The sequence below is a fragment of the Alkalihalobacillus sp. CinArs1 genome (genome assembly GCF_947387515.1).
Taxonomy (GTDB): Bacteria; Bacillota; Bacilli; order Bacillales; family Guptibacillaceae; genus Guptibacillus.
The window spans coordinates 1,031,032-1,146,374 of sequence record NZ_CANDOB010000002.1 but is presented as its reverse complement, the minus strand read 5'-3'; the positions used below and the strand labels follow the sequence as shown (position 1 = coordinate 1,146,374).

General features: G+C 41.2%; 124 protein-coding genes, 2 pseudogenes and 1 other annotated feature (2 of these 127 only partly in view). Of the genes and pseudogenes, 29 read left to right on the top strand and 97 right to left on the bottom strand.

Features of this window, described 5'->3' with window-relative positions:
* The 30 genes from ileS to PFZ69_RS14505 form a co-directional block, all read right to left on the bottom strand.
* A protein-coding gene (gene ileS / locus PFZ69_RS14650; protein WP_270181803.1) for an isoleucine--tRNA ligase crosses the window boundary here: on the bottom strand, positions 1-1,309 show its 5' end (the start). It extends 1,448 nt beyond the left edge of the window; the window shows 1,309 of its 2,757 coding nt (coding positions 1-1,309); it begins with the start codon at positions 1,307-1,309; the stop codon falls past the left edge of the window.
* Between the two features lie 64 nt (positions 1,310-1,373).
* Positions 1,374-1,587: a binding site (T-box leader), on the bottom strand.
* Between the two features lie 169 nt (positions 1,588-1,756).
* Entirely contained in the window at positions 1,757-2,257 is a 501-nt protein-coding gene (locus PFZ69_RS14645; protein WP_270181802.1) for a DivIVA domain-containing protein, read from the bottom strand.
* Positions 2,258-2,341: 84 nt separating this feature from the next.
* Entirely contained in the window at positions 2,342-3,115 is a 774-nt protein-coding gene (locus PFZ69_RS14640) for a YlmH family RNA-binding protein (protein WP_270181801.1), read from the bottom strand.
* A gap of 4 nt (positions 3,116-3,119) precedes the next feature.
* Positions 3,120-3,392, bottom strand: coding sequence for a YggT family protein (locus tag PFZ69_RS14635; RefSeq protein WP_442865166.1), 273 nt, complete (start codon positions 3,390-3,392; stop codon positions 3,120-3,122).
* A 12-nt stretch (positions 3,393-3,404) separates the two neighbouring features.
* Positions 3,405-3,857, bottom strand: coding sequence for a cell division protein SepF (locus PFZ69_RS14630; RefSeq protein ID WP_270181800.1), 453 nt, complete (start codon positions 3,855-3,857; stop codon positions 3,405-3,407).
* 32 nt (positions 3,858-3,889) lie between these two features.
* Entirely contained in the window at positions 3,890-4,558 is a 669-nt protein-coding gene (locus tag PFZ69_RS14625; RefSeq protein WP_270181799.1) for a YggS family pyridoxal phosphate-dependent enzyme, read from the bottom strand.
* A 7-nt stretch (positions 4,559-4,565) separates the two neighbouring features.
* Positions 4,566-5,381: a peptidoglycan editing factor PgeF gene (gene pgeF / locus PFZ69_RS14620; protein ID WP_270181798.1), complete on the bottom strand. Its 816-nt coding sequence runs from the start codon at positions 5,379-5,381 to the stop codon at positions 4,566-4,568.
* 91 nt (positions 5,382-5,472) lie between these two features.
* Complete coding sequence (locus PFZ69_RS14615; protein ID WP_224881928.1) at positions 5,473-5,742, bottom strand: YlmC/YmxH family sporulation protein; 270 nt, start codon at positions 5,740-5,742, stop codon at positions 5,473-5,475.
* Between the two features lie 71 nt (positions 5,743-5,813).
* Positions 5,814-6,593, bottom strand: a complete 780-nt coding sequence (sigG, locus tag PFZ69_RS14610; RefSeq protein ID WP_270181797.1) for an RNA polymerase sporulation sigma factor SigG — start codon at positions 6,591-6,593, stop codon at positions 5,814-5,816.
* An 83-nt stretch (positions 6,594-6,676) separates the two neighbouring features.
* Positions 6,677-7,396 (bottom strand): RNA polymerase sporulation sigma factor SigE, encoded by a 720-nt coding sequence (gene sigE / locus PFZ69_RS14605; RefSeq protein ID WP_270181796.1) that lies wholly within the window; start codon positions 7,394-7,396, stop codon positions 6,677-6,679.
* A gap of 35 nt (positions 7,397-7,431) precedes the next feature.
* Positions 7,432-8,346 carry a sigma-E processing peptidase SpoIIGA gene (gene spoIIGA / locus PFZ69_RS14600; RefSeq protein WP_270181795.1) on the bottom strand — a complete coding sequence of 305 codons (915 nt, stop codon included), beginning with the start codon at positions 8,344-8,346 and terminating at the stop codon, positions 7,432-7,434.
* Between the two features lie 164 nt (positions 8,347-8,510).
* A complete protein-coding gene (thrB, locus tag PFZ69_RS14595; RefSeq protein ID WP_270181794.1) occupies positions 8,511-9,413 on the bottom strand; it encodes a homoserine kinase in 903 nt (300 codons plus the stop codon).
* Positions 9,410-10,468 (bottom strand): threonine synthase, encoded by a 1,059-nt coding sequence (gene thrC / locus PFZ69_RS14590; RefSeq protein WP_270181793.1) that lies wholly within the window; start codon positions 10,466-10,468, stop codon positions 9,410-9,412. The genes thrB and thrC overlap by 4 nt, the downstream gene beginning before the upstream one ends.
* Complete coding sequence (locus tag PFZ69_RS14585; protein ID WP_270182058.1) at positions 10,468-11,760, bottom strand: homoserine dehydrogenase; 1,293 nt, start codon at positions 11,758-11,760, stop codon at positions 10,468-10,470. The genes thrC and PFZ69_RS14585 overlap by 1 nt, the downstream gene beginning before the upstream one ends.
* 571 nt (positions 11,761-12,331) lie before the next feature.
* Complete coding sequence (gene ftsZ / locus PFZ69_RS14580) at positions 12,332-13,474, bottom strand: cell division protein FtsZ (RefSeq protein ID WP_270181792.1); 1,143 nt, start codon at positions 13,472-13,474, stop codon at positions 12,332-12,334.
* A 29-nt stretch (positions 13,475-13,503) separates the two neighbouring features.
* The gene (ftsA, locus tag PFZ69_RS14575; RefSeq protein WP_270181791.1) at positions 13,504-14,781 is read right to left on the bottom strand and encodes a cell division protein FtsA; all 1,278 of its coding nucleotides are present in this window, start codon (positions 14,779-14,781) and stop codon (positions 13,504-13,506) included.
* A 465-nt stretch (positions 14,782-15,246) separates the two neighbouring features.
* Positions 15,247-16,020 carry a cell division protein FtsQ/DivIB gene (locus PFZ69_RS14570; RefSeq protein WP_270181790.1) on the bottom strand — a complete coding sequence of 258 codons (774 nt, stop codon included), beginning with the start codon at positions 16,018-16,020 and terminating at the stop codon, positions 15,247-15,249.
* Between the two features lie 421 nt (positions 16,021-16,441).
* A complete protein-coding gene (gene spoVE / locus PFZ69_RS14565) occupies positions 16,442-17,542 on the bottom strand; it encodes a stage V sporulation protein E (protein ID WP_270181789.1) in 1,101 nt (366 codons plus the stop codon).
* A 63-nt stretch (positions 17,543-17,605) separates the two neighbouring features.
* Positions 17,606-18,946 carry a UDP-N-acetylmuramoyl-L-alanine--D-glutamate ligase gene (gene murD / locus PFZ69_RS14560; RefSeq protein WP_270181788.1) on the bottom strand — a complete coding sequence of 447 codons (1,341 nt, stop codon included), beginning with the start codon at positions 18,944-18,946 and terminating at the stop codon, positions 17,606-17,608.
* Complete coding sequence (gene mraY, locus PFZ69_RS14555; protein ID WP_270181787.1) at positions 18,946-19,920, bottom strand: phospho-N-acetylmuramoyl-pentapeptide-transferase; 975 nt, start codon at positions 19,918-19,920, stop codon at positions 18,946-18,948. Before mraY ends, murD begins: the two co-directional genes overlap by 1 nt.
* 20 nt (positions 19,921-19,940) lie before the next feature.
* Positions 19,941-21,293, bottom strand: coding sequence for a UDP-N-acetylmuramoyl-tripeptide--D-alanyl-D-alanine ligase (locus tag PFZ69_RS14550; RefSeq protein WP_270181786.1), 1,353 nt, complete (start codon positions 21,291-21,293; stop codon positions 19,941-19,943).
* Entirely contained in the window at positions 21,290-22,753 is a 1,464-nt protein-coding gene (locus PFZ69_RS14545) for a UDP-N-acetylmuramoyl-L-alanyl-D-glutamate--2,6-diaminopimelate ligase (RefSeq protein WP_270181785.1), read from the bottom strand. Before PFZ69_RS14545 ends, PFZ69_RS14550 begins: the two co-directional genes overlap by 4 nt.
* A gap of 94 nt (positions 22,754-22,847) precedes the next feature.
* Positions 22,848-24,767, bottom strand: a complete 1,920-nt coding sequence (locus PFZ69_RS14540; RefSeq protein WP_270181784.1) for a stage V sporulation protein D — start codon at positions 24,765-24,767, stop codon at positions 22,848-22,850.
* A gap of 62 nt (positions 24,768-24,829) precedes the next feature.
* Complete coding sequence (locus tag PFZ69_RS14535) at positions 24,830-27,028, bottom strand: penicillin-binding protein (RefSeq protein ID WP_270181783.1); 2,199 nt, start codon at positions 27,026-27,028, stop codon at positions 24,830-24,832.
* A gap of 20 nt (positions 27,029-27,048) precedes the next feature.
* Positions 27,049-27,417 carry a cell division protein FtsL gene (gene ftsL / locus PFZ69_RS14530; RefSeq protein WP_270181782.1) on the bottom strand — a complete coding sequence of 123 codons (369 nt, stop codon included), beginning with the start codon at positions 27,415-27,417 and terminating at the stop codon, positions 27,049-27,051.
* Positions 27,418-27,464: 47 nt separating this feature from the next.
* On the bottom strand, positions 27,465-28,394 hold the full coding sequence (gene rsmH, locus PFZ69_RS14525) for a 16S rRNA (cytosine(1402)-N(4))-methyltransferase RsmH (RefSeq protein WP_270181781.1): 930 nt from the start codon (positions 28,392-28,394) through the stop codon (positions 27,465-27,467).
* Between the two features lie 34 nt (positions 28,395-28,428).
* Positions 28,429-28,860 carry a division/cell wall cluster transcriptional repressor MraZ gene (gene mraZ, locus PFZ69_RS14520; protein ID WP_270181780.1) on the bottom strand — a complete coding sequence of 144 codons (432 nt, stop codon included), beginning with the start codon at positions 28,858-28,860 and terminating at the stop codon, positions 28,429-28,431.
* A 140-nt stretch (positions 28,861-29,000) separates the two neighbouring features.
* On the bottom strand, positions 29,001-30,620 hold the full coding sequence (gene bshC, locus PFZ69_RS14515; RefSeq protein ID WP_270181779.1) for a bacillithiol biosynthesis cysteine-adding enzyme BshC: 1,620 nt from the start codon (positions 30,618-30,620) through the stop codon (positions 29,001-29,003).
* A 103-nt stretch (positions 30,621-30,723) separates the two neighbouring features.
* A complete protein-coding gene (locus PFZ69_RS14510; RefSeq protein ID WP_270181778.1) occupies positions 30,724-31,107 on the bottom strand; it encodes a DUF3397 domain-containing protein in 384 nt (127 codons plus the stop codon).
* Positions 31,107-31,997, bottom strand: coding sequence for a 2-dehydropantoate 2-reductase (locus tag PFZ69_RS14505; protein WP_270181777.1), 891 nt, complete (start codon positions 31,995-31,997; stop codon positions 31,107-31,109). Before PFZ69_RS14505 ends, PFZ69_RS14510 begins: the two co-directional genes overlap by 1 nt.
* Positions 31,998-32,174: 177 nt before the next feature.
* Between PFZ69_RS14505 and PFZ69_RS14500 the strand changes: the two genes are divergently transcribed.
* Positions 32,175-32,681 (top strand): hypothetical protein, encoded by a 507-nt coding sequence (locus PFZ69_RS14500; protein ID WP_270181776.1) that lies wholly within the window; start codon positions 32,175-32,177, stop codon positions 32,679-32,681.
* An 85-nt stretch (positions 32,682-32,766) separates the two neighbouring features.
* Here the strand turns inward: PFZ69_RS14500 and PFZ69_RS14495 are convergent, their stop codons facing one another.
* From PFZ69_RS14495 to PFZ69_RS14485, 3 genes are read right to left on the bottom strand one after another with little or no spacing between them, the layout of a single operon-like run.
* Entirely contained in the window at positions 32,767-34,299 is a 1,533-nt protein-coding gene (locus PFZ69_RS14495) for an acyl-CoA carboxylase subunit beta (protein ID WP_270181775.1), read from the bottom strand.
* A gap of 50 nt (positions 34,300-34,349) precedes the next feature.
* Positions 34,350-34,562 (bottom strand): biotin/lipoyl-binding carrier protein, encoded by a 213-nt coding sequence (locus tag PFZ69_RS14490; RefSeq protein WP_270181774.1) that lies wholly within the window; start codon positions 34,560-34,562, stop codon positions 34,350-34,352.
* 23 nt (positions 34,563-34,585) lie between these two features.
* A complete protein-coding gene (locus tag PFZ69_RS14485; protein ID WP_270181773.1) occupies positions 34,586-35,926 on the bottom strand; it encodes an acetyl-CoA carboxylase biotin carboxylase subunit in 1,341 nt (446 codons plus the stop codon).
* 219 nt (positions 35,927-36,145) lie between these two features.
* Between PFZ69_RS14485 and PFZ69_RS14480 the strand changes: the two genes are divergently transcribed.
* Entirely contained in the window at positions 36,146-36,622 is a 477-nt protein-coding gene (locus PFZ69_RS14480; protein ID WP_270182057.1) for an N-acetyltransferase, read from the top strand.
* 30 nt (positions 36,623-36,652) lie between these two features.
* On the opposite strand, the gene PFZ69_RS14475 is transcribed toward PFZ69_RS14480, so the two are convergent.
* The 4 genes from PFZ69_RS14475 to PFZ69_RS14460 form a co-directional block, all read right to left on the bottom strand.
* Positions 36,653-37,228: an RsfA family transcriptional regulator gene (locus tag PFZ69_RS14475; protein ID WP_270181772.1), complete on the bottom strand. Its 576-nt coding sequence runs from the start codon at positions 37,226-37,228 to the stop codon at positions 36,653-36,655.
* A gap of 101 nt (positions 37,229-37,329) precedes the next feature.
* Complete coding sequence (locus tag PFZ69_RS14470; RefSeq protein ID WP_270181771.1) at positions 37,330-38,088, bottom strand: enoyl-CoA hydratase/isomerase family protein; 759 nt, start codon at positions 38,086-38,088, stop codon at positions 37,330-37,332.
* A 77-nt stretch (positions 38,089-38,165) separates the two neighbouring features.
* The gene (gene rpmF, locus PFZ69_RS14465; RefSeq protein WP_048309912.1) at positions 38,166-38,339 is read right to left on the bottom strand and encodes a 50S ribosomal protein L32; all 174 of its coding nucleotides are present in this window, start codon (positions 38,337-38,339) and stop codon (positions 38,166-38,168) included.
* Positions 38,340-38,388: 49 nt separating this feature from the next.
* A complete protein-coding gene (locus tag PFZ69_RS14460) occupies positions 38,389-38,922 on the bottom strand; it encodes a YceD family protein (RefSeq protein ID WP_270181770.1) in 534 nt (177 codons plus the stop codon).
* A gap of 183 nt (positions 38,923-39,105) precedes the next feature.
* On the opposite strand from PFZ69_RS14460, the gene PFZ69_RS14455 reads away from it, so the two are divergent.
* The gene (locus PFZ69_RS14455; protein WP_270181769.1) at positions 39,106-40,323 is read left to right on the top strand and encodes a nucleotidyltransferase; all 1,218 of its coding nucleotides are present in this window, start codon (positions 39,106-39,108) and stop codon (positions 40,321-40,323) included.
* 75 nt (positions 40,324-40,398) lie between these two features.
* Here PFZ69_RS14455 and PFZ69_RS14450 read toward each other — a convergent pair whose 3' ends face one another.
* On the bottom strand, positions 40,399-41,427 hold the full coding sequence (locus tag PFZ69_RS14450) for a SepM family pheromone-processing serine protease (RefSeq protein WP_270181768.1): 1,029 nt from the start codon (positions 41,425-41,427) through the stop codon (positions 40,399-40,401).
* Positions 41,424-42,212 (bottom strand): patatin-like phospholipase family protein, encoded by a 789-nt coding sequence (locus tag PFZ69_RS14445; protein ID WP_270182056.1) that lies wholly within the window; start codon positions 42,210-42,212, stop codon positions 41,424-41,426. The genes PFZ69_RS14450 and PFZ69_RS14445 overlap by 4 nt, the downstream gene beginning before the upstream one ends.
* A 142-nt stretch (positions 42,213-42,354) precedes the next feature.
* Between PFZ69_RS14445 and ylbJ the strand changes: the two genes are divergently transcribed.
* Positions 42,355-43,572, top strand: coding sequence for a sporulation integral membrane protein YlbJ (gene ylbJ, locus PFZ69_RS14440; protein ID WP_270181767.1), 1,218 nt, complete (start codon positions 42,355-42,357; stop codon positions 43,570-43,572).
* 28 nt (positions 43,573-43,600) lie between these two features.
* Here ylbJ and coaD read toward each other — a convergent pair whose 3' ends face one another.
* The 3 genes from coaD to PFZ69_RS14425 all read right to left on the bottom strand — a co-directional run bounded on the left by coaD (position 43,601) and on the right by PFZ69_RS14425 (position 45,252).
* Positions 43,601-44,095 carry a pantetheine-phosphate adenylyltransferase gene (gene coaD, locus PFZ69_RS14435; protein ID WP_270181766.1) on the bottom strand — a complete coding sequence of 165 codons (495 nt, stop codon included), beginning with the start codon at positions 44,093-44,095 and terminating at the stop codon, positions 43,601-43,603.
* Positions 44,096-44,097: 2 nt separating this feature from the next.
* Entirely contained in the window at positions 44,098-44,676 is a 579-nt protein-coding gene (rsmD, locus tag PFZ69_RS14430; RefSeq protein WP_270181765.1) for a 16S rRNA (guanine(966)-N(2))-methyltransferase RsmD, read from the bottom strand.
* A 255-nt stretch (positions 44,677-44,931) separates the two neighbouring features.
* Positions 44,932-45,252: a hypothetical protein gene (locus PFZ69_RS14425; RefSeq protein ID WP_270181764.1), complete on the bottom strand. Its 321-nt coding sequence runs from the start codon at positions 45,250-45,252 to the stop codon at positions 44,932-44,934.
* A gap of 111 nt (positions 45,253-45,363) precedes the next feature.
* Between PFZ69_RS14425 and PFZ69_RS14420 the strand changes: the two genes are divergently transcribed.
* On the top strand, positions 45,364-45,750 hold the full coding sequence (locus PFZ69_RS14420) for a DUF7147 family protein (RefSeq protein ID WP_270181763.1): 387 nt from the start codon (positions 45,364-45,366) through the stop codon (positions 45,748-45,750).
* Between the two features lie 250 nt (positions 45,751-46,000).
* On the opposite strand, the gene PFZ69_RS14415 is transcribed toward PFZ69_RS14420, so the two are convergent.
* Positions 46,001-47,230, bottom strand: coding sequence for an MFS transporter (locus PFZ69_RS14415; RefSeq protein ID WP_270181762.1), 1,230 nt, complete (start codon positions 47,228-47,230; stop codon positions 46,001-46,003).
* A gap of 102 nt (positions 47,231-47,332) precedes the next feature.
* On the bottom strand, positions 47,333-47,608 hold the full coding sequence (locus PFZ69_RS14410; protein WP_224881816.1) for a YlbG family protein: 276 nt from the start codon (positions 47,606-47,608) through the stop codon (positions 47,333-47,335).
* 123 nt (positions 47,609-47,731) lie between these two features.
* On the opposite strand from PFZ69_RS14410, the gene PFZ69_RS14405 reads away from it, so the two are divergent.
* Positions 47,732-48,052, top strand: a complete 321-nt coding sequence (locus PFZ69_RS14405; protein WP_270181761.1) for a hypothetical protein — start codon at positions 47,732-47,734, stop codon at positions 48,050-48,052.
* A 22-nt stretch (positions 48,053-48,074) separates the two neighbouring features.
* On the opposite strand, the gene PFZ69_RS14400 is transcribed toward PFZ69_RS14405, so the two are convergent.
* The gene (locus PFZ69_RS14400) at positions 48,075-48,518 is read right to left on the bottom strand and encodes a YlbF family regulator (RefSeq protein WP_270181760.1); all 444 of its coding nucleotides are present in this window, start codon (positions 48,516-48,518) and stop codon (positions 48,075-48,077) included.
* A gap of 164 nt (positions 48,519-48,682) precedes the next feature.
* Between PFZ69_RS14400 and PFZ69_RS14395 the strand changes: the two genes are divergently transcribed.
* The gene (locus tag PFZ69_RS14395) at positions 48,683-49,486 is read left to right on the top strand and encodes an ATP-grasp domain-containing protein (protein ID WP_270181759.1); all 804 of its coding nucleotides are present in this window, start codon (positions 48,683-48,685) and stop codon (positions 49,484-49,486) included.
* 24 nt (positions 49,487-49,510) lie between these two features.
* On the opposite strand, the gene PFZ69_RS14390 is transcribed toward PFZ69_RS14395, so the two are convergent.
* From PFZ69_RS14390 to ylbD, 3 genes are all read right to left on the bottom strand, one after another.
* Positions 49,511-49,906: a hypothetical protein gene (locus PFZ69_RS14390; protein WP_270181758.1), complete on the bottom strand. Its 396-nt coding sequence runs from the start codon at positions 49,904-49,906 to the stop codon at positions 49,511-49,513.
* Positions 49,907-49,974: 68 nt separating this feature from the next.
* Positions 49,975-50,208: a YlbE-like family protein gene (locus PFZ69_RS14385; protein ID WP_270181757.1), complete on the bottom strand. Its 234-nt coding sequence runs from the start codon at positions 50,206-50,208 to the stop codon at positions 49,975-49,977.
* Between the two features lie 11 nt (positions 50,209-50,219).
* Positions 50,220-50,621, bottom strand: coding sequence for a spore coat protein YlbD (gene ylbD, locus PFZ69_RS14380; RefSeq protein ID WP_270181756.1), 402 nt, complete (start codon positions 50,619-50,621; stop codon positions 50,220-50,222).
* 140 nt (positions 50,622-50,761) lie between these two features.
* Here ylbD and PFZ69_RS14375 point away from each other — a divergent pair, with 140 nt between their 5' ends.
* A complete protein-coding gene (locus PFZ69_RS14375; RefSeq protein ID WP_270181755.1) occupies positions 50,762-51,262 on the top strand; it encodes a PaaI family thioesterase in 501 nt (166 codons plus the stop codon).
* On the opposite strand, the gene PFZ69_RS14370 is transcribed toward PFZ69_RS14375, so the two are convergent.
* The 3 genes and pseudogenes from PFZ69_RS14370 to PFZ69_RS14360 form a co-directional block, all read right to left on the bottom strand.
* Positions 51,249-52,313, bottom strand: coding sequence for a CAP domain-containing protein (locus PFZ69_RS14370; protein WP_270181754.1), 1,065 nt, complete (start codon positions 52,311-52,313; stop codon positions 51,249-51,251). The genes PFZ69_RS14375 and PFZ69_RS14370 overlap by 14 nt on opposite strands.
* A gap of 115 nt (positions 52,314-52,428) precedes the next feature.
* Positions 52,429-52,785 (bottom strand): CBS domain-containing protein, encoded by a 357-nt coding sequence (locus tag PFZ69_RS14365; protein WP_270182055.1) that lies wholly within the window; start codon positions 52,783-52,785, stop codon positions 52,429-52,431.
* A gap of 21 nt (positions 52,786-52,806) precedes the next feature.
* Positions 52,807-53,148 (bottom strand): annotated as a pseudogene (locus PFZ69_RS14360) (YugN family protein); the annotation flags it as partial.
* A 221-nt stretch (positions 53,149-53,369) separates the two neighbouring features.
* On the opposite strand from PFZ69_RS14360, the gene safA reads away from it, so the two are divergent.
* On the top strand, positions 53,370-54,005 hold the full coding sequence (gene safA, locus PFZ69_RS14355) for a SafA/ExsA family spore coat assembly protein (RefSeq protein ID WP_270181753.1): 636 nt from the start codon (positions 53,370-53,372) through the stop codon (positions 54,003-54,005).
* A 61-nt stretch (positions 54,006-54,066) separates the two neighbouring features.
* On the opposite strand, the gene PFZ69_RS14350 is transcribed toward safA, so the two are convergent.
* Positions 54,067-54,423 carry an Asp23/Gls24 family envelope stress response protein gene (locus PFZ69_RS14350; protein WP_270181752.1) on the bottom strand — a complete coding sequence of 119 codons (357 nt, stop codon included), beginning with the start codon at positions 54,421-54,423 and terminating at the stop codon, positions 54,067-54,069.
* A gap of 154 nt (positions 54,424-54,577) precedes the next feature.
* Between PFZ69_RS14350 and ytvI the strand changes: the two genes are divergently transcribed.
* Positions 54,578-55,636 carry a sporulation integral membrane protein YtvI gene (gene ytvI / locus PFZ69_RS14345; protein WP_270181751.1) on the top strand — a complete coding sequence of 353 codons (1,059 nt, stop codon included), beginning with the start codon at positions 54,578-54,580 and terminating at the stop codon, positions 55,634-55,636.
* A gap of 77 nt (positions 55,637-55,713) precedes the next feature.
* Here ytvI and PFZ69_RS14340 read toward each other — a convergent pair whose 3' ends face one another.
* The 5 genes from PFZ69_RS14340 to cyoE form a co-directional block, all read right to left on the bottom strand.
* On the bottom strand, positions 55,714-56,058 hold the full coding sequence (locus PFZ69_RS14340) for a cytochrome C oxidase subunit IV family protein (RefSeq protein ID WP_270181750.1): 345 nt from the start codon (positions 56,056-56,058) through the stop codon (positions 55,714-55,716).
* Positions 56,059-56,062: 4 nt separating this feature from the next.
* Positions 56,063-56,677, bottom strand: a complete 615-nt coding sequence (locus tag PFZ69_RS14335) for a cytochrome c oxidase subunit 3 (protein WP_270181749.1) — start codon at positions 56,675-56,677, stop codon at positions 56,063-56,065.
* Entirely contained in the window at positions 56,674-58,512 is a 1,839-nt protein-coding gene (ctaD, locus tag PFZ69_RS14330; protein ID WP_270181748.1) for a cytochrome c oxidase subunit I, read from the bottom strand. Before ctaD ends, PFZ69_RS14335 begins: the two co-directional genes overlap by 4 nt.
* Before the next feature lie 26 nt (positions 58,513-58,538).
* Complete coding sequence (gene coxB, locus PFZ69_RS14325; protein ID WP_270181747.1) at positions 58,539-59,564, bottom strand: cytochrome c oxidase subunit II; 1,026 nt, start codon at positions 59,562-59,564, stop codon at positions 58,539-58,541.
* 109 nt (positions 59,565-59,673) lie between these two features.
* Positions 59,674-60,615: a heme o synthase gene (gene cyoE, locus PFZ69_RS14320; protein ID WP_270181746.1), complete on the bottom strand. Its 942-nt coding sequence runs from the start codon at positions 60,613-60,615 to the stop codon at positions 59,674-59,676.
* A gap of 380 nt (positions 60,616-60,995) precedes the next feature.
* On the opposite strand from cyoE, the gene PFZ69_RS14315 reads away from it, so the two are divergent.
* Positions 60,996-61,886, top strand: a complete 891-nt coding sequence (locus PFZ69_RS14315; protein WP_270181745.1) for a COX15/CtaA family protein — start codon at positions 60,996-60,998, stop codon at positions 61,884-61,886.
* Positions 61,887-61,917: 31 nt separating this feature from the next.
* On the opposite strand, the gene pyc is transcribed toward PFZ69_RS14315, so the two are convergent.
* The 5 genes and pseudogenes from pyc to glsA all read right to left on the bottom strand — a co-directional run bounded on the left by pyc (position 61,918) and on the right by glsA (position 68,516).
* Positions 61,918-65,355: a pyruvate carboxylase gene (gene pyc, locus PFZ69_RS14310; protein ID WP_270181744.1), complete on the bottom strand. Its 3,438-nt coding sequence runs from the start codon at positions 65,353-65,355 to the stop codon at positions 61,918-61,920.
* 22 nt (positions 65,356-65,377) lie between these two features.
* Positions 65,378-66,532, bottom strand: a complete 1,155-nt coding sequence (gene ftsW, locus PFZ69_RS14305) for a putative lipid II flippase FtsW (protein WP_270181743.1) — start codon at positions 66,530-66,532, stop codon at positions 65,378-65,380.
* 130 nt (positions 66,533-66,662) lie between these two features.
* Positions 66,663-67,043, bottom strand: a pseudogene (locus tag PFZ69_RS14300) (site-2 protease family protein); the annotation flags it as partial.
* 177 nt (positions 67,044-67,220) lie between these two features.
* A complete protein-coding gene (locus PFZ69_RS14295; protein WP_442865187.1) occupies positions 67,221-67,487 on the bottom strand; it encodes a YlaN family protein in 267 nt (88 codons plus the stop codon).
* Between the two features lie 99 nt (positions 67,488-67,586).
* Complete coding sequence (glsA, locus tag PFZ69_RS14290) at positions 67,587-68,516, bottom strand: glutaminase A (protein WP_270181741.1); 930 nt, start codon at positions 68,514-68,516, stop codon at positions 67,587-67,589.
* A gap of 120 nt (positions 68,517-68,636) precedes the next feature.
* Between glsA and PFZ69_RS14285 the strand changes: the two genes are divergently transcribed.
* Positions 68,637-69,131 (top strand): peptidyl-prolyl cis-trans isomerase, encoded by a 495-nt coding sequence (locus PFZ69_RS14285; protein ID WP_270181740.1) that lies wholly within the window; start codon positions 68,637-68,639, stop codon positions 69,129-69,131.
* Here PFZ69_RS14285 and PFZ69_RS14280 read toward each other — a convergent pair.
* The gene (locus PFZ69_RS14280) at positions 69,128-70,456 is read right to left on the bottom strand and encodes a PhoH family protein (protein WP_270181739.1); all 1,329 of its coding nucleotides are present in this window, start codon (positions 70,454-70,456) and stop codon (positions 69,128-69,130) included. The two genes, PFZ69_RS14285 and PFZ69_RS14280, sit on opposite strands and share 4 nt — an antisense overlap.
* 171 nt (positions 70,457-70,627) lie before the next feature.
* On the opposite strand from PFZ69_RS14280, the gene PFZ69_RS14275 reads away from it, so the two are divergent.
* Positions 70,628-71,209 (top strand): YhcN/YlaJ family sporulation lipoprotein, encoded by a 582-nt coding sequence (locus PFZ69_RS14275; protein ID WP_270181738.1) that lies wholly within the window; start codon positions 70,628-70,630, stop codon positions 71,207-71,209.
* 22 nt (positions 71,210-71,231) lie between these two features.
* Here the strand turns inward: PFZ69_RS14275 and PFZ69_RS14270 are convergent, their stop codons facing one another.
* A complete protein-coding gene (locus tag PFZ69_RS14270) occupies positions 71,232-71,696 on the bottom strand; it encodes a pyridoxamine 5'-phosphate oxidase family protein (RefSeq protein ID WP_270181737.1) in 465 nt (154 codons plus the stop codon).
* A 95-nt stretch (positions 71,697-71,791) separates the two neighbouring features.
* Between PFZ69_RS14270 and PFZ69_RS14265 the strand changes: the two genes are divergently transcribed.
* Both PFZ69_RS14265 and PFZ69_RS14260 read left to right on the top strand, forming a co-directional pair.
* Positions 71,792-71,992 (top strand): YlaI family protein, encoded by a 201-nt coding sequence (locus tag PFZ69_RS14265; protein ID WP_270181736.1) that lies wholly within the window; start codon positions 71,792-71,794, stop codon positions 71,990-71,992.
* On the top strand, positions 71,979-72,419 hold the full coding sequence (locus tag PFZ69_RS14260; protein WP_270181735.1) for a hypothetical protein: 441 nt from the start codon (positions 71,979-71,981) through the stop codon (positions 72,417-72,419). Before PFZ69_RS14265 ends, PFZ69_RS14260 begins: the two co-directional genes overlap by 14 nt.
* Positions 72,420-72,457: 38 nt before the next feature.
* Here PFZ69_RS14260 and PFZ69_RS14255 read toward each other — a convergent pair whose 3' ends face one another.
* From PFZ69_RS14255 to typA, 3 genes are all read right to left on the bottom strand, one after another.
* Positions 72,458-72,730: a hypothetical protein gene (locus tag PFZ69_RS14255; RefSeq protein WP_270181734.1), complete on the bottom strand. Its 273-nt coding sequence runs from the start codon at positions 72,728-72,730 to the stop codon at positions 72,458-72,460.
* 24 nt (positions 72,731-72,754) lie between these two features.
* Positions 72,755-73,012, bottom strand: a complete 258-nt coding sequence (locus PFZ69_RS14250; RefSeq protein ID WP_270182054.1) for a YlaH-like family protein — start codon at positions 73,010-73,012, stop codon at positions 72,755-72,757.
* 142 nt (positions 73,013-73,154) lie between these two features.
* A complete protein-coding gene (gene typA, locus PFZ69_RS14245) occupies positions 73,155-74,990 on the bottom strand; it encodes a translational GTPase TypA (protein ID WP_270181733.1) in 1,836 nt (611 codons plus the stop codon).
* A gap of 148 nt (positions 74,991-75,138) precedes the next feature.
* On the opposite strand from typA, the gene PFZ69_RS14240 reads away from it, so the two are divergent.
* A complete protein-coding gene (locus PFZ69_RS14240; protein ID WP_270181732.1) occupies positions 75,139-75,312 on the top strand; it encodes a DUF5325 family protein in 174 nt (57 codons plus the stop codon).
* A gap of 145 nt (positions 75,313-75,457) precedes the next feature.
* On the opposite strand, the gene PFZ69_RS14235 is transcribed toward PFZ69_RS14240, so the two are convergent.
* The 3 genes from PFZ69_RS14235 to PFZ69_RS14225 all read right to left on the bottom strand — a co-directional run bounded on the left by PFZ69_RS14235 (position 75,458) and on the right by PFZ69_RS14225 (position 77,025).
* Positions 75,458-75,913 carry a GNAT family N-acetyltransferase gene (locus PFZ69_RS14235; protein ID WP_270181731.1) on the bottom strand — a complete coding sequence of 152 codons (456 nt, stop codon included), beginning with the start codon at positions 75,911-75,913 and terminating at the stop codon, positions 75,458-75,460.
* Positions 75,913-76,752, bottom strand: a complete 840-nt coding sequence (locus PFZ69_RS14230; protein ID WP_270181730.1) for an inositol monophosphatase family protein — start codon at positions 76,750-76,752, stop codon at positions 75,913-75,915. The genes PFZ69_RS14235 and PFZ69_RS14230 overlap by 1 nt, the downstream gene beginning before the upstream one ends.
* Before the next feature lie 84 nt (positions 76,753-76,836).
* A complete protein-coding gene (locus PFZ69_RS14225; RefSeq protein ID WP_270181729.1) occupies positions 76,837-77,025 on the bottom strand; it encodes a hypothetical protein in 189 nt (62 codons plus the stop codon).
* Between the two features lie 266 nt (positions 77,026-77,291).
* Between PFZ69_RS14225 and PFZ69_RS14220 the strand changes: the two genes are divergently transcribed.
* Complete coding sequence (locus tag PFZ69_RS14220) at positions 77,292-77,933, top strand: YktB family protein (RefSeq protein WP_270181728.1); 642 nt, start codon at positions 77,292-77,294, stop codon at positions 77,931-77,933.
* Positions 77,934-77,943: 10 nt separating this feature from the next.
* Here the strand turns inward: PFZ69_RS14220 and PFZ69_RS14215 are convergent, their stop codons facing one another.
* A complete protein-coding gene (locus PFZ69_RS14215) occupies positions 77,944-78,216 on the bottom strand; it encodes a UPF0223 family protein (protein WP_270181727.1) in 273 nt (90 codons plus the stop codon).
* Entirely contained in the window at positions 78,213-79,190 is a 978-nt protein-coding gene (locus tag PFZ69_RS14210) for an NAD(P)H-dependent flavin oxidoreductase (RefSeq protein WP_270181726.1), read from the bottom strand. The genes PFZ69_RS14215 and PFZ69_RS14210 overlap by 4 nt, the downstream gene beginning before the upstream one ends.
* 205 nt (positions 79,191-79,395) lie before the next feature.
* On the opposite strand from PFZ69_RS14210, the gene PFZ69_RS14205 reads away from it, so the two are divergent.
* Positions 79,396-80,871, top strand: a complete 1,476-nt coding sequence (locus tag PFZ69_RS14205; protein ID WP_270181725.1) for an aminotransferase class I/II-fold pyridoxal phosphate-dependent enzyme — start codon at positions 79,396-79,398, stop codon at positions 80,869-80,871.
* Positions 80,872-80,908: 37 nt separating this feature from the next.
* On the opposite strand, the gene PFZ69_RS14200 is transcribed toward PFZ69_RS14205, so the two are convergent.
* The gene (locus PFZ69_RS14200) at positions 80,909-81,022 is read right to left on the bottom strand and encodes a GapA-binding peptide SR1P (RefSeq protein WP_270181724.1); all 114 of its coding nucleotides are present in this window, start codon (positions 81,020-81,022) and stop codon (positions 80,909-80,911) included.
* 227 nt (positions 81,023-81,249) lie between these two features.
* Here PFZ69_RS14200 and PFZ69_RS14195 point away from each other — a divergent pair, with 227 nt between their 5' ends.
* Positions 81,250-81,624, top strand: a complete 375-nt coding sequence (locus PFZ69_RS14195) for a DUF1885 family protein (protein ID WP_270181723.1) — start codon at positions 81,250-81,252, stop codon at positions 81,622-81,624.
* Positions 81,625-81,659: 35 nt separating this feature from the next.
* Here the strand turns inward: PFZ69_RS14195 and PFZ69_RS14190 are convergent, their stop codons facing one another.
* Entirely contained in the window at positions 81,660-82,520 is an 861-nt protein-coding gene (locus PFZ69_RS14190) for a polysaccharide deacetylase family protein (protein ID WP_270181722.1), read from the bottom strand.
* 364 nt (positions 82,521-82,884) lie between these two features.
* On the opposite strand from PFZ69_RS14190, the gene PFZ69_RS14185 reads away from it, so the two are divergent.
* Complete coding sequence (locus PFZ69_RS14185) at positions 82,885-84,390, top strand: glycine betaine uptake BCCT transporter (protein ID WP_270181721.1); 1,506 nt, start codon at positions 82,885-82,887, stop codon at positions 84,388-84,390.
* A gap of 129 nt (positions 84,391-84,519) precedes the next feature.
* On the opposite strand, the gene PFZ69_RS14180 is transcribed toward PFZ69_RS14185, so the two are convergent.
* From PFZ69_RS14180 to PFZ69_RS14155, 6 genes are all read right to left on the bottom strand, one after another.
* On the bottom strand, positions 84,520-84,759 hold the full coding sequence (locus PFZ69_RS14180) for a hypothetical protein (protein ID WP_270181720.1): 240 nt from the start codon (positions 84,757-84,759) through the stop codon (positions 84,520-84,522).
* Positions 84,760-85,011: 252 nt separating this feature from the next.
* Entirely contained in the window at positions 85,012-86,421 is a 1,410-nt protein-coding gene (lpdA, locus tag PFZ69_RS14175; protein WP_270181719.1) for a dihydrolipoyl dehydrogenase, read from the bottom strand.
* A gap of 4 nt (positions 86,422-86,425) precedes the next feature.
* Positions 86,426-87,745: a dihydrolipoamide acetyltransferase family protein gene (locus PFZ69_RS14170; protein ID WP_270181718.1), complete on the bottom strand. Its 1,320-nt coding sequence runs from the start codon at positions 87,743-87,745 to the stop codon at positions 86,426-86,428.
* A 100-nt stretch (positions 87,746-87,845) separates the two neighbouring features.
* Positions 87,846-88,823 (bottom strand): alpha-ketoacid dehydrogenase subunit beta, encoded by a 978-nt coding sequence (locus PFZ69_RS14165; RefSeq protein ID WP_270181717.1) that lies wholly within the window; start codon positions 88,821-88,823, stop codon positions 87,846-87,848.
* Between the two features lie 3 nt (positions 88,824-88,826).
* Complete coding sequence (gene pdhA, locus PFZ69_RS14160; protein ID WP_270181716.1) at positions 88,827-89,909, bottom strand: pyruvate dehydrogenase (acetyl-transferring) E1 component subunit alpha; 1,083 nt, start codon at positions 89,907-89,909, stop codon at positions 88,827-88,829.
* 448 nt (positions 89,910-90,357) lie between these two features.
* Positions 90,358-91,011, bottom strand: a complete 654-nt coding sequence (locus PFZ69_RS14155) for a YkyA family protein (RefSeq protein WP_270182053.1) — start codon at positions 91,009-91,011, stop codon at positions 90,358-90,360.
* A 271-nt stretch (positions 91,012-91,282) separates the two neighbouring features.
* Between PFZ69_RS14155 and def the strand changes: the two genes are divergently transcribed.
* Positions 91,283-91,822, top strand: coding sequence for a peptide deformylase (gene def / locus PFZ69_RS14150; protein WP_270181715.1), 540 nt, complete (start codon positions 91,283-91,285; stop codon positions 91,820-91,822).
* A gap of 45 nt (positions 91,823-91,867) precedes the next feature.
* Here def and PFZ69_RS14145 read toward each other — a convergent pair whose 3' ends face one another.
* Together PFZ69_RS14145 and PFZ69_RS14140 are read right to left on the bottom strand one after the other, a co-directional pair.
* A complete protein-coding gene (locus PFZ69_RS14145; protein WP_270182052.1) occupies positions 91,868-92,641 on the bottom strand; it encodes a Cof-type HAD-IIB family hydrolase in 774 nt (257 codons plus the stop codon).
* 20 nt (positions 92,642-92,661) lie between these two features.
* The gene (locus tag PFZ69_RS14140; protein WP_270181714.1) at positions 92,662-93,564 is read right to left on the bottom strand and encodes a DMT family transporter; all 903 of its coding nucleotides are present in this window, start codon (positions 93,562-93,564) and stop codon (positions 92,662-92,664) included.
* Between the two features lie 366 nt (positions 93,565-93,930).
* Between PFZ69_RS14140 and PFZ69_RS14135 the strand changes: the two genes are divergently transcribed.
* Together PFZ69_RS14135 and rnjA are read left to right on the top strand one after the other, a co-directional pair.
* Complete coding sequence (locus tag PFZ69_RS14135; RefSeq protein WP_270181713.1) at positions 93,931-94,140, top strand: DNA-dependent RNA polymerase subunit epsilon; 210 nt, start codon at positions 93,931-93,933, stop codon at positions 94,138-94,140.
* A gap of 3 nt (positions 94,141-94,143) precedes the next feature.
* Positions 94,144-95,811, top strand: a complete 1,668-nt coding sequence (rnjA, locus tag PFZ69_RS14130) for a ribonuclease J1 (protein WP_270181712.1) — start codon at positions 94,144-94,146, stop codon at positions 95,809-95,811.
* Positions 95,812-96,260: 449 nt separating this feature from the next.
* Here rnjA and PFZ69_RS14125 read toward each other — a convergent pair whose 3' ends face one another.
* The 6 genes from PFZ69_RS14125 to PFZ69_RS14100 form a co-directional block, all read right to left on the bottom strand.
* The gene (locus tag PFZ69_RS14125; RefSeq protein ID WP_224881665.1) at positions 96,261-96,926 is read right to left on the bottom strand and encodes a potassium channel family protein; all 666 of its coding nucleotides are present in this window, start codon (positions 96,924-96,926) and stop codon (positions 96,261-96,263) included.
* Between the two features lie 104 nt (positions 96,927-97,030).
* On the bottom strand, positions 97,031-98,047 hold the full coding sequence (locus tag PFZ69_RS14120; protein ID WP_270181711.1) for a cytochrome d ubiquinol oxidase subunit II: 1,017 nt from the start codon (positions 98,045-98,047) through the stop codon (positions 97,031-97,033).
* 12 nt (positions 98,048-98,059) lie between these two features.
* Positions 98,060-99,388 carry a cytochrome ubiquinol oxidase subunit I gene (locus tag PFZ69_RS14115; RefSeq protein ID WP_270182051.1) on the bottom strand — a complete coding sequence of 443 codons (1,329 nt, stop codon included), beginning with the start codon at positions 99,386-99,388 and terminating at the stop codon, positions 98,060-98,062.
* 182 nt (positions 99,389-99,570) lie between these two features.
* Positions 99,571-101,373, bottom strand: a complete 1,803-nt coding sequence (locus tag PFZ69_RS14110) for an ABC transporter ATP-binding protein (protein WP_270181710.1) — start codon at positions 101,371-101,373, stop codon at positions 99,571-99,573.
* Between the two features lie 19 nt (positions 101,374-101,392).
* A complete protein-coding gene (locus PFZ69_RS14105; protein ID WP_270181709.1) occupies positions 101,393-103,147 on the bottom strand; it encodes an ABC transporter ATP-binding protein in 1,755 nt (584 codons plus the stop codon).
* A gap of 310 nt (positions 103,148-103,457) precedes the next feature.
* Positions 103,458-104,006 (bottom strand): peroxiredoxin, encoded by a 549-nt coding sequence (locus tag PFZ69_RS14100; protein ID WP_270181708.1) that lies wholly within the window; start codon positions 104,004-104,006, stop codon positions 103,458-103,460.
* Between the two features lie 285 nt (positions 104,007-104,291).
* On the opposite strand from PFZ69_RS14100, the gene PFZ69_RS14095 reads away from it, so the two are divergent.
* Both PFZ69_RS14095 and PFZ69_RS14090 read left to right on the top strand, forming a co-directional pair.
* Positions 104,292-105,128, top strand: a complete 837-nt coding sequence (locus tag PFZ69_RS14095) for a mechanosensitive ion channel family protein (RefSeq protein ID WP_270181707.1) — start codon at positions 104,292-104,294, stop codon at positions 105,126-105,128.
* Positions 105,129-105,190: 62 nt separating this feature from the next.
* On the top strand, positions 105,191-105,394 hold the full coding sequence (locus PFZ69_RS14090; protein WP_270181706.1) for a ChaB family protein: 204 nt from the start codon (positions 105,191-105,193) through the stop codon (positions 105,392-105,394).
* Between the two features lie 36 nt (positions 105,395-105,430).
* Here PFZ69_RS14090 and PFZ69_RS14085 read toward each other — a convergent pair whose 3' ends face one another.
* Entirely contained in the window at positions 105,431-105,676 is a 246-nt protein-coding gene (locus PFZ69_RS14085; protein ID WP_270181705.1) for a YkuS family protein, read from the bottom strand.
* Between the two features lie 230 nt (positions 105,677-105,906).
* Here PFZ69_RS14085 and PFZ69_RS14080 point away from each other — a divergent pair, with 230 nt between their 5' ends.
* The gene (locus tag PFZ69_RS14080) at positions 105,907-106,683 is read left to right on the top strand and encodes a sulfotransferase family 2 domain-containing protein (RefSeq protein ID WP_270181704.1); all 777 of its coding nucleotides are present in this window, start codon (positions 105,907-105,909) and stop codon (positions 106,681-106,683) included.
* 41 nt (positions 106,684-106,724) lie between these two features.
* On the opposite strand, the gene PFZ69_RS14075 is transcribed toward PFZ69_RS14080, so the two are convergent.
* From PFZ69_RS14075 to PFZ69_RS14065, 3 genes are all read right to left on the bottom strand, one after another.
* Positions 106,725-107,840 carry an N-acetyldiaminopimelate deacetylase gene (locus tag PFZ69_RS14075; RefSeq protein WP_270181703.1) on the bottom strand — a complete coding sequence of 372 codons (1,116 nt, stop codon included), beginning with the start codon at positions 107,838-107,840 and terminating at the stop codon, positions 106,725-106,727.
* A gap of 6 nt (positions 107,841-107,846) precedes the next feature.
* Positions 107,847-108,566, bottom strand: coding sequence for a 2,3,4,5-tetrahydropyridine-2,6-dicarboxylate N-acetyltransferase (gene dapD, locus PFZ69_RS14070; protein ID WP_270181702.1), 720 nt, complete (start codon positions 108,564-108,566; stop codon positions 107,847-107,849).
* Between the two features lie 97 nt (positions 108,567-108,663).
* Positions 108,664-109,521, bottom strand: a complete 858-nt coding sequence (locus PFZ69_RS14065) for a LysR family transcriptional regulator (protein ID WP_270181701.1) — start codon at positions 109,519-109,521, stop codon at positions 108,664-108,666.
* Between the two features lie 157 nt (positions 109,522-109,678).
* On the opposite strand from PFZ69_RS14065, the gene PFZ69_RS14060 reads away from it, so the two are divergent.
* Both PFZ69_RS14060 and PFZ69_RS14055 read left to right on the top strand, forming a co-directional pair.
* Positions 109,679-110,419, top strand: coding sequence for a sulfite exporter TauE/SafE family protein (locus PFZ69_RS14060; protein WP_270181700.1), 741 nt, complete (start codon positions 109,679-109,681; stop codon positions 110,417-110,419).
* A gap of 13 nt (positions 110,420-110,432) precedes the next feature.
* Entirely contained in the window at positions 110,433-110,807 is a 375-nt protein-coding gene (locus tag PFZ69_RS14055) for a VOC family protein (RefSeq protein WP_270181699.1), read from the top strand.
* On the opposite strand, the gene PFZ69_RS14050 is transcribed toward PFZ69_RS14055, so the two are convergent.
* The 5 genes from PFZ69_RS14050 to PFZ69_RS14030 all read right to left on the bottom strand — a co-directional run bounded on the left by PFZ69_RS14050 (position 110,802) and on the right by PFZ69_RS14030 (position 115,117).
* Positions 110,802-112,322: an MDR family MFS transporter gene (locus PFZ69_RS14050; protein ID WP_270181698.1), complete on the bottom strand. Its 1,521-nt coding sequence runs from the start codon at positions 112,320-112,322 to the stop codon at positions 110,802-110,804. The two genes, PFZ69_RS14055 and PFZ69_RS14050, sit on opposite strands and share 6 nt — an antisense overlap.
* A gap of 102 nt (positions 112,323-112,424) precedes the next feature.
* Positions 112,425-112,886: a cyclic-di-AMP-binding protein CbpB gene (gene cbpB, locus PFZ69_RS14045; RefSeq protein ID WP_270181697.1), complete on the bottom strand. Its 462-nt coding sequence runs from the start codon at positions 112,884-112,886 to the stop codon at positions 112,425-112,427.
* 106 nt (positions 112,887-112,992) lie between these two features.
* A complete protein-coding gene (locus PFZ69_RS14040; RefSeq protein ID WP_270181696.1) occupies positions 112,993-113,724 on the bottom strand; it encodes an SDR family NAD(P)-dependent oxidoreductase in 732 nt (243 codons plus the stop codon).
* A gap of 12 nt (positions 113,725-113,736) precedes the next feature.
* On the bottom strand, positions 113,737-114,783 hold the full coding sequence (gene corA / locus PFZ69_RS14035) for a magnesium/cobalt transporter CorA (protein ID WP_270181695.1): 1,047 nt from the start codon (positions 114,781-114,783) through the stop codon (positions 113,737-113,739).
* A gap of 175 nt (positions 114,784-114,958) precedes the next feature.
* On the bottom strand, positions 114,959-115,117 hold the full coding sequence (locus PFZ69_RS14030; RefSeq protein ID WP_270181694.1) for a hypothetical protein: 159 nt from the start codon (positions 115,115-115,117) through the stop codon (positions 114,959-114,961).
* Positions 115,118-115,255: 138 nt separating this feature from the next.
* On the opposite strand from PFZ69_RS14030, the gene PFZ69_RS14025 reads away from it, so the two are divergent.
* Positions 115,256-115,343, top strand: partial view of a hypothetical protein gene (locus tag PFZ69_RS14025; RefSeq protein ID WP_270181693.1) — the 5' portion only. It continues 56 nt past the right edge of the window; only the first 88 of its 144 coding nucleotides appear in the window; the start codon lies at positions 115,256-115,258; the stop codon falls past the right edge of the window.

Below are 115,343 nucleotides of genomic sequence, written 5' to 3'. Positions count from 1 at the left end.
GCTCTCCCCAAGTCGGGAACCATTCTACATCCGCAACAGCTTGCAGAAGTTCAGGTCGGAACTGCTTGATTGAAGCAAACCACTGCTCAGTTGCACGGAAGATAATTGGCTTCTTCGTACGCCAGTCGTGTGGATAGGAGTGTGTGAAGAATGAAAGCTTTACTAGAGCTCCAGCTTCTTCAAGCTTTTCAGTGATCGGCTTGTTTGCTTTATCATAGAACAAGCCTTCAAAACCTGGCGCTTCATTCGTGAAAACACCCTTCTCATCTACTGGGCACAAGATATCGAGCTTGTATTTTCTTCCGATTGCATAATCATCTTCACCGTGTCCAGGTGCTGTATGAACGCAACCAGTACCAGCATCAAGCGTGACATGATCACCAAGAATGACAAGGGACTCACGATCATATAGAGGATGCTGTGCTGTAACGTATTCAAGCTCGCTTCCTTTTACGCGATTTAGTTCATTCACTGTATTCCATTCAAACTCTTCTTTAAGTTGGTCAACTAATTCTGTAGCGACGATGTACTTGCTTCCATCAGCTTCAACAACACTATACTCAAATGAAGCATTGAGTGCGATCCCAAGGTTTGAAGGAATTGTCCAAGGGGTCGTTGTCCAGATGATGAACTTCTCATCTCCGTTTAGTACGCCTTTTCCATCCTTAACTTGGAAAGCAACATAGATGGATGGAGAGCGTTTGTCCTGGTATTCGATTTCAGCTTCAGCTAGCGCTGATTCTGAAGTAGGAGACCAGTAAACAGTTTTCTTATCTTTGTAGATATATCCACGCTTCGCCATTTCGCCAAACACTTTGATCTGCTGCGCTTCGTACCCTTTGTTCAGTGTGATATAAGGGTTATCCCAGTCTCCGCGAACGCCAAGGCGTTTGAACTGCTCACGCTGACGATCAACTTGCTTTAGCGCATATTCTTCACACTTCTTACGGAATTCAGCTACTGTTAACTTCTTTCGATCCACACCTTTTTTCGTAAGTGCTTGCTCGATCGGAAGACCGTGAGTATCCCAACCTGGAACATACGGTGCATGAAATCCGTTCATGGATTTGTAACGAACAATCATGTCTTTCAATACTTTGTTTTCTGCGTGACCGATATGGATGTCTCCATTTGCGTATGGAGGGCCATCATGCAGTACAAAAAGAGGACGATCCTTCGTTCTTTCCTGTACTTTCTCATAAAGGTTGTTTTCTTCCCATTCTTTTTGCATATCAGGTTCTTTGTTTGGCAGATTACCGCGCATTGGGAACTTCGTTTTTGGCATCAATAGTGTTTCTTTAAAGCTCATGTCCTTCCTCCTTCAATATCGTACGCTGCATTTCCTTAATAACATAAAAAAACCTTCTCATCCCTATAGGGACGAGAAGGTTTTCCCGTGGTACCACCCAACTTAAGCACACAATGTGCTCACTTTGCATTCGTAACGTGAATGATACGCCGGGGCTTACTTTATGTTCAGCTCGGGACTCAGGGGTGATCTTCACCGGTTGCTTAACGCCAGGCTCACACCAACCCCAGCTCGCTTTGTTAAGTGTAACCAGTTACTCTTCCCATCGCAGTCGTTCTTAATCATTATTTTGTAAGAAACAGCTTAGACCATTTCTTATGTCTATGTGCTTTTGATTGAAGATGTTAATCCAATTGTAGGACCAACTTCCATTAAAGTATATCAAAAGTATAGTGTATTCAATTTTAATAAGTCAAGAAAATGCGAAATAAATGTTAAAAGTTTACCTTATGCGTTTTCTTGAATATGCTCTTCTTCTTCATCAAAACGAGCAGCCAGCCCGTCCCAGTCTTCATTCGTCAGCATCTCGAGCTGCGCTTCGACAAGCATACGGAAACGTGTGCGGTAAACGGAAGCTTGCTTTTTCAATTCTTCATTTTCGAGTGAGATCTTTCTCGCTTTAGCTAACGAATCATTGATGATGCGGTCAGCGTTCTTTTCCGCTTCTTTTAGGATCAAACGGGATTCTTTCGTTGCACTCTGCTTTACTTCTTCAGCCGTTTCTTGAGCGACAAGAATCGATTTGTTCAATGTTTCCTCAAGGTTTGAGAAGTGTCCTAGTCTTTCTTCTAGGATCTTTACTCTCTCATTTAGCTCTTTCTTTTCTCTGATAACAGTTTCGTAATCTTTAATGACTTGATCTAAAAACTCATTTACCTCATCTTCATCATAACCGCGGAATCCGCGAGTAAATTCTTTGTTATGAATATCTAATGGTGTTAAAGGCAATTCAGCCACCTCCGGTTTACTCTCTTTTATGTCCCAACTCGTAATTCGACAATCTCTACGGGCAATCCTTCTAAATCTGTCAAATTATTTTCTTTTACTATACGTGATTCGCCATTTTTCTTTCTTTGTTTTACCGTCGATCGAATTCACCTTACTTCTCCCCGAACCCCTTAGGGATAAGTAATCTCCCGCTTTTACTTCGGTTGCGGGTTGATCGACGACTTTCCAATTAAGTTTAGCACGCTCATGTTCGATCATAGGAGATACCTTTGACCTAGATAGATTGTATATCTCTGCTAATACAGCATCGAGGCGAAGGCTACTAACGGTACCCGATTGTTCCTCCCACCTTATAGGAGGAACGTTGATCTGTGATGGTGAAATCACCTCTGGCGTGATCGAAGCTTTACCAGCTTGAGTTAGATTCATCTTAATATAATCCGCTACTTCTTTAGCTACGATAAGCTGTGCAAGTCCATCCTGCACAAAAATATCACCAAACTTTTCCCGCTTTAATCCAAGTCCCATCAGCGCACCGAGAAGATCTGGGTGCGATAATGTAACGAATTTTGAGGGATATGTAATGTCTAATGCAGCTATGTCATAATCTTCAGCTGTTGCTGTTATATAAGGTGGAAGAAGCAGTGCACGCTGCCGTTCTGCTCCGTCCACGCCTCCTGAAAAAGATACGCTCACATCGGGATGATTTCCAATTACTTGTGTAACGATATCCTGCTCTCGTGGATCTAGGAAATCAGTGAGTTTCGGAGAGTATCTGTCTTCTACTTCCCCTTGCCACTCTAACACACGATCAACAAACGTTCTTTCTTCAGGACGATAGTGTTCGTATATCGACATGGAATTAAAGGATCATTCCAAAGAGAGCAACGATTCCATACTGCGCAAACTGTAGTGCAAAAATAGCTACGATAGGAGAAATATCTAACATTCCACCGATAGGCGGGATGATTTTACGAAACGGCGCAAGATAAGGTTCTGCAATTCTTGCAATCATTTGTCCAATAGAGGATTCTCTAGCATTTGGAATCCAAGACATGAAGATATAAATGATTAATATCCATGAGTAAATCCGTAAAGCTTGTGCTAATAAATAAGCAATTTCCAAATTCTTCACCTTCCTTAGAAGCTAGTCTTCAAATATTTCATCGGTAATATTGCCGGAGATTTCAACATTATCCGGAGTACACATGAACGTGTCGGGACCGAGTTTCTGAATATCACCGCCAAGAGCATAAACCGTACCACTCAAGAAATCAACGATTCTCTTCGCTTGGTCATGTGGAATCTGTTGCAGATTCATTACGACAGATTTTCGGTTTTTTATATGATCAGCAATATCCTGAGCTTCAGCATACACTCTAGGTTCAACAAGTACAACTCTAGAGTTCTTGTGGATACTTTGAAGACTCACAACATTTTGATTGGATTGATTCGTCTGTTTCTGTTTATTATGGTTCCGACTCACCCTAGAATTCTCCATCTCATCATCCTCAGCATACGTCGTATGAACATCATCCTCGAACTCGATTTGTTCATCATCGAGTTCAAAGAACTGCTTAAACTTTGTTTTAATTCCCATTCCCTGCACCTCCGGGAGAGTTAGTTTTGATATTAACCAACAAGTGACGATCCGATACGAACAAACGTTGCACCTTCTTCAACAGCAATCTCATAATCATTTGACATCCCCATCGAAAGCTCTTTACATGGCGCGTAATCAAACGAACGCTCCTGGATGCTCGTTCTAAGTTCTCTAAGCTTTTTAAAGACAAATCTGATTTCGTCAGGATCCTTAATATGAGGTGCCATCGTCATCAAACCTACTACTTCAATATTTGGATAGTTTTCTAGAGACTCTACGAACGGCATGACTTGTTCAACCGCTAAACCATGTTTCGATTCTTCTCCAGAAACATTGACTTGTACAAAGCATTTCACTTTCTTTGTTGCTCTCTTATTGATCTCTTTTGCAAGAGAGCGTCGATCGAGGGAATGAATGTAATCTACGTGATCGATGACATCCTTGACTTTACGTGATTGCAACGTGCCGATGAAATGCCATACAGGCTGGTGTTCAAATGCTGCGACTTTTTCCACCAAGCCTTCTTGACGATTTTCCCCAAGATGAGTGATACCAGCTTCGACTGCTTCTTTCGCACGCTCTACACTAACGTATTTCGTAACTGCGATCACGTTCACATCTTCTGAATTTCGATTCGATCGATGTGAAGCGGCTTCGATGTTAGAAATGATTTCTTCTAATTTCGTCTTTACTTCCACTTTCCTGTTAAACCTCCTCAAGACCAATGTAACCCATCATTCTTCCAGTTTTGCCATGCTCGCTTCGATGAGAGAAAAACAGGTCACTGCAGCTTGTACAATAGTCACTCACAAGAATGTTGTCTTCTAATACGCCTGCTTTTAACAACAAGTGTTTATTCACAGCTTTTAAATCCAGCTGATACGTACCTTCGTTATGTGTGAAGAATTGTTCAGAATCGGATGCCACCTCGATTACGTTTTCGATCACCCTGTCATCAACTTCATAACAGCATTTTCCGATCGATGGCCCTATTGCAGTTACGATATCTTTAGGGTCGATACCATCATCTTGCCACCTTTGAATCATCTCTCCAGCAATATCTTTCGTTGTTCCTTTCCAGCCTGCGTGGGCTATTCCAACCCTTTTCGCGGAAGGGGAGTAAAAATATACGGGTACACAATCAGCATACAGTGCTGCCAACATCAAACCTTTTTCATCCGTATACATACCGTCCATACCACGTATTGCGGATTCATGATCAAGCGTTCCGCGCCCTAAATCATTCGCAGTAATGTGAGCAATATCATTCCCATGGATTTGCTCTGCAACTACCCAATTCTCGAGCGGTGTGCCTATCGCCTTACTAAGTATTTTTCTATTAGTCAACACATCTACTGGATGGTCAGGCACATGATAACCGAGGTTTAGACTAGCGAACGGATCTTTACTTACACCGTTCAACCGAGTCGAAAACCCAGCTTTGACTTGACCTCCATCTCTTCCGAAATGAAGTGCCAAAGTAGTCATGTCAGAAGTATCTAAAAACAGTTCGTTTCCCACAGCTATATCCCTTCATTTCTATACAAGTTTACACTCTATTTTATCATAATATGTTGAGAAGAAGGGATATAGATTGTGAGATATTGGCTACTCATGACTCTTTTTGGAAAGATTCTGAATCTGATGAATCGTAATATTTAACTAATATAACATCGGAACCTATTTTTACGATGTTGCGCCAAGGAATCACGAGATCACTCTCACGCGCAAAAAAACCCATCATTTTTCCTTGACCCGGGATAACGATCGCTTCGATTTTACCTGTCGTCAAGTTTATTTCTAGATCGGCTATATGTCCAAGTTTTTTTCCGTTCGATACATTTACAACATCCTTAACTTGAAATTCAGAGATTTTTATCATCACACCTCCACCTTTCCATTTTATTATATGAAAAGTGGGCAATAGAAAAGACCTGTTTAACAGGTCTCGTTCTAACTTTGTATATTTTTATTCATTTGCTGGATTGCTGCCTTTTCAAGCCGTGATACTTGAGCTTGAGAAATTCCGATCTCATCTGCTACTTCCATCTGCGTCTTCCCTTGAAAGAAACGCATTTGAAGAATCATGTTCTCCCGTTGATTCAGTCTCATCATTGCTTCTTTTAATGCGATGTCTTCTAGCCAATGAAAGTCCTTCTGCTTATCATCGCTAATTTGATCCATTACGAAAATCGGATCTCCACCATCATTGTAAATCGGCTCAAATAACGAGACAGGGTCTTGAATGGCATCAAGAGCGAAGACAACCTCTTCCTTCGTTACACCGAGTTCCTTTGCAATCTCAGTTGGATTCGGCTCTTTGGAGTTTTTCGTCATCAATTTGTCCCTGATCTGGAGGGATTTATAGGCAATATCTCGAAGCGATCTTGAAACCCTGATCGGGTTGTTGTCCCTGAGATATCGTCGTATTTCACCGATAATCATCGGCACTGCGTAAGTTGAGAATTTCACGTTTTGCGATAAATCGAAGTTATCAATGGATTTCATAAGACCAATACATCCGACCTGAAAGAGATCATCAACGTATTCACCACGATTGTTAAACCGTTGAATGACGCTCAAAACGAGACGTAAATTTCCATTTACTAGCTCTTCTCTTGCAGAAATATCACCTTCCTGCATCTGTTTGAAAAGAACTCTCATCTTTTCATTTTTCAGAACCGGAAGTTTGGATGTATCTACTCCACAAATCTCGACTTTGTTTCGTGTCAACTCTTTCCCTCCTCATCGGAGATGCTGTCAAAGTAAAGTATCTCCGAGAGTGGGAAAATTATGCATTTATCATTTTAAGAATGTTAGACCATCTTGTTGAATTCTTTTCGAAGCCTTTTGATGATACGCTTTTCTAGCCTGGAGATGTAAGATTGAGAAATACCGAGAAGATCAGCAACATCTTTCTGTGTTTTCTCTTCATCGCCTGCAAGACCGAACCTTAGTTCCATGATCTGCTTTTCTCGAGGGTTCAATGTTTCAAGAGCTTTCACAAGCAATTTCCGGTCTACTCGTGCGTCGATTCCTTTCGTGATGATATCTTCATCAGTTCCCAATACATCAGATAAGAGCAGTTCGTTTCCATCCCAATCGACATTAAGAGGTTCATCGAATGAAACCTCCGAACGAATTTTGTTATTACGACGCAGAAACATCAAGATCTCATTTTCAATACACCTAGAAGCATATGTTGCTAGCTTGATTTTCTTTTCAGGATTGAATGTGTTGACAGCTTTGATCAGCCCGATCGTTCCGATACTGATCAAGTCTTCAATATTAATCCCTGTGTTTTCAAACTTACGTGCGATATAAACAACGAGGCGCAAGTTTCTTTCGATTAAAATCGATCGTGCAGCCTTATCACCACCAGGCAATTTAATCAAAAGATGGGCTTCTTCTTCTTTCGTCAAAGGAGGCGGAAGTGCTTCACTTCCTCCTATGTAATAGATTTCGTCAGGTTTAATTCCGAGTTTGATTAAGATTCTCTGCCACCAGAGTACAACTTTTATCTTTAATTTGCCCATGCAGTAAACCTCCTCAATCTGTTTGTTTCTTATCTTTAAGAAGCATTTGCCTTTTCAGCTAGCATTTTGGGATGAAGGATGCAACTGTACTCTTTCTCCCCTGATAATGACTGGAAACTGAGCCCTACTAGTACTTTTTTGACAACGATCGTTTCTTCATTCGTTGAAATTTCCACTGCGTCAGGCTTTATCGCACATAAAAATTGATGATCTTGTCCGACGGCTCGAAATGGAACGATTCTAAGCCGATGCTCCCACCTGTCCACCTCTCCCTCACTTTGAAAGTCAGTTACATTTTTTGCTTTTTTAAGAAAGTTCTCTGAAAAATGGTTTGCATGGATGGTCATATCGAGAATCATGACGGGAGCTCCTGATAATGGATCCTTTAGTTGATTCCCACTGTCGATAAGTGCTGGTGCAGTCACGATCACATCATCGATCATGATTTTAACGCTGGCTATTTGGTCATAGTGAATTTTTTTCGCCTCGATATCACCTAACCTTTTCTTAGAAAAAAACCATACGGATGGAAAACCAACGAGCACAAACACCCAGCTGACAGGATCTCCAAATCCACTCCCCTGTGTAGCGATCGCTCCGTTATAAACACCTACTTCCTGTTTTAAAAAATAGTGCGCACCAAGCATGCCTCCACCGATCATAAACGTGACAAAATAGAACAGCAGCCAACTTTGAATGAAGCTTCGAAACCTTGTAAACCCAAACGTTATGCTTACGATGATAAACGAATAAAATAATTTCACAATCGGATGGACCATAAACTCCAACCCAGGAATAAAAAGAAAAATGACATATAACGAAGCGAATAGAGCGCCAGCAGCAAGTCGTCTTTTACGAACATGACGCTTAAGCAGCAAACTGGTAAGCATCAATAGCATGTAGTCAAAGCAAACGTTCAACAGCCATATTACGTCCAGATATACAGCCACCTGCTGGCTCCTCCCTATCGAATTTGAATTCTAGTATAGACTAGTTTGGATTGAAAGACTGTCAAATCGTGCCGCGAATACCGAGGTTATTTTGCATAATTATCACTATTTTTGTCACCCTTAGCGCAAAAAAAGCCGTCCATCACTGGACGACTAAAGTACGATCACCTTTGCAAAACATCATTCATTCGCTGTACTCCTGTGTTCGTAGGGAAAAGCTCTACGCAATCATATCCCGTTAAATTCGCTTCCATTACTGCTTTTAGTTTCTTAGCTGTCCCTATTGGTGTAAAGATTAACAAAGTTGGACCCGCGCCACTCAAGGCTGCACCATAAGCTCCCCAATCGACAGCTAAACGCTGAACACGTTCAAGATCTGGGACAAAATGTTTTCTGTATGGTTGATGAAATAAATCTTCATTCATCAAAGCTCCTGCTTGTTGCCAATTATTGCTCACTGCAGCTGCTGTAAAGACATTTGCAACACTACTCGCTTTGACTGCTTCTTCAAAGGTCAGACTCTTTGGAAGAACAGAGCGTGAGTCAGTTGTTTTTAATTTTCGTTCTGGTATTAAGGCAACGAATTCAACATTTTCAACGTTTTGAACGACAGAATCAAGGTCACCAAGTCCTGATGCGATGACAAGCCCTCCATATATGGAAGCAGCGACATTATCCGCATGCCCTTCAAACTCAGCAGCATACCTTACTTTTTCCTTAGAAGTAAGCGCAAGCCCCATCGTGATGTCTGCAATTTCCACGCCAGCTACGATTGCTGCCGCGCTACTTCCAAGTCCTCGTTCAAGGGGTAATTCACTCGTCATCGTTACGCGTTGCGGTTCAGGGGTTTTCTGTACCGACACTGCGATCGATTCGATCACTTTGTAAACCAAGTTTTCCTTACCTTGAGGAAACGTTTCTTGAAAACCGATGTAGTAAAAAGCCCACTCAGACGAAGGTTCGAACTTTACATGAAGATAACGATTTATCGCAAGACCGATCGAATCAAACCCCGGGCCAAGATTTGAAGTACTTCCTGGAATTTTTAATGAGACAGGTTGTTTCAATGACTAACACATCCCTTTAACTCCTCGAGAAAACTTCCTTTATCAGCAGCAACCACCCGCGGCTTGACGAGAACAGTATCCATAGCTGTTGACGGATCTTTTAGTCCGTTTCCTGTTAAAACAGCAACGACTGTGCTTCCTTCTTGTATTTCATTTGAAGCCACTTGTTTCAAAACTCCGGCGATTGAAGCACATGATGCTGGTTCTGCAAACACTCCTTCTTTTTTTGCAAGAAGCTGATAAGCATTTAAGATCTCTTCATCTGTAACGCTGTCGATTTTACCACCGGATTCTACGACAGCGTCTTCCGCTAACTGCCAGCTGGCTGGGTTTCCAATCCTGATCGCAGTAGCGATTGTTTCTGGGTTTTGTATTATTTTCTTTTTGACGATGGCTGCAGAACCCTCTGCTTCAAATCCTCTCATCTGAGGCTTTTTCTCATCTGAAAGATACTCTTTAAATCCTTTCCAATAAGCTGAGATGTTTCCAGCGTTTCCTACTGGAATCGCTAGCACATCAGGGGATTTTCCAAGTTGATCACATACTTCAAAAGCGGCTGTCTTTTGTCCTTCCAAGCGATATGGATTCACTGAATTAACGAGAGTGATCGGTTCAGTCTCTGCAATCGAACGAACCATACGAAGCGCTTCATCAAAATTCCCATCGATTTCAAAGATTTCTGCACCGTAAATCATAGCCTGCGCTAATTTTCCTAATGCGACCTTTCCTTTTGGAATAACGATGATGCAACGTAAGCCAGCTCTTGCTCCGTACGCAGCAGCAGCTGCTGCAGTATTCCCCGTCGAAGCACAAATGATTGCATCGCTACCTTCTTCCTTCGCTTTTGCTACTGCCATTACCATACCTCTATCTTTAAACGATCCTGTTGGGTTCGCTCCTTCAATCTTTACGTGTAGAGAAATTCCAAGCTCTTCTGACAGCGTATTTAATTTAAGTAGAGGGGTATTCCCCTCATTTAAACTTAGTGCAGGAGTATCTTCAGTAATCGGTAAAAAATTCTCATAGTGTTTTAACAACCCGTTCCAGACTGACATCACATTCCCTCCACTCGATACCTGCTTTTCACCTCGACCACCACATCTAAATCATTGAGTTGACTATGAACGTCTTCGAATGCTTGATGATTCGTTTCATGAGTGATGATGACGAGCTCTGCAGTTCCATTATTAATCACTGGTTCTTGGATTAACTTTTCAAGACTGATTCCATGGTCCTTAAATAAGTGTGAAATCTTTGAAAATGCTCCAGCTTCATCTTTTACAAACAATCTGATGAAGTATTTGCTCTTAATTTCATCATCTTTCTTCAGCTTACGTTCATGTTGAGGAAGAATGACACTCTTACCATTTACTCCAAGACGCATGTTTTTGATAACGGCGACTAGGTCAGATACAACCGCTGTAGCTGTTGGTAGTTGACCTGCACCAGGACCATAGAACATCGTTTCTCCGACTGCCTCTCCATACACATAAACAGCATTGTACTCATCATTTACAGAAGCAAGCGGATGGCGCGATGGCAATAGAGTTGGCTGAACAGAAAGTTCGATCGATCCGTTTTCTGAACTTGCGATCGAAAGTAGTTTGATAGTATACCCTAGTTTTTTACTATAAGAAATATCTTCAGCATCAACTTCAGTGATCCCTTTAATCTTGACGTCATCTAATCCTACTTTCATCGAAAACCCGAGTGTTCCGAGGATGACGACTTTCCGAGCTGCATCTAGCCCTTCCACGTCAGCAGTTGGGTCAGCCTCAGCAAAGCCTAGATCCTGTGCTTCTTTTAATACACTTTCATACGGCACATTGTTTTTAGTCATTTTTGTGAGGATATAGTTTGTCGTGCCGTTCACAATCCCCATCAGCTTTGTGATTCGATCAGAGGATAGACCTTCTACTAAACTTCTAAGAATTGGAATCCCACCTGCAACACTAGCTTCATAGAAGAGGTCACTTTCATTTTCAACCGCAGCCGTTAATAACTCTCTTCCATGTAAAGCCATTAAATCCTTGTTGGCTGTTACAACATGTTTTTTATTTTTTAACGAAGCAAGGATATACTCTTTCGCTTGGTCGATACCACCCATTACTTCGATCACTACATCTACTTCAGGATTATTGATCACTTCATCTGGATCCTGTGTTAACAACTCCTCGTTAACATCGACCCCTCTGTTTTTCTCAATATCTCGAACGAGAACCTTTCCTACCTTCACCACACAACCAACGCGCTGTTGAAGCTCCTCCTGATGGGATTCAATCATATGTACCACTCCACTACCAACAGTCCCAAGTCCTAACAGTCCTACAGATACGCTCTCCTTCATATTCTCCACTCCCTTATGTCCTCCTGAAAAGGACGTTTGTTTTTATATAAGGGACATTATACGTGTCATCCTTCACAAACACAACCACCTTTACAGAAAAATTTGAAATATTTAAAGAAAAGCAAAGTTTCGCGTTTAGACACGAAGTCATTGGAGCGCTTACAAAAGAACACGGTCTTTGTGTTCATTTGTAAGAGCGAAATGACGCAGTGTCTGCGAAACGTAGCTGGACACCACGAAAAGCGTAGACGAGCGTTTAGAAACGGAGAAATTGGAGCGCTTTCATGTGAACACGCTTTTTGTGTTCATTTGAAAGAGCGAAATTTCGTAGTTTCTGCGAGTCCCAGCTGGACATCCGAAAAGCGAAGTTTCGCGTTTAGAAACGGAAAGATTGGAGCGCTTTCAATAGAACACGTTCTTTGTGTTCAATTGAAAGAGCGAAATCTTGTAGTTTCTGCGAAACGCAGCTGGACATCACGAAAAGCGAAGTTTCGCGTTTAGAAACGGAATATTAAACCGCTTTCAAAACCAATAAAAAAACCAGCTCAAGTATGAGCTGGTTTTAAAACAATTATCTTCTGCGCTTACGGTTACGCAAGAAAGTAGGAATATCTAGTGTATCGTTAGATTCCTCTACGCGAGAACCAAACTTTGAAGGTTCTGGTTGCTGTACTTCTTCCTCTTCTTGTTTCGGCTGCTGAATTGGTGCACCCTGTTTAGACTGAGTAGAAGGGCGAGGAACAGATTTTTTCTTGTTTTCGTTCTCGTCGAATCCAGTCGCGATCACTGTTACAAGGATTTCGTCTTTAAGTTCTTCGTTAATTACTGAACCGAAAATCATGTTCACATTTTCATCTGAAGCTGAAGAAACGATATCAGCTGCTTCGTTTACTTCATAAAGACTCAGGTTAGATCCACCTGTAATGTTCATAAGAACACCTTTAGCGCCATCGATTGACGTTTCAAGCAACGGACTAGAAATCGCTTTTTTCGCAGCTTCAGAAGCACGGTTCTCACCTGTTGCGATTCCGATTCCCATCAATGCAGATCCTCTTTCAGTCATGATCGTTTTCACGTCTGCAAAGTCAAGGTTAATAAGACCTGGTACAGCGATTAAGTCTGAAATACCTTGTACACCTTGGCGAAGTACGTTATCCGCTTCACGGAACGCTTCTAGCATCGGTGTGTTTTTGTCAACGATTTCAAGTAGACGGTCGTTAGGAATAACGATCAACGTATCGACCTTTTCTTTTAGCATCGCAATTCCAGATACCGCTTGAGTTGAACGCTTTCGGCCTTCAAATGTAAATGGACGCGTAACGACCCCAACAGTTAGAGCGCCGAGTTCTTTAGCGATCTCAGCAATGACCGGAGCTGCTCCAGTTCCAGTTCCGCCTCCCATACCAGCTGTTACGAAGACCATATCTGCTCCACGAAGTGCTTCTTCGATCTGCTCTTTGCTTTCTTCAGCTGCTTTTTTACCGATCTCAGGATTGGCACCTGCACCAAGACCTCTAGTCAATTTGCCACCAATTTGCATTTTCACTTCTGCTTTCGCAAGGTTCAATGCCTGTGCATCCGTATTGACAGCAATGAATTCTACACCTTGAACTCCATTTTCAATCATTCGGTTAACAGCATTGCTTCCGCCACCGCCGACACCGATTACTTTTATTTGTGCTAATTGTTCCATATTCATATCAAACTCTAACATCTCAGGTCCTCCTAATCTTGTAATGCCCTTTATTCAACAAATAAATTAAAGAAGTTCTTAACTTTTTCTTTCATTCCTGGAGAAGACTTTTCCCCCGACTGAGGTTCAGGTTTGCTTTTACGCTTGGGCTTCACTTCATCCTCAGGGTTTAACGAAGCTGCAACTTCTTTGCCCTGAATCTTTACGTTTTTGTACGTAAATTGGATTAGACCAATGCCAGTTGTATATTGAGGTTCACGAACTCCAATATAGTCAGGAACTGCAACGCGTACATTATGTTGGAGTACGTCTCTTGCAAGCTCGAGTATACCATCCATTCCTACCATTCCTCCGGTAAGAACAAATCCACCAGGCAATTCGCGTATTCCCAAACGCCTAATCTCGTCTTCTATCAATTCTAACATCTCTTCAATACGAGGTTCTATAATATGTGCCAATTCGAACTGATTAAATTCTTGTTCTGCTGAACTTCCAATCGTAGACACTGTAAATGCCTCTTCTTCAGAAGCAAGATCAACAAAGGCATTACCATGCTTGATCTTGATCCGTTCAGCTTCTTCAGTCGTTGTTCTTAAACCAATCGAAATGTCTTTCGTTACGTTATCTCCACCGATAGGAAGAACGGAAGTCGCTTTGAGAGAACCCTCTTCAAATATAGAAATTGTCGTCGAACCTGCTCCCATGTTCACAAGTGCCACCCCTAGGTTTTTTTCGTCCTTAGAGAGAGCCATCGCACCACATGCTAGCGGCTGAAGACAAATATCAGCAATTTCAAGGCCTGCTTTCTCAACACATCTCAATAAATTATGTAATACGGTTTTAGAACCTGTAATAATCGTGCCTTCCATTTCAAGACGAACACCGATCATCCCTCTAGGATCTGTGATGCCATCTAACCCATCCACCACAAATTGACCTGGGATCACATCGATGATCTCACGCTCAGGAGGTATAGAGACTACCTGTGCTGCATCAATTACTCTCGCGACGTCTTCGTCATGAATCTCACGGTCCTCACTTGAAACAGCCACTACTCCATGACATGGCTGAAGCTGAACATGATTTCCATTAATTCCAACGATAACGGAGCGAATCGATAAACCTACCATTCTTTCTGCATTTTCTACTGCCTGTTTAATTGAACGAACAGTTTCATCTATATCCACAATCGATCCTTTACGAATTCCATCGGATGGTGCACTACCTACTCCAAGGATATTCAATGAATCGTTTGTCATCTGGCCAATGATCACTTTCACATTGGATGTACCGATGTCTAGACTCACATATACTTCGTTGCTGTTCATTCTCCTGGCACCTCCTTCGAATTGCTACCTATTTCAGGTATTTGTAAATTCTCTATAATAGGGTCGAATAAACCTCCAACACCTTTATATTCACATTTTTTTCTGTTAGTAAACCTCTTTTTAACAGAAAGGTACTGATCGCCATAAGAATGCGATATAAGGACACTATTCCACAAAACCGTTAATTTCCCTTCTTTTGACCAATATTTTATAAGTTTTTTTAGTCGTTTTACTCAAAAAATAAATTTGGTAGTTTCTAAGTCTTTTGTTACTTTACAGAAAGAACATACGTATAAGTCTACACCAAGTAGAACATGTAGAAAAGACAAGGATTGAGCTCCATACAAAAAGGTTCAATTCGCCTTTTCTAGGATACTAGAGAAGTAAAATTCTCTGAATCATAAAGGTTCGTACAAAAAAGCTCATCCTTGTCCATTAGGAAGATACTCATAGGTAATTTCTCGCTTATGATTCGGATTTTTCTTCAACGACTGTTTCATAAGGTTCAAGCCAGCTTCCTTCATTTAAAAATAGAACGCCTTTTGGTTTGTCCTTAAGTTCCTTAACGATCAATGGGTAATTGTTTATTCGTTCTGCAAAACTTCTGATGCTCGTCCGAACTTCATACCCATCACTCATAAATAACGTGAGGTTGAATGCATTATTTTCTTTTGGTTCGTAGTGAATCTCTGAAATTCGGTTGATCACACTCATTTTTACTTTTGTTAACTCTCCTGCCATCTCTGACAGCTCTGTACTTTCATCCCATTGAAGTAGAATCGGTGCATTGACAGGGGTATCTCCCTTTCCTAAAGCATCGAGGATCGTTCCGGTCTGAAGTATCGGAAAATAGTTAGTGCCTTTTTTCAGATAGGCTACTCGTTCATTCTCAGTTACTTCAATGTTAACCGTAGCAGGAAATTGTCTTGTAACGTCTGCATTTGCTATTTCTTTTGAACTTTCGATTTGGGATGCTACTTCTTTTTTGTTGATGTTCCAAAAGCTAACACTTTGATCAAGACCACTCAACTTCTCAATCTCTTTCGTAGCGATAAAATGATTACCTGAAACTTGTATCGTACGAATATGGCTCAGAGAAGATTGGAAGTAAATAATCAACAAAATTAAAAAGAAGAAGATTGATAAATAGACGATCAGTCTTCTGTTTGCACGCTGTTTACGCTGCGCTTTTAATGTCGGAATCCGATCTTCTATCGTTACTACTTTACGATCTTCCATCCTTTTGCCCCCGTCTTGAAATGTAATTCTTCAAAGTGCTCAATTTCATATCATGGCAACCGCACGGCATGATAAAGAAATACTGCTTATTTTCACCATTATAGCATATTTTTAGGGCTTTTTATTCAGTCATGAAAAATGTTTTCTAAGTCAAATATCGACTAAATTAGCCTTTTGTTAAGTAAAAAAAGAATTTCAATATAAAAACGCTCCATCAATTGGAGCGTCTTAGCTAATTGAAAAACATAAACTTTTGCAATACCTACGCCGAAGAAGTTTGAATCCCTCTTGCTCCTGTCGGCGAACGCCCTTTGAACCACTGGAGTCAAGCAGGGATTCACTCCTACTAGTATATATGAAGTAAAACTTTCCGAACGATTAAGGAAAACCTTCTATGCGTCATTTCAACTTGTTTTAACATCTAAAACTTTGCATACCGGCTGATATTCAACAAGACTCCCATCGCTACTAACATAAGCGTCAATGAGGATCCACCATAGCTTAGAAAAGGAAGCGTGATTCCCGTAACAGGCATTAAGCCAGTTACTACTCCGATGTTGATCATCACTTGAATTGCCACCATCCCGATAATCCCAACAGCGAGTAGGCTACCAAACAAGTCAGGTGCTCTAAGTGCAATTCGGATCCCTCTCCAAAGGAGAAGCGCAAACAATAAGATCACGAAGCTTCCACCAATAAAACCAAGCTCCTCTGACAGAATAGCAAATATGAAATCTGTTTGAGGTTCCGGTAAATAATAAAACTTTTGTCTACTTTGCCCTAGACCAAGACCCATCAATCCTCCTGGTCCGATCGCATAGAGGGATTGAATAATTTGAAATCCGCTACCGAGCGGATCACTCCACGGGTCGAGGTAAGAGGTGATACGAGCGATTCGATAAGGTGCTGAGAGAATCAACCCTATGAAGCCGGCTATCCCGAGTACCCCTAACCATGCAAAATGTGAAATCTTCGCACCTGAAATGAAGATCATGACGACACAGGTACCGACCATAACGGCACCTGTACCGAGATCAGGCTGAAGCATGATCATCGCAAATGCTACTAGTACAAGACCTAGTGATGGCACGAGTCCTTTTTTAAATGATGTGATGCGTTTCTGATTTTCTGAAAGGTATTTCGCTAGAAACGCAATCATCGCTAACTTTGTAAACTCTGAGGGTTGGATCGAAAACGCACCAACACCCAACCAGCTTCTCGCTCCACCTCTTACTAATCCCACCCCTGGGATCAGGACAAGTATTAAAAGAAAGAAGCAGATGATAATTCCTAACTTCGACCACGTTCTCCACGTCCAATATTCCACATTCATTACGAAGAACATTGCAATGACTCCAACCCCTGCAAAAAGAAGCTGTCTTTTTGCGAAGAAGAAGGCGTCATCGAATTTATAAGAAGCCCATACTGCACTCGCACTATAGACCATTACCAATCCGATTGCTAACAGAGCAAGTGTCACAGTTAAAAAGATCAGGTCTGGCGTTGATTTTGTTTTCGGCAATGAGTCCACACCCCGTTATCGTCGATTTACCCACCCTTCTCGGATAAGCATGACAACCTTTCATTAGAGTTTATGCATTGCGTCAATAAAAATGTCTCCACGCTCTTCAAACGTTTTATATTGATCCCAACTTGCACATGCAGGTGACAATAAAATCACTTCACCATCTGTTGAAAGATTGAAAGCTGTAGGAACAGCTTTTTCTACATTATCGACAACTGTTACGTTCTTCAATCCTGCTTTGTTTGCAGTATCTTGAAGTTTTGGTGCTGTTTCGCCAAAAGTTATGAGATGTTTCACTTTTTCTTGAAAATATGGAATAAGATCATCGAAATCATTTCCTCTATCGAGTCCCCCCGCTAACAAGACTACCGGTTGTTGGAACGAATCCAGTGCTTTTTTTGTTGCGATGGAGTTCGTTGCTTTAGAATCGTTGAAGAACTTTCGACCTTTTACTTCTCCAACGAACTGTAAACGGTGTTTAACGCCATGAAAATTCGTAAGTTCTTCATAAATCTTTTCATTCGAAACCCCAGATAGTTTTGCAACTGCAATCGCAGCTAGCGTATTTTCTATATTTTGTTTCATTGAAAGATCAGCGATCTCGATTACTTTCTCACCTTTAAACATGATAAAACCATCGACGATCGTAACACCGTCGACCTGCTTAGTTGCAGAAAACGGAATTAACGTAGCATTTGAAGCGCGAGCAAATTCTGTTACGAGAGGATCGTCAGCATTGTATACGGCGTAATCTTCTTCTTTCTGATTAGCAAATATACGAGCTTTTGCATTTGCATAGGCTTCTTTAGAACCATGGTAATCAAGATGAGCTTCATAAATATTCAGGAGAACTGAGATGTGTGGATGAAATTCCTCCGTACCTTGAAGCTGGAAACTAGAAAGCTCTGTTACGAGCGTTTGATCTGGCGTTGCTTTCGCTGCAACTTCGCAGACAACTGTCCCAATATTACCAGCAACGATTGGATTTGAGCTCGTCCCACTGAGCAACTCACCGATCAACGTCGTCGTCGTCGTTTTCCCGTTCGAACCCGTTATTGCGATGAAAGGTGCTTCAGAGATCTTTCCAGCCACCTCTACCTCAGTAATGATTGGAATGCCTTGTTTTTCAGCTTCCTGCAAAAGTGGGTTATGATATGGAATCCCAGGGTTTTTTACGATTAATTCAGTGCCATCAAGCAATGAAAGCGGATGTCCTCCTCCAACTACGGTAAACCCATCCTCACTAAGTTCCAGTGCTTGTGGGTTTTTTGATACTTCTTCTCGATCATTTACCACTACATTAGCGCCAAGGGAGCGAAGTAGTTTTGCTGCAGCAAACCCACTTTTCGCAATCCCCATCACTAATACTGAACGACCATTGTAAAAATCTTTGTTCTTCATTACAACCACACCTCTAGATAAATTCCTAACGCTGCACAAATTAATCCAACAGTCCAGAATGTTGCAACTACGCGCCATTCTGTCCAACCAGAAAGTTCGTAGTGATGATGAAGAGGACTCATCTTAAACACACGGTTACCGGTCGTTTTAAATGAAGCTACCTGAATGATGACCGATAAGGTCTCGATTACGAATACCCCACCGATTACAACTAAAAGTAACTCGAGCTTCGTCATAATCGCAACAGCTGCTAGCGCACCACCTAATGCTAGAGACCCAGTATCACCCATGAACACTTTTGCCGGATGTGCATTGAAGACTAGAAATCCAAGTACCGCACCGACAACACTTACAGAGAAGATCGCTACATCGTACATATATGTAGCTGCCGCTAGAATCGCGAATGCTCCAAACGCAATGGCTGATGTTCCTGCAACGAGTCCATCTAGACCGTCTGTTAAGTTTACGGCATTCGAAGCACCGACTAGCATAACGAAAAGAAGTACAACATAACCGATGCCAAGGTCAAAGCTCAACTCTGTTCCTGGAACGTGGATAGCTGTGTCAAATCCAATCGTACGTAATCCAAAATAAACAAGAATCGCGATGAAAACTTGACCAAGCAGCTTTTGTTTTGAAGTTAAACCAAGGTTTCGTTTCTTAACAACCTTGATAAAGTCATCTAAGAATCCAATCAAAGCATATCCGACGGTCACGAAGAGCAACAGCCAGATCTCCATAGAGATCTCATCGTACTTCAACGCGATCGCTACTGTACCAATAATGATTGCAAGAATGATAATAAGTCCGCCCATCGTTGGGGTACCTGACTTTTTCTGGTGAGACTTCGGCCCTTCGTCTCGTATACTCTGACCGAATTTCAGTCTCCTTAAGAATGGAATGAATACTGGAGAGACCAGTACTGCAATGATAAATGATGTTAATAAACTAAAAATTAATAAACGTTCAATCAATGTCCTGCCTCCTTAAAAAATTACTTCCCTTTTGCCTTTATAATCGTTTCAAGCCCGAGGCCTCTCGAAGCTTTTAATAGAACTGCTGTCTCTTTATCAAGGCGGTCCTTTAAATATGATGAAGCCTCTTCTTTCGTGGCAAAGGAAACAGCAGGAACACTTACTGCTTCATTCGTTTTCATCTCTTCATAGATCCATTTACCTTTTTCACCAACAGTAACGACTTCTGTTATCGGATTTTTTATCGCAGTTGCGATGTCTCGATGGAGCTGTTCTTCTTGATTACCTAGCTCATACATGTCTCCTAATACCGCAATCTTCTTTTTATATCCTTCTAACTCGATTAGTGTATTGACCGCAGCTTTCATAGACGTTGGACTTGCGTTATATGCATCATTAATAACCAATGCTCCGTTGCTAGTTTCATACGTCTCGAGCCTCATGCCTGTTAGTTTCAAGTTGGAAAGCGATGACCTGATCGCGTCGTCCTCTACACCTAGCTTTCTTGCAGCAGCAATACTAAAGAGCGCATTCTTTATATTATGCTTCCCTAACAAACGTATTTCGAACGGTTTATCTTCTTCCGAAAGGCAAAACGCAAAGCCTTTATCAAGTTGAGAGACTTCACTTATCTGAAAATCGTTACCGTCTTCATACCCACAAGAAATTGCACGGCTTTTAACAGGAGCTAATAATGGTTCATCTCCATCGATGATAAGAGAGCCGTTTTCTTTTAATCCATCGACGATTTCCATCTTAGCTTTCGCGATGTTTTCTCGACTTCCAAGTTGAAGAAGATGTGACTCACCAATGTTGGTGATAACGGCCACATCAGGACGTGCGATTGAAGATAAAAGTGAGATTTCCCCTCTTGAACTCATACCCATTTCTAAAATAAGTACATCAGTATCTTCAGGCATCGAAAGGATCGTCATAGGAAGTCCCCAGTGGTTATTTAAATTCCCCTGCGTTTTATATGTTTTATAGTTTGGGCTAAGAACCGCTTCTAACATATCCTTAACAGTTGTTTTACCATTGCTGCCGGTTACTCCTACCACATAGGGTTTGTGAGCATTCAATACAGCTTTTGCTAAGTTTTGTAACCCTTCAGTGGTGTCGCTCACATAGTAGACAACGATCTGATTCTCTAAATCTTTAGGAAATGGCTTAGAGTCATCCCATAGCGTCCCTGTAGCACCGCTCTCGATTGCTTTATCGATGAAGCGATGTCCATCGTATACTTCTCCTACAATCGGGACAAACAGTTTGTTCGTGCAATCCTTTCGAGTATCTGTTGCAATACCGTCAAACTGTAGCTCTTTATCGAGCGATGCTCTTGCAAAATCGCTTAATAACGTTGAACGAAATTTCATGCTTTCTTCCCCTTTATTGCCTGACGTGCTACTTCACGATCATCAAAATCATAAACATGCTCTCCAATAATTTGATACGTTTCATGACCTTTTCCAGCGATCAATACAACGTCTCCTTCGGTTGCATGATCGATTGCATAAGCGATCGCTTCTGCCCTGTCAGTTATTCTTACGTAGTGTCCATCTACACCGTCGACCATATCGTCTAATATTCGTTCTGGATCTTCACTTCTTGGGTTATCAGAAGTCAGAACGGTCGTGTCAGCAACCTTTGTCGCAATCTTAGCCATGAGAGGGCGTTTTGTTCGATCTCTATCCCCTCCACACCCAACAACAGCATAGACGTTTCCTTTCGCCATTTCCTTAACTGTCGTTAGTACATTTTCTAGACTATCAGGTGTGTGAGCATAATCTACGATCACTGGGAAGTTCTGACCTTCATCTACCAACTCGAAGCGACCTGGAACTCCTTGAATTTCACCTAGACTCTTCAAGGTATCATCTAACGAAATACCAGCAGCATGACAAGCAGCAATCGCAGCTAGCGCATTATACACACTAAACTTGCCTGTAAGTTTTATATTAACTTCTTTAACTCCTTCATGCGTGATGAGTTGAAATTCAGTCCCTGTTGCTGAGAATGAAATATCCACCGCTTTAACATCTGCTTCTTGATCGATACCGTAAGTAAAGATATGAGCAGACGTCATTTTTTCATATTCTAGGCTAGCAGGATCATCGGCATTCAATATGGCTACTTTCTTTTTACCCGTATCATATGTATTGCCTAATTGAGAGAATAAAAGACCCTTCGCCTGGCGATATTCCTCCATCGTCCCATGATAATCTAAGTGATCTTGCGTTAAGTTTGTGAACACAGCAATATCATAGTCGCAGCCACGAACTCTTCCAAGCGTCAACGCATGAGAGGATACCTCCATCACAGCTGTCTTGACTCCATGATCTCTCATGTTAGCAAATTGCTTTTGCAAAAGAAGGGGTTCTGGAGTCGTGTTTTTTGTTTCAAACTCTTCATCACCAATTTTAATATTGATCGTACCGATCAATCCTGTTTTTTGATTCTGATCACGATGAACCTTCTCGATTAAATGTGAAACGGTCGTTTTTCCATTCGTTCCTGTTACTCCGATCAAGTTAAATGCTTGAGTAGGATTTTGATAGTAATGATTAGCTAGTTCTGCTAATGCGCGATGTGTGTCCTTTACTACGATTACAGGGACAGAAAGCTTCATTTCTTTTTGCGCGACAATGGCAGCTGCCCCCTTCTTTACAGCATCTTCTGCAAAATCATGACCATCTACCGTATATCCAGGAATACATACGAAGAGACTTCCTTCAGTCACCGTACGATTGTCGCTTTCTACAGACGTAATTTCAGGATTTTCACTTCCGAGCTTTTTATATGTAAATAGTGCATGAAGTAGATCATCTAATCTCATCTTTGATCACCTTTCTAGTTTGCTGACTTTTTCAGAAAACAAGCCAAGAGCATATGCCTTGGCTTGTTTCATACTTATTGTACTCACAGAGTGGCTATTTGTCACCCATATAAAGTCTGATTTCAGAGCCTGCAGGTAATTTTACACCTGGATCAGGTGCTTGTGCAATAACCGTGTCTCCCTCACCACTCGCTTCAATCTTCAAATTGTACATTGCTTCCCTGATTTCTTCAGAAGTCATCCCTACAAGATTTGGCATCTCGATCGTCTCTTCGTCTAACCACGTTTTCTCTTTCTCAATTTGATCTTCCCTTTTCGGAACATCCATAACCGTCAAACTATCATTTATGATATTTCCAACAATTGGTGCGGCTACTACCCCACCGAATTGAAGTGTATCTTTTGGATTATCGATCGCTGTATAGACGACGATTTGTGGATCATCAGCTGGGGCAATTCCGATAAACGATACGATGTGGTTGTTTTTTAAATATGCACCATTTTTAGCCTTCTGAGCCGTACCGGTTTTTCCACCAACCCTATATCCTTCCACAAATGCGTTCTTACCTGTTCCAAGAGCTACTACGGTTTCAAGAGCGTGCCTTACTTCTTTAGATGTTTCTTCTGAGATTACCTGACGCTTGACCTGTGGCGTATTCTTACTGATTACAGCACCAGTATCAGGATCGATCCATTCTTTTGCGATATAAGGTTCGTATAATGTTCCCCCATTAACTGCTGCTGACACTGCTGTTACCTGTTGAATAGGTGTAACCGAAACTCCTTGACCAAAAGCTGTCGTCGCAAGTTCTAATGGGCCTACATTTTCTACGTCAAAAAGGATTCCACTTGCTTCACCTTGTAAATCGATCCCTGTTTTCTCACCGAATCCAAACTTGTGAATATATGAAAATAGTTTTTCTTTACCAAGTCGTTCTCCGAGCATCACGAAACCTGGGTTACAAGAGTTCTGCACACCTTCTAAAAACGTTTGACTTCCGTGTCCCCCACTTTTCCAGCACTTTAGCTTTCGACCCGCTACTTCAATACTGCCTGGATCATGAAAATGATCCTTCTCTAGATCGACCTTGCCCTCTTCTAACGCGGCTGCAAGTGTGATGATCTTAAACGTTGATCCGGGTTCATATGTGCTCCAAACAGGTTTGTTCTGGTTCCATATGTCTGGTGAGAAATCTTGAAAATTTTCCGGGTCGAAGTCCGGCCTTGAGGACATCCCAAGAATTTCACCTGTGTTCGGATTCATCGCGATTGCAACAGCACCATCAGGATTATAGGTTGCCTCGGCGATATCTAGTTCTCGTTCAATGATTGTTTGCACTTTAGAATCGATCGTCAAACGCAAATCCAATCCATCGATCGGCTTTGTGTAGTCATCAGCAAGCGAAGGCATTCTCTTACCTTTGGCATCCGCATAATATTCGACCTGCCCCTGCTGACCACTCAATTCTTCATCATAGTAGAGTTCAATTCCTGTAAGTCCCTGATTATCAATACCACTAAACCCAAGTACGTGTGATAAAAAAGCACCGTTGGGATAATGCCTCTTATTGTCTTCAGCAATATAAACACCAGGTAAGTTCATCTTACGAATCTCATTCGCCTTTTCATTCGTCATCTTCTTGCCTTCTGGTCGAATCCATACCATCGATTGTTTTTGAGTAATCGTTTCGTACACTTTCTCTTTACTCGTATTCAATGATGCTGCGATTGCTTCCGCAGTGGAAGCCGGATTTTGCACCTGCCTCGGCACGATCAGCACGGACGGCGCACTTATATTCGTAGCTAATGGAACACCGTTTCGGTCGAGTATTTCTCCTCTATTCGGCTCGAACGGGATGTTTCTGCTCCAAGAGTCTTTCGCTTTTTCACTGAGCCAGCTGCCCATGACCAGTTGAACGTAGCCGAGTCTTGTTACGATCACAGCAAATATAAACAAACCTACGAGTAGTGCGACTACTAACCTTCTACGTACAGTGACATTGGAAACGCGCATAAGCTCATCCTCCCTGATTATGCTCGTTTCACTATATGTCATTGATTAGTCTAATAGACCTGCTAGTCCGTTATCTCTTCCTCTGGCTCTTCCTCTTCTTCACCTTCAGGAGGAGGTGATGGTTTCTTAAGCTCAGCAACGAGATAATCACCTTCTTTAACCGCAGCTCCTTTCGCTATTCCTTGCTTTGCTACGTAGCCAGCACCCATAATGTTCGGTTTAAGTTCCATAAGCTCAACAAGTTTCATCACATCTGTTAGTGACCACCCGGTTATTTCTGGCATCGTTACTTTTCCATCCGTACGTAACAGGATTCGCTCACCTTCAAGAACTTCTGATTCAGGATGAGGAGATTGTTTTACGACCTTCCCTGAACCTCCGAGTACGGTAACGTTGAAGCCTTGCGCTTTAAGGTCTTTTTCAACTTTCTCACTATCTTCTCCAGTGAAGTCTTCGATTTTCCTAACATCATCCGATTCTTCAGACCCTTGTCCTTCAGCTTCTTCTAACGGATCGATGTTTAAATACTGAAGACTATTCTTCATCACTGTATTAAACACTGTCGCAACTGGGTCGCTCCCTAATTCAGGATATTCAAGATCTGGTCGATCGACTGCTACGTACACGAGAAGTTCAGGATCCTCAGCAGGAGCCATTCCTAGAAATGAGAAGATATTGTTTCCATATCCACTCATATACCCTTTTGCACCTTGCGAGATTTGAGCAGTACCTGTTTTACCAGCGATCGAATACCCTTCGATATCATAAGGAGTACCTGTACCCTCCGTTACGACTGTGCGAAGGATGTCTCTTGTTTTCTTTGCTGTTTCACTAGAAATCGGCTCACCCGCTACTTCTGGTTCGTGATTAAGTTTAACGTCCTTCGAGTCAGGATCTACGATTTTTTCGATTACATATGGCTTCATCATCTTCCCACCGTTAGCAACTGCAGTGGCAGCTTGAATCTGTTGGATCGGTGTTATCGTTGAACCCTGACCAAAACCTGTCGAAATTCTTTCTAAGTCCCCACCATAGATGATTCTTGAAGACCCTTCTCCAGGTAGATCTACTCCCGTTTTCTTATCAAAAGCAAATTTTGAAAGGTAGTCTCTGTACGTATCATATCCAAGTTTCTCCTTTACGAGAATGGACATGGCAACGTTTGATGATTTCTGAACACCTTCATCAAAACTAATCTTACCCCAACCTTTTCCATAGTTGTGGTCGGGAACCGTACCTCCAGGAACTGCGTATCTACCAGATTGATAGAGTTCATCTCCATTGTAGACGCCTTCCTCAATCGCTGCTGCAAGAGTGAATACTTTCATCGTAGACCCAGGTTCGAATGGCGAAATAGCCATATTCGTATAATCTTTTATATTCTTTAGGTTAGGATCAAACGTAGGTCTCGTTCCTAAGGCAAGTATCTTACCTGTGTCTGGATCTGCTACAATTGCGGTCATACGTTCGGGATTATAGTTTTCTTGCACATCATCCATCGCTCTTTCAACAAACAATTGGATTTTTTCGTCGATCGTTAAATAAACATCGTTGCCTCTTTTTGAAGGAGAAATGTGGTCGTTCCCATACGGAAGCTTGTACCCTTTTCGATCCGTTTGATACGTCTCTTTTCCTTCTTGAGGTAGAAGATACTTGTTTAATTGTTTCTCAAGACCGAGCAGACCCTCTTGAGTGCCATCATCATTTTCATTCGTGAACCCTAATACATGAGATGCGAACTCATCATTTGGATATAACCTTGTTTTTGATGGGATAAACCCGATGCCTGGAAGATCAAGCTCTTCGATTTGTTCTTTCTCGGACAAACTAAGGTCTTTTCCCTCTGATCCGAACTCGACTTGAAAGAGCCCTTCTTTTGATAGCCTCTCTTTAATCTCACTTTCACTCATATCGAGGACCCCAGCAAGTTCTTTCGCTGTTTTATCAACATCTTCCACGTGTTCTTCATAGCCTTCACTTAAGATTGCTCGAAGTGTGAATGAGGGAATATCCATAGCGAGTGCTTTCTCACCAGTCCGATCATAGATCGTTCCGCGATCAGCGTGAAGAATTTTACTTTTTGTCCATTTTTCTTTCCCAAGTTCAGTTAAGTCGACCTTTTCACCATTTTCTCCAGATACCGCTTGAGTCCATTCAATATAGAAAAATCGTCCAATAAAAGCAAAAAAGAGCAGGACGAAAAGTGCCATCAGTATCCCTGCTCCTCGATTAATATGTGGGTTCTTATTTGTTTCCTTCATTTCAGTGCAAACCTCCGAATTTATGATCCTCTGTTGATCACTTCTACGTTTTGATCATTCAGTTGCATGCCGAGTTTTTCTTCAGCAATATCAATAATTCGATCTGGTGCACTTAATTCTGTCACTTTCACCTGAAGCTCTTCATTTTGTTTCATTTGAGCCTGCTGCTTCGCTTCAATCTGTTGAATACTCGTATTGATATTATAGATAGAAGCATAATTGGAAATCATGATGATCGAAGCTGCTACAACTGCAATACTAAGCATCATCCAGAGCAGCTTTTCTCCTTTCGTGATTCTACCACGTTGAATATAAACTGCTTTCTTTTGTACTTCAACTTGTTCTTTTTGTGAATGCTGCTGTTGATACTTATACGCCAGGTTACTCATTCTTTTCCCCCTAACACTTTCTGTAAGTTTTATTTATCTTTTTTAATCTATATTTTCTCTGCAATTCTAAGCTTGGCTGAGCGTGCACGTCGATTCCCTTCCTGCTCTTCTTCAGAAGGAATGATCGGCTTTCTTGTAATCAGCTTCATTTCAGGTTGGTACTCATCCGGAATGATCGGCATGCCTGGAGGTAACTCTGGCCCTGAAGCCGCTTCTTTCATCGTGGTCTTGCATATCCTGTCTTCGAGTGAATGGAAGGTGATCACACTGATCCGTCCACCTGGGTTTAAGATCGACATCCCATCGATCAAAGCTTTCTCAAACACCTTAAGCTCATCGTTCACAGCGATTCTGATCGCTTGAAATATTCGCTTAGCAGGGTGTCCCCCTTTCCTTCTCGCAGGAGCAGGAATCGCATCCTTAATAATTTCCACGAGTTCGAACGTCGTCTCGATTGGCTTTTGCTCTCTGGCTTTTTCAATCTTTCGAGCGATTTGTTTCGAGAATTTTTCTTCTCCAAATTTAAAAAATATGGATACGAGACGTTCATATTCCCACTCATTCACCACTTCGTACGCCGTTAGATCAGAAGATTGATCCATCCTCATATCGAGCTTTGCATCGAACTGATAGCTGAACCCCCGTTCTCCTTTATCAAGCTGTGGAGATGAAACACCAAGATCAAAAAGAATGCCGTCTACTTTTTCTACTCCAAGATCTAAAAGGGCTTCTTTTATATAACTGAAATTACGTTCTACAACCGTGAGCTTATCTTCATAGCCAGCCAACACCGTTTTCGCATTATCGATCGCCCATTGATCCTGGTCAAATGCATAAAGATGCCCTGTACTCAACTGGTCGAGTATCGCTTTAGAGTGACCTCCGCCACCAAGTGTACAGTCTACGTAAATGCCATCTTCTTTAATGTTTAGTGCATCGACTGCTTCTTCTTTTAATACTGTAATATGTTCAAACATGTTTACACCTTAACCTTCACTGCATATTAACCTTTTACATATCAAAATCCATCATGCTTTCTGCAATCTCAGAAAAAGATTCTTCTGAGGCATTGAAGTAGTCTTCCCAAACCGGTTTACTCCAAATCTCTAACCTGTTTGAAACTCCAATCACAACGCATTCCTTCTCTAGTTCAGCATATTGTCTAAGCGTCCCAGCAATGTTTACTCTGCCTTGCTTGTCCAATTGACATTCCGTCGCACCTGAGAAAAAGAATCTGGTGAAAGCACGAGCATCTTTCTTTGTAAAAGGGAGTGTTTTCATTTTTTCTTCAAGGGCTTCCCATTCTTTCATAGGATAACCAAAAATACATTTATCAAGCCCACGAGTGAGGACAAATGTGTCACCAAGTTCATCACGGAACTTTGCGGGAATGATCATTCTGCCTTTTTCATCAACAGTGTGCTGATATTCCCCCATGAACATTGGCTTTCCCCACCTTCCCCACTTTCTACCTTTAAGTTACCACAACTCCCCACTTTTCACCACTAGAAAATGTATTCGTGCACCAAAATAAAAATCCTGCTGTGATCAGCAGGATTTTTTAAGAAAACTTCATTGTTTTTTTACAAATACACAACTTTGTGTTTTTCGTTTAGTGACAGCTCTAAGTTCATGAGACGTTCGATAAAATCAGGACCATGCCAGTTCAAGTAATATACAATGTTCCATTTTCTTTCCTGTGGAGCACCATTCGGTTTTAATGCAAGTCCGATCTCATCATATTTTATAAGCGTATGTTCGTGTCGCTCTAAAATCGTTGCCTGCAGTTTTTCTTTAAGAAGATCTAGCTGCCTTTGAATAAATTCCCCATTTTTGTTGGAATATCGCTCTAAACCTTTATCGACATTAGTCGTTAACTGCCTCAGATCGTCATGGATAGCTTCTATCTTCTCCCCGGCACTCGAGAACGTTTCTTCTAATCCATAGTGATCGAGGTTTTCAATATAGCGATTTCGGTAAGACATGACACCCTCTTTTACGATGTCATCTATTGATAGTGAGAGCTCTGATGCATATTTTTGAATATGTCGTTCTACAAACGTAAACGTCATTCTCGGAACAATAACCGGCATTTTATAATCAAACACCCGAAATGCCGACTTCAATAATGCCCAATATGCAAGTTCCCCAGGTCCACCAACGAAGGCGAGAACAGGAAACATCGCATCTTGCATAATCGGCCTCGTCACGACATTATTACTCAGCTTATCCGGCTTTTCCTCTGCTAGCTGAAGTAATTCTTCTTCTGTGTATTCTACTTCTCCAGCTTTCCCTCTGAACAGCGACCCTTCTCGTTCGAGTAAAACACGTTCACCTTTCACTTTCACAAATAAGTTCGCCTGATTTTCATCAAGATCAACTTCTACCGGGTAGTTACACTCATGTAGTGAGGCAGCTTGGTCAAGGACGCTCTTATTAATGCGTTCATTGTCTTTAATTATGGTTTTAAACACACTTGATTGAAGACTCCGAAATGCCTCATTCCCTGAGTCGACCAAGACAAGACCGTACTTCGAGAAAAGGGCTGTGATCATATGACAAAAGTGATCGACGAACGTAGCAGAACGATCTGTGATGTTTTCTAACCAGTTTAGAATGTCGTTCGTGTAATCCGTTTCACCAAACTCATGAAGAACGTGGTCCGTCCATTCTTTGATCGCTGCTTGATCGAGCTCAATATCTGAAAGCGCCTGTTTTCGATATTGCTTTTGAGGGACCGCTACTTTCGTTTCTTTCTCACTGAACGTATACACGTGGTTTACTTCATGAAAATCATGATCCTCACCTGCTATCCAAAATACCGGGATAACTGGAACGCCAAGTTGTTTTTCTTTTTCTTCAGCAAGTTTAATTACGGATATTGCCTTGTTAATCGTGTAAAGCGGACCGGTCAGTACACCAGCCTGTTGACCGCCAACTACGGTCACAGCATCTTTTCTTTTCAATCTCTCGATGTTTTTCAATGCCTTCTCATCTGGATGATAAACTCGATTAAACGCCTCGAGGTGGTCTGATAAAGCTGCACGTTCAAAATCACGCTCCATCAGTTCCTGGTAGCGCTCTTCATAAGACTCATTCGTTTGATATGTATAGTCAAAAAAAGCTGAGATGCTTTTGTTCCTCGCGATGTAATCGGTAGCAATTACATTTGTTCCCGGAAGGAAATTTTCGGTGAGTTTCATTGCTATTTCTTCCTTTCTCGACACAAATACGGTATTCCGCCTGCATAATCCTTAGTTAGTATATCAAACTGACCCCACTGCTACCAAAAAAAAAGCTTATGAGTTACACCGTAGCAATACGGTGTGCTAACCCAATAAGCAATAGTAGAACATATCCAGTTGAAAATACGAGAAAATTGAAGCGCCATGCTCCTTTCATCACTCTTTTAATACTGATATCTTCCTTTGTTTTCCAATGAAGAACAGTGAAACCAACTGCAATCATAATCATAAGAATAAAGATTACCCATAAAAAAGAGCGTTGAAAGAGCTCTACGCATATGAAATGGACGCTTAGAATAAAAAACAACGTGGATAGATCTGTTGCGAGCCGGATTGAATGTTTCTTCTTCTTTGTTACTTTTACAGTAAAAATATAGACGATGTACCAGGCTAGAAGCGGTACCGTCACAGCAGTTGCAACGATGCCAATCAGAACATCTCCCATTACAACCTCTCCCCCAATTTCAATTCCATCCCTTTGACCGCATCAAACACAAACCTTGTGTACGGAACATCGATCCCTTTTAATGAAGCTTCTCTTAACACAAACCCTGAAATTGCATCGATCTCTGTTCTTCGTCCAGCTTTAAGATCTGCCAGCATCGAGGAAGTATTGGCTGCTGTAAGTTGACACACACCTTGCACTCTGTTCAAAGATTCTTCAAATTCAAGATTCAAAACGGTACTGGACTCTTTTATTAATTCTCTCAAGATCGCAAAATACCTAGGGTTTGTCATCAATTCACCGTTTAAAATTTTGAAGATGGCTGTCAGCGGATTAATTCCACAGTTTATGACAAGCTTCTCAGATAATAACTTGTACCAGTTCTCTACATGCTGAATCGATAGCGTTTCATCGCACAACGTGCTTAAAAATGACCATTCTCCAGAATAGCTGCAGATTTTCAAACTGCCTTTACCTGTATGGATAACTGAAATGTCATCAATTTTTTTCGATCCATGGTCAAGCGTACCTAAAGCAACGTTATTGTGTAGTGTTTCAAGAAAGCGAACGTGCCCCATTCCATTTTGAATGAATAAGAGTTCAGGCTTTGCACCTTTTTGATATGTATGATTGATCATGTTGATCACTTCTTCAACTTGATAAGACTTTACAGCAACGACGACAATATCTGGATTATCAGGTAAAGAAGTTGAAGCTCGCACCTGATAAACTGCTTCTACACCTTCACTTCTATAACAAATCCCTTTTTCACGGAGCAGATCAGCTTGCTCTTCTCGTCGTGTGACCATCGTTACCATATGCCCAGACAAGGAAAATGAAGCACCAACAAGAAGACCAACTGCCCCAGCTCCGATAATCGTGATGTTCAATTGGATACACCTCTCCATTCTAATAGGCCGAATGCACTACGGCTAGTTTAGCATAGTTTTCCATCCTTTTTAATCAAAAAAACGATGTGCTGTTCAGCCAAGTGGGGTATTTCGTATGTATTGGTAAGAAACTGTTGAAGGGGTGGAAAATGATTGCGATCCATTAGGAAGTGTTTTGTGTTTTTCTTGATAGCAGTCTTAGTGTTCACTATAGGGTGCTCCACTATTGGAGGAGACAACTTAAAAGAAAACGCTAGTGAGCAAAACGTTCGAACCGTGTTACAAAAGCAGTTTAATGGACCTGATGAAGAACAGGAAAAGCTTATAACCTCCTACGATGGAGATTTAGAAACGTACGCCACTATACTGTCCGAATACAATAAAGAACATTTCAAGCCCTATATGAGTGAACGATATTATGAAAATTATATAGTGAAAAACAACGGCTCATTGATGTTCTTACGCATGGCGCATCCTAATCATGTACTGAAAGTTAGAGAATTAACGATTAAAGAAAATGAAGATAAAGACGCTTTTGATTTTACAGTAAACGTAACTACGGCTACTAATTCCGAAAGTAAACCATTAAGTGTTGAAGGTACAGCTCATACAAATGAAGACGGTAAGATCACGAGTATCCACTACCTCAATATAGAAGATATCCGGACAACATTAGATGAATAAGTGTACCGCTTACTGCTCTAAATACCAAGAGCGTTCTACATCTGAAAATCCCTTAACGGAAACGTTAAGGGATCTTTTTCTTCTATTACACTGGATAAACAGGGTGTTTCTTATCAGGCGCACTCATCTCTTTTGACTCGTAGTAAGATAATCGATCGACGAGCACTTCTCTTAGTTCATTACCAGGAACGATATCGTCAACGATCAATTCAGACGCAAGCCGGTAAATATCAATGTGTTCCTTATATTCCTGATGCTTTTCTTTCACATATTCGATACGTTCTTTTGGATCTTCAATCGCATTTATTTTATTAGCATAAACCGCGTTCACAGCTGCTTCAGGTCCCATCACTGCAATTTGAGCAGTCGGCAATGCGATACAGCAGTCCGGCTCGAAAGCAGGTCCTGCCATCGCATAAAGTCCTGCTCCGTATGCTTTTCGAACCACAACAGAAATTTTCGGTACCGTTGCAGAACTCATTGCGGCGATTAGTTTTGCACCATGCCTTATGATACCAGCACTCTCTACTTTTGTACCGATCATAAATCCTGGTACATCTGCAAGGAAAACGAGCGGAATATGGTACGCATCGCAGAGCTGAATAAACTTAGCGCCTTTATCAGCTGAATCTACGAACAAAACCCCGCCCTTTACTTTTGGCTGATTCGCGATGAGACCAACAACCTTTCCATCGATTCGCGCGAAACCAGTGATCAACTCAGGAGCGAACAATTTCTTCATTTCGAAGAAACTATCGCCATCTACTAGTGCATCGATCAAATCATACATATTAAAAGGTGCATTTTGGTTTTCTGGAACGATATCTGTAATCGATTTTTCTAATGAAGGCAGCTTCCCTTCCAGTTCAGGCGTTCTTTTATGAAAGTTGCCCGGAAAGTAGCTTAAGTACTGACGACCAAGTTGGATCGCATGCTCTTCATTATCTGCGAGAACATCTCCACATCCGCTCTTGCTGCAGTGCATTTTCGCACCACCCATTTCTTCGAGCGATACTTTTTCACCGATTACCTTTTCAGCCATACGTGGTGAGCCAAGATACATAGACGCATTTTTATCTACCATCACCACGATGTCACAAAAAGCAGGTATGTAAGCCCCACCAGCAGCTGACGGTCCAAACAACAAGCAGATTTGCGGAACCATGCCAGACATCTTCACTTGATTGTGAAAAATTCTGCCTGCTCCTCTTCGGTTAGGAAACATTTCTAGCTGATCAGTAATTCTTGCACCGGCTGAATCAACAAGATACAAGATCGGCACTTTGAGATTCATCGCTGTTTCTTGAATGCGAATGATCTTTTCTACTGTTCTCGCTCCCCAGGACCCTGCTTTAACGGTAGAGTCGTTCGCCATCACACATACTTTTTCACCGTTTACTTTCCCGATCGCGGTCACGACGCCGTCTGCAGGAAGGTCGCTCGCAAGATTGTTTGCAAATTTACCGTCTTCCGTGTATTGACCATTATCGAACAGTAAATTCAACCTGTCACGTACGAACATTTTGTTCGTTTCTTTCAGTTTCTGGTGGTACTTCTCTGCACCACCAGATTCTATTTCTTTCGATTTATTTTCTAGAAACTCTTCAAGATGATTCATGATGAACCTCCTTCATTTCATTAGATTGAGCGCTCGTTCAGCAATTTGACCTACTTAATTGTAACGAGTACATCGCCTTCGTTTACAAAATCACCGATCGTTACTTTTACTTCTGCCACAGTTCCATCTTCAGTACCTTCAACAGGAATCTCCATCTTCATGGACTCCAACATTACAAGTTCTTGTCCAGACGTAACAGAGTCTCCCTCAGATACCATTACGTTTAAAACTGTACCTGCCATTGATGATTTAATTTCGTTCATTGTTGTCATACCCCTTTTGTTAGTTATTTTTTGTGAGCTAGTTTTTTAGATAAGTATGATGTTGTGTAGTGACCATTTTGAAAATCAGATTCTTGCAGTAGATTCTCAAACAAAGGTCCATTATGCTTAATCCCTTTAAGTTGGAATTTGCTAAAAAATGTTCTAGCAATCTCCAAAGCTTCCTTACGATTCTCGCCGCTCGCAATGATCTTTGCGATCATCGGATCATAAAAAGGTGATACCGTCGATCCACTTTCGTAGCCACTGTCAATTCTGATTCCATCTACTTCCGGAAATTCGAGCGACTCGATCTTACCTGGTGAAGGCATGAACGTGTTCGGATCTTCAGCATATAAACGGAACTCGATACTATGACCGCTTGGAGAAATCTCTTCTTGTGCTAGAGGTAAAGCTCTACCTTCAGCGATCAATAGCTGCCATTCAACAAGATCGACGCCGTTTGTTTCTTCCGTTATCGGATGTTCAACTTGTAATCTCGTATTCATCTCAAGGAAATAGAAGTTCTCTTCTCCGTCCATGACAAACTCGACTGTACCCGCATTCGTATAGTTAACTTGTTTAGCCGCATTGACCGCCGCTTCTCCGATCTTATTACGCGTTTCAGGTGATATAAATGGAGAAGGCGTTTCCTCAACAACTTTTTGGTTCCTTCTTTGAATCGAGCAATCTCTTTCATAAAGATGTACGATGTTTCCGTGGTGATCACCAACGATTTGGACTTCGATGTGACGTGCTTCATCGATAAACTTCTCTACAAACATCGCACCGTTGCCGAAATAAGCCTTGGCACGATTCTGACTCGAGGAGAATGCTTTTTCTAAGTCACCGTCATTCTCACACCGCTGCATCCCGATTCCACCGCCGCCAGCGGCAGCCTTAAGCATGACGGGATAGCCTACTTCATTCGCATAAGCGATTGCCTTTTCTGCGTCTTCGATTTCCGTGCTCCCAGGTACAACTGGTACACCTGCATCGATCATCGTTTTCCTTGCCGTGATCTTGTCACCCATCGCTTCCACAACGTCAGCTGATGGTCCAATGAACGTGATTCCTTTTTCCTCTATTCTTCTTGCGAATGAGGCATTTTCGGATAAAAATCCATACCCTGGGTGAATGGCATCTACTTTCTCTTCTTCAGCAACTCGAATAATTTCATCTTGATTTAAATATGACTTTACAGCTGGAGGATCTCCTATTTCATGCGCATGTGTCGCATTTCTTACATATGGCATATCCTTATCAGCACTAGAGTACACAGCGACCGTTTCGATTCCTAGCCTGCTGCATGTTCGAATAATGCGATCTGCAATTTCACCGCGATTTGCTATTAATATCTTTTTCACAATACCTCTCCCTTCCCAGCACAATATACAGGTTGAAAACCCTTACATTAATCATATCATTAATTCACCGTCACGTTTCAACAAATATTCAAATAATTCCTTTTATATTTTGTTTTTCGAAATGAAGAAAAGTTTCGTGTTTTCGGTTATAATTGAGGAAAGAACCTTTTCTTTTAGAAAAAGAGAGGAATTTGTAACTACGACGGAGGGGGCACCATGATGGTAGATTTAACAGTAAGACCACTTGTGATCAATTACAAAACTCTAGAAGAGTTCAAGAAATTTAAAGAGTATGGAATCCAAGAACTATCGATGATGGAAGACTTACAAGACAACATCATCGAAAATGATAGTGAATCACCGTTCTACGGCATCTATTTTGGCGACAAGCTAGTTGCTAGAATGAGCTTATATCGAATCGATGCGAAGTATGACAGATACTTCGATCCACCTCAAGATTACTTGGAGCTCTGGAAGCTAGAGGTACTCCCTCAATACCATGATCGGGATTATGGATCAACACTCGTAAATTTCGCAAAAACATTTAACCTACCAGTAAAAACAAACGCAAGACAAGGTTCTAGTCAGTTTTGGGAGAAGATGGGCTTTGAAGCCGTTACGTACAATCCAGAACGTGACCGCGGAGAGAACCCGTATGTTTGGTATCCTGAAGGTGTTACAGAGCAGGATGTATAAAAAATAGGAACAGCCCATCGTGGGCTGTTCCTATTTCTTTACTTTCTCTAGATTGCCATTAGAATCCATTTGAAACCGTATGTTCCCCTGATCCTCATCTTTAAAAACAACCATTTTCCTTGCTCTCTCCATAATCTCCAATAAAGATTGATAGTCCTCTTGAACTATGACATATTCTTTTTCGATTTGTAAGAGCTGTTGTTTTAGCTGTTCATTTTCCATTAATATCTCTTTATAAGATTCTTCTAACCCGCTCACACTAGTAATGCAAGACTTTGTTTGGACAAGGATTCTAATCGCTTCATCAATCATAGCAATGCTATCTTGATCATGATTCCCTTCTGATTCTTTTTTTGGCTCGTTGTAAAGACCACTTCTTTTCTGTTCCTTACGATGCTTTTTGGCAAGAACGATAGCAGATTCATATTGTTTCCGAATAAGCGAATTCCACCTGAAACCACAAGCTGCAGGCGTCCTTGATAGTTTCTTCCCTACTTCCTCAAACGCAGCAAGCTGTGTACTCGCTTCTCGGATATGCCTTAAGACGACTTCAGCTAGTAATACATCTTCATCCTTTGACCAAGCATCCTGACGAATGGGTACCAAACGCAATCCCCCCTAAAATAAACTTTTTACAGTCATCTTATGCGTCTGATAGAAGTAGTAGAATTTTAGAAGCTATAATTTTTCAGATTTCTTAGAAAGCGCTATCTTTTATTTAGAAATTTTTCTACTGCGAGGTGATGTTCTTCAGACTCCCATAGAGTGGCGCATGCAAGAATTTCCTTTTCGATCCGGCTTGTGATAGAGTTTCGATCCAATGAGTTTAACCAATGCTGTTTATACGTTTCCAATATTTGCGAGGAATGAGGTAAGAGATTTTCAATCACTCCTTGAGCTTCCACTTTCCAATTCTCTTCTTTCAGTATGTAAGTTAGAAAACCTAGCTCCTTGGCTTCTTCAGGTGAGTACCGTTTTCCACTCATCAACATTTCCATAGCGACAGTTGAATTCAATCTTTCCATCGCATATACGGATCCACCCCAGCCAGTCGTTATTCCGATCGATCCTTGTATAAACCCAATCGTGACACCGCTACGAGCAATGCGATAATCACACGCAACCGCTAGTTCACACCCTCCACCTACTGCATGACCATTCAACAGTGCAACAGTTGGCTTCTTACAGAAAAACAACGCTTCAAGAACGTCCCCCATCTTTCGCAGCATTGGGTACGCATCTTCTTTCGTACGAAGGGAGACAAATGAAGCGACATCTCCTCCACCACAAAATGCTCGATCTCCTGTACCTGTAATGACAATATATGAAACCGATTGGTCCGATTCAGCATCACGAATCGCATCTCTTAACTCGTCCATGACTTGATAATTGATTGCATTTCGTTGATTCGGTCGATTGATCGTTAGAACGGCTGCACGGTTAACTTTTTCAACTAATAGACTCAAAGTGTCACCCCTACTTCTAAAATAAGGTATAAAAAAAACAGAGAGATTTCTCTCTCTGTTTCAAACGTGTTATAAGCTTACTTGCTCACAACGTTTTCACCTTTGTAATTTCCACACTCTTTACATACACGGTGAGAAAGTTTGAATTCGCCACAGTTAGGGCATTTCACCATTCCTGGTACTTCAAGTTTATAATGAGTACGACGCTTGTTTTTACGTGTTTTAGAAGTTCTTCTAGCTGGTACTGCCATCGTTTCCACCTCCTTAAAAAGTTAAATAATCTCTTGAAAGTTGTCCGGTCTATTTATCGTTCTTTTCATTAAAGAGATCAGCTAAACCGGCCAAACGAGGATCGATCTTCTCTTCCGTTTCCTCGTGTGTTACAACTTCCCATCCTTTGCCGGATTTGTTTTGCATTTCATCGGATTCCGAACTATGTTTTACAACACGAATAGGAATCTCCAAAAGTATATTTTCCTTAATATACGGAACTAAGTCAACCGTATTTCCCGAAACTTGATGAATTTCTTCATCATCTTCTTCGTAATCCATCCCAGATGTGTTCGGTTCGAGCACGAACGTTTCTAATGGATGAAGTACGAAAGGGAAATCAACATCTTCGAGCGTATTCGCACATGGTAGTACCATCTTGCCTTTTAGGGTAAGATGAAAGGTAACTTTATTACCGTGAAACGAAGTCTCGCCGGTAACGTGCACGGGCGTAATTTCTCGAATCTGTGTTTCTTCATTCTTAAGTTCCTCTACATTAACTAACTCGTCAATTGTAAGTCCTTTCTGTTTGAAGGACTTCAACTGATCTACTGACCATTTCATCTGTCTATCACCTCAAGGCAACAAAAGTATTATAGCTACAAAATAAGCAAATGTCAATATTTTTTCTTTACACCACTTTGTGAGAATCCAAATCTGGTATAATGTTTATCATACCAGAGAAAAAACCTTGAGTTCAACTCTTACATATGGACCGCCTTTCCACTAATAGATGAAAGGAGCTTTATGATGAAAACAGCTGGCGTTATTGTTGAGTACAATCCCTTCCATAATGGCCACCTCTACCATTTGGAAGAAACGAAGAAAACAACGGGTGCCGACATCGTCATTGCAGTGATGAGTGGGTCGTTTCTTCAAAGAGGTGAACCTGCACTAGTTGATAAATGGAGTAGAACGAAGATGGCACTAGAGAACGGAATCGATCTTGTGATCGAACTTCCCTATGTATACTCTACCCAAAAAGCGGAAGTTTTCGCAAAAGGTGCCGTTTCTCTGTTAACCGCAATCGGAGTAGATGAACTATGCTTTGGAAGCGAAGCTGGGCTTATTCAAGACTTTGAGAAAACGATGTCCTTCATAAAAGAAAACGACAAAGACTACAATGAAAAAATCCAGCTGTTCATGAGCGAAGGAAATAGCTACCCAAAAGCAGCTTCGCTTGCTTTTCAATCATTAAAAGACCATGAGACAGTTCTAGACTTATCATTACCAAATAATATCCTTGGCTATCAATACGTGAAAGCGATCGACGAGCAAAAGTCGCATATACAAGCTCAGACCATCTTACGAACAAAAGCAGGTTACCATGAAGAGTCGTTTACAGATAAAAAGATCGCGAGTGCTACTGCTATACGAAAAGAGCTACTATCTGAAGATCTGGGACCCCAAAATGTTAAAGCTTTTGTCCCTGAACCTACATATCATGAACTGAATCGGTTCTATCGATCGCATAACAAGTATCATGGCTGGCACCGACTTTATCCATTTCTTCGATACAAACTCTTAACGAGCTCACAGAAAGACCTTAAGAAGATTTACGAAGCTGAGGAAGGCCTTGAGAACCGCCTTGTTTCTGCAGCGAAGGCATCTGCAGATTTTATGTCGTTCATGGAAGCCGTTAAAACAAAACGCTACACGTGGACTCGACTACAGCGATTTGCACTACATATTTTAACGAATACCGTTAAGGACGACATGAAGCCTGCTCTGCACACAGATGCACCCTACCTTAGGTTGCTCGGGATGTCTAGTGCTGGTCGCATGTATTTAAATAAAGTGAAGTCATCACTAACGATTCCGTTAGTTGCAAACATCAACCAATTCAATCATCCTTTTTTAGATATTGAAAAAAAGGTGAGCGAAGTGTACGCGCTAGGTTTCGATGGAAGTGATCAAGAAGCGTTCCTAAAAAAAGAATTTACCTCATCACCTATAATGATCTAGATCACGCTCACATAAGAAGCAAAAAAACCTGTCGAGAATTTCCTTTTCTCGACAGGTTTTTATACGATTTCAAAATTACTTCTTTTCTAGTTGTTTTAAATAATCAGAAGCATCCTTAAATGTTTCAACAGGTACGATCTTCATCTTTGTTTTAATATCCTCTGCTGCTTCTAACGCATCTTCATAATTTGAATGTGCCACAGGTGCGAAGAATATATCGGCTCCTGAACCATCAGCCGCAACCACCTTTTGCTTTATGCCCCCGATCGGGCCTACTTCTCCATCTTCTGTAATCGTCCCTGTTCCAGCGATTTTATGTCCTTTTGTCCAATCTGTTTCTGTAAGTTGGTTATAGATTTCAAGCGAGAACATCAGTCCAGCAGATGGACCTCCAATTTGATCTGTGTTAATGTCGATCGTTGGGTCCGTTTTAATCGTTTTCGCTGTGACGGGGCCTGTGATTCCTATCCCCACTTTTCCATCCTCGGTATTAAATCGTTCAGGAAATGTATCAAACCCTACTTCGACATCACGCTCTTCTTCATCACGTTTGAATGTGATGACGACGGTATCAGATTCGCTGTATTCCGAAAGCATATCTAAAAGTTGTTTCGTCTTTTCTATCTTCTCACCATCTACACCTGTAATGAGGTCTCCAGGCTCTAGCTTTCCATCAGCCGGCATCCCTTCAACGACACCTGTTACGAGAACACCTTGATTGTTGATCGTGATTGAACGATCCGCTGCTTGATACGCTACGATCGTTGCGTTCGTTTGAGAACCAGCCATCACTTCAAGCTGACGTTCATGATATTCCTCATCTGACTCGCCTTCACGCTTGATCATATCTTCAGAGATCAATTCATGATACTGGTTGAACTGTGCCCAGATGTACTGAATGATATTGGCTTCTCCAACCCGTACAGTCGTGAGCATAAACTCCCCTTCATCAGCAGAGCCTCCGTCCACTTTGATCACGTCATCGAGCTCTCTTGCTTCCCCAGGTGTAGTGACATAGTACGGCAAATCAATAAACGTAAACGCTGCGACCAAAATGATGATCACAGCCCATACGATGCTAAATCTCTTGGTAGTCCGGTTCATTTATTTTTCTCCTTCCACTCTTCCACCGCGGCATGATAAGCATCGAGGTGGCGAAAAGCTTCTTCCTCTCCAATTTTTATGATGTCCTGTAAATTCGTGAACGACCGTGAATGAAACGATTCAAGTCGTGGTTTAATCATCACATCCGCGTTGATCTCGTGAAGTCGTACCATTTCGTTTTGCATGATGTCGATGCTCTGCATGATCACATCAAAGATCGAGGTGACGTCCGATTCCTTTTTCACATCGGAAACGTCTACTGCAATAACGAGATCTGCTCCCATCTCTCTTGCCACTGAAACAGGAACACGGTCAATGACACCACCATCAACAAGCAATCGATCTCCAATTTTTTCAGGTGTGAAAATTCCTGGGATCGCGATACTTGCACGAACGGCATCAGCAATTGATCCAGTCCGATAGACAACCTTCTCCCCTTTAATTAAGTCCGTTGTTACGACAGCGAGAGGAGGATCTAGATCTTCAAGCTGTTTACCATGCGTAAGTGTTCGAATTAAATTCTTCACTTTGTTCCCAGTAATAAATCCCATTTTTGGCACGGTAAAATCGAGATAGTATTTGCGTTTGAAAAGGGATGCCATCTTCACCATCGTCTCTACCTTATGGCCAGATCCATAGATAGCCCCAACGAGTGATCCCATACTGCTTCCTGCGATATAGTCAATTGGAACACCTTGTTCAACAAGTACTTTTATAACACCTAAATGTGCAAAGCCTCTTGCTCCTCCTGAGCCTAGAGCTAACCCAACCTTAGGACGGTCCATCATGAGATCCTCCCGTCTATACCTGCTTAATCATATGGTCTAATTGTTCCACAAATACGTATATTTTAACTAGCGGACATGTTTTCTTACACATTCATACATACAATACTGTCTCGATGGCCAGTACTGGGGGGATGCTTTAGTGAACACACAAGTGCTTAAAACAATAGTTCTCGCTTCTTCGATGACCATCATTGCACTTTCGATCATCCTCCTGCCGGAACATACGCTCAACGCTTCGAAAAGCGGTCTTTCCATGTGGTGGAACATTGTCTTTCCTTCATTATTACCCTTTTTCATCATATCTGAACTACTGATAGGGATCGGAGTCGTACGGTTTATCGGCGTATTATTAGAGCCATTGATGCGTCCTCTCTTTCGCGTCCCAGGTTCAGGTGCTTTTGTGTGGGCAATGGGGATTGCTTCAGGATTTCCGGCCGGAGCGAAATATACAGCCCACCTTAGACACAATAATGACATTACAGCGATCGAAGGAGAAAGACTCGTTTCGTTTACGAATTGTTCGAACCCATTGTTTATCTTTGCAGCTGTAGCTGTTGGTTTCTTCCATAATCCATCGCTCGGAATTCTACTAGCAGCTGCACATTACATCGGAAATATCCTTGTCGGACTCGTCATGCGTTTCCATAGATCAGAGGATCGATTCACGAAAAGCTATGAACGTTCCCCTTTAGGAAGGCTCCCGAGAGCATTTAAAGCGTTACATGAAACTCGCTTATACGACGACAGACCATTTGGAAAAATGATGGGAGACGCCGTTCATTCATCGATCAAAACATTATTGATGGTAGGTGGGTTCATCATATTATTTTCTGTGATCAATGAACTGCTAAGCGTCATCGGATTTACTTCATTGGTTGCAAGCATTGTGAACGTTATTCTGATAACCCTACACATATCTCCAACCCTTGCTACTCCGCTTTTATCAGGTTTATTTGAGATAACGCTTGGCAGTAGGTTGATTAGCGAAAGTAATGCTCACTTAATGCAGCAAACGATGGTCGCGAGTTTTGTTCTTGCCTTCAATGGCTTCTCTGTTCAAGCCCAGGTCGCTAGTATTCTTGCAGATACTGACATTCGCTTCAAACCGTTTTTCTTTGCTAGGTTACTGCACGGCGTATTTGCGATGGGGCTGACCCTTTTACTCTGGAAGCCAATCTACATAGACTGGTTATCAGAAGGCACTAAAACATTGCCGGTTTTTCACACAGAAAACTCAAGCTCAATCATCGATATACTATACGTTTTTTTCGAACGAACGGGTTCATGGCTCACATTGTTTGCTCTCATTACCTTTGTCATCTTATCCATTCGCCGTATGAGAATTCAAATACAGTAATATACTCCTTCAGTAGAAAAAAGCCCCGTTATTCTAACGGGGATCCTGCATATTTTTCTCTTAACGCATCCTGAACGATCTCAGGTACAAGATCGGATACAGGTGCATGGTATTTTGCTATCTCTTTTACGATGCTCGAACTCAAGAAGGAATATTGATTGTTCGTCATCATAAAGAATGTTTCGATCTCGTCTTCTAGCTTTCGATTGATTGAAGCGATCTTCATTTCATATTCAAAATCAGATACGGCACGCAGACCACGAAGGATTGTAGAAGCACCAACTTGTTTTGCATAATCGATCAATAAGCCTTGATACGAATCAACTGTTACATTCTCGATATCTTTTGTTACTTCCTTAATCAATTCTACCCGCTCTTCTACAGAAAACAAAGTTGATTTACTTTGATTGTTAAGAACGACGACTTTGATATTGTCAAAAACTCTTGCACCTCTTTTGATGATATCAAGGTGTCCAAACGTAACGGGGTCAAAACTACCTGGACATACTGCGATCTTACCCATGACTATTCCTCCCTCTCAACATCCGACTGGTTATATGTATAGATTGAAATGGTTGTTTTTCCACTGTATGTTTCTTTTCTAGTAAGCGTTAAATCTGCAAGTTCTTCAGGAAGATCTACTTCTTTAAGATGCTCAACAACAATCGTCGCATTCTCTTCAAGTAGCCCATAAGACGATAACTTATCAAGGTCTTCCACGATCTTCTCCTTATGATATGGAGGATCTAGCAATACGAGGGAGAACGTTACTTCTCTCTTCAAAAGTGCTTTCAAAGCTCTTTTTGAATCGTTACGAAACACTTCAGCTGATTCTGTAAATCCTGTTTGATCAAGGTTCCACTTGATCGTTTCGATCGCTTTACTGTCACGATCAACGAAGATGCATTTTTCTACTCCTCGGCTCAAGGCTTCAATTCCTAAAGCCCCACTTCCACCATATAGATCGAGCGCAAGTCCACCTTCAAAAAAAGGACCCACCATATTGTAGATGGCTTCTCTTACTTTATCAGTTGTAGGTCTAGTATTCATACCTGGAACGGGCTTTATGTGCCTACCTTTACATGTTCCTGCTATAATTCTCATCTCGTTCACAACCTTATCGTTTCCATATTCCTACCTATCCTACCATAAAAAAAGTGAAAGCTAAAATTAATGTATAAACGCATAGTGGATGGCGATACTAACTATAGCAGCATCTTACCAGGTTAATGATGCTGTCAACCGCGGAGAAGACTTACGTTTCCCCATAAGTTCTTCCTCCGGTTTCTCCTCTCCCATTTGCCTTAACCATTAGGTTTAAGGCACCCGCAGGAATGATTTCCTGCGGGTATTTTTGTGTCACCCCGGATCTAAATCTAGCGGTAAATCGATCGCTTGGATCCCATCCCAATCGTGATGAATCCATTCACCAAACTCATCTTTTGTTAAATTCGTATTTTGAATCACATACTCTTCTACTTCTGATAACGACGAGTTTGATAAAAAGTCAGCTTCTGCACTCGTTATCACACCATGAATGACCAGAGCTGCTAAAATATCAGCAATGATGATTCCTTGGATGAGGTTTTTATCGATGGTTTCTTCTTTAGCGTTTCTACCTTTCCAGTACAAATAGAGCAGTATCCCTATTACAGTCGCAAAGAGCAGAATCGATCCCATGGAAAAACCTCCTTTCTTCTCATTTTAATGGAAACGCTTCATCCTTTCCATCATTTAAATTTCATGCTACATTATGAGAGGATTTCTAAGACATGGAAAGGAGCAACAAACATGATACAACGTTTCATAGAACTTGGAGAAGGTTATTCTGATATTTATGAGTTAGTTGAACTTGCAAGAACAAATTCCCACAGAGTTCACCGTCTTTTGTTACTACATACAACGAAACATGAGCGAAAGGTCGTCTCTCCCGTCGTCGTATTAAAGTCTGCAGGAGAAGGAAATCTACAGCCTCTTTATATATGTCGTGAAGGCATACCTGCCAAAGAGCCCTCTGTTCAACGCCTTAAGATGTTTGAAGAACTTAGCGAAGAACTCTCACTCCCGATCGTCCCTCTTGAGGTGAAGCCATCGGATGAGTTTAACGAAGTGGAGATCTACTATAATCACATTATCGGAATTCTTCGCATGAACAATCTCATTCCTCCTATGCAGTAAAAAAGCAGAAACCTGAAGAGGTTTCTGCTCAGCATGTCGAGGAACCTATTTTATTATTCGGTGCTCCCGATACAGTAGTCTATGACGATCGCATGCTTTCCGCGGACGAACGTCCAAGCCCGAGGTGAAAACCACACCCCGGTCTCGGCCGCCCGCCCCGCGGAAAGCGAGCATCCTGGAGCGGAAATCCCCACTTTAAAAAGTGAATGTAGTTATTAAAAAAGCAGAAACCATAAAAGGTTTCTGCTTTTTATGAAGGAACTTCATTCGTTTGATAGACGGTTTGCTTTCGGTTTAAGATCGGTAGTACTCTACGCTTCACATAGACCACGCTTATTAATAATATGATCCCAGCAAATATAAAGAGCCCTCTCGTACCAAAACCAGCAACGATCCACCCACCTGTAATCGGACCAAGAAGGTTACCAAGATAAATGGCACTATTTGAAAAGCTGTACGTTCGGCTCTCCATCCCAGCAGGTGATAACCGTTTTACAAGAGAGTTGACCGATGGCAATAGCCCTCCAATGCAAAGACCTAAAAGGAATCTCAACGCGATCAATTGCCATAGTTCTTGCACGAATGCCTGTGGAATCGAGAAGATCGCTGCACCGATGAGCGAATAATAAAGTACATATTGCGATCCTTTCTTATCTCCGATCTTTCCAAGCTTTGGAGAAGCTACCATGTTTGCGATACCCATGACAGATGTTGCGATCCCAGCAAACAAAGCAACGTTCTCACCTGAAGCGAGCTTTTGAACAAACAATGGAATCAACGGATTCATGCCGAGTAGAGCAAATTGCACGAGAAACCCTACGATGAATAATGAGAGCATCGGAGAGTGAATCGTAACTCTCTTAAAATCTTTTATCGCATTACTTCTTTCAACTTTCGCTTCAGGATCTGGTTTGGTCTCTTCCTTAACAAGGAACAATACAACTACAGCGGCAAGTAGGATACATATTCCTGTTAAGTTAAAGATCATTCTGAACCCAAACGCTTCTGCCATAAGTCCACCAAAAAGCGGGCCGCATATTGCACCTGCAACTGCACCTGAATTAAGTGTACCAAGAGCATAACCAACGTGTTGTTTTGGTGTGTTCGTAGCGACTAACGCGATCGATGCAGGAATAAATCCTGAAACAACACCATTTAGTAATCGTAATCCAAGCAATTCAAAGGGACCTGTGGCAAACCCGGTCAAAATAATGACGACAGCCATACCGAATCCTGAACGAAGCACCATAAGCTTTCGTCCGTGTCGATCTGCCACACGTCCCCAGAATGGGGAAAATAAAAAAGCAGTTAAAAAGTTAGCACCGAAGATGACACCTGACCATATGCTAATTTGCTTCTCACCTTCAACTCCAAGTTCTTGGAGATAAAGAGGAAGAAAAGGCATAATCATCGTCATAGCGCCAAGGACTAGGAATTGACAAATGAACAATATCCAAACGTTTCGTTTCCAGTTATTCATGGTTACACATCCTTTGACTTGACCATTATAAACTTCGACACCCGAAACAATCAATACATCTGCATTTTTTCAAAATAAAAAAGTCACCCAGAGGATGACTTTCTACAGACCCATTTTATAATCGTATTGTTTTGCCTTATCAGGCTTTGCATTTTGATATTCGGTGCGTACTTCAGGTCGTTTAGAAGGTTCAACACGCTTGACGAAGTGAAGAGATTGCAACCGCTCCTTCGTGCTTTCGAGCTGATCGTAGTTTATGTATAGCACGACATACTTCTGTTTTGAAGAAACGTAGTGAACATTTCCAAACCTTCTTAACTGCTTCGCGTGCTTTAGCGATTGAATATACACTGCTAAGCCAACTCGTTCTACAAACATAACGTGCTTCCCCTTTGCTTATAAATTCTTGTTATAAATCTAGCATGGATGAGTTCCATCCGCAAGATTGGACATTTTGATGCTAGGTTGGATACTCTATCACTATAGAAAGGATGCGATCATGTGAACCTTAATGAAACATGGAATTCATTTTTAGATCTCTTATCGAATGAAGAAAGTATCACGTACGTTTATAAAGCAACCATCACAGGCATACCTTTCCTTTATATTACAACAAACCATTCTGTGAGCAAAGGTACGATTGAAGAATCGATCAAACTATTAGCTGCAAAGGTTATGCGTGGTAAACGACTTCAGATGGAATATTCGTTCGTACGTAGTGATGACACCTTACTCGTCTATCGGGTTCGCTTTCTCGTTCCTCAAGAAAAGATGTTTTGCTGTGGGAACTTGTGCCCTGACTGTATTCGATTTAGAAATTGAAAAACCAGAGCAAATGCTCTGGTCAGCCGCAACCGCAGCTACCGCCTGAACCGCAGCCGCCGCCACATGATTGATTATCGAAGAAAGGATTCCCTGATGGTACTTTAATGGAAGGAGACACCTCACCAGCTAGTAGCGTACACACTTCGACGAGTAAGTTCTCAAGGTTTGTTTCTGCTTTCTTAAACTCAGCAACCGTATCATGAAGATCCATGTCCCGCTTTGCTTCTCTAACCTTCACAGTAATCGTCATATAATCTGGATGATATCTACCGAAACGCTGAACTTCGTCGTAAAGTTCCTTCATCTCAGAAAAATGCTTGATCAAGCGCTGTGCCTCTCTATCTTTTTGAAGTGCTCTACGAGCTTCATTATACTCATGAGCAACTTCTGAATCTTTTATCGATAAGCCAAGGTCTTCTGCCTTGTCTAAAATCATTACACTATCAAGAGTAGCAATCATCATTACACCTCCGCTTTCATTCTACCACCTATGTGAAGCACATGACCAGTGTTGTCATACAAATCCCTTCAAATTTTCCTAAAATTAGGTATTGACTTAACCTGTATTAAAATCTATAATTTTCTAGATTTATGTTTTTTCATCTTAGAAAGGAAGATAAAGAACAAGTGAACCTTCTTACATTTAACCCTTTCCGCACGTTAGGGATCCCAGGAGTTTCTTATATTAAACCAGATCATATGTTTAAAAGAATTCAAGACATCAGGGCTTCAGATGTTTTGCTTTTTCCTGAAAACTGGCAAGTCAACTCTCTCGTCTATGGATTACAAAAGAACATTTTCCCTTCCATTCAATCCATCCAACTAGGCTTTGATAAAATAGAAATGACTAGAGCTTTTTGGTCACTTTCACAAGACCTTACACCATATACAGAAATCAGAGGTCGTTCTAAGGAATCGATACAACTCATATTAGATACGTTTCCTTTTCCATTCGTTGCGAAAGAAGCTCGTAGCTCGATGGGGAAAGGTGTATTTTTAATACAAAATGAAAAAGACTTTCTCACTTACTGTGAAAAAAATGAAGTATTATATGTTCAGGAATATTTACCGATCGAAAAAGACTTAAGAGTGGTTTATGTAGGAGATTCAGTCATATCCGCTTATTGGCGGATAGGGGATAATTCATTTCATAATAATGTTGCTCAAGGAGGAAAACTTTCTTTCCATAGCATCCCATCTGAAGCGATCGAACTTGTAGAGAAAACAGCTAAAGCGCTAGGAATCAATCATGCTGGATTCGACTTAGTTCAGGCGAATGGTAAGTTTTATTTCTTAGAATTCAACTGTTTATTTGGAAACCATGCACTCAACCAGCAGGGGATTCGAGTAGAGAACTTTATTTATGATTATGTGAAGAGTCAATTCAATCCGGTTGTCCCACCAACAAACCCGTTCAAACAAATATCTTAACAATCATAAGCCTCTTTACGAGGCTTATTTTATTGTTACTTTCAGTTCTTTCAAAGACAAGTAACGCCCTCCATCAGGTCTCATGATGTCTAATCTCAGCATGTGTTTCCCTTCTGGTAAGCCCTGTACGATAAATGCTGCTTTATGTTCCGTTTGATATTTCTTTCCGTTCAAATACACGTCAATATAACCTTTATGCTCACTAGTCTCTTTCCGATCATCAAACGTAAAATTAGGGATCAAGCATTCTACAAATACATTTGAACCTTTCACTTTATGATGCACCACAACCGTTTCCGACTCTTGGTGGTTTTGAGAAGGTTGTTGATACGACTGACCGAAACCAACGACTGGTATACAGCAAAGTACCATTAGTACTATAAAAAGTCCATGTTTCCCATAGTGCACAACAAAATTCAATCGAAACACACTCCTTTGTTTAGAGTGTGCCCAAGTTTAGGCTTTTCATGATAATAAAAAAAACGACCCTACTGATTTTGCTGGGTCATTAAGGCTAACATCGTGTTAACCATATTTAATTGGTTTTGAAACCGATCTACTTTTTGTGGAAACGTTTGACCAAAAAATTGTTTTGAAGCAACCTCACATTCTTTTAACGCATACGGTTCTCTACTAAGTCTGCGATACCAAACTGGCTGATTGCGGATGAAAAAAAGCAGATCGGGTCTTGTCGACAGATATGCTTGCACTTCTTCACGCATGTACGCTCCTCCTAATCATGGCGGAATGGAAACGGAGATTGGTGATGAATGTACGGCGGTGGCTTAGGCTTTGATTGAAATTGAGAAAGGACTTCCTGTATCGAATAGACAGCACCGCTAAATTGCTCGATATTCCTCTGTACCTCATCAAATTTCAGCCCTTTGATCATATTGAGAACATTTCCAATCGTACCTTCAGTTTTTGATGTAGCCTTTTCCTCAGACACGGTTTTTTCATCGCTTTCTGTATCTAGCCACATCTCGTCGTCTTCACCAAATAATGCCCATTCCTCAAAAAGATCCTGTAATGTTTTCTCACCACTTTTAACCTTTTTAATGACGTGAGGATGCGTTTTGACGAACGATTTAAATTCCTGAACTTTTGGGTTTGGCAGCTTTTTTGCTTCAGGCATATTCGTCCCCTCCCTTTCTTACACGACCTTACTACATCATAATTAGACTTTTCATAAATGTGCGCCTATTTTATTGGTCAGTTGCTCTATTATTGATAAGATAAATAAGTACTTCATATCAAAATAGGAAGGGATGCCGAATGGACAAATTAGATCAACAACTTCAATCACAAATAAATGCGATGATTCAGCATTCTGATAAAGAATCAAAAGAAGCTTTGCTCTCTTTATTAGAAGATGTTCAACGAAAGCATGAAGGTCGATACAAAACATATTTGGCTGCTTTTATGGGAATCAGCAGTCGATTGATCGATGAGGATACATATGAAAGCATCATTCCTAACCGAAAACTCGTTCATAATCCGCTCAACATTACACATGGAGGAATAACGGCTTCTCTTATGGATATTGCTATGGGGTCTTTAGTGCATCAATCTCTGCCACCAGAACAAGCAGCAGTAACATCAGAGATGAAAATTCATTTCCTGTCTAGTGGAACAGGAAATGAACTCAGATGCCAAGCACATGCTATTTTCAAAAGTGATACGAGGTGGGTAGTGAAGGCGAATGTTTATAAAGGCGACCAAAAGATCGTTGCGATGGCCACCGGTACTTTCATCATCGTCTCTAAAAAGGCTTGATGAAGTTTTGGGTATAGTACTCCCTGAATACGCCGACACCTATTTCTGTGAACTCTTTATTTAACAGGGCTTCTCGGTGCCCCTTACTATTTAACCATCCGATCATCGCTGCACCTGCGTCAGGATAGCGAGCAGCGATATTTTCTCCTGCATAGCTATAGAGAACATCTCCTTTTTTGAGTCGATCTGATAATTCACCTTTCGAAGGTGATGTGTGAGAAAAATAACCGTTGTCATGCATGTCCTTACTATGACCTAATGCGACTGTCGAAACATCATCATTGTATGCGAGTGATGCTACCTCGAACTGATGACGAATGACGTTGGTCATAGCATACACTTGCTTTTCTCTCGCATCCTGTACTTGTACCCACTGTTCTTCTGATAGATCAGCAGCTTCTAACAGCTGCCCTCTATAAGATACAGCGTACGGCCTTTGAACAGCTAACACTTGTGGGTTCGCGAGTCTTACAGCTACAAGTTTTCCATTAAACTTATCAAAATAATATTGAGCGTACAGCTCATCGTTGATTTTTATTAGGGGTTTTAATGATTGTTCTTCACTCGTTAATTGAAAGCGATAGACGCTTCCCTTTACGTTCATTGAAACTTCCTCTGTAGGAGAACGGTCTGTAAATACCGTCTCTTTCTGCTCACCCATTGGATAATGTTCTCCTGCTTGAATATCTCCCATAAAAAAGACCGTTACGACCTTCTCTTCTTGTATACCTACTTGAAGGTAAGCTGCATTCGATTGTTCATAAATCCACCAATCATATCCATAAGAGCTAGGGTCAATTCGATCCGGCTCTCCAAGCTCTTGTTTAAGGGAGGACACACCTTCACCCATCCACGTTTCGACCCCTTTAAGCTCGATGGGCTCTTCGTTTACAGGTTTATCAGGCACTGTTTCTTCTAAAACAAATTTTTCTTCGGTAATAAATTGATCAACTTTTGGAAGAACACGATCCCATTCAATCTTATTGTAAGCATCAATCGTGACCACAACTAAAACGATCAATAATACGATGCGAACACCATTTTTTATCATCGTACCGCCTCCAATTTATTGTAATCATTATGCCTCAAACGGTACCTCTTCCGCAATCTTATTGATTTGTGGTCGTCTGAAATATAAAAGAAGAGCCATTTAGGCTCTTCTTATGTTATGCGTTTATATGTTCTTTCAGATTAAAGTATGATACTAGTCCGACAAACTTTTCTTCTTCTACGATTGGAAGTTCAGTTAGACGATGTTCGTTCATAATTCTAGCTGCTTCTTCCGGCTTCATATTAGGAGATAGTGTCATCGGAGGATTCTCCATCACATCTTCAACCTTAGATCCAGGCTCTCCACTCACTGCGATCGCACGATCAGTCACGATTCCAACTAAACGACTGCTCTCATCGACGACAGGTACCATCGTAACGTGCTCGTCTTTCATAATTTTAGCTGCGTTACTCGTGCTATCTTCTTTCTTACAAGGTGTAACGTTTTTTGCAACCTCTGCAACTGAGACCATGCTTTTCTGTAAAGCAGCTCCAAGCTCATCTCGAAGCATATCGAGCTTCTTATAGCACGTGTTCAAAATGTTTTTAGGGAACTCTTCGTCGTACTCAACACCATGTGGATAGTAATGCTTTCCAAGATAAGGCTTACCAAGCTTAATGACAGCATGTGCAGACTCTACTTCGCCCTCGATCGCAACGCCAGGTACTCTTAGATAGTAAACATCACCATTTGTCATATCTTCAAATTTATAATCATATGTAACTCGCTCATAATCCCACTGTCCTGCTAGTACTAAATCGTTTTCATGCATGATGTGGTCCAATATAGAAAATTGAACAATTGTGGACTCAAGTCCTGTCTTATCAAATTTCATTAATGTTTGCCTCCTTTAATAGTTCGCAACCCTTCCACACTTAATAATAGTATAACGGACTGCGTGGTTGCAACGTTTACTTAGCTCTAAGCATTATACCAGATTATTTATTAGTCTCTCCACACTATTTAAACATTTAATACTTTTTTCAAAAATTTGATAGAAAATCGTGGTATTTTTCACCTTTCTGGTCACACTACCTATTGAAAGGAGATGAAACGATGAAGAGATATTTATCAGTTGCGATGTTCCTCGCACTCTTCTTAACTGCTGGAATCTTCACCCCGGATACAGCCTTTGGTCAAACTACATACACTGTAAAATCCGGAGATACGCTTTGGAAGATTTCTGTACGTTATCGAATCGGACTAAGTGAAATCATCAGCGCGAATCCTCAATTTGAAAACCCGGATTTGATTTACCCTGGAGACAGAGTAAACATCCCTACAGGTAACCCTTCGATCAATGAATCAAAGGACGTAGGACAACAGGTCATGGATTTAACGAACCAGGAGCGCTCCAAATACGGATTAGCTCCACTTAAGTGGGACTGGGAAGTTGCACGTGTAGCGAGGTATAAGTCTGCGGATATGAGAGACAAGAATTATTTTTCTCATACATCTCCGACTTATGGATCACCTTTTCAAATGTTGAAAAATTTCGGTGTTTCTTATCGTAGTGCTGGTGAAAATATCGCCGCTGGTCAATCCACACCACAAGAAGTTGTAACAGCCTGGATGAATAGTGAAGGGCACCGTAAAAACATTTTGAACAAGGGTTATACTCACATCGGAGTAGGTTATGTGTCCGGCGGATCTTACGGTCACTATTGGACACAAATGTTTATCTCGAAATAAATAAAACAAAACCCCCTCATCAGATACTAGCATCAATGCTCAGTATTTGTGAGGGGCTTTTTTATATTTCTTTATCATCTTCCATAATTAATGATGACACGACGATGTTGATGTCATTGACTTGAAAACCTGTCATCTGTTCTACTTCTTGTTTAATCCTTTCTTGAAGCGAAAAACAAACTAGAGGTATGCACTCACCAAACTTTATCCCTATTTCAACACTTAGCGAAAGTCCTTCATTTTCATCCGTCGTCTCGTCTGAATACGACTTACGCTTTCCTACGATTCGCCTCAACGTTCGCTTTACATTAGACTGAATTTGCTCAACACCATCTGTCTCAGCTACAACTACACCGATGATAACATCGATAACCGTTTCAGAAATAGACAGGGTTCCGTATACTCCAGGTTTCTTCATGATGAAAACTTCCCCCTTTTCGTAAGTCTCTTCTTAATTATATGTGGGTGATAAAACAAATTATGCTCTATGAAAATTCATCTCTCTTACTGGTAAACGATCCCCTTCCGTACTATAATAAAAGAAGATGGTAGGTCTAGAAAGGAGAACAAGATTGCCAAAGTTCCTCTCAAAACGCTTCTTATTAATCGTATTATTTATCGTAATCCTTGCATTGATTACATTCTGGATCTTGCCAGTATCGATTCCCTTAATACTAGCATTCATTACAGCACTTGCTTTAGATCCAGCCGTTCGTTTACTTAAGAAACGAACCAAATTAAAAAGGGCCCTCCCTGTTACGATCGTATTTACTCTCTTCGTAATAATGATTTCACTAATCAGTTACTTTTTAGTGACCAAAGTCGTTACTGAAGGCATTGATATTGTTGAAAATTCTCCCATGTACATACAAAACATTACTCAAATGTGGGAGAGCGTAGAAGCAAATATGTATAGCGTATCTAAGAATTTTCCGCCTGAATTTGTTCAGGAATTCACTTTTCAAATCGAACAATTTCTTGAAAATTTAAAAGTGAAAATTAGTAGTATCGATTACCTTAAAATCATTACAGTGTTTGTAACTGGCATCCCTAATTACCTAGTCAGTATTCTTGTTTATCTTATCGCGCTATTTTTATTCTTAATGGAACTACCTAAATTAAAAAAACAAGCTTATTCATACCTTTCCGAGCAGACAGCTGAAAAGGTTCAATTTATGACGGGTCGTTTGTCATATGTCATCTTTGGCTTTTTCAAAGCTCAATTTTTAGTAAGTATAATCATTTTTGTGGTCAGTTTAATCGGTCTATTGATGATCGCGCCAAAGGTAGCTCTGTTGATGGCATTCATCATTTGGGTGATCGATTTCATTCCAATAATCGGATCGATCGTTATTCTTGGTCCTTGGGCACTGTACTACTTTATATCAGGCGATATTACGATGGGTAGTCAATTAGCAATTCTCGCCATCGTTCTCCTCGTAATAAGACGTACAGTGGAACCTAAAGTAATGGGACAACACATCGGCTTGTCTCCATTATCCACTTTAATTTCGATGTATATCGGGCTTAAACTTTTAGGAATCATGGGCTTTATAATCGGGCCGATCATTCTCATCGCATTTAATTCAGCAAGAGAAGCTGGCTTGATAAAAATCAATTTTAAATTATAGAAACGCGCTTCGTTCGCGTTTCTTTTTTTGTATAAAAAGAAGCTGCTCATTAAATGAGCAGCTTCTTAGTATTACATTTACCAGATCATTCCCATAAGCGCTACAACACACGTACCTGCAACGAATACTCCAAAGAATATTCCCCATGCTGGGTATTGGTGCCCTTTGTGGCTTAAGTGCATGAACATATACAGCTGGAATACCAATTGGATTCCTGCAAGGATCATGATAAAGATAACCGTAAATGAATCTGAAATCGCATCACTTGCAACTGCAACAAATGCAAGCATCGTGATGAAAATCATCATGATGAAAGAGACGATTTGCTGTTTAAATTCCTTTTCATGTGCAATCTTATGGTGAATATCAAGGTGACTCTGATCGTGTTCTGAAACGTGTTCAGTGCTCTCATGAGTACTCATTGAGTTAACCCACCTTTCCCATTAAGTAAACGACTGTAAAGATAAAGATCCACACAACGTCGATAAAGTGCCAATACAATGCGAAGAGATAAAACTTAGGTGCAGTGTATAGGTCCATTCCACGACGCATATTACGGAAGATCAAAAGAGCAATCCATATGATACCAGCAGTAACGTGGGCTCCGTGAGTTCCTACTAATGTATAGAACGCAGATCCCCAAGCACTACTTTGCATAGTGTGCCCATACTCGTGTACATAGTGGTTAAATTCATAAATTTCAAGACCTAGGAACGCTAAGCCAAGTAAAGCAGTTACGACAAACCAACCAATCATACGCTTAAAATGATTTGTTTTCAATGCCATCGTAGCAAATACGGACGTTAAACTACTCGTTAGAAGTAGCATTGTGGCAATAAAAACGAGCGGAAGTTCAAATAGTTCATTTGATGTTACTCCACCGTTTGTTGCATTCCTTAGTCCTAAGTATACCCCAAAAAGCGAGGCGAAAAGCACAGTTTCGCCTCCAAGGAAAAACCAGAAGCCAAGAAATTTGTTTTTACCATCAAGTGTCGCCCGTTCTGGATTGGCAGGCAATTTGCTCATTTCTTCAGCTCTCATTTGCCTTTCCCCCCTTCAGCAGGCAGATCTTCTTTGTGAATATGATATCCATGGTAATCGATGACGGAACGTATAACCATACCAACAACCGTAAGTACAAGTCCACCGATCGCAATCACCCACATGGAATAGATTGCAGCTAAACCTGCGATGAACAATCCAAGTGACATGATGAATGGAAGTATCGATGCATCAGGCATATGAATATCATCTAGTGGTTCTGCAGGAACCATTCCTTTATTTCCAGCACGCTTTTCAAGCCACCAAGCGTCAAGACCGCGAATCAATGGTGTTTGAGCAAAGTTGTATTCAGGAGCTGGAGAAGAAATAGCCCACTCTAGCGTTCTTCCATCCCATGGATCGTTTCCTGCTTTTTTACCTTTAATAGCAGTTTGGATGATATTCCAAACCATTATAATCGTTGCAATACCCATCAAAAATGCTCCGATGGACGCCGCGAAGTTTGCTTCATCAAGACTTTGTCCTGATAAGTATGTGTAAACACGACGTGGCATACCCATTAGACCTAAGAAGTGCATTGGGAAGAATGTTAAATGGAATCCGATAAAGAATAACCAGAAATGAAGCTTTCCTAGGAATTCATTCAACATTGTTCCGAAGATCTTCGGCCACCAGTAGTAGAATCCAGCAAATAGACCAAAGACTACGCCCCCTACGATTACGTAGTGGAAGTGAGCAACTACAAAGTAGCTATCATGATACTGGTAGTCAGCAGGTGGAACACTCAACATTACCCCTGTCATACCACCGAGTACGAATGAAGGAATAAATCCAACTGCGAATAGGTTTGCTGTTGGGAAGCTTACTTTTCCTCCCCACATCGTGAACAACCAGTTAAAGATCTTAACACCGGTTGGAACTGCGATTAACATCGTAGCAACCGCAAAGATTGAGTTAGCGATCGGCCCAAGTCCTACCGTGAACATGTGGTGAACCCAAACCATGAATCCTAAGAAACCGATCAATGCTGTCGCAAATACCATCGCGGAATAACCGAAAAGACGTTTACGAGCAAAAGTAGCAATAATTTCAGAGAACATACCGAATACCGGTAGTACTAGAATATAAACTTCTGGGTGTCCGAAGATCCAGAAAAGATGTTCATAAATAATCGGGTTACCGCCTGCTTCAGCCGCGAAGAACTGAGTACCAAACAAACGATCGAACATAAGAAGAGCAAGACCGATTGTAAGTGCAGGGAAAGCAAATAGAATAAGACCAGAAGTAATAAAGCTTGACCATGTAAATAGCGGCATACGCATAAATGTCATTCCTGGCGCACGCATGTTGATGATGGTTACAAGGAAGTTGATACCACCGATCAATGTACCGATACCAGAAATCTGTAGTCCTAATACATAGAAGTCTACTCCATTACCAGGACTCGTTGTTGACAATGGGGCATATCCTGTCCAACCCGCGTCAGGAGCGCCACCCATAAACCAACCAAGGTTAAGTAGAATTCCTCCGGCAGAAAACAGCCAAAAACCAAGTGAGTTTACGAATGGAAACGCAACATCCCTCGCCCCGATTTGGAGTGGAATGATCGCATTCATAAACCCGAAGATCAGCGGCATGGCCGCCAAGAAAATCATTGTTGTACCGTGCATCGTAAGAAGCTGATTAAATGTTGCAGCGCCTACGAAGTCAAATTCAGGATAAAGCAACTGCACCCTTAATAGGATTGCTTCTAGACCACCGAGGAGAAAGAAGAATGCCCCGGAAACGAGATAGAGAATCCCGATTTTTTTGTGGTCAACGGTAGTAAGCCAATCCCAAATAGGATTTTTCTTTTTATAAGCATGTGCTGACACGAATTAAACCTCCTTATTTCCGTTGACTATTCTTCAACCTTTAAACCATTGAGATATGCAACAAGTGCGTCGAGTTCTTCATCATTCAGCTGATCGCCAAATGCTGGCATATTGTTACCAGGCTTGTACTCGCCAGGTTCAGCAATCCACGCCTTGATGTTCTCGTCTGTATGTTCAAGAATACCCGCGACCATTTCGCGATCGCCAAAGTTTGTTAAGCTTGGTCCAGTGTTACCACCTTCACCACCGACTGCGTGACAGCCGATACAGCTATTTGCAAATAGTTCTTCACCTTGTTGAGCTTGATCAGTAGCAGCTTGAGATGAAGCGTTCTGCATTTTCTCTGCCCAAGCATCAAAGTCTTCTCTTTCTTGAGCGATAACTTTAAAGTCCATCAACGCATGTGATGGTCCACATAGCTCAGCACACTTTCCATAATATGTACCTGGTTCGTTAGCATTGAGCCACATTTTGTTCACAGTAGCTGTGTTCGTATCCATTTTACCTCCGAGTGTCGGTACCCAGAACGAATGGAGAACGTCTTTGGAAGCGAGTTCAAAATAGACTCTTTCACCAGTAGGCATGTATAGATCTTGTGATGTTTTGATTTCAAGATCAGGATACTCGAATTCCCACCAGTATTGGTGTGCTGTAACTTTGATGACAAGTGCATCTTCAGGAGGGTTATCCGTTCCTTCATCTAATGCAAACGTAGCCATAACTGTTGGAACAGCAAGGATTAAAAGTAAAATAATTGGGACAGTTGTCCATAAAATTTCAAGAACTACATTACCTTCTGTTTGCTCTGGAATCTCATTGTCATCTTCACCACGTCTTCTGAAGCGTAAAAGCACAATCGTATAAATAAGTGCTACTACAACGAAAACCCCAATCATGATGTAAAGACTCAACATCATGAGATTAAATTGCATTTCCGCCCCTTCCCCTTTAGGAAGCAAAGCAGTTAGTTGCTCATTACCGCAACCAGTAAGCGTTAACGCAATTACCGATAAGAGTGGTAAAAAACGCCAAACATTTTTCCAACGTTTCATTTGCACCTTAAACCTCACTTTCTTAATAGCTTTTACTCAAATTGAATTATAGGAAGGCGAGGCGAGAAACTACTTTCTCGCTTCGCCTGACCATACTTAAATCAGTACCTTATTTGTTAATATTCACTGCAATCATTACGATAAACAGAATCGTAATATAATTTAGTGAGTATACAAACATGATTCGTGCCCATTTGATATCATCTTTCATGAAAAAGCCTGCTACTCCAATAGCGAACCATCCAAATCCAAGGATCGATGCTACTGTGATGTAAACCGGACCGAAGCTATATAGTAATAGCGATACCGGTACAAGTGCAGCAGTGTACAGGACGATTTGACGCTTTGTCATTTTGAATCCTGCAACAACAGGAAGCATTGGAATTCCAGCATCACGATAATCGTCAACACGTTTCATAGCTAGTGCTAAGAAGTGCGGTGGCTGCCAAATAAACATGATTAGGAACATTCCCCATGCTATAGGGCTTAAGTTAGGATCGACTGCTGCCCAACCGATAAGAGGTGGTAAAGCACCTGAGAACGATCCTACAACCGTATTTAGAGAAGTTGTTCTCTTTGTCCACATTGTATAAAGGACAACATAGATAACGAGTCCGAGAAGCCCTAGTAGAGCCGCCATCGGTTCTATGATGAGAAGCATGATCGAACCTACGATCGATAGTCCAAGTCCTACAAATAGAACCTGATTCGCAGGAATCTTCCCTGTTACGGATGGACGCGTATTCGTTCTTGCCATTACTTGGTCGATATCACGGTCAATATAGTTATTTAAAGATGTTCCCCCGGCTACAACAAACGCTGTACCTAACATCGTTAAAATCAATACCATTGGGTTTGCGAACAGGTCAAAACCTGTAGCCACAGAAGCAACCCACAACCCTGTAAATGCTGTAATTAAATTATCAAAAACAATTCCAAGCTTTGTAAGTGTTAAGAAGTCTTTCCATGTTCCAGAAGGATTAGCCTCAGAAAGAGGACCTGGCTCCATCACTCGGCTTGATGCCTCGTAAGCAGTTCTAGTCTTACTCATACGATACACCTCCTTTACGTTCGGCCATAACAGCCTGTGCATCATTAATGTTAAACAATCCCAAATTGAGATCGTATAATCTCATTGTGTTGTTAGTCTTCACGTCTACTCCCCCAGAATTACCTGCTGTTCAAAAAGTGTTAAGCAATTTTCACAAGTTATTATGATAACACTTCAACAGCTATGGTAAGATAATGTTGGTTTTGTGAGAGGAAGCAGTACCCGCAATCCTTATCCATTATAAACGAATCTACTTGTTTTGTATACGTTGTTTAAAATTAGTTAAAAATGCTTTATTTTGTAGGTAGATAAGTGCCCGCTGCTCTTCTCACATTCATTGTACTATGTTTTAGAGCCAATTTGATAAGAAGGTGGTATTTGTGAATAAATTGTTGAAATTGTTCGGGATCATCACGTCACTTGGTATGCTGCTCGTCCTTTTGATGGGGGCTGTCGTTACCAAAACAGGTTCTGGGGATGGTTGCGGAAATTCATGGCCACTGTGCTATGGAAAAGTATTACCTGAAGCACCAGAACTCGAAACGATCATAGAATTAAGCCATCGATTTGTTTCAGCTATTTTAGGACTACTCGTTATCATACTTGCTGTATGGTGCTGGCGAAAGATCGGCTATATGAAAGAAACAAAGGTTCTTGCGATCGCTTCCGTGTTCCTCATTGTTTTTCAAGGTCTACTAGGAGCTGCTGCAGTTGTGTGGGGACAATCTGATATCGTCCTTGCTTCTCACTTCGGTTTTTCACTTGCAAGCTTTGCGAGTGTCGTCCTTCTCACTCTGCTCGTTTTCGAAGCAGGTTCAACAAAAGTTCCTGTTGTTCCAAAGAAGATCCGAATTCATCTCTATGCAGTTACGATCTATTCTTACATCGTGGTGTATACGGGAGCTCTAGTACGCCACACGGGATCGAGTATGGCATGCGCAAACGTACCTTTCTGTAATGACGGTCAACTCCTTGCTTTTTCAGGACAACCTGGCATTCAGATGTTACACCGTACTGCTGCGATGTTGATCTTTGTTTGGATTCTTTACATTATGATCATCGGATTAAAAGAAATGAAGAATGAAAAAACGATGAGGAGAGGCCTTATCCTCTCATTCGTCTTTGTTTGCTTACAGGCACTAAGTGGTATCCTTGTGGTTGTCACAAAGCTTAATCTTTTCCTCGCTTTGTTCCACGGGTTATTCATATCAGGATTGTTTACGGTTCTCCTCTATCTCGTTATGCTCTCGCTCAGAGGGGCTAGAAATTAAAAAAGCTGCGCATATCGCGCAGCTTTTTAGTTTATTGTAATTCGATCAACAGATCCCCTGATTCGATTCCTTCACCGTTTGAAACGTGAATGTGTTTAACTACACCACTTCTTGGAGCTTGTACAGTAGTCTCCATTTTCATCGCTTCAGTAATCATGAGGTGGTCCCCTTTGTTGACCTTTTCCCCATTTTCTACAAGGACCTTTATTACTGTCCCTGGCATCGTTGCACCGATATGTTCAGGGTTGTCCTTATCTACTTTCGGTTTTGCGGCAATCGAAGTTTTGATGTTTTCATCTTTAATTACCACTTCACGAGGTTGACCGTTCAGTTCGAAATAAATCGTTCGCTTCCCTTCGAGGTTTGCCTCGCCAATCGACACGAGTTTAACGATGAGTGTTTTCCCTTGTTCGATCTCAACTTCGATGGACTCTCCTAATCTCATGCCATAAAGGAATGTCGGTGTATCCAAAACTGATACATCCCCGAACATGTCCTTCACATCCTCATATTCAAGAAATACTTTAGGATAAAGGGCATACGAAATTAAATCATGACTAGTGACTTGTCTATTTAATTTGTGATAGAGCGTTTCTTTGAGATCTGTAAAGTTTACTGGTTCTAATAGCCCACCTGGTCGTGCCGTAACTGGTTCTCTTCCCTTCAGGATGATTTGCTGAAGTTCTTTCGGGAAGCCTTGATACGGTTGGCCGAGATAGCCTTGGAACAATTCGACTACTGAATCTGGAAAATCAAGGGACTCTCCTTTTTCATATATATCATCTTCATTCAAATCGTTCTGGACCATATAAAGAGCCATATCGCCTACAACTTTTGATGATGGGGTTACTTTTACTATGTCACCAAACAGTTTGTTAACTCTACTATACATTTCCTTAACTTCGTCCCAGCGTTCTCCAAGACCTACTCCTTTAGCCTGTTGCTGAAGATTACTATACTGACCGCCTGGCATTTCATGCTGATAGACCTCAGTATGCGGAGCAGACATCCCACTTTCAAATCCGCTGTAGTACTTTCTTGTATCTTCCCAATAGTGTGATAGCTCTTCTAACGCGTTGATATTGATGTCAGGCTGACGATCTGACCCTTCCATCGCGTAGTAGAGAGAGTTCGCACTAGGCTGTGAAGTCAGACCTGCCATTGAGCTGACCGCAACGTCTACAATATCTACGCCGGCTTCAATTGCCTTGGCATACGTATAGACGCCGTTCCCACTCGTATCGTGCGTATGAAGGTGGATGGGAATGGATACTGTTTCTTTCAAGCTCGTAATTAGCTCATAAGCCGCTTGAGGTTTTAATAGACCTGCCATGTCTTTGATACCTAGAATATGGGCACCAGCATCTTCAAGCTCTTTCGCTAATTGCTTGTAATAGGCTAAGTCGTATTTGGTTTTCGTTGGATCAAGAATGTCTCCTGTATAGCAGATCGCAGCTTCAGCGATTTTGTTTGTTTTTCGAACGGCTTCGATTGCTTTTGTCATACCTTCGACCCAGTTCAAGCTATCAAAGATTCGAAACACATCGATTCCTGCGTCTGCAGACTTCTCTACAAACTCATTGATCAAGTTATCTGGGTAGTTCTTATATCCAACGGCATTAGACGCTCTAAGCAACATCTGAAACATGACGTTTGGAACTTTTTCTCTAAGTTTGATCAATCGATCCCATGGATCTTCTTTTAAGAATCGTAGAGATACGTCAAACGTAGCTCCGCCCCACATCTCCATCGAAAAAAGTTCTGGTAGCATTCTTGAAGTCGGTTCAGCAATATGTAATAGGTCAGAAGTACGCACTCGAGTTGCAAGCAGCGATTGATGACCGTCCCTGAACGTCGTATCTGTAAGTAATGGTTTTTTCTGATCCTTCACCCAGTTTACAACGCCTTCTGGTCCATGTTCATCCAGAATTTGTTTCGTCCCTTTCAACGTCTCTTCACTATAGGTTAAGTGAGGAACTCTACGTTTGGGATAAGCTGGCTTCTTCTTTTTATCAAGACCAGGAAAGCCGTTAACCGTGATCGTACCGATATACGAAAGCATTTTTGTTCCTCTGTCTTTACGCTTAGGAAAAACAAAAAGTTCAGGAGTCGTATCGATAAATGACGTATCATAAACCCCAGACTTGAAATTCTCGTGCTTGATCACATTTTCAAGAAATGCGATGTTTGTTTTTATTCCTCTTATACGGAACTCTTTTAAATTCCTAACCATCTTGGCGGATGCATGTTCGAAGCTTAATGCCCACGTAGAAAGCTTTACGAGTAAAGAGTCGTAGTAAGGTGTTATGACTGCTCCCTGATATGCGTTTCCTGCATCGAGTCGAACTCCAAAGCCACCACCTGAGCGATAAGCCATCAGCTTCCCTGTATCAGGCATGAAGTTATTCTCAGGATCTTCAGTCGTTACGCGGCATTGAATCGCCACACCGTGACAGTCGATTTCGTTTTGAAGTGGAATACCGAGACGGCTTCCGTGAAGCTCTTCCCCTTGAGCAATCATGATTTGGGATTGAACGATATCGATGCCTGTGATCATCTCAGTAATCGTATGTTCAACCTGTACTCTAGGGTTTACCTCGATAAAGTAAAAGTTACCCTGTTGATCGACTAGAAACTCTACAGTTCCTGCATTCACATACTTGACGTTTTCCATCAATCGAACAGCTGCTTCACAAATGTCAGTACGGGTTTTCTCATCGAGTGAAACACTTGGTGCTACTTCGACGACTTTCTGATGACGCCTTTGCACAGAGCAATCTCGTTCATAGAGATGAACCGTGTTCCCATGTTTGTCACTCAATATTTGAACTTCGATATGTTTCGGATTCTCAACAAACTTTTCTACGTATATTTCATCACGTCCAAAAGCAGCTTTAGCTTCTGATTTGGCTCTTTCGTAAGAATCAGCAAGAGCTTGTTCAGTGCGGACGATCCTCATTCCTCGTCCACCACCGCCAAGAGCAGCTTTGATCATCAATGGATACCCGTGTTCTTCTGCAAATTGCCTCACTTCATCCAAGCCTTCAACAGGACCATCAGACCCAGGGATAACTGGAAGATCGGCTAACACAGCTTGCTTCCTAGCTTCTACTTTGTCTCCAAACATTCCAAGATGCTCAAGTTCAGGCCCGATAAAGATGATGCCTTCTTCCTGACAACGTTCTGCGAAATGAGTGTTCTCAGATAAAAAGCCATACCCTGGGTGTATTGCATCGATGTGATTTGTTTTCGCAATTTCGATAATGCCTTCAATATCGAGGTACGCATCGATCGGCTTCTTATCCTCGCCTACAAGGTACGCTTCATCAGCTTTGTATCGATGATACGCACCACTATCTTCTTTGGAATAAATCGCGACAGTACGAATATCTAGTTCTGTACATGCACGAAAAATACGAATTGCAATTTCGCCTCTGTTTGCGACGAGTATTTTATTGATTGCTTTCAAGTTCGTTCCTCCTCCGGCTTAATTACATTGAAACGGATTTATCATTTCGATAAAAGTCTGTTTTCTTTGATTTACGGATATTAACGAAGGCTGATACATTGATCAAGATACCAACTGACATCATTAATAAAATCAATGATGAGCCTCCATAACTAATAAATGGTAGAGGGACACCTGTTACTGGGAGCCAACCTGTAATGGCTCCAAGGTTCACCGCGGTTTGTACACCGATCATACCTGCTATACCTATCGCTAATAAGCTTCCGAACGTATCCTTGCATCGTATGCCTATGACGAACCCTTTAAATACGATATACCCAAGGAGTCCGATGACGAATACAACGCCAAAGAGACCTAATTCTTCTGCAACGATCGCCATAATGAAGTCTGTATGAGGTTCTGGCAAGAATCCATATTTCTGGATACTTTGTCCAAATCCTTGACCAGTGATTCCACCAGAAGCAATCGCGATATAAGAGTTGATCAAATGAAATCCACTATCGGTTGGATCCGAAAATGGGTTATATGCTCCAGTGAATCTGGATAACTGCTCTTCTGATAGAGTCAGCCAAGCTCCTGCAAAAAGGACTACGCCTACTGCTATTAAACTAAATAAATGTTGCCACTTCATTCCAGAACATACGATTACGATTCCTGAAGTTAACGCGATGATCATCGCAGTACCGAGATCTGGCTGCGAAGCTACTAGCGCGAAGATCACGCCGATAACCATGATGGGAGGTAAAGCTCCACGTAAGAAGTTTGAAATATAGGCTTGTTTTTTCGAGTAAATAGCAGCTAGATAAATAATCAATCCCAACTTAACAAATTCAGAAGGTTGGAATCCGATTGGTCCTATATAGATCCAACTCTGCGCATTGTTAGTCGTCGAGCCTATTATTTTAACAAGCAGTAACCCGAGTACAGATCCTCCCAATATTGGAATAATGAACTTTCGATAAGCTTTGTAAGGGAACAGCATCGTTCCTAATAACACAAAAAATGACACTGCTAACCAGATGATTTGTCTGTTAAAGAAATAAGCGCTGTTGGTTTCATGTCTCATCACAGCCCAGACCATGCTTGCGCTGTACACCATTACAAGGCCGAAGCCACATAATAGAAGCACACTGATGATGAGAGAATAATCGTAATGCTTAAATAGTTTTTTAATCATAGACGTCATCCTACCTATTTATTTACTCTGGATTGAAGAACCGCACAAATTGAAACAGCTGACTGCAATGCGATTGAAGTATGTATAGCATTCGATGAGTTTTCAGCGAAACCTGCCTGTCCGAAAGAAATTAAGGCTTTTCTCGAAGTACTTTTAAGATCGTCCATCCATCCGACTCTTTTCCAAACAACTTAAAAGGAATCAAGTTAGTAAAACAGAGCCAAAGATTGAAAAATAGTGTCCAGGCTAGGATGTGAAGGGGCAATGGAAGAGCCAGTGTGAGGAGCGCCGCACACAAATTGAATAGCGGCCCACTTAGAGCGATGATGACTTTTCCGCGCGCATGGTCAGGCTGACTACTAATCGTCATACCTCCAGCAAAATAGAAGGCGTTAACAGCTAATTCTCCTCTTGCATGTTTCCAGGTAAATAATCTTGGTCCAACGCCAAGGTGAAGCTTTACACTCGAAGACGTTAATACGTTTGCTGCAAGGGTATGACCTGCCTCATGAACGAGTAAACTAAGAGGGGGAAATAACTAGAATCACCATGAGCAAATCATACATTCTTATCTACTCCTATTGTCTAATCTAGCCTTACACTCGTATTCTATCATATTTTTATCATACGTTCTTAAAGCAAAAGAAAAAGCTCAAACTATAAGAAGTATAGTTTGAGCTTTTGGCTATTACTTAATGCTAGCTTCGTGAAGAGCTGAGAGCTGACGTTCGAGAGACTCAAGCAATTCTTTGCCATCGTCTTCGTTCACTAGCCCTAGTCGAACAGCGAAGTCTATTTCACGTGATAAACCAAACATTTGAGTATCAAGAACCTCTTCATAAAGAGGACATTGAGGCATTGTTAAATTTTCCATCTGAACTTCAATGAGTTTTAGGATCTTGTGCGCATCGGCCTTCAACAGCTCGTATGCTTTTTCACGATGTCCTGTTGCCATCCCAGTTGACAAAACTGATCCCTCCGTTCCCTTTCCCATTCCTCTTATAATCATAAAAGCTTACACGGTAAATTGCAAGAAAAACCAGTATATTGTGTCCTAGAAAATGCTCAATTCATATTGAGATGAAAAGTTTTCAAGCAGCTTTATTCCAGCGATACTATTTCCTTTCGCGTCTAACGGAGGGCTATACACGCCGATTCCCATCTGATTAGGTACTAGACTTAGAATCCCACCCGACACGCCACTCTTTGCAGGTATAGCAACGTTAATCGCAAATTCACCAGAAGCATTATACATCCCGCATGTGACCATAAACGTTTTTACGATACGTGCGATATACTTCGGGATGATCTTACGTTCTGTTTCCGGATCGCGCCCTTCATTTGCAAGGACCATTCCGATTCTTGCGAGGTCTTTACAATTTACTTCGATGGCACATTGCTTTGTATATGCTTCGAGAAGCATTTCCACATCATTATCGATCAAGCCATGCTGCTTCATAAAGTAACATAGAGCTCTGTTAAGGTGGGCCGATTCAAACTCTGAATCGGCCACTTCATAGTTGATACCGATACTAGAATTGTTTGTCATGTCATGTATGAGTTGCAGGATGCGCCCTACCTTCTCATGCGAAGTCTCACCGTGGATTAAATCTGTTACTACGAGGGCACCCGCATTGATCATTGGGTTTAAAGGCTTTGAAGGAACCTGTGACTCAAGCTTTGCAATCGAATTGAAAGGGTCTCCAGTCGGTTCTTTACCGACACGTGAGAAAACGTTATGTTCTCCAGCATCCATGATTGCAAGAGCTAACGTAAGAATTTTCGAGATACTCTGGAGGGTGAACGCTTCGCCAACGTCTCCAGCTGATAAACAACCATCTTCTTTGGAGAAGACAGCGATCGACAGTTTATCGGGATCTGCTTTTTCAAGGGCAGGTATATAATCAGCTACCTTCCCATCTTTAGTAAAAGGCTTACTGCGCCTGACGAGTTCGACTAGTTCTTGTTCTGTAGTACATTTCATTTTTCCGCCACCCCGCTTTGAAGAATAAATTATGTCACCATACTATTCCCCAAATGTGACAAAAGCAAGCATAACCGGTATACTTGTTTTGCAAAAGATATAGATTGCGGGGTGCAGGATATGGAAACGATTATTCCAATCAAAGGGAAGGTCACTTATCCGATCACGCTTGATGCAAGCGTGTGGATTTTTGATGACAGAAAGATCGAACTCGAAGAATTTTTGAAATTCAACAGCAGTTCTGATGAAAATGAGAACGATTACATCAAAGCTCAATCTGAGCGATGGGAACAAGAACGCACAGGTATTAAACCACCTATCAATCAAAGCATTAAACGCTTTGAGAAGGAAAAAATATTGAATGGGAGCTATGTGATTCCCCTAGAGCCGTTTCTTTCTAACGCTGAGCCATTAACGGAAGGAAATCACGTTCAGCTAGAAACGACTGATGACGAACACATCGTCCTATCTATAGATGAAGCATTGAACGGCTTTCTTGGATTTGCAATAAATGGAAAGCCGCTCAAAGACGATGGTCCGGTTCACTTTTATCATGGTGACGGTGCAAACGCCGCAGAACCATTCAAAAACATTTGCGCCATTACGATTATTTAAAGTAGATCGGCCGCAAGCTGGGCTAACTGAGAACGTTCACCTTTCTCAAGCTTCACGTGTCCACTTAGCGGCTGGTCTTTAAATTTCTCTACAACGTAAGTCAGCCCGTTCGTATACTCATCTAAATACGGATGATCGATTTGCTGAGGATCTCCAAGGAGTACAATCTTACTCCCTTCCCCTACCCTTGTTAAGATCGTTTTCACTTCATGCTTCGTAAGATTTTGCGCTTCATCGATAATAATGTATTGATCTGGTAAACTCCTACCACGTATATACGTGAGCGCCTCTACTTGTATAGATCCGATACCTGCCAGGATCTTCTCCAATTCACCGGTTTTCTTAACATTAAATAAATACTCTAGATTATCATAGATCGGTTGCATCCATGGCTTCAGTTTTTCATCTTTTTCACCAGGGAGAAACCCGATATCTTTGCCGACTGGAACGATCGGTCTCGCGATAAACAGCTTTTTGTATTGATTTAAATCCTCTGTCTGCATTAACCCAGCTGCAATCGTAAGGAGGGTTTTACCTGTACCGGCCTTTCCTACTAGCGTCACAAGAGGGATGTCCTTTCTAACAAGTAAGTCAAGTGCCATCCTTTGCTGAACATTCCTTGGTCCAATTCCCCACATATACTCTGTTTCCATAGCTGTTTTCTCAATCCGCTTCCCTTTCTTATCGACTTTACCGATTCCAGAAGATGAGGGGTTAGCAGGATCTTTCAGAATGACATATTGATTTGGATACAGGTGTCTTCCTTTTAAAGATTTCATATCGATATAGTGTCTCTCAAAGAAACTGTTCAAGAGTTCACTCTCTATATATCGTTCTTCATAGCCTGTGTAGATTTGGTTAAATTCGACTACGCGATCACTCAAAAAATCTTCTGCTTGAATGCCTAGCGCATCTGCCTTAACCCTGACAAGTGCATCTTTACTTACAAGTATGACGGATCGGCCAGATTTCTGTTTGCCTTCTTCCAAAAACAGATTGAGTGCCACCGCCAAAATTCGGTTATCATTCGTTTTTTCAACAAATTTATCTTGAAAATATTGAAACGACCGATGATTGAGTTCAATTCTGAGAGTCCCTCCATTTTCTAAAGGAATAGATGAGTGGAGCTTCCCTCTCTCTCTGAATCCATCGATCATGCGTGAGATGTGTCTTGCATTCCTTCCTATTTCATCCATATACCGTTTTTTTGAATCGACTTCCTCCAAAACAACCGCTGGAATTACAATTTCATTCGTTTCAAATGAATAGATGGCATTTGGATCCTGTAATAAGACATTGGTATCCAGGACGTAAACCTTATCCAACGTTTCGCCTCCCGAGTGATTATAGTTGGTGTGACTGGTAGCAAATGACAGTTTGGACTATCTACGTTTTGTATAATCTATGACCCGGTGAATAAAGTTAGACGGTTATTCAGAAAATAATTAGCAAAAGAAGTGAATGAAAGAATCGATCACATACTCGGAGGAATTATTATGAGAAGTAGCAAATGGTTAATGGTAGGGTTCATCCTTCTTGCAGCATGTCAGTCAAATGATGAACCAGTCGCTGAAAAGCAAGAAAAAGTTGAATATGTGAAGCAGTCTGTCCGGACGCCTGAGAACGAAGAGCGATCTGCAACGGAAATTGCAAAACACCTTGTGACGATCGCAAAACAAGTTCCGGATGTTGAGGATGCTACGGCAGTTGTAACTGGAAAATACGCGGTCGTTGGAATCGATGTGAATGAAAAGCTTGACAGATCTCGCGTAAGCTCGATCAAATATACGGTGGCTGAAGCTCTACAAAAAGATCCTTTTGGTGCAAATGCCATCGTCACCGCCGATGCCGATACGACCTATCGTTTAAGGAGAATGGCATCCGAAATTAGAAGAGGACACCCGGTAGGTGGAATCATGGAAGAGCTAGCTGATATCGTCGGTCGACTTGTCCCTGAAGTTCCAGGTGACATTAATAAATCTGAGCGTGAACCAACTAGAGCGAACGATAAACAGCTTCCTGCTAATGAGAAGCAGCTGCTGAAAGAACAGCAAGAAAAACAAGATTTAGACAAGTAAAACCGGCTTTCAGCCGGTTTTATCACGTTACACCTGTTTTCTTCAATTCAGCCATAACAGAACGGTCTAGTTTTGCAGCCGCTTCAGGATCGTATGTTTTCTCATAAGCAGGTTCAACAGACATTTTCGCACCATAAAACATGATATCCCGCACTTCTTTGATCGATAGCGTTACCTTTGCAAGCTTCAGTGGTACTGAATTCATTGGTTCTTCATCAATGGTAGCAGTCCCTGAAATGGAATAGGTACTTTCATTTCCAATCAACGTGATGGAAACTTGGTTATTCTCCCTAAGATTCTTAACGATTCTCGATTTTAAATCCACCGCAAAGACAACAGTGCTATTGTCTACAGCGTAAAGCCACGAAATTGCGCTCACATTCGGACCTTTCGTCTCATGATCAATGGTCGATAGGAGAACGTATTGTTCCTTCTTGAGTAATGTGAGTAGTTCACCTGAAAGGGTATTCTCTACCTTATTTGGCATTCTCATCCCTCCATAAATAAAGTTCTAACTGCATTGTACTGCAAAACCTCTCCTCTTTCATGCTATACTAACTACATGAATGAGAGGTGTTAAACGTGCGTGTAAAATGTGTTCTATGTGATAAGATCGAATCTATTGATAGCGGCAGTCCACTCGCCAAAAAACTTCGCAACAGACCTATTCACACTTATATGTGCGACCCGTGCTATGATCGGATCGAAAGCCGCACAAAAGAGAGGAAAGAAAGCGGCGATTTTAAACTTTACCACAAAGAAGAAACTGATGATGAGTGGTAAAGTAAAAGAAGGACTGATCGCAGGTACACTATCTGGCATCATACTAGGATTATTACTGAAAGCAATTCAGTACAAAACGGGTGTCCTTGTGTATACCCTACTACTAAATATCGACTTCATACCGGTAATAGGAGATATTCAGTGGCCTGAAATGATTGAATTTATTTTCCACCTGATCATCTCACTAATCATCGGTATCGTATACACAATCGGAAGCTATCGATACTTCTATAAACGTAAGGTAGCGCAATTACTCTTTTCCTACCTTCTCACGCTTCCAACTGTATTCCTATACTTTCCTTTGACCTATTTAGCTGAGAAGCCAACTCCTCCTTTGAATGATATTGAAGCGATATCGTATTGGACCTTGGGACATGCTGTGTATGCGGCCGTGCTTTTCGCTGCTTATCGGTTTAACGAAAAATGATCGTTGTAAGAAAGACGTGCTCTGAGCACGTCTTTTGTTTATTGGTTATATTTAGGTTCATTTTGAATTGAACGTAACAACGCATCGATCAATTCAATTGGAAATCTCATATTCCTATTGTCATTTTCTTTTACAAAATGAACGATATAATAGGGTTCTTCAATTTCAATATCCAATTCCGATACACCGTGATCCTCTATCAATATTTCCTCAAAAAAAGCTCTTGTATCCTGGGCAGCATGATCGCTTTCTCTCTCATCGGCTACTTTTTTTATGCTTAGCCAATTATACATTGCATCCTGAAGGTTCACTGCTTCCCCCCGCTTGTTCTGACGTTAGCCCGCCTCGTTTTCGTTTTTCTTCGATTGATTGAGACGAACCTTATATATGATTAATACGACAGCAGCAGCTACTAATCCTTCCGCTACAGGAAGCCCAATTCCAAAAAAGGTAAGAGGGAAACAACCGACAATTAGCAGAATGTAAATAACAGCATTCTTAAGTATGGGTAATTTCTTCGCGAATCCTAGTCGATATACAACGATCGAAAGAATAACAATGATCGCATACAGCAAATAAAAACCTAATGTCATGTTCTCTTCTATTCCCACTAACTTTGCGAAGAATGATAAATCACCTGATGGAACCACTTCATTGTTCACATTTTACACCTCCAACATCTCCATAAAAAAACGATTCAAAAGGGATGCCCCTTTTGAATCGCACTAGACACCCTTATTGTTGGGCTAATTTTTTCTTTTTAGCTACTCTTTCGCGTTCATTCTTATCAAGGATCTTTTTACGAAGACGGATAGAATCTGGTGTGATCTCGCAATACTCATCCTCATTTAGATACTCAAGAGCTTCTTCAAGAGTCAATACACGAGGCTTCTTCATTGAAACCGTTTGGTCTTTGTTTGCTGAACGCATGTTTGTCATCTGTTTTACCTTTACGATGTTTACAGTGATGTCGTTCTCACGAGTGTGCTCACCAACAATCATACCTTCATAAACTTCAGTACCAGGTTCAACGAAAATCGTACCACGATCTTCTACACCCATAATTCCGTATTCAGAAGCTTTTCCTTTTTCCATCGATACGAGAACACCCTGACGGCGTCCACCAACACGGCCGCTAATAAGAGGCATATAAGATTCAAACGTGTGGTTCAAAATCCCATAACCGCGAGTTTGCGTAAGGAATTCAGTTGTATAACCGATCAGTCCACGAGCAGGTACCATGAATTCTAGACGGACTTGGCCTGCTCCGTTGTTCACCATGTTAACCATTTCACCTTTACGCTCACCAAGAGACTCCATGACAGCTCCAGTGTAGTCCTCAGGAACGTCGATTTGAACGCGTTCAACTGGCTCACTTGGAACACCATCGACTTCACGAACAATTACTTCTGGCTTAGAAACCTGTAGCTCGTACCCTTCACGACGCATGTTTTCAATCAAAATCGAAAGGTGAAGCTCACCGCGCCCTGACACGATCCACTCATCTGGAGAATCTGTATTTTCAACACGAAGACTTACGTCTGTTTCTAGCTGTGCTCTCAGACGCTCTTCGATTTTACGACTTGTAATATACTTACCTTCTTTACCAGCGAAAGGACTGTTGTTTACAAGGAACGTCATTTGAAGAGTAGGCTCGTCAATACGAAGAATAGGAAGTTGATCTTGGTGGTCATATGGACAAACCGTTTCACCTACGTTGATCTCTTCCATTCCTGAAACCGCCACAAGGTCTCCAGCTTTTGCTTCTTCAATTTCTACTCGCTTCAGTCCAATGAAACCAAATAGCTTGGTTACACGGAATTGTTTCACAGTTCCATCGATTTTCATCAATGCGACCTGCTGTCCAACTTTCATCGTTCCTCTGAAGATACGACCGATACCAATACGACCAAGGTAGTCGTTGTAATCAAGCAAAGTGATTTGGAACTGAAGAGGTTCGTCACTATTGTCGACAGGTCCTGGGATGTTATCAATGATTGTATCCATTAGAACTTTCATGTTGTCATCTTGCTTATCAGCATCTAAACTTGCTGTTCCGTTGATTGCAGAAGCATATACAACAGGGAAATCAAGCTGATCTTCATCTGCGCCAAGATCGATAAATAGGTCGATCACTTCATCAACAACCTCTTCTGGTCTAGCAGCTGGGCGGTCGATCTTGTTCAACACAACGATTGGCGTAAGTTTTTGCTCGAGTGCTTTCTTAAGCACGAAACGTGTTTGAGGCATACAGCCTTCATAAGCATCAACAACGAGTAGAACACCATCTACCATCTTCATGATACGCTCTACTTCACCACCGAAGTCTGCGTGTCCAGGAGTATCCATGATGTTGATTCGCTTATCTTCATAATTGATTGCAGTATTTTTAGCTAGGATTGTAATCCCGCGTTCTCTTTCAAGGTCATTCGAGTCCATCGCACGCTCATTTACTTGCTCATTGTCACGAAATGTACCAGATTGATGTAACATTTGATCAACTAGTGTCGTTTTACCGTGGTCAACGTGAGCGATAATCGCGATGTTACGAATATCTTCTCTAATTTGCATTAAACTCTCTCCTCGTATTCTCGTCCTATCCATGACGATAATCTCAATAACTAGTCCATTATAACACAGTAATGGCGTTAGGAGAAATTTATGTCCTTTCAGGAATCTACTCTTTATTGTACACTATAAGTATTAAGGAGGCGTCCGAATGAATAAGCATAACTTTCTATTACTATTAATGGCCATTTTAGCCGTGATTAGCATGTGCGCAATTGGCGTTTCAATAGCAGAACAAAGCGTGATCGGAATACTGCTGTCTTTTGTAGGTGTAGGATTTTTTATGGGAATGGGCTTCCGTATCAAACGAAAAGCGGAGCAATAGAAAAAAGAGTTGTCACTTCGACAACTCTTTTAGTTTGGTGAAAAAACAAACCTATCGTGATCCCTATGCCTCAGAAGTTTGAATCCCTCTAGCTTTCCTGCGGACGAATGCCCGAGCTTCGAACGCCCAGTTACATTTCTTTTTCCTATGAATCAGGAATAACCATAATCAAGTACTTCTTTCCGTCCTCTTCTTCTATCCCATATTGTTCAAATCCGCATTTTGAAAGAAAGAGACTCCATTCGATGTGCTCATATGGAAGACCAGCAAAGATTACGTTTTGCATCGTTTTCCTATGGGCTTCGATTACCGCTCTTCCAAACCCTTGTTTTCTGCAGCCTGGCTTAACCACAATCGTTCCAATCCAAGGTTTCATGTTTGAACTAGCACTCGGGTGTACACAGCTTATCGCTACAGGCTCATCGTTGTGCATCCATTTCGTCCATTCACAGCCGATACCTACATATGTTTGAATGTAAGAAACTAACTCTTCCTTTGTAGGTTGCCTCCCTATTTCAGTTACCAACCATGACGTATCATCCTTTGTCCAATGATGAAGCAGCGCTGCCTGTCCATCGTCAAATGCTTGCTTCGTCAACATTATGTTGAAGGTTTCTTTAAATAATAGTTTTGATCGATCGCAGGCTGAATATAGTGTTCTTGAACCTGTCGATGAAATGATTCGTTCCCGACGAAAAGCGTGGTTTTCTTAAGGATATCGATCGGTTGGTTATCGACTGTCGTGCAGATGCCACCAACTTCTTCAATAAGGATTTTTCCTGCAGCAAAATCCCAAGGAGCCAGCCTTAATGAAACATACCCATCCAATCTGCCTGCCGCTACATAAGCCATTTCGATCGCTGCGCTTCCATACGATCTCGTTCCTCTGATCTTCTTTAAGAGAGGTGAGAACGTTCTCGGATCGATTCGATGGTTCTCAGTCACCCATGTTGCATTAATTGCGAGAAGAGACTCAGATAAGTTCACTGGCTTAAGGGGACTTTGCTTCTGGTCATTAATAAACAACCCTTCTCCTTTTTTACAATGATAGAGCTCGTCCTTCGTCACATCGTATATTAATGCTACCTTTCCTATTCCGTCCTCATAAATTCCAATCGATATTGCAAAGTTGGTTTGTTGGTGAACGAAATTCATCGTACCGTCGATGGGATCAAGGAACCATATCACTCCTTTTACATCTTCAATCTCATCCCCAAAGCCTTCTTCTCCCATAATGCGATGATTAGGATAGTGGTTGTTGATTTTTTCTATAAAAAATTTTTCTGTTTGTTTATCGATATCCGTAACCAGGTCGTTCGGGTTGCTTTTTGTATGAATGTTGAAGGAAGTCTTAAAAGAAGCAACAATTTCTCGACCAGCTTCACGAATCCATTTCTTTGCATCTTGATAAATGTTCTCCATGTTAGTCTGCTTTGTCATGACTCGAACTCCTTTTAGCTTTGTCTACTTCTTATTATGACAGGAAAAAAAGAAAAAACGAACCTTTTTGCAAGGTTCGCCTCCTTATGCTTCGAGTCGAATCATTTCTTTCCTCAATTCTTCTAGCTTTACTTTGCACTTGAGAATTCCGTCCTTGTCACTTGCAATCATCGCATCGTGTAGTGTTGCCAACTCATAATCAATTTCCATTTTCAAAACCGGAATGCGCTTCTCTGCCTCGTTTCTCTGCAAAGACTGAATCACTTGTTTCATGGTAACCTACACCCCTCTCATAGTTTTCATCAAAGCAGTAGTCTGTGGCTCTCAAGGGTACAAGACTGAATATTCTGACTTTTCTGCTTTCAGCTTACTTTATCTTATGCCTCGAAGGCTAAGTATGCAACCTCTTTATTTACTAGTATTTTTCCTCTTTCACCTATCTTTCAAACCTTTAAGTGCGCATCGTTCGTCAAACTTCATACACTTTGTCGTTTTATGGTACACTATTTTCATAAAAAATTGACTTATTGGAGGAAATTATGTCATTTAACGGTTTTACATCAACTGATTTTAAAACGTTTGATATCGAAGGTCTCGAACCTCGGATGGAAGCGATCCAACAACGCATTCAGCCTAAATTCGAGGAAATTAGTAAAGAAGTGAAACGTGACCTTGAAGCACTTGTAGGAAATGAAATGTATCTGCATATTGCCAGACACTTAAGAAGAACAAAAAATCCACCGGCTGACACTTGGATGGCTTTCGCTCATAACAACCGTGGCTATAAGAAACACCCACACTTTCAAATCGGCCTTTTCGACGACCATGTATTTGTGTGGTTAGCTTATATTTATGAGCTTCCTGGCAAAAAAGACATGGCATCTATGATGCTTTCGAACATTGACCGATTGAAAGAGACGATTCCATCTTCTTATATGGTATCGACGGATCATACGAAGAAATCCGCTAGCAAGTCTATTCAAGAAGTAGACCTTGAAGAGGTGCTAACTCGATTTAGAGACGTGAAGAAAGGTGAATTCTTAGTAGGAAGACACTTTAAGAGTGATGATCCCCTTCTACAAGATGGTGAAACGTTCATTGAGACCGTTAAAAACACGTTCGAGACACTCGTGCCGATCTACCACCTTTCGATGAAAGAAGAAATAACAAAGGAGGGGTGATCCCCCTCCTTTACTTATTCATCATGACCTTCTCCCGCTCAGTTTCTCTTGCTTCCTTAACGGTATGGTATGTTGAATAACCTGTATCCTTATCAAACTGCTTAAACATCTGCTTCTCTTCAGATTTAGAAGGAACAACTTCCTTAAAATCTGAATAGGTACTGAGTACCTCTCCTTTACTAACCCCCCTCTCGTATGCTTTCTCAATGGTTTGAAAAAATTGTACGACCTTGATGACTTCCTCTTTACTCCAATCGATTGAAATCGGATATTCTACGTTCATGTGATGACCCCTTTCTGTTCACTCCATTTTTCAACCACTTTACTCGCCTCTTCGTCAAATCGATCAAATAGCTCAGCAACTGTCGGCACATCGTGAATCGATCCGATTACTTGCCCTGCCCAGGCAAATCCATCTTCGTCTTTACCTTCATAAATAAAACGCTTATTCGCTTCACCGCTTATGTAATCTTTCAAACTTTCATAGCCTTCTTGCCTTGTCTCGATTTCTTGGATTCGATCTGCAAATTGATTCCTAATCACTCTTGCAGGCGCACCGAGGCTTCTCTTAATAATAACAGTATCTGTTTCTTTACTCGATATGATTCTATCCTTATATGCTTTATGCGCATGTGTACATTCTTTTGTTGCAATAAATCTCGTTCCCATCTCGATGCCTTCTGCACCTAAAGACAGCGCGGCCATCAGTCCCCTTCCATCTCCAATTCCTCCTGAAGCAATCACGGGAATCGTTAAAGCCTCTACAACCTGAGGAACAAGAACCATCGTGCTGGTATCGTCTTTTCCTAGATGACCTCCACCTTCTTGTCCAACTACCATAACAGCATCTGCACCCAATTCTTCAGCTTTTACAGCTTGCCTTTTACCAGCTGTCAATACGAGGACCTTCGTATTCGTTCCTCTGACCATATCGAACACTGGTTTAGGATTCCCTCCCGTAACTGAAATGATATCGACACCTTCATCAAGTGCAGCCTCAACCATATGTTCAAACGGTCTACCATGCTGTCCGATCGCAAAATTAACGCCGAAAGGCTTTGAGGTTTTTCGTTTCGTGAGGTTGATTTCCTTCCTTAATAGTTCCGGAGTATCCATGGACATCGCGGTAAGCTGTCCAAGACCACCCGCATTACTTACTGCTGAAGCAAGTTCATGATACGCTAAATACGCAAGACCTCCCTGAACGATCGGTCTTTCGATTCCTAGTAAATTCGTTATACGAGTATTCCACTTCATGATGATCTCCTCCTTTTCTACTTTGTTCTAGAATGTAGCTTAAAACCCTTTAATTACTAGAGGGGGAGGATACCTACTTAAAATAAAACTTGCAAATATCGAGTGATGTGATTATACTCAGTTTGTTTATGGCATTATTAGTTAGAAATCCTTGTCTGTTTTTCTCAAGGATTCCTTATAGAGTATAGATAAAGAGGTGCTTGCTTTGCAACAAAACGAAACACCATTATTTACTGGTTTATTAAAACACGCCCAAAAAAACCCGATTCAATTTCACATACCCGGTCATAAAAAAGGAACCGGAATGGATCCTGAATTCAGATCGTTTATTGGCGATAACGCGCTTTCGATCGATTTGATCAACATCGGTCCTTTAGATGACCTCCATCACCCGCACGGTATGATTAAAGAAGCTCAAGAGCTTGCTGCTGAAGCATTCGGTGCGGACGCTACATTCTTTTCTGTTCAAGGAACGAGCGGCGCAATCATGACGATGGTCATGTCTGTTTGTTCACCAGGTGAGAAAATTATCGTCCCAAGAAACGTGCATAAATCCGTTATGTCAGCAATTATTTTTTCTGGAGCTACACCAGTGTTTATCCATCCGGAAATCGATCCTAAGTTAGGGATCTCCCATGGCATTACTCCTGACGCTGTAAAGAAAGCATTGGCTCAGCATCCGGATGCAAAAGGTGTGCTGGTTATAAATCCTACCTACTTTGGTATTTCTGCGAACCTTGAGGAGATCGTTTCGATCGCACACAGCTATGACGTACCTGTCCTTGTGGATGAAGCGCACGGGGTACACATTCACTTCCATGATCGCCTGCCTTTATCTGCAATGCAAGCTGGTGCAGACATGGCAGCCACTAGTGTCCATAAGTTAGGCGGATCTATGACGCAAAGCTCTGTGTTAAACGTAAAAGAGGGATTAGTATCAGCTAAGCGTGTGCAGACGATCATCAGCATGCTTACGACTACTTCAACATCTTACCTCTTACTCGCATCACTCGACGTTGCACGTAAGCGATTAGTTACTGATGGGTATGAGCTCATCGATCAAGCAATTGAACTGGCTGAAAAAACGCGTAAGCAGATCAATGAAATCACACCGCTTTACTGTGTTGGAAAAGAGATCATCGGGACGAATGCAACGTATGATTACGACCCGACTAAGCTGATCATCTCTGTCCATGACCTTGGAATCACTGGGTACGAAGCTGAAATCTGGTTACGAAAAGAAGCGAACCTTGAAGTAGAACTCTCTGATTTATACAACATACTGTGTATCGTTACCCCAGGAGACAACGAAGAAACAACTTCTGCACTTGTTTATGCTTTAAAAGATATGGTGGAAGCATTTCAAGAAGCAATAGGCTCTAATCCTGAGGTAGTTGCCGTTCATGTTCCTGATATACCAGTATTAGCCGTATCCCCTCGTGATGCGTTCTACGCTGACACAGAGGTCGTCCCGATCAAAGAATCAGCAGGCAGGGTCATCGCTGAATTTATTATGGTGTATCCCCCTGGTATTCCAATCTACATTCCGGGGGAAATTATTACTGAAGAAAACCTAACGTATATAGAAGAAAATATTGAAGCTGGCTTACCAGTTCAAGGCCCTGAAGATGATGAATTAAAAACATTACGAGTGATAAAAGAATACAAAGCAATCAAATAAAAGAAGAGGTGGCGAATGCCACCTCTTCTTTTATTTCTTATTTGCGGTCTTTCTTATTGCATTCTGGACATCTGCTATACAAAGTACTCACTTTATCTTCAATTACATGATCGATTGTTTTTTCACACGTTTGGCATATGATAATTCCCATATCTAACACCCCTCAAAGTAAGTTTTGAAAACGCTTCCGTTTTGCTTATCTCCATAATAGTGTGTCACAATTGTTTTGTCAATACTATATTGTATATCACATTAAGAAAGTTTGTTCCAATTTTTAGTGATATTAGGCGCATACAATTTACATATGTTAGCTATGTAATAATTGTCAGAAAACGATTTGGCAGGTACACTATATTTATATGAGAGGAGGAATTACGTTTGCCGCAAAGTGCCTATGTTGCTCCTAAATCTAAGGAGGATCTTGACTTAAATGTAGTGAAATCGTTTCTAATCTATTATAAGGAGATCACCGAAAAAACAGGGAAACAGCTTTCTTGGGATTATGGAACTTCCGCATTTCCGTATAACATAATGGGTCATGATGAGAATTGGTTTTATTTAAAAGGTACATCGGAAGAATACCGTGGAATCGTTATCGGTTTAACAGAAGACGCCCTTCAGATCGTTCTACCAGACTATGCGACACATGGAGATAAAGCTAAAGCAAACGAACTATGTAAATTCCTCGCAAAAAAAATGAACGGTGACCTGACGTTATTTAATGGCAGGACGATGTATACCACAAAAAAATAACCAGCCGGAGTGGCTGGTTATTTTTTATGCTCTATTTAGTTTAGTTCAATATCGATGGTTTCTGGATCGATCATGCTATACCCTTTGTCTCTTAATCCTTTTACGATATCAGCTAGACCTGCAGCAGTCCACTCACGATCGTGCATCAACAGGTTAGCGCCGTCTTGAAGAAGAGGCGTATTTACCATGATATCTGTAATACCTTCTTTATTTTGATATTCTTTATTCCAATCATATCCATATGTCCAGTTCATCAAGAGCATTCCCTCTTCCTTCACTAATGCTTTTGAAAAGTCCGTGTTGGAACCGAATGGTGCTCTGAAAAACGTTGGACGCTCTCCGATTACTTCTTCGATCATATCACTAAGTTTCACGATTTCCTCACGCTGTTTTTCTTCTGATAATGACTTTAAATCTGCATGACTCATCGTGTGATTTCCAATTTCAAATCCCATTTCATGAATTTCTTTTACAATCGCCTTTTCTTCTTCAGTATCCATAAAATGACCATTCACAAAAAAGATAGCAGGTGCCTCGAGTTCCTTCAACGTCTTTGCCATGTCGAGTGCATGCTTGTCAGGTGCATCGTCGATCGTTAGAAGAACAGCTTCTGATGGCGCATCATTAATTGGTTCAAAGCCCCAGAAAGCTGTGTTTAATTTATACTTCTTTACAACTTCCTCCTCTACAACGGGCTCATCTTCTTTTGCTTCTTCATTTTTTTCGTCTTTATCTTCTTCTACTTCATTTCCTTCTGTTTGTTTTGCATCTTCCTCGGTTGCAACTTCTTTGTCTTTATTTTCTGCAGTCTCCTCAGCATTAGAATTTGCATCGGTGGAACATGCAGCAAGAAGAACCAACACAAGAACCGATAAGATTTGAATAGCTTTCCTCATTCTCTCCCTCTCCCCTTCACCTAGTCTTTATCTATCATAAACGAATGTATAGGAAGTAGAAAGAGAAGAATGTCACATTTAACCAATCGTTCCTTTTTGCTAATTCAATCATTATTCTGACTAATTTTCTGCCATGCCAAAATACTTTACAAGCAAAAAATCAACCCATATACTAGAGAACGTGCCTTTTTCTGTACGGTAAATTGGCGAGGCAAAATCAGGTGTCGTGGCTAACGTTCGAATATTTTTTTCATCCCGGGGGCAACATTTAGTACACATAGTTTTTATTTTCTTTTACATTACCCGGTAGATTTCCATGTTTGAATAACAATTTAAAAGTGTTGATTGAAAGGTGTGATTTACAATGAGTAAGCTTACGAGAGTATTTATGATCTCTGCAGCTTTGACCCTTATCTTCATTATATGGGGTACGTTCGCTCCAGAGTCTCTCGATTCTTCTACATCCTCACTTCAAACCTTTCTACAGGTGAAGTTTGGATGGTTCTATCTACTAGCAGCTTCTGCATTTCTTATCTTTGCGATCTATCTTATCTTTTCTAAATTCGGTAGAATTCGTCTAGGTAAAGATACTGACCGACCAGAGTACAGTACGATTACATGGTTCGCCATGTTGTTCTCTGCAGGAATGGGTATCGGTCTAGTATTCTGGGGTGTAGCTGAACCAATGTTTCACTACTATACACCGCCAGCTGGCGCATCACCTGAGTCTGATGAAGCAGCAAGACTTGCATTCCAGTATAGCTTCTTCCACTGGGGCTTACACCCATGGGGGATTTACACAGTAGTTGCTCTTGCTCTTGCCTACTTTAAGTTCAGAAGAGGAGCACCAGGGGTTGTAAGTGCTGTATTCCATCCATTACTCGGTGACCGTGTATACGGTCCGCTTGGAAAGCTAATCGATGTAATCGCAGTTTTCGCTACAGTATTTGGTGTAGCGACGTCATTAGGTTTCGGGGCATCTCAAATTGGCGGAGGAATTTCGTATTTAACCGACATTGAGAACTCATTTATGACGCAATTGATGATTATTCTAATCGTCACAGTGCTTTATATGATTTCGGCAACAACTGGTATATCTCGAGGCATTAAATATTTGAGTAATACGAACATTGTCCTTGCCATACTGCTAATGTTCTTTTTGCTATTTGCAGGACCAACAAACTTTATTATGGACTTGTTCACTTCAACGTTAGGTTCCTATATTCAAAACCTACCAAGTATGAGCTTGCGCATGCGTCCATTTGAAGGATCTTCTTGGATTCAAAGCTGGACGATCTTCTATTGGGCATGGTGGATTGCATGGGCTCCATTTGTTGGTACGTTTATTGCACGTGTTTCCAAAGGTAGAACCATTCGTGAATTTGTATTAGGTGTACTTCTTGTACCGACGATTTTCGGTGGCCTTTGGTTCTCAGTATTCGGCGGTTCTGCCATCTCACTGGATATGGCAGGAACAGGCGTTTACGACATTATTAGTGATCAGGGTATGGAAGTTGCATTATTCGCTGTACTTGAGCAGTTCCCACTCGGTACATTTATGTCGATCATCGCTATTTTGCTTATCAGTACGTTCTTCATTACATCTGCAGACTCTGCTACGTTCGTTCTTGGTATGCAAACAACAAACGGCAGCTTGAACCCTTCAACTGGTGTTAAGCTTACATGGGGTGTCATCCAGTCGTCCGCTGCGGCAGTATTGCTGTGGTCAGGTGGACTAGGTGCTCTTCAAACAGCATCCATCATTGCTGCATTCCCATTTGCTATCATCATTATCGGGATGATCATATCACTATTGAAAGCATTTAAGGAAGAAAAACTTCCAGCTCGCGCACCAAAAAAAGATGAATAACATCATCTAAAAACTTAAAAGAGTACGGATCCTAGAAGGATCCGTACTCTTTTTTTATACTAAAAACGATGTTTAGAGATAGTATGATTTAGAGATTCTCCAATCATTATCATGCTAGGATTGAAAAAACTAGACGGTGTGATAAACCATTTCCATAATGGCAAACAACAATGTTGAGGCGAGCGTGATGAGAGCTACCGTTTTCACTTCGGGAATCATTCTAACTGTATATGTAATGATAAAATATAAAAACATGAGGACCATGATCCCTTTAAAGAAAAGTCGATCTTGGGATGATAGGTGCAGAATGACGACTAAAGCACTCCAAGAAGCTACGTGAAATAATAGCACAAACAACATTCTTCCCAAGTCCACTCACCTCCACTTTAGCTATATGCCCTTCGTACAAGCGGTATTCTTATAGTACACGCAGTACTCTTATATTTACTACAAAAAAGCCCTGCGAATTCACTAGGGCTTTTGAAATAATCAAGAAAGCGTTTATAACTATCTACTAATGGAACAGTGAGATTTCCGTTCCAGGATGCTTATTTTAAGGATAAATCAATTTGAAACGAATTAAAAACCCTGGTGAACTCACCAGGGTTTATGTTCTATCTATTATGCGATGTGAATTGGTGTACCAATCGCTACCTCAGCAGCTTCCATAGTAATTTCACCAAGAGTTGGGTGAGCATGGATTGTAAGAGCGATATCTTCAGCTGTCATTCCAGCTTCGATTGCAAGGCCAAGCTCTGCGATCATGTCAGAAGCATTAGGACCAGCAATTTGTGCACCGATTACAAGACCATCTTCTTTACGAGTGATAAGCTTCATAAAGCCTTCACTATCGTTTAGAGATAGTGCACGGCCGTTAGCGCCGAATGGGAACTTAGATGCTTTCACATCGAAGCCTTCATCTTTTGCTTCTTGCTCTTTGTAACCAACTGAAGCTAGTTCTGGTTCACAGAATACAACTTCAGGAATTGCAAGGTAGTCGATTTCAGCAGCTTCGCCACTAATTGCTTCAGCAGCAACTTTACCTTCGTAAGAAGCTTTGTGTGCAAGTGCTGGACCTTCAACAATATCACCGATTGCGTAGATATTATCGAAGTTTGTACGGCACTGCTTGTCGATCTTAACAAGACCTTTTTCAGTCATTTCGATTCCGAGCTCTTCAAGACCAATTTCTTCAGTGTTCGGCTTACGCCCAACAGTTACAAGAACGTAGTCAGCATCGAAGGTCTTCGTTTCGCCTTTGATTTCTGCTGTAACTGTAACACCTTCATCCGTTTCTTCAACGCCTTGAGCCATTGCTTCAGTAATGATGTCTACATTACCTTTCTTCTTAAGGCGACGAGAAACAAGTGTGCTCATCTGCTTTTCGAATGTAGGAAGGATTTGCTTAGAACCTTCAAGGATCGTTACTTCTGTACCGAAGTTCGCATACACAGAACCAAGTTCGATTCCGATATAACCTCCACCGATCACTACCATCTTCTTAGGTACTTCATCAAGTGCTAGAGCACCAGTTGATGAAATGACGCGTTTGCTCCATTTGAAGCTTGGAAGTTCGATCGGACGAGAACCTGTAGCAATAATACAGTTGTTGAACGTGTATGTTTGAGAGTTCTTATCATCCATAATACGAACAGTGTTCTTATCTACGAAGTAAACTTCTCCACTGATTACGTCTACTTTGTTCGCTTTCATCAAGCCTTCAACGCCACCAGTAAGCTTGTTAACAACTGAAGTTTTCCACTCTTGTACTTTCTTCATGTCTACTTTTACGTTTTCAGAAGTGATTCCGATATCTTCGGAATGCTTAGCATCTTCGTATTTGTGTGAAGCATTGATTAGCGCTTTTGAAGGAATACATCCAACGTTTAGGCAAACGCCACCAAGAGTACCCTTGTCTGCGATTGCAACTTTTTGACCAAGCTGTGCAGCACGAATTGCTGCAACATAGCCTCCAGGTCCGGCTCCTACTACAAGTGTGTCTAGTTCGATTGGAAAATCTCCTACTACCATAATTTTACGCCTCCATCATTAAGAGTTGTGGATCGTTCAACAGACGTTTGATGTGGTTAAGTGCCAATTGAGCAGTAACACCATCGATCAATCTGTGGTCGTAACTGATTGATAGAGCAAGTACTGGAGCTGCAACGATTTCACCATCGATAACAACTGGTTTCTCTTCAATACGACCGATTCCAAGAATAGCAGCGTCAGGGTTGTTGATAATTGGCGTGAACCATTGTCCACCAGCAGAACCCAAGTTAGAAATTGTGCACGTGCTACCTTTCATATCGTCCCCTGATAGTTTACCATCACGAGCTTTTTTAGCCAACTCATTAATTTCCGCAGAAACATTAAGGAGTGGTTTACGATCTGCATCTTTCACGACAGGAACAACGAGTCCAGCGTCTGTGTTTGCAGCGATTCCGATGTTGTAGTAATGCTTGTGTACGATTTCATCAGTGGAATCATCAATTGAAGCATTTAGCATTGGGAACTCACGAAGAGCTGAAACAAGTGCTTTTACAACGTATGGAAGATACGTCAACTTAACATCTTTGTCTGCAGCGTACTGCTTAAACTTCTTACGGTGAGCTACAAGATCGCTAACAACGACTTCGTCCATATGCGTTACGTGAGGAGCAGTGTGCTTAGAGTTTACCATCGCTTTAGCGATCGCTTTACGCATACCTTTCATCTTCTCACGAGTTTCAGGCTGAGCTGATGCTGCAGGTGCAGAAGTTGTTGCTGCTGCCTCTTGCTCTTGACCCTTCGCTTCTGTTGTTTCTTCTTTCGCTTCTGGAGCTGCAGCTTCTTGACCGCCGCCACTTAAGTGGTTATCGATATCTTCTTTAAGAACTCGGCCGTTCTTACCAGAACCAGATACCTTAGAAATCTTCACACCGTTTTCGCGAGCATACTTACGTACAGCTGGCATTGCGATCACACGCTTAGTAGGGTCAGCGTCTTCTTCTGTATCTTCAGAAGGTGTTGATTTCGCTTCAGAACTTTCATTTTTCGGAGCTTCTTCTTTAGGCTCTTCTTTTTCTTCAGCTTTAGGCTCTTCAGCAGCTTCTTCTTCGGAATCATCCTCATAGCCTTCTGCATCGAATGTGATGACTACATCTCCAACGACTACTGTTGCTCCTTCTTCAGCGTGAACGTCTTTAACAGTTCCGTCTACAGGAGAAGGAATTTCAACAACAGCCTTGTCATTTTGTACTTCTGCAAGGATATCGTCTTCTTTTACTTCGTCACCTTTTTTAACGAACCACTTTACGATCTCACCTTCATGGATACCTTCACCGATATCCGGCATTTTGAATTCATATGCCACAGGACTTCGCCTCCTATTTGTAAAAAATTTGCTTATATAAGGTGTGAAGCGAAGTGCGGATGCACTTCACTTCATTATTTTCTATCAAAGTTAACTTAAATTAGAAGTTAACGACTTGTTTTGCTTTTTCAATGATATCTGAATGATCTGGAAGCCATACATCCTCTGCAGCAGAGAACGCAAACACTGTATCAGGTGCTGCAACACGAAGTACAGGAGCCTCTAGGCTAAGGATCGCGCGGTCGTTAATTTCAGCCACGACATTTGCAGCGATACCAGCTTGTTTTTGTGCTTCTTGTACGACGATCGCACGGTTTGTTTTCTCTACAGATGCGATAATCGTGTCGATGTCTAGCGGGCTAACTGTACGAAGATCGATTACTTCAGCGTTGATGCCTTCTTTTTCAAGCTCTTCTGCAGCTTTAAGAGAAGCCTGTACCATCGCACCGTACGTTACGATCGTGATATCAGAACCTTCACGTTTCACATCAGCCTTACCAATTTCAATTGTATATTCTTCCTCAGGTACTTCTTGACGGAAAGAACGATACAATTTCATATGCTCAAGGAAAATAACCGGATCGTTATCACGGATCGCAGAAATTAGAAGTCCTTTTGCATCGTAAGGGTTTGAAGGGATAACAACTTTAAGACCAGGCTGTTGAGCCATTAGTCCTTCAAGGCTATCTGCGTGAAGTTCAGGTGTTTTAACTCCGCCACCAAATGGAGAACGAACGGTGATTGGAGCATGGAATGAACCTCCAGAACGGTAGCGTAGACGAGCCATTTGTCCAGAAATTGCATCCATTACTTCGTAAACGAAACCGAAGAATTGAATTTCTGGTACAGGTCTGAAACCAGTAAGTGCAAGTCCGATCGACATACCGCCAATACCTGATTCTGCTAGTGGAGTATCGAATACACGATCCTCACCAAATTCTTTTTGAAGTCCTTCTGTCGCACGGAATACGCCGCCGTTTTGACCTACGTCTTCACCAAATACGAGTACGTTCTCGTCATTCTTTAATTCGATACGCATCGCATCAGTGATTGCTTGAATCATTGTCATTTGCGCCATAGCTTACTTCGACTCCTTTGCACTATATTCTTCATATTGCTCGCGAAGGTTATGAGGAAGCTCTTCGTACATGATTTCGATAAGATCTGTTACTTTTTGCTTCGGAGTTTTGTCTGCTTGCTTGATGGCAGCTTTGATTTCTTCCTTCGCTTTCTCAACAACTTCATTTTCTTTCTCTTCGTTCCATAGATCTTTGCTTTCTAGATACTTACGGAAACGCACGATTGGATCTTTCTTTTCCCACTCGCTATCAAGATCTTCTGAACGGTAACGAGTTGGATCATCACCAGCCATTGTATGTGGACCATAACGGTACGTCATTGTCTCGATAAGAGTTGGACCTTCACCGTTGATCGCACGCTCACGAGCGTCAGTCACTGCTTTGTAAACAGCTAGAACGTCCATTCCATCTACCTGTACGCCATGAATCCCAACACCGACAGCTTTCTGAGCAATCGTCTTTGCAGCTGATTGCTTTTCAACTGGTACTGAAATTGCGAAGCGGTTGTTTTGAACAACAAAGATAGCAGGAGCGCCATAAGCACCAGCAAAGTTCATTCCTTCATAGAAGTCACCTTGAGACGCACCGCCGTCACCTGTGTAAGTGATCGCTACGTTTTTCTTACCTTTTTTCTTAAGTCCAAGTGCAACACCAGCAGTCTGAGTGATTTGAGCTCCGATAATAATTTGCGGGCTCAGCATGTTCAGGCCATCAGCCTGGTTTCCTACAAAGTGTCCACGAGAGAATAAGAATGCTTTATATAGAGGAAGTCCGTGCCAAATTAACTGTGGAACATCACGGTATCCTGGAAGAATCCAGTCCTCTTTATCAAGTGCAAATTGGCTTCCAAGCTGAGAAGCTTCTTGTCCTGCTGTTGGAGCGTAGAATCCTAGACGTCCTTGACGGTTCAAAGAAATTGAACGCTGATCAAGAATACGTGTATAAACCATGCGGCGCATAAGTTCTTGAAGCTGCTCATCAGTTAGTTCTGGCATAGCCTCTTCATTAATGATCTCGCCGTTTTCATTTAAGATCTGGAACATTTCGAATTGGCCTTCAATGTTTTCGAGGGTTTTTGTCCCCATACCTTTCACCTCATCCTTTCATTCATAAAGAGATAAATTATTTAATTGCAAATGCAATTGTGAGTGGGTCGTTCAGTTTTCAGACATATCTAGCATGTCCATTTAGCCTTTATTAAATGACAGTTTGTCTCGATAAAATTTGTGCCACTAAAGACAACACTCAATTTCATACCCTTATTTCTGGAGAAATAATCCCTAGTACTATGTACTACTGCGTTTTGTGAACTGTATCAGTAAAAATAAGGGAGTGTTTCTCTTCATGAGTAAGTTCGTTTTTCAGTTTACAATACAGTGTCTATATAGTCAATTATTAGGTTTCAAAAATAAGCTTTCTCTCCTATATGAAAACCTGTTATAACTATGAATATGAAACTGTATCAATACAAAGGGATTTTGTTTCCTAATACAATCAAATAAAAAACCGCTCAATTATTTGAGCGGTTTAGTATTATTCTCCATAGTTAACATTTAATTCTGCAGCTTTATAGAAAGCTTTTTTTGCTTCATTAAACTCAGTTGTGTACGTATTAAACTTTTCTTTCTGTTCAGAGACTTTCGTATATTGATCGTTCACGCTTTTGATTTGCTCTTGAAGTTGCTCTAGCGTAAGTTCTTTATCTTGCAGCATACTATAAAGCTTTTTGTCTAATTCGATCGCTGCTTTGTATTCTTTATAAAGCGTTTGGTACGCTTCATAGCGCTTATCCATCTTTTCGATGAGCGTGTTTGCGCTTTTTTGAACTTCACCTTCTAAGTCTTCACTTAATTCTTTCGTATTCTCGAATTCTTCATAAGCCTTATCGATACTTTCTTTCTCGTTGTTTAAGTATTCTAGTCTCTTTTCCGTTAGCGCTTCCGCTTCTTCTGAAAGAGATTTGATCTTATCGAACTCATCCATGCTAAGTGCAACGATTTCATCATAAAGCCCTTGCTCTTTCTTCTCGGCCTTAGCTAATGGTTCTTGCTGTTCTCTAAATTGATCTTCTAACGCTACTGCTTCTTCTAAATGGTTATACATCTTTTCCTCTGTACTCTCACCGAACTGACATCCAACAAGGATGAGAAAACAGAAAAAAAGAGAAATGATTCCTACTCGGTTCACTCTTGACAACAATAGTCCCCCCACATCTCCAATTAATACCAATGATTTCATATCTTTGATTACTATACCATATTCTATCAGGCAATAGAACAGTCGTTTTATCACAAATTTAAGCTGAAGAGATTATTGGTCATTCCGTAAACGTTACGATTTATTTTATCGCGTTGAGTGGTGTGCTAAACTGATAGTTAGATGATCTAGGTACCCATAAGTAAGTGTCTTCAATATACTTATAACGTGAGAGTCCGTGAAGATAGGAGTGAAAATGTTTATGTTAACAATGAAAGACGTACGTAGAGAGGGAGATCCGATCCTTACACAAGTAGCAGAAGAAATCGAACTCCCCGCCACTGAAGCAGAAAAACAAACGCTTCAAGATATGCTTCAATTTTTAATCAATAGCCAGGATCCAGAAACAGCTTTAGAATATGAGCTTCGATCAGGTATCGGGATTGCCGCCCCTCAAATCGGCATTAGCAAAAGGATGTTCGCCATCCATGTTACAGATCATAGAGGAACGTTATACAGCTATGGAATTATGAATCCTAAGATCATCAGTCATTCTGTAGAAAAAACTTATTTAGAAGGCGGTGAAGGATGCCTTTCTGTTGATCGAGATATTCCGGGAGCTGTACCTCGGTATACGAGAATAACCCTAAAAGGAATTGATACAGATGGCAACCCACTTAAATTAAGACTTAAGGGGCTCCCAGCCATTGTCGCGCAACACGAAATCGATCACCTGGATGGTATCATGTTTTACGATAGAATAAATGAAGAAGAAGCACAGGAGCTGTCACCTCTTCGGTAATAAAAAAGGAATCGCGCAAGTGCGCGATTCCTTTTTATTTCATCGTTACAACAGTCCTGCTTTTATCAATCCATTTCGGATTCCATCTTCATCGACTGGATCCGTCACGAAGTCAGCAGCTTCTTTCGCTTCTTGATAACCATTACCCATCGCAATACCAGTTCCTGCGTATTTGAGCATTTCGATATCATTCAAAGCATCACCGAAGGCAAATGTGTTTTCACGCTTAAACCCTAAGTGTGAAATCATCGCTTCGATTCCTCTTGCTTTTGAACCTCCTGGAGGAATAACGTCCATCGAAAAGTCGTGCCAACGAATAAAATCAAAGTTACCGTATGTTTCGCGGTAGTTCGCTTCTTCTTCACTTTGACAGAAAAGGAGAGCTTGATAGATATCACGATCGTGGTAATACGTAGGATTAAAGCCCGGGTAGTGCATTTTTAGATCATCCATACTCTTCATAATATGAGGATGCTTGTCGTGATTACTCATCATGGCTTCATGGTCTAGAAACACCATAGGATGACCGTTTTCTTTCGCTACTTTCTCAAGCGAAACGATTTCTTCCCTACTTAAAGGATTTGTTTGAACGATATCTTCTTTGTGTTTTACATACTGTCCATTAAAGCTGATAAACGAATCGACAGCTAACTCTTCTCTAAGATCTGCAAACATGAACGGTGCTCTTCCTGTCGCAATCGCAACCGTTACACCTTTCTCTGTCAATTCTTTTAGAGCCTCTCTCGTCGAAGCTGGAACTTTTTTATCATGATCTAACAATGTACCATCTATATCGAAGAAAACAATCTTATCATTCATCATTTCTCTCACCTATCCTTCTATGCAGACTTTTGTAAAAGTCTTTTCTCTGCTTTTGTTGTACGTCCTGATAAATAGACGCCTGTAAAGATAAACAATAGTCCAACGACCATTGTAACTGTAACCGCCTCATCAAGGTATGCACTACCCCAGAACAACGCCGTGACTGGAACCAAGTATGTCACTAGCGTCGCATACTCTGCACTCCCCTTTTGAATCATATAAAAGAAGAGAAGATAGGCGATGCCTGATCCAAACACCCCAAGTCCTATTAGCGATATAAGGATATCACGTTCGATGATCGGCGTAAATAATTGTACATCTCCTGAAACAAACATCATGATGAATCCACCTAGTGTTCCAACTGCTAGCGTCATGATCGCCAAGATATCGACAGGAACATCTGAAAGGTTTTTCTTAGTGAATTGTGATGCAAAGCCATAGCAAGCTGTTGCAATGAGCATCGGTACGACCCCAATCCAATCTTCTTTAAAAAATGAACCGAGATTGAATTCGATAAGAAATAATATACCGATAAATCCGATAATAACCCCTGACCACTGTCTCAGCTTGAGAACTCTCGAAAAGAACAATGCTCCTAGAATCCCGGTGAATAAAGGAGTCGTAGCATTTAAGGCAGCTGCTAAACTGCTAGAGATACGCTCTTCACTGAATGCGATCAACCCCCAAGGTATAAGTGCGTTCAACAAACCCACTAAAATCAAGCTTCCCCACGGGAGCCTTTTAAATAGGTAGCTAACTCGCCCTTTTACAATGAGATATATAAAAATCGCCAATGCCCCGAACAAACATCTGTAAAATACGACGCCCATCGGTCCAACCACTGGAACGAGTATTTTGATAAACATAAATGACATCCCCCAGATCAAGCTAAGTGATAACAGGGCGAGTAACAGTCTCATGGATTCCCCTCCTCATGCATTTCGTATCATTCTATCTTACATGAACAGGGTCTTCTTGTCTCTTGATTCATTTCCATCTGTTTCCTAACTATTTTTTTGACTATTAACGAATAATAACAACACTAAAACAATAGGAAAGGAATGGATCAAATGTATACGAAAATGAAACGAAAAATCAAAAAATCATTAAAAACCTTCTTTTTCCCTCACTCTCCAACTGTACAAGAATAAGAATTTTTCCTTTCATGGCGCGGTAAATCTCTATTTTTATAATGGAAAATCTATTTGAAACATGAAAAAGAAACCAATTTCCTATATAATAAACGGAGATGCACACAAATTGTCTTGGTTAAGGAGAGATTTAGAATGATTTATAAGGTTTACTATCAAGAAACAAAAAAGGAGGTTCCTGTAAGAGAGCGAACAAACAGCCTGTACGTTGAGGCTAATTCTGAACGGGAAGTTCGCTATAAATTAAAGGAACGCAACTACAATATCGAATTCATTCAAACAGTAGAAGATGAATTTCTAGAATTCGAGCAAAAATCAGAGCACTTTGAATTGGAGAATGTATAAACTATGAAATTTGTTAAAAATCATCAAACAGCCGTTTTTGCACTCGGTGGACTAGGAGAAATCGGCAAAAACATGTACGGTATTCAGTTCCAGGATGAAATTATCCTGGTCGATGCAGGGGTTAAGTTCCCTGAAGAAGAGTTACTAGGAATCGATTATGTAATTCCTGATTATTCTTACCTTGTGAAAAACCAAGATAAGATTAAAGGACTTTTCATCACACATGGTCACGAAGACCATATCGGTGGTATCCCATACTTACTGCGTGAGATTAACGTCCCGATCTTTGGAGGTAAGCTTGCGCTAGGATTCATCCGAAACAAACTTGAAGAACACGGCCTTCTAAGAGGAGCGTCTCTTAACGAAATTACAGAAGATGACATCATCAAGTTTAGAAAAACATCTGTTGCGTTCTTCAGAACAACGCACAGTATTCCAGATTCCTTTGGAGTAGTCGTTAAGACACCACCTGGAAACATCGTTCATACAGGTGACTTCAAGTTTGACTTCACTCCAGTAGGTGAGCCAGCTAACCTTACTAAGATGGCCGAGATCGGGAAAGAAGGCGTATTAGCACTTCTATCTGACTCAACAAACAGTGAAGTTCCTGGCTTTACGATGTCTGAGAGTCGCGTCGGTGAGACGATTCAGGACATTTTTAGAAAAGTAGATGGCCGCGTTATTTTCGCAACGTTCGCATCAAACATCCACCGTCTTCAGCAAGTTGTTGAAGCTGCGGTTGAAAACGGACGTAAGGTCGCGGTATTTGGACGTAGTATGGAAGCGAACATTACGATTGGACAAGAACTCGGATACATTCGTGCGCCGAAAGATACGTTCATCGATGCGCATCAAATCAACAGACTTCCAGAAAATCAAGTAACGATCCTTTGTACAGGAAGTCAAGGAGAGCCGATGGCTGCGCTATCTCGTATCGCTAACGGTACGCACCGTCAAATTCAAATCATCCCTGGTGATACAGTTGTATTCTCCTCTTCGCCGATCCCTGGTAACCAGGTAAGCGTTTCGAGAATTATTAACCAGCTGTCTCGTGCTGGAGCTGAAGTTATCCATCACAAACTAAGTGATATCCATACTTCCGGACACGGTGGGCAAGATGAACAGAAATTGATGCTTCGCCTGATCAAGCCAAAGTTCTTTATGCCGATCCACGGTGAATACAGAATGCTTAAGATGCATACGAAACTCGCTCAGGACTGTGGCATTCCACAAGACCACTCATTCATCATGGACAATGGTGAAGTGCTAGCTCTAAGCGAAAATGAAGCATCGATCAGCGGTAAAATTCCATCAGGTTCTGTATACGTGGATGGAAAAGGAATCGGAGATATCGGTAACATCGTTCTCCGTGACCGCAAGATTCTCTCTGAGGAAGGTCTTGTTATCGTTGTTGTCAGCATCAACATGAAGGAATTCAAGATTCTTTCTGGCCCAGACATCATCTCACGCGGCTTTGTTTACATGAGAGAATCTGGAGATCTTATCAATGATGCACAAGATCTTCTATCGAAGCATCTTAATGGCGTCATGGAGAAGCGTACGAGTCAGTGGTCTGAGATCAAGAATGAAATCACTGATACGCTTGCACCATTCCTTTACGAGAAAACAAAGCGTCGTCCAATGATCCTACCGATCATCATGGAGATCTAAAAATATGATTAAAGACCGCCTATCACTTCGATAGGCGGTCTTTTTTAGATTGTCGAGTATCGTTAATAGGTAACGATCCATTATGGGTGGGATTTGCGCTCCAGGATACTTGCTTTCCGCGTGGCGGGCGGTAAGCCTCCTCGTTCCTGCGGGGTCTTACCTGTCCCGCATATCCCGCAGGAGTCAAGTATCCTTCCGCTCCAATCTGCGTTAAATGTATTCTAAAACCTAAAAGAATTGATTTAAAAACAGTAGAACGCTTCTTCATTAGAGCTCAGGATATGAAATATTTCCTTTCCTAAATCTAATTAGAATGTACACGTCTTGCATGAAGAAAAAAACTTGATTCTCTTTAAACAATCTGTTTTTCTGCGGTATAGACACTACTAGAACGAAGTCATCATTTAAACTGAAAAAACCGCCTGTCACGATGACAGGCGTTTTTTTGATTAATCTCTATTAAGCAGCTGGCGCTCTAAACGGTTGATGTCTTGATCTGAGCCGATCACGATCAAAATATCTCCCTTGTAGATCTTCTGGTCCGCTTGAGGAGAAACGATGATGTCATCACCATTCTTAATTGCAACGATGTTGGCACCGTACTTTGCTCGGATATCGAGCTCGATAATCGTTTTATTATCCATTCTTGAGTTTGCGATAAGTTCGACGATACTATGTTCATCTGAAAGCTCTAAATAGTCGAGTACACTATTCGATATGATATTATGAGCAATCCTCATCCCCATATCTCTCTCTGGGTGAACGATCTTATCAGCACCGATCTTGTTCAGAACTTTTTCATGATAATCATTTTGAGCTTTTACCGTAATGTTACTTACACCTAGCTCTTTCAAGATCAACGTTGTAAGGATACTTGACTGGATATTATCTCCGATCGCGACAATCACGTGATCAAAATTTCGTATACCTAGATTTTTTAATACGCTCTCATCCGTTGAATCTGCGATAACAGCGTGCGTTGCTACGGAGGAAAATTCGTTAACTTTGTCTTCATCCATATCGATTGCGAGAACTTCCATTCCCTGTTGACTCAATGATTTGCATATACTACCGCCAAAACGGCCTAGTCCAATAACCGCAAATTGTTTTTTCAACGTACACTCCTCCTACTTATCTCGGAAAGAAACGTGACAGCGATCCGCTGCCACGTTGTTAACTCTATCCTATCACGTTGTACCACCGTGTCAATATGATCTCTTTACGACTTGTTCCCTTTTACATACTCAGCATCAAAGAGGAATAGTCGCATCAATAAGATTAGAGAAGGTACGAGTAAGCATAGTCCTGCTACGAACGCAATTACTAGGTAAACCCCCATCGTTTCGTTCGTGTAGCCAGAGTAAATCGTAACGTAGTCGTATAAAATCCACGGGAGGTGTGACACCCCGTAGCCAAAGAACGCAAAAAAGAATTGCAGCATAACAAAGATAAAGGCTGTTCCATAGCGTTTCTTATGAAAGATCAAGTATGTTGCAACTAAGAAACAAAACAGTGATGCAATAAACAGCCATGCATAGTCGAGCGTGCTCGCAAAATGCTCAGGGTTGTGTTGCTGCAGCGCTACGAAGACGAGTATACTAGCTAAAATGGTTGGTGCGCTCCAAAAGAGAGCGTATTTCCTTAGAAGCTCAAGCGCAGGCGTATCATTCGCTCTGCTTGCATAAAACGTAAGAAATGCTGCACTGATGAACAATACAGAAACGATTGCAAGTAACACGACTGACCAAGAATAAAAACTTGTGAAAAGTTCACCTGCGAGAAACGTGACGTTGCCATCCACTTCTTCTATGAAACCACCTTCAGATAAAGTGAGTGCCGTTGAGAGCGAAGCAGGGATCAATAACCCTGTCACTCCATACAAGAAGGTATACACTTTACTCTTTTTTGCACCGTAGTTCCCGAACGCATAAAATGATCCTCTGATGGCTATGAGAATGATCGCAATACTTCCAGGCACAAGCAACGCTGTTCCGAAATAATATGCTGTGTCTGGAAAGAAACCGATCAGACCTACAAAAAAGAATACGAAGAACACATTCGTGACTTCCCAAACCGGAGATAAGTACCGACTGATAATACGGTTGATGATATGATCTCGGCCTGTTAATTCTCCATAGTATGCAAAGAAGCCGGCTCCGAAATCGATTGAAGCAGTGATTAGATAGCCATATAGAAATACCCATAACACCGTGATCCCTATAACCTGAATATCCAATTTGACACCCCCCTATCTAGATTTTGCGATTTCCTCTAACTCATTTTCTGCTGGATTCGAGTGGAACATCTTTCTAAGAACGATGACACAAAGCGTCCCGAGGACGATGTATAACAATAAGAACAAGATCAGCATCAAGCCTACGTGATCCGACGTTGTTGCAGCGTGACCTGTTCGGAGAATGTCCCAAAGGATCCAAGGCTGACGCCCCACTTCTGAGAAAATCCATCCAAATTCAATTGCAAGCATCGAAAGCGGTCCTGCAATGACGATAAGCCTTAGTAACCATCTGTTACCCGGGTTGAATCGTTTAACCCTTAAAGCGAGCATATAGAAGAACGTCAGAGCTGCTAAATACATTCCGATTCCTACCATGCCATCAAAAAGGTAATGGATAAAGAGTGGCGGTGTTTCATCTTCTGGTACTTGATCTAAGCCCATCACTTCCGCACTCGGGTTACCGTGAGCAAGGATACTTAAGAAGTTAGGTAACACGAGACCGTATTTAACTTCTTCATTCTCTTCATCTAGAATACCTCCAACAATTAACCCTGCATTCCCAGTTGTTTCAAAATGCCATTCTGCAGCAGCTAGTTTTTCAGGTTGGTATTCCGCAAGAAACTTCCCTGCGAAATCCCCTACCATCGCGGTCCCAATCGCAAAAATAAAACCTGCTGTCATCGTCAGTTTCAACGCTTTTTTGTAATACGTACCAGTCTTGCCCCTGAGCATCATAAATGCTGTGATCGCGGCTAGTACGATTGCCGATGTAAGGTATGCGGACATTACAACATGACCTACTTTAGTTGGCGTCGCAGGATTAAACATCGCAGCAAGCGGTTCTATATCAGTCAATACACCATCGACCATCGTAAAACCTTGTGGAGCATTCATAAACGCATTGACTGTAGAGATAAAGACTGCCGACATGGTTGAACCGATTACGACTGGTATTGAAATCAACCAGTGGTAGATTGGCTTTTTAAATCGATCCCATGTATATAAATAGATTCCTAGAAAGATTGCTTCAAAGAAAAACGCAAACGTTTCTAAGAATAAAGGCAAACTGATTACCTGACCGGCAAGCTGCATAAAGTTTGGCCAGAGTAAAGAAAGCTGTAAGCCAATAGCCGTTCCTGTCACAACCCCTACTGCAACAGTTACAACAAACCCTCTTGACCAGCGTCTTGCTAATAACGTGTAGTAAGGGTCATTGCGCTTGATCCCGATCCATTCTGCTAAACTAATAAGCAAAGGCACACCAACACCGAGAGTTGCAAAGATTATATGAAACCCTAGTGTAAGGCTTGTTAAAAGCCTGCTGAGCATTGCTGAATCCATTTCCACCTACTTCATCCCCTTTTAGATCAACTCAAAGTCTTGTAAACAATCTTCCCTTATCAACTTGAACAAAAACTAACAAACATGTGAAGCTTTCTACAAATCTATTATGACTGAACAAGGACTTTGTGACAAGTATCACAATCTAAAATAAAAAAAGAAGCCCGAAAAGGACTTCTTTATTATCCTGCATCCATCATATTAAACTGTGAACGGACTAATTCGTAGTAGGTTCCACCTTTACGCATCAATTCGTTATGATCTCCCTGCTCTAATATACGACCATGATCTAACACGATAATATTGTCTGCTCCACGGATCGTTGACAGCCTATGGGCGATCATAATCGCAGTTCTACCTTCAAGCACGACGTTTAGTGCGTTCTGAATCTTGAGCTCAGTTTCTGTGTCGATACTAGCGGTTGCTTCATCGAGTATCAAAATTCTCGGATCGGCTAATAAAGCGCGGGCGAAAGATAACAACTGACGTTCACCCACTGAAAGTACGTTACCCCTCTCTTCAACTTCCGTTTCATACCCATTGCTTAGCCTCTTGATAAACTGATCCGCTCCGACTGCTTCTGCTGCTTCGAGTACTTCTTCATCTGTTGCATCAGGTCGACCGAAACGAATGTTTTCCATAATCGTACCAGAAAAGATAAACGTATCTTGAAGCACGACACTCACTTTTTGGCGCAAACTATCCAATTTAACATCTCGTAAATCGACGCCATCGATTTTTACTGACCCGTTTGTAGGATCATAAAACCTACTGATCAGATTGGCGATCGTTGATTTACCAGAACCAGTGTGCCCAACAAGTGCAACTGTTTCTCCCGCTTTCATTCTTAAACTCATCTGATGAAGTGCTTTTCTTTTCTCATCATAGGAGAATTCAACGTCTTCGAACGTGATTTCACCTTTCATTTCTTTAAATTCTCTTGCATCCTTTTTCTCAGGAACATTTGGCTTTTCATCTAAAAATTCAAAAATTCGCTCTGATGAAGCCATCGCTACGAGTAGCTGGTTATATACTTGACCTAATCTTGAAATCGGTTCCCAGAACATTCCTAAGTAAAAAGCAAACGTTACGAAGACACCATAATCGAGACCGTTTTGGATTAAATAGACACCAAACCAAATCAGAATCGCTGTTCCAATTGCATTCGACATCTCTACGAAAGGTCGGAACATCGCACTCTTCTTCGTCGCATCCTTCCAACTTGAGTATGTTTCATGGTTTACGCCTTCAAAGAAGTCCATGTTCTCTGTTTCCTGTGTATAAGACTGTGTCACGCGAATACCTTGAATGCTTTCGTTCAAGTGAGAGTTTAGCTTCGCTTGCTTCACCCTAACCTGCTGCCATGATCTCCTAATCCTTCTTCGTAGCCTAGTCGAGATTAAGAACATGAGCGGAAGGATGATCATGATCGCTAGCGTCAACTCTGGACTTAGAATAAACATGACCACGAGGATACCAAGTAATAAAACGATATCCATTAACAAGTTGATAACACCATTTGTAAAAAGTTCTTGCATCGAATTTACATCGTTTATGATTCTTACTAAGATTGAACCTGCTGATCGTTTGTCAAAGAATCCATGCGATAGCTTTTGTATGTGCTTAAATAACCCCTGCCTAATATCATAGATGATGTATTGACCGAGCTGATTCGTCCATTTGATACGGTATGTGTTCGAAATCCATGAAATGACATACAGCACGGCTATACCAATAATGAGCTGAATCAATAGCGTTTCATCTTTATTTTTTATCGCATGATCGAAAAGCAATACCCCGATAAAGATCGGAACGATCAACCTTACAGCTGTTGAAATAAGCATCGTAATGATTGCTTTTGGGAGAAGGGTTTTCTTATATGGTTCCATGTATCCTAGGAGCCTCGTCATCTGCTTCCAGTTAAACTGTTTTTCAATAGCTGAATCCTGAGAATAGTGAAATCGTTGTCTACGATTCTGTTTCATTTCGCTTTTTCACCCCTTTTCAAACCGTCTGTCTACTCATAATCTCTTTTTGATCTTGATACTGAATATCGTAGATACCTCGGTAGTATCCTTCGTTCTCAATCAGTTCATCATGCTTTCCGCGCTCAACGATTTCTCCTTTATTCAATACAAGGATTTCATCGGCATGCTTCAATGAAGAAATTCTATGCGCGATGATAAACGTCGTTCTTCCCTTCATCACTTCTTCGAAAGCTTTTTGAATCTTAAACTCCGTTTGCATATCGACTGCACTCGTAGCATCATCGAGAATCAAAATACTTGGATCTGTCAATATAGCTCGAGCGATTGCAATTCGTTGTTTTTGTCCTCCTGAAAGCCCCATTCCACGCTCTCCAAGAACCGTGTCATACCCTTCAGGCAATTCCATAATGAACTCATGCGCCTGTGCACGTTTCGCTGCATCTTGAATTTTCTCGAACGAAACATCAGGATCGCCATAGGCAATATTATCGCGAATTGTTGATGAAAATAAGAACGTCTCTTGAAGCACTACGCCAATATTTCTCCTAAGAGACTTGAATGTATAGTCATCGATCTTTTTACCATCGATTAAGATCTCTCCACTATCTGGTTCATAAAAACGAGCGATCAACTGCGTAACCGTTGTCTTTCCTGACCCCGTTGCACCTAATAAACCAATTGTTGTACCTTTTGGTGCATCAAAAGAAATATCCTTCAACGCCTCGTCATCTTCAGAAGCATACTTGTGCGTCACATGTTTAAACTCAACATGACCTTCTAAACGGTTCACCTCGATGGCACCTTCTTTATCAGATATATCTTCAGGTTCATCTAAAATTTCAAGTAGTCGCTCACCTGAAGCTTTTGATTGAGAGAAAGTGTTGATGACGAATCCTAAGTTCATGATCGGCCAGATGATGTACCAAACAAGACTAAAGAAAGCAACGAGTTCTCCAGGTCGAAGCTGGTTTTGGAATACGAGATATCCACCATATGATAGTAGGAACACCACACAGAGATTTCCGATAAACTCCATCATCGGGAAGAACTTCGCCCATATATTCGACGTCGTTAAGTAGTTGTCGCGATAGTCCGTATTGCTGTTTACGAACTTACCGATCTCGAAGTCTTCTCTCGATAGCGATTTGACCGTATTGATCCCGCTAATGTTTTCTTGTACCTTCGTATTTAACCTCGCCATCGATTTCCGGATTCCTCTAAATGCTGGGTGGACGTTTTTATCGAAGCGATAAACTGCGATACTGAGGAAAGGGAGCATTCCTAGCGTTACGAGCGCTAACGGAACAGAATAATTGAACATGACGATCAAACTGAATGTGATCAGTAGTAAAAAGTTGATCACTTGTGCGAATCCAAAAGAAAGGAAAAAGCGAAAACCTTCAACATCAGCAGTTAAGCGTGACATTAAATCTCCGGTCTTCGCATTATCATAGTATCGAAAAGGTAAGTACTGAAGCTTTTTGTAAAGCTCTTCTCTTAGTCGATAGACAGCTGTTACCCCAAAGAGATCCCCTAAGTACTGATGAAAGAATGTAGCGATACCCTTAAACAACATGATGCCAATAAATCCAAATGCGAGATAAGGAACCCATTGATACTCCTGACTCAGAATGACGTCATCGATCGTAAATTGCAGGACCATCGGATATACCACCGTGATTCCGGTTACAAAAAACAATGAGAACACAGACCATAAGAACAACTTCTTATACGGCCAATAAAAATCTTTTAATCTCTTAAACGTATCCAACGCGACACCACCTTTGACTATAAATGAATTGTAAAATTAGTGACAATATACATAATATATCGGATTTCGAAATAAATAACCACCAATTGAGACTATTAAATAAAAAAAACTCCAAGATTTTCTTCTTGAAGATTTTTTACCACTACTAGCATACAAATTGTTCTTTCTAAGAAAACAGAGTGAGCACGACACTTAGGCCATTGCACATGTTACATTACGTATAAACTCTTCTTTTTATGACCGATTTTAGTATGATAGTTTAAATAAAAAAACCTCCAGGATCACCTGGAGGTTTTAGGTTTACTCTATATTATACGTTTAGCGTTTCTTGACCTGGTTTCCAGTTTGCTGGGCAAAGTCCACCAGTTTGAAGTGCTTGAAGCACACGAAGTGTTTCATCAACGTCACGGCCAATGTTGTTATGGTTAACAACTGCGTACTGAAGTTCACCTTCAGGGCTGATGATGAATAGTCCGCGAAGTGCTACACCTTCATCTTCAATAAATACGCCGTATTCTTTAGATACTTTATGGTTTGTATCTGCAGCTAGTGGATAGTTTAAATCACCAAGACCATTTTCGTTACGGTCAGTGTTGATCCAAGCTAGGTGTGTATGGATTGTATCAGTAGATACTCCGATTACTTCTGCATCTAGATCGTCGAACTCATCGTAACGGTCACTTAGTGCAGTGATTTCAGTTGGGCACACGAATGTGAAGTCCATTGGATAGAAGAAAAGAACTGTCCATTTGTCGTTCTTCATGTTCTCTTCAAGACTTACTTTACCGAATTCTTTGTTGTTCATAACTGCTTCCATTTCGAAGCGAGGTGCTTGTTTACCTACCATGCGTTCTGCCATGTGTAAATCCCTCCTAGAAAATATCCTGCGGCTTTCGCCCACGTTTGTCATTATAGTACAACCATTTTTTATAGTCAATATTAAGTAATAATTAATTTAATATAATGAATAGGAAACGTACTTCCCTATATTGCCCGTGTATTCTATTTCATAAACATGACATGATAAGTATAACGAATTATTTTTCTTACGTCTTCTATAACACTTCACTTGAACCGTAGCGACATTTTTCGCTATACTTTGTCAGTAAGGTATATACCCGTATCTGGTTAAAGGAGGAGAAACATGGATTTTATTGAAAACATCAGCTGGGCAGAATTGCTCGTTGATACTGGACTACTCATTCTACAACTTATCGCAATCTTTATCGTTTATGCGATCGTGAAATCATTAGGAACTCGTTTTATTGAAAAGTCCTTCACTGAAGTAACTACGAAAAAAAATATGAGTCAAAGCAGAGCAGACACATTAAAGAATTTAACGATGAGCATTTTCGCTTATGTATTGATTTTCATCGTTGTCGCAGTCGTGTTCGATACGTTTGGATTCGATATTAAAGCATTGATCGCTGGTGCTGGTATCATCGGTCTAGCAGTTGGTTTTGGTGCTCAAGGACTGGTTAGTGATGTCGTGACAGGATTCTTCATCTTACTTGAAAAGCAGATGGATGTTGGCGACTATGTAACAGCAGCTGGATTCGGTGGAATCGTTGAAGAAGTTGGCCTCCGCACAACTCATATCCGTTCTTTTGACGGAACACTTAACTATGTTCCGAACCGTGAGATCAGCTCACTGAGCAACCATTCTAGAGGAAACATGCGCGCCCTTGTCGATATTGGCATTTCATATGATGACAATATTGACGAAGCGATTCGCGTTCTTCAAGATGTGTGTGAAAAGGTTGCCGAAACGAACGATTCAATCGTTGAAGGTCCTAACGTTCTAGGTGTTCAAAACCTGGGTGATTCTGATGTTGTCATCCGCGTTCTCTGTCAAACAAAGAATATGGAACAGTGGGGCGTTGAGCGTCAACTTCGTAAAGAGATTAAAGAAGCTTTCGATGCGAACGGAATCGAAATCCCTTTCCCACATCAAGTTTACCTTGAGAAGAAAGAGCAGTAATCGTTTAAGTGTCACTAGCGCTGGGTAAAGTAATGACAAATCGTTAAAGGAGCGTGACGTCATTGCCTTATGATTCGAAAAGTGACCTGCCAGATCAGGTGAAAGATAATCTTCCATCCCATGCACAAGATATCTTTAAGGAAGCCTTTAATTCTGCTTCAGAGCAATACGATAACGAGAAGACAGCTTTTAAAGTAGCTTGGAGTGCAGTGGAAGAGAAATACGAAAAGAACGATAATGGCAATTGGGTAAAAAAAGATGATTAACGAGAACCGCCCCCTTCTAGAAGGGGGCGGTTTTTTTTATTGCTGATATCTGCTGTCGACTTGCTGACAAACTTGATCAGCTGTCATGCCATCAGCGTTGATGACACTTCCTTGTGTAGTAGCGTCCTGCATTCCCATAACGTTCTGATCCTGACCTGAGATCACACAGCAATCACAGCCGTTTGCATCAGCTTCCTGCTTAAGGGAAACCACTTCATACCCTTTTGCTTGAAGCGCTTGTGCTACGTCAGAAAGCGTATCTTCTACAGCGATTCTTTTCATGCTTTTCACTCCTTCCCCTCTAATGCATTGCGAGTACTAGCATTAGGATGAACTATTTTCGCTAAACTATTCATTGTTTGAACATAAATCATTAGTTTCCGAAAAGAAATATTCGCACCCATAAAATCATAATGCGACCAGAACAGACATTGACCTCACTTTTCCAATTACCTTTGCATACTATAATTAATAGTCAATAATAGGACTAGCCTTAAAGGAGTTGAGCACTATTGGGCAATCTAAAAAAAGAAGTGGTAATCAACAAGTTAGTCTCACCTCCACTTCCTTTATACGATTCTAATTTCCCAATCCTATTCTTTTGGAGCCCAAAAGGAGGATGTACTTCACTTGCTAAATGGTATTTTTATCACATAGGACTACTTGAAACGGCCTCGCAATACGAGTCCATTCACTCATATAGAATGAACGAATTTCAAATACAGCCACATTATGAGAAGAATATACTGAAAGCACTAGTTAACGATGAAAAAAATGTATACAAGCTTGTTCGAGACCCGTTCACGCGTGCAGTGAGCTCATATTTTGCAACGATAACGAATGAAAGCATTATGAGAGTCATCGCACCACACCTTAAAGATGGTATGTCGTTCAAACAATTTCTGTATATTATTAGAAACATCGGTGTTACAAAAGGCGCGATCAACCTCCATATTGCACAACAATACACTGATGGAGAAGAGTTGCTAATAAAAAACTATATACGACTTGAAAACTTCATGAATGAGTTAAAAACGATAGAAAAACAATATAACCTGCCACACTCTCCCATAGAAACGATCGTAAAGTCTCCTCATCACATAACGGATAAGATGAAGAAATTTGATGAGAGGTGCTTTGCTGAAGTGAAGATGTCACAATCCTCCTTAAATAAGCCGGTTCCTGACTATCAAAACTTTTATAATGAAGAAACTATGCAATTAGTTAAAGAAATTTATAAACATGATTTTGTAACGTACCAATACAGTCAAACGCTTAAAACGGTTTAAGGCACAAAAAAACGCCTCGAGGTGATCCTCGAGGCGTCTTATTATCCAAACGTGCTGTCGATATAGTTTGTAAGAACATCGAACGCGACGTCAATCGCATCTTCATCTGGCTTCAAAGTAGAGGAATGCAGTCCTGATTCTGAATCTACTCCAAGCCAAAACATGAACCCTGGTATATCTCGTAAGAAATACCCAAAGTCTTCGCCCGTCATCGCTTCACGACACTCAATCATAGTTATATCGCTTAACTCTCTAGTAACGTTCATAAACCTTTCGACTAGCTGCGCATCATTGAACACCTGATAGTAGTTCGAGCCATAATCGATTTTCGCTTCACATTCAAATGAAGCTTCAATCCCTTTGACGATCGATTCAACACGCTTTTTCACAAGCGTCATTGAATCTGCCGAAAGCGATCTGATCGTCCCTTCAAGACGGGAGGTTTCAGCAATAATGTTTTGCTTCGTCCCCCCTTCAATCTTCCCGATCGTAACGACTGCCGAATCGAGGGGATCAATATTCCTTGCAACGATCGATTGAAGCTGTGTAACAAGATGACTGCCTGCAACGACCATATCGCGTGAATGGTGAGGATAAGCAGCGTGCCCGCCCTTGCCGATCAAGTCGATAAATAGCTCTGAAGTGTTTGCGAAGAGCAAACCTGGCTTCGTTGCGACCGTGCCGACTGGATATTCTGGTGCAATATGAAGAGCAACCATTTCATCAGGCTTCCAAGCGTTAAATTCTTCTGAAGCTAACATTGGAAGAGCTCCACCTGGTCCCTCTTCTGCTGGTTGGAAAATAAACAGCAGGTTATCCTTCACACGTTTTACAGCGTAGTGTTCAAGAAGGGTTAACGCGATCGTCATATGAAAGTCATGACCACAAGCATGCATGTATCCTTCATGCTCTGATTGAAACAGGTACCCAGTTTGCTCTTGTATCGGAAGGCCGTCTATGTCAGTACGGTAACCGACCGTTTTAGTCGGGTTACTTCCTTTTACGAGTACTAAGATTCCTGTTTTCCAAGTTTTCACTTCAAGATGCTCTTGAGGCAACTGTTCGATGAACTGAAGCAGATACTGCTGTGTCTTATATTCCTGAAATCCTATTTCAGGGATACGATGCAGATCTCGTCTTACTGCTCTTCTATTCATGTGAAATCAGTCTGCTTTAAGCTGACGAAGCTCTTTTTTGATCTCTGTTTTAGAACGAGTTTGATCATCGATTTCTTTAAGTACTCGTGCTGGAGTACCACCAACGAGCGTGTATTCAGGAACGTCTTCTGTAACGATCGATCCAGCTGCAATCACTGCGCCTTTTCCAACTTTTACACCTTCAAGGACAACAGCGTTCGCTCCAACGACAACATCATCTTCAATGATAACTGGTGTTGCAGAAGGTGGCTCAATGACACCTGCAAGAACAGCGCCTGCACCGATGTGACAATTCTTACCAACTGTTGCGCGTCCTCCAAGAACAACGTTCATATCAATCATTGTGCCTTCGCCAACAACAGAACCGATGTTGATCATAGCACCCATCATGATAACTGCGTTGTTTCCGATCTCAACTTGATCACGAATGATCGCGCCAGGCTCGATTCGTGCTTGAATGCCTTTAAGGTCAAGCATTGGAATCGCAGAGTTTCTGCGATCGTTTTCTACAACGTAATCTTCGATGTTAGAAGCTTCGTTTTCAAGGACGTTTTTGATGTCTTTCCATTCTCCGAAAAGCACACCAGTATCGCCAGTAATAAACGTCTTCGTGTTACTACCGAAGTCGATACCATCTAAGTTCCCTTTAATATGTACTTTGACAGGAGTTGATTTCTCACTGTTTTGAATAAAGCTAATAATTTCGTTTGCATCCATCATTTTCATGGTTATTCTTCCTCCTTGATTCCAAATAGCTACACGGCTTTGCCGCATGCTTTTCATTTTATCGTACATGATTGTTTTCGTGAAGTCTAATGATTTCCTATCCGTCGAGGAGTTCGATGAACTTTTCCACCTGTTTTAATTGAAGTGCGGTATCATTCGTCAATAACCACGTATCTCGTTTCAACGCGTTTCCTTCTTTATCTAAAAGAGGGATGCGGTGATATTCACTCACATCTTCTGTAATCGAGATCGACGGGAGGATCGCATAGCCGATGCCGTTCAGCGCCATCTGTTTGCACGTTTCGATTTGGTCCACAACGATCGTTTTCTTTGGTGGAGCAAACGATTGCGTTTGCCACCATTCCTGAATCTCTTGATAGTAAGTCGAATCACTCTTAAACTGTATGAACGGTTTCTCAGTTTGCTGAAGCTCTTCGATCGAACGGATCGCAGTGTCGACTAAATATAGTTCATCAGACAAGAGATAATGACTTCTCCCTCTCCAGTCTGGCTTGCCTCGAATGATTCCGACATGAATATCATCTTCATATAAATACTTTAAAATCTCACTGCTCCACCCAGTTACGAGCGAAATCTTTACACTAGGATAATTCTCAACGAACCTCTTTAACACAGAAGGAAGCCAGTACTGTCCTATGATTGATGCGACTGCTAGTTTTAACGTTCCGTGAACTTCAGAACTCAGCGAAGTTAATGCTTCATACACTTTTTCTTCTCTTCTGAGCGTATCGTTGGCAAAATCGATAATTCGCTCTCCTGCAGGTGTTACCGTCAAGCCTTTTTGAGATCTTAGGAAGATCGGTACACCCCAGGCTTTTTCGATGGATTGGAGCCGCTGACTTAGTGCTGGTTGTGAAACGTATAGCCGCTCTGCGGCTCTCCGCATGTTCTTCTCTTCAGCAAGAATCGAAAGAACCTTGTATTCTGTACTCATCTCATCACTCTCCGACGTTTTGTCTACATATTTCTGATGATCGTAATCATAAGTTTTTCTTATGTATTATCATCATTATTATCTATTTTCATTATCACTCTAACAATAATATACTATGGAAGGAGATTCCAATATGAACGAAAAAGGGTGATTCACTATGGAATGGCTATGGTTATTTGGAATCGGACTCATCGCAACATTTATTGGAACATTATCTGGTAGCGGCGGCTTGATCAACTTGCCCGCTATGATCTTACTAGGGCTACCGATTCATTCGATTATTTCTGCTAACAAATTTTCTAACATGTTAAGTTCATTTTCAAGCTTTTTCGTTTTATTAAGAAGAAAAGAGCTAGCGATGAAAGAGGCATTAAAAACAGGTCCTATTGCTTTAGTTGGAGGAATACTTGGTGGCTTGTTCGCTTCTTCCCTCTCCGATGATGCTCTCCAGCTATTCGCAGGTTCTCTTCTCGTAGCTGCACTCGGGCTATCATTTTTGAAGAAAAAGCAGTCTAGTACAACGTTAAAACAAGTCCCGAAAAGAGCGCTTCCCTTTGTCGGAGTTATCGGGTGGTACGATGGATCATTTGGTCCAGGACAAGCGACGCTTCAAATGCATTTATTTAGACAGAGCGGGCTTTCGTATCTATTTTCAATCGGATTAACGCGTTTTAATACATTTTTAAGCTGTACAGGCGCTGTTATCGTTTATTCCTTGAGTGGTCATCTAGATATGACGATCGCCATACCGTTAGCCGTCGGTTCCATTACTGGGGCTCAAATTTCAGTAAGAATAGCCGATAAGCTGTCGCTTTCACAGATCGACTGGCTTCTAAGAACGATGACGATCCTATTAATCTTCCAAGTTTGCTACAGCATATTCACAAGTCAATTTTAAGGAGTGTTTTTATATGAATATCGACTATCGAAGAGTTCATCACATACAAATCTGTATACCTGTAGGCATGGAGAATGAAGCAAGAATGTTTTATAAAGACGTTCTTGGATTTGTGGAGATCGAAAAACCTGAGGCATTGAAGAAAAACGGTGGGTTTTGGCTCAAGGGTACAGGCATCGAAATTCATATCGGTGTCGAAAAAGATGTTCATCCAAGTAAACGACACCCTGCTTTTGAAGTAGGAAACATTGATGAAGCTCGTGCTAGATTACAACACTTTAATGTTCAGATAAAGGAAGAAACGCAAATCGCTGGTTTCGATAGGTTTACTTTCTACGATCCTTTTAAGAATAGAATCGAGTTCATTCAACCGAAATCCGTCTCATGATCGAGACGGATTTCTTTTGTTCGAGTGCTTTGGCATAAAGATCACAACCGCAAAACTAACAAGAGCTAGTATGCCGATGCCGAAATAAACCCATTTTAGAGAAACCGTCAATCCGTTTTGCAAGATTGCTAGCGTAGCAGCCTCAAGATTATTCCTTTTTTCTTCATCAAGAAGCATATTAGCTGAATTGATATCAAGGTCGACATCACGACTTTCAAGATAGTGCTTCAGGCGGCTATTCAAGATTCCTCCTAGTAGTGCTGCACCTACTGCGCTTCCAAGTGTTCGCATGAATACGTTAGAAGCTGTTGCGATTCCACGCTGCTTCCAGGCAACTGAGCTTTGAATCGCAACGATGAAGGTTGTCGATGTTAACCCCATTCCGACCCCAATAAAAAAGGAACCTGTTCCGGCGAAAAGTGGCCCGAGCTCTGGCGTCATCATCATGTAGATCGTTGCGCCAATGAGAAGAGAAATGCCTCCTAAGACTGATGTAATACGAAATCCGATCTTGATGACGAGCTTACCTGCTATCGTAGATGCGATCGGCCATCCGATCGACATCGTCGTGAGTGTGAAGCCCGCAACAATAGGCGATCGCTCCATAACCCCCTGCACAAATGTTGGCAAGAAGCTCGAGACACCGATCAAGATGATACCCGTTGTGAATGTTACTGAGTTTGCGAGGGTAATTAAGGGGTCTCTCCAAATTCCAAGTGGCATGATTGGTTCTTTTGCACGCGTTTCAATAAAAAAGAACAACCCTATTCCAAACATTGTCAAAACGATCAGCCCGAGTATTGGCAAAGAAGTCCATTCCCAGTACGTACCACCTTGAATGAGCAAGACCATAAGAGCACTAACTGAAACTAGTAGTACGAGCGCTCCTGGATAATCCACTGGTTTCTTCTCTTTACTGATATTTTCATGTAGAAGCATTAGCACCCCAATAAGAGACAATATCCCAAGTGGGATGTTCATCCAAAAAACCCATGACCAATCGATATATGTAACGAAGAGCCCACCGAGAGCAGGTCCCGCAATGGCTGAAATTCCCCATACACTAGCTAAATACCCTTGTATCTTTGCTCTTTCTTCCATTGAGTACATGTCACCTACGATTGTAAGTGCGATAGGCTGAACAGCCCCTGCACCGATTCCCTGAATCAACCGAAAGAGAATGAGTGCTTCCATCGTCTCTGCAAAACCACAAAGTATCGAACCGATTAAAAACACGATGACTCCGAAAGCGTAGATTGGCTTTCGCCCGAAAAGATCTGATAACTTTCCAAATAATAATACCGTAATGGCGGACATAAGTAAGTATGATGAAAATACCCAGCTAAACTTAGAAAAGCCACCAAGATCAGAAACGATTCCTGGCATCGCTGTTGAAACGATCGTTCCTTCTATTGCAGCCATGAACATTCCGATCACAATAGCTGAAAGTACGAGAGGACGATTTGTTTCTTTCTTTTTCACACTGGTTAGAACTTTCTCCGTTAAACTCTTCATTATGACATCCCCACTAGTCACATCATTTACTAACATTTTACAAGTTATCTTTTGAGATGAAAATAGAAAAGCCCGGTATATTCATACCGGGTTTTACGTTTATTATGATTCAGATCGCTTAAATGAAGATTCATGAAGATACCTGTTAACAAACTTTAGAAGTGCTCTACGCGTTAAGATGCCTTTAAAGATGTTCTCATCATCAACGACACATAAAAAGGGATGATCGATCGAAAGCTTTAAGCCTTTGAAAAAACCTTCGTTTTCATTGATACATGGAATGTCAGTATTCATAACATCTTCTACAACATAGTCGCTTAACTTCTCAAACTCAATTCTTTCAATTCCAAGAATTGAATCCAAAATAAGCGGTTGACTGATTAAACCTTTCAGCCTGAACTGAGTATCGAGTACAGGAATGGAAGAATAACCAGACTTAATCAAGATGAGCATGGCGTGTTCCAATGGATTTGTTAATTGAACATGAGCCACTTTCTCAGCCGAGATAATCAAATCTTGTATTCCTGTTTCGTACAAATTTGGCAATTCCATATGCTTAGCCATATATAACTTCCCCTCAAGCATGATTCACCCTGTTAATCTTCTTCTATAATGAAGGGTCTTTGTTTATAGTAACATGAATCGTGATTGTCCGTTAACTGCAAACGCTTTAATGTTCATAGATCATTTTTCTAGTCATCCCACCATCGATCACCAAGTTTTCTCCAGTTATAAAGTCATTGTCTGGATGAGAGAGATAAAGACATGCTCTCCCAACATCCGATGGTTTTCCAACTCTTCCGGATGGGTGCTGCGCATGATCGATGCCTCTCAGCCCTTCATAATTTGAAACTTCAATCCAGCCGGGACTAATACTATTTACTGTGATGTGATACTTCGCAAGAGAAACCGCCAGGGCATGCGTCAGAGCAACGATTCCTCCTTTACTAGCAGCATATGCTTCACTGCCAGGTTCAGACATAGACGCTCTGGTTGATGCGATGTTGAGAATCGCTGCTTTTTCGTTTCTTTTCATGATTCGTGAAGCAGCTTGAGAACAGAGGAATACACTCCTAAGGTTTGTATCCAAAATCATATCCCATTCCCTCACATCAAGTTCCTCTAACGGTTTAAAAACAGAGACACCTGCATTATTGACCAACACATCGAGCCTGTCATAAACGTGATCGACGTGATTCATCAAAGCTTCGATGGAAGCAGGGTCACTTACATCTGTACGAATAATTTCCCCTTCATTGCCCTCCATCATTCTTAACGTGTCTTCACACCCTTCAACATCTTTATCAGCTAAAATGACGATGCTTCCCTTTTTAGCATACTGAAGTGCAACGCCACGTCCTATTCCGTGTCCTGCTCCTGTTACAATGACGACTTCTTTCATTTATAACGCTCCTTAAAACCAATTTTTCTTTTTGAAATACATCACCATAATTCCCGTAATGATGATCATGATGATCCAAACTGCAGGATAACCCCAAGAAAGACTTAGTTCAGGCATATGCGCAAAGTTCATTCCATATATTCCAGCTATGAATGTTAATGGAATGAAGATGGTCGACACGATCGTGAGCACTTTCATGATCTCATTCATCTTCATGCTTAACGTGGAATAATACACATCTAACAATCCATATAGCTGTCCACGGGATGTTTCGACCATATCATTTGCTTGAACGATGTGATCATGAATATCCTGTAAATAAAAAGAAATCGAATCACTGATGTAAGGAACTTTTCTGTTTATCAGTTTGTTAACAACTTCTCTTACAGGCCACACTGTTTTCTTCAATTGTAGAATTGTATTTTTATATTCATTGATGTCCTGTAACGAATGGTTATCAGGGTCCTCCATAATATTTCCTTCTAAATGTGCGATTCGATCATCCATGTCGTCCATAATGATTAAATATTGATCGAAAATCACGTCCATCAAAGAATAAAATAAGAAGTCAGCACCCGATTTCCTTATTTTCCCTTTGTTTTCTTTTAACATGAGTCTTACGGGATCGAAGAGATCTCCCTTTTTTTCTTGAAATGTGATCACAGTATTCTTCAATAATATAAAGCTAACTTGCTCTATATCTAGTTGATCTTGTTCAAGATTTAGCATCTTTACGATTGCAAGGAGGTGGTTTTCAAAGAAATCGATTTTTGGCCTGTGTTCCGTGTTGAGAATATCTTCTGTTGTTAACGGATGGAGTCCGACCATCTTGCTGATTTTATCAATGATTTCTACATTATGTACCCCATTTACATTGACCCACGTAATCTTTTCAGAATCAATTTTTGGTTTAAGATCATCTAATGAAACGTTATGCTGCTCATTTATTTCATGTTCATCAAATTCGATCGCCGAAACAGTAACTTCTTCCTGGTGCTCCTCTCCTACATACACAAGTGAGCCTGGTGGCATCCCCTTTTTTTGTGTTCTGTTCCTCATACGCGGTCGTTTGATCCTTCTCCTTAGTCCCACTGTCTTCACCTCACTTCTTTACTAAAGTACCCAAAACAAGAATAACAGAAACCAACTAGCCTTTTGCCCAAAAATAAAAACCCGCATTTGCGAGTTTGTAGTTCTCAATCTTCACTTTTACGTTTTTACATAATCTATGTCACTACAGTGCCTTTTCTTTTTTTATGATTTCTCTATAATCCTCCCATAAAAACTCCATGTCATGTTTTGCAGAATCGACCTTAATTCCTCTCCAAATAATCACCATAAATAACCCTAGACCTAAAAACATCGCAACTAGTCCAAGAATCGTTTCAAACACGTTATCCTCCTCCTCTCCTATAACACAATGTATTCTTGTCCATCATGCGAAATGTCAGAAAAGGCTGTAAATTACTTGATTCTTTTTGGAATCTAAGGTATGGTACGAGAAAGGTATTTTTAGAGGAGGAGTTCCATTTTGGATCGTTCAAATGAACAAATTAAACAGATCGAAGAAAAAGCTAAAGAAGAACAACGACGAGCAGAAGAGGCGAAAAAAGTAGTAA

What these genes read in the sequence shown, in the direction of transcription:
- coaD (WP_270181766.1), bottom strand. Translation starts at nt 44,095, where the DNA reads ATGGGTAAGATCGCAGTATGTCCAGGTAGTTTTGACCCCGTTACGTTT.
- PFZ69_RS14240 (WP_270181732.1), top strand. Translation starts at nt 75,139, where the DNA reads ATGAATAAGCATAACTTTCTATTACTATTAATGGCCATTTTAGCCGTG.
- PFZ69_RS14295 (WP_442865187.1), bottom strand. Translation starts at nt 67,487, where the DNA reads ATGGCAACAGGACATCGTGAAAAAGCATACGAGCTGTTGAAGGCCGAT.
- cyoE (WP_270181746.1), bottom strand. Translation starts at nt 60,615, where the DNA reads ATGAGTAAGACTAGAACTGCTTACGAGGCATCAAGCCGAGTGATGGAG.
- PFZ69_RS14075 (WP_270181703.1), bottom strand. Translation starts at nt 107,840, where the DNA reads ATGAATAGAAGAGCAGTAAGACGAGATCTGCATCGTATCCCTGAAATA.
- lpdA (WP_270181719.1), bottom strand. Translation starts at nt 86,421, where the DNA reads ATGGTAGTAGGAGATTTTCCAATCGAACTAGACACACTTGTAGTAGGA.
- def (WP_270181715.1), top strand. Translation starts at nt 91,283, where the DNA reads ATGTTAACAATGAAAGACGTACGTAGAGAGGGAGATCCGATCCTTACA.
- PFZ69_RS14450 (WP_270181768.1), bottom strand. Translation starts at nt 41,427, where the DNA reads ATGAACCGGACTACCAAGAGATTTAGCATCGTATGGGCTGTGATCATC.
- PFZ69_RS14285 (WP_270181740.1), top strand. Translation starts at nt 68,637, where the DNA reads ATGGAAACGATTATTCCAATCAAAGGGAAGGTCACTTATCCGATCACG.
- PFZ69_RS14340 (WP_270181750.1), bottom strand. Translation starts at nt 56,058, where the DNA reads ATGAGTACTCATGAGAGCACTGAACACGTTTCAGAACACGATCAGAGT.
- PFZ69_RS14370 (WP_270181754.1), bottom strand. Translation starts at nt 52,313, where the DNA reads ATGATAAAAAATGGTGTTCGCATCGTATTATTGATCGTTTTAGTTGTG.
- PFZ69_RS14535 (WP_270181783.1), bottom strand. Translation starts at nt 27,028, where the DNA reads ATGAAGGAAACAAATAAGAACCCACATATTAATCGAGGAGCAGGGATA.
- PFZ69_RS14420 (WP_270181763.1), top strand. Translation starts at nt 45,364, where the DNA reads ATGATACAACGTTTCATAGAACTTGGAGAAGGTTATTCTGATATTTAT.
- PFZ69_RS14335 (WP_270181749.1), bottom strand. Translation starts at nt 56,677, where the DNA reads ATGAGAGCTGAAGAAATGAGCAAATTGCCTGCCAATCCAGAACGGGCG.
- PFZ69_RS14640 (WP_270181801.1), bottom strand. Translation starts at nt 3,115, where the DNA reads ATGTCGATATACGAACACTATCGTCCTGAAGAAAGAACGTTTGTTGAT.
- PFZ69_RS14210 (WP_270181726.1), bottom strand. Translation starts at nt 79,190, where the DNA reads ATGAAGTGGAATACTCGTATAACGAATTTACTAGGAATCGAAAGACCG.
- PFZ69_RS14050 (WP_270181698.1), bottom strand. Translation starts at nt 112,322, where the DNA reads ATGAAGAGTTTAACGGAGAAAGTTCTAACCAGTGTGAAAAAGAAAGAA.
- PFZ69_RS14095 (WP_270181707.1), top strand. Translation starts at nt 104,292, where the DNA reads ATGGATTTTATTGAAAACATCAGCTGGGCAGAATTGCTCGTTGATACT.
- PFZ69_RS14455 (WP_270181769.1), top strand. Translation starts at nt 39,106, where the DNA reads ATGATGAAAACAGCTGGCGTTATTGTTGAGTACAATCCCTTCCATAAT.
- PFZ69_RS14140 (WP_270181714.1), bottom strand. Translation starts at nt 93,564, where the DNA reads ATGAGACTGTTACTCGCCCTGTTATCACTTAGCTTGATCTGGGGGATG.
- pdhA (WP_270181716.1), bottom strand. Translation starts at nt 89,909, where the DNA reads ATGGGGACAAAAACCCTCGAAAACATTGAAGGCCAATTCGAAATGTTC.
- rpmF (WP_048309912.1), bottom strand. Translation starts at nt 38,339, where the DNA reads ATGGCAGTACCAGCTAGAAGAACTTCTAAAACACGTAAAAACAAGCGT.
- PFZ69_RS14200 (WP_270181724.1), bottom strand. Translation starts at nt 81,022, where the DNA reads ATGGGAATTATCATATGCCAAACGTGTGAAAAAACAATCGATCATGTA.
- PFZ69_RS14445 (WP_270182056.1), bottom strand. Translation starts at nt 42,212, where the DNA reads ATGGACCGTCCTAAGGTTGGGTTAGCTCTAGGCTCAGGAGGAGCAAGA.
- rsmD (WP_270181765.1), bottom strand. Translation starts at nt 44,676, where the DNA reads ATGAGAATTATAGCAGGAACATGTAAAGGTAGGCACATAAAGCCCGTT.
- PFZ69_RS14235 (WP_270181731.1), bottom strand. Translation starts at nt 75,913, where the DNA reads ATGTTGACGAAGCAAGCATTTGACGATGGACAGGCAGCGCTGCTTCAT.
- PFZ69_RS14365 (WP_270182055.1), bottom strand. Translation starts at nt 52,785, where the DNA reads ATGGTCTCAGTTGCAGAGGTTGCAAAAAACGTTACACCTTGTAAGAAA.
- PFZ69_RS14055 (WP_270181699.1), top strand. Translation starts at nt 110,433, where the DNA reads ATGAATATCGACTATCGAAGAGTTCATCACATACAAATCTGTATACCT.
- ftsW (WP_270181743.1), bottom strand. Translation starts at nt 66,532, where the DNA reads ATGATTAAAAAACTATTTAAGCATTACGATTATTCTCTCATCATCAGT.
- PFZ69_RS14250 (WP_270182054.1), bottom strand. Translation starts at nt 73,012, where the DNA reads ATGACATTAGGTTTTTATTTGCTGTATGCGATCATTGTTATTCTTTCG.
- PFZ69_RS14110 (WP_270181710.1), bottom strand. Translation starts at nt 101,373, where the DNA reads ATGAAACAGAATCGTAGACAACGATTTCACTATTCTCAGGATTCAGCT.
- ftsA (WP_270181791.1), bottom strand. Translation starts at nt 14,781, where the DNA reads ATGAACAGCAACGAAGTATATGTGAGTCTAGACATCGGTACATCCAAT.
- thrC (WP_270181793.1), bottom strand. Translation starts at nt 10,468, where the DNA reads ATGTCAGTCTGGAACGGGTTGTTAAAACACTATGAGAATTTTTTACCG.
- PFZ69_RS14185 (WP_270181721.1), top strand. Translation starts at nt 82,885, where the DNA reads ATGAGTAAGCTTACGAGAGTATTTATGATCTCTGCAGCTTTGACCCTT.
- PFZ69_RS14480 (WP_270182057.1), top strand. Translation starts at nt 36,146, where the DNA reads ATGGTAGATTTAACAGTAAGACCACTTGTGATCAATTACAAAACTCTA.
- PFZ69_RS14350 (WP_270181752.1), bottom strand. Translation starts at nt 54,423, where the DNA reads ATGAAGAAACCTGGAGTATACGGAACCCTGTCTATTTCTGAAACGGTT.
- glsA (WP_270181741.1), bottom strand. Translation starts at nt 68,516, where the DNA reads ATGAAATGTACTACAGAACAAGAACTAGTCGAACTCGTCAGGCGCAGT.
- PFZ69_RS14275 (WP_270181738.1), top strand. Translation starts at nt 70,628, where the DNA reads ATGAGAAGTAGCAAATGGTTAATGGTAGGGTTCATCCTTCTTGCAGCA.
- PFZ69_RS14230 (WP_270181730.1), bottom strand. Translation starts at nt 76,752, where the DNA reads ATGACAAAGCAGACTAACATGGAGAACATTTATCAAGATGCAAAGAAA.
- corA (WP_270181695.1), bottom strand. Translation starts at nt 114,783, where the DNA reads ATGAGGAACAGAACACAAAAAAAGGGGATGCCACCAGGCTCACTTGTG.
- typA (WP_270181733.1), bottom strand. Translation starts at nt 74,990, where the DNA reads ATGCAAATTAGAGAAGATATTCGTAACATCGCGATTATCGCTCACGTT.
- PFZ69_RS14260 (WP_270181735.1), top strand. Translation starts at nt 71,979, where the DNA reads ATGATGAGTGGTAAAGTAAAAGAAGGACTGATCGCAGGTACACTATCT.
- bshC (WP_270181779.1), bottom strand. Translation starts at nt 30,620, where the DNA reads ATGAAACTCACCGAAAATTTCCTTCCGGGAACAAATGTAATTGCTACC.
- rsmH (WP_270181781.1), bottom strand. Translation starts at nt 28,394, where the DNA reads ATGTTTGAACATATTACAGTATTAAAAGAAGAAGCAGTCGATGCACTA.
- PFZ69_RS14540 (WP_270181784.1), bottom strand. Translation starts at nt 24,767, where the DNA reads ATGCGCGTTTCCAATGTCACTGTACGTAGAAGGTTAGTAGTCGCACTA.
- PFZ69_RS14085 (WP_270181705.1), bottom strand. Translation starts at nt 105,676, where the DNA reads ATGAAAAGAATCGCTGTAGAAGATACGCTTTCTGACGTAGCACAAGCG.
- safA (WP_270181753.1), top strand. Translation starts at nt 53,370, where the DNA reads ATGAAGAGATATTTATCAGTTGCGATGTTCCTCGCACTCTTCTTAACT.
- PFZ69_RS14270 (WP_270181737.1), bottom strand. Translation starts at nt 71,696, where the DNA reads ATGCCAAATAAGGTAGAGAATACCCTTTCAGGTGAACTACTCACATTA.
- PFZ69_RS14415 (WP_270181762.1), bottom strand. Translation starts at nt 47,230, where the DNA reads ATGAATAACTGGAAACGAAACGTTTGGATATTGTTCATTTGTCAATTC.
- PFZ69_RS14215 (WP_270181727.1), bottom strand. Translation starts at nt 78,216, where the DNA reads ATGAACGTAGAATATCCGATTTCAATCGATTGGAGTAAAGAGGAAGTC.
- PFZ69_RS14220 (WP_270181728.1), top strand. Translation starts at nt 77,292, where the DNA reads ATGTCATTTAACGGTTTTACATCAACTGATTTTAAAACGTTTGATATC.
- PFZ69_RS14630 (WP_270181800.1), bottom strand. Translation starts at nt 3,857, where the DNA reads ATGGGAATTAAAACAAAGTTTAAGCAGTTCTTTGAACTCGATGATGAA.
- ftsZ (WP_270181792.1), bottom strand. Translation starts at nt 13,474, where the DNA reads ATGTTAGAGTTTGATATGAATATGGAACAATTAGCACAAATAAAAGTA.
- ftsL (WP_270181782.1), bottom strand. Translation starts at nt 27,417, where the DNA reads ATGAGTAACCTGGCGTATAAGTATCAACAGCAGCATTCACAAAAAGAA.
- PFZ69_RS14425 (WP_270181764.1), bottom strand. Translation starts at nt 45,252, where the DNA reads ATGGGATCGATTCTGCTCTTTGCGACTGTAATAGGGATACTGCTCTAT.
- rnjA (WP_270181712.1), top strand. Translation starts at nt 94,144, where the DNA reads ATGAAATTTGTTAAAAATCATCAAACAGCCGTTTTTGCACTCGGTGGA.
- PFZ69_RS14100 (WP_270181708.1), bottom strand. Translation starts at nt 104,006, where the DNA reads ATGGCAGAACGCATGGTAGGTAAACAAGCACCTCGCTTCGAAATGGAA.
- PFZ69_RS14460 (WP_270181770.1), bottom strand. Translation starts at nt 38,922, where the DNA reads ATGAAATGGTCAGTAGATCAGTTGAAGTCCTTCAAACAGAAAGGACTT.
- PFZ69_RS14585 (WP_270182058.1), bottom strand. Translation starts at nt 11,760, where the DNA reads ATGAAGGAGAGCGTATCTGTAGGACTGTTAGGACTTGGGACTGTTGGT.
- murD (WP_270181788.1), bottom strand. Translation starts at nt 18,946, where the DNA reads ATGAAGAACAAAGATTTTTACAATGGTCGTTCAGTATTAGTGATGGGG.
- PFZ69_RS14615 (WP_224881928.1), bottom strand. Translation starts at nt 5,742, where the DNA reads ATGATAAAAATCTCTGAATTTCAAGTTAAGGATGTTGTAAATGTATCG.
- coxB (WP_270181747.1), bottom strand. Translation starts at nt 59,564, where the DNA reads ATGAAACGTTGGAAAAATGTTTGGCGTTTTTTACCACTCTTATCGGTA.
- sigE (WP_270181796.1), bottom strand. Translation starts at nt 7,396, where the DNA reads ATGGGCAAATTAAAGATAAAAGTTGTACTCTGGTGGCAGAGAATCTTA.
- PFZ69_RS14375 (WP_270181755.1), top strand. Translation starts at nt 50,762, where the DNA reads ATGGACAAATTAGATCAACAACTTCAATCACAAATAAATGCGATGATT.
- PFZ69_RS14490 (WP_270181774.1), bottom strand. Translation starts at nt 34,562, where the DNA reads ATGAACGAAATTAAATCATCAATGGCAGGTACAGTTTTAAACGTAATG.
- PFZ69_RS14570 (WP_270181790.1), bottom strand. Translation starts at nt 16,020, where the DNA reads ATGGAAGATCGTAAAGTAGTAACGATAGAAGATCGGATTCCGACATTA.
- mraZ (WP_270181780.1), bottom strand. Translation starts at nt 28,860, where the DNA reads ATGTTCATGGGGGAATATCAGCACACTGTTGATGAAAAAGGCAGAATG.
- PFZ69_RS14115 (WP_270182051.1), bottom strand. Translation starts at nt 99,388, where the DNA reads ATGGATTCAGCAATGCTCAGCAGGCTTTTAACAAGCCTTACACTAGGG.
- PFZ69_RS14550 (WP_270181786.1), bottom strand. Translation starts at nt 21,293, where the DNA reads ATGAAATTTCGTTCAACGTTATTAAGCGATTTTGCAAGAGCATCGCTC.
- PFZ69_RS14400 (WP_270181760.1), bottom strand. Translation starts at nt 48,518, where the DNA reads ATGATGATTGCTACTCTTGATAGTGTAATGATTTTAGACAAGGCAGAA.
- PFZ69_RS14385 (WP_270181757.1), bottom strand. Translation starts at nt 50,208, where the DNA reads ATGCGTGAAGAAGTGCAAGCATATCTGTCGACAAGACCCGATCTGCTT.
- PFZ69_RS14060 (WP_270181700.1), top strand. Translation starts at nt 109,679, where the DNA reads ATGGAATGGCTATGGTTATTTGGAATCGGACTCATCGCAACATTTATT.
- PFZ69_RS14165 (WP_270181717.1), bottom strand. Translation starts at nt 88,823, where the DNA reads ATGGCGCAAATGACAATGATTCAAGCAATCACTGATGCGATGCGTATC.
- PFZ69_RS14225 (WP_270181729.1), bottom strand. Translation starts at nt 77,025, where the DNA reads ATGAAACAAGTGATTCAGTCTTTGCAGAGAAACGAGGCAGAGAAGCGC.
- PFZ69_RS14040 (WP_270181696.1), bottom strand. Translation starts at nt 113,724, where the DNA reads ATGAAAGAAGTCGTCATTGTAACAGGAGCAGGACACGGAATAGGACGT.
- PFZ69_RS14065 (WP_270181701.1), bottom strand. Translation starts at nt 109,521, where the DNA reads ATGAGTACAGAATACAAGGTTCTTTCGATTCTTGCTGAAGAGAAGAAC.
- cbpB (WP_270181697.1), bottom strand. Translation starts at nt 112,886, where the DNA reads ATGGCTAAGCATATGGAATTGCCAAATTTGTACGAAACAGGAATACAA.
- PFZ69_RS14145 (WP_270182052.1), bottom strand. Translation starts at nt 92,641, where the DNA reads ATGAATGATAAGATTGTTTTCTTCGATATAGATGGTACATTGTTAGAT.
- PFZ69_RS14495 (WP_270181775.1), bottom strand. Translation starts at nt 34,299, where the DNA reads ATGAATCATCTTGAAGAGTTTCTAGAAAATAAATCGAAAGAAATAGAA.
- ylbD (WP_270181756.1), bottom strand. Translation starts at nt 50,621, where the DNA reads ATGCCTGAAGCAAAAAAGCTGCCAAACCCAAAAGTTCAGGAATTTAAA.
- PFZ69_RS14410 (WP_224881816.1), bottom strand. Translation starts at nt 47,608, where the DNA reads ATGTTTGTAGAACGAGTTGGCTTAGCAGTGTATATTCAATCGCTAAAG.
- PFZ69_RS14190 (WP_270181722.1), bottom strand. Translation starts at nt 82,520, where the DNA reads ATGAGGAAAGCTATTCAAATCTTATCGGTTCTTGTGTTGGTTCTTCTT.
- dapD (WP_270181702.1), bottom strand. Translation starts at nt 108,566, where the DNA reads ATGAAAATGATGGATGCAAACGAAATTATTAGCTTTATTCAAAACAGT.
- PFZ69_RS14135 (WP_270181713.1), top strand. Translation starts at nt 93,931, where the DNA reads ATGATTTATAAGGTTTACTATCAAGAAACAAAAAAGGAGGTTCCTGTA.
- PFZ69_RS14545 (WP_270181785.1), bottom strand. Translation starts at nt 22,753, where the DNA reads ATGAGATTAGATGATCTACTTCATGCACTATTTACATATAAAAAGCTC.
- PFZ69_RS14510 (WP_270181778.1), bottom strand. Translation starts at nt 31,107, where the DNA reads ATGGGAGATGTTCTGATTGGCATCGTTGCAACTGCTGTGACGGTACCG.